Genomic DNA, 115343 nt, shown 5'->3' on the forward strand with positions numbered 1-115343 from the left:
ACGGGCTGTTGATGACTTACGACGGCCTAAACCTCTGTATTCAACAACTTCTTTTTTGGTAACTTTCTTAGTTGTAGTAGCCATATTATCTTACCTCTAAACTTTCTGGTTTTTGTGCTTGATGATTGTGTTCAGGACCAGCAACAACACTTAGGTTTTTACGTTGTTTATTTCCTAATTTTGTGTGTGGTAACATACCATAGATTGCTTTTTCAACAAGAGCGGTAGGTTTTTTAGCTCTTAATTTTGCAGCTGTGATACTTTTTAGTCCGCCAGGGTAACCTGAATGGTGGTAGTAAATTTTATCTTCTTCTTTTTTTGCTGTTAAAACAACTTTTTCAGCATTAATAACAATTACATAATCACCCATGTCAGCATTTGGTGTATATGTTGGTTTTGTTTTTCCTCTTAACACAGAAGCAACAAACGCAGCTAAACGACCTAAAACTTGGCCTTCAGCATCAACAACATATCAATTTTTGTCAGCTTTTTCTCTGTTTACAATAGTGGTTTGTCTCATGACTTCCTCCTTAAACGTTAATTTAATTTATAAATTGCTTTTTTATTATATATTAAATTATTTTTTAGCAAAATAAATAATTAAGATATTTGCAAAAAATTTGGTACTTTTGCTCTTAATTAATTAAATATTCAACTGTTTTATATTTTTTATTTCAAATGTTTCTTTCTAAATTCTATTTCACTTTGAACAATTTGATCTATCGAAGTCTTAAAATCAATGTTAAATTCAGAACATATTTTCTTGTTTGAAGCAATTAAAATATCAGGATCCCCTGCTCTTCTTGGGCCATACTTTACATTAAGACTTCTATTCAAATTCCTTTCAAAAGATTGCACAATTTCAAGATTTGAAAAACCTTTTGAACTACCTACATTAAAGTAATAAGATTGGTTATTTTGAATCATTTTTTGAGCTACTAAAATATGTATTTTTGCTAAATCAACTACATAAACATAATCCCTAACACATGTTCCATCTGCTGTTTTATAATCATTTCCAAATATTTTAAAATCATTGTTTAGCGAAAAAGCAAAATAACTTATTGCTGGAATTAAGTGAGTTGGTTTAGCATCATTTTTAGTCAAATAACCAATCTTTTTGCTACTTGAAGCTCCTGCAACATTAAAATATCTTAAAAATGAATATCTAAATTTTTCATTTGCTTTAGCAAAATCTTTAATAATTTCTTCGCCAAAATATTTTGTTTTACCATAAGGACTGCATGGTTCCTTAGCATCATCTTCAAAGAAATAACCTTCATGAGTTGAATTATTTCCATAAATAGCCGCAGATGAAGAAAAAACTAAATTATTAACATCATTTTGCTTCATGGCCCTAAGTACATTTACTAAACCCATAATGTTTGTTTCATAATAACTAAGCGGGTTGCTAACACTTTCGCCAACCTTTATTAATCCAGCTAAATAAATAACAATATCAATTTTATTTTCACTAAATACTCTAGTTAATTTTTTAAAATCTAAGATATCACCTTTGATGAATTTGTTTCTTTTATCAACAAATTCTCTAAATCCGGTTGATAAATTGTCATAGACAATTACTTGATTATTAGTTTGAATGTTAAGTTGCTCAGCTACATGGCTTCCAATGTAACCAGCACCACCAATTAATAAATATGTCATTTTGCCTCCTATTTTATAAATTTTTTAATTCCCATATTAAACATAATTTTTGTGGGTAATTTCATATTTGCAATGATTGATTTAAATTTAATATTTGCATAATTTTCGCTTATTTTTTGTCTTATAAGTTTAATAAATTCCTTTTTTTCATCTTTTGGAATAATTCTTAATAGAGCTAAGCAAACTAGATTAATTTCTACAAAACTAGCATATTTAGACAAGTCTATATCTGCTTGCTCAAGAAGTTGAAATTGCTCAATTTTTTGTGTCATTTTTTCATATGCTTCAAATAATAATTCCAACTTTTTACTAATTTTTTCAACATTGGTAGAAAGTGAATTTTTTCTTATGACATATGTAATTGTTTTTTTGTCTAAATATAAAAACCTTGGTTTGGATAAATATAAATAAAACATAAATCGAATATCTTCGTAGATTGAACCTGAAAAACTATCACTATATTTATTGCAAACATCAAGATAAAATTGTCTTCTTATTAATAAACCTCAACGAAAACGCGGGTTGTAAATAAAATATTTAAGATTGTCTTGCTTATCATAATTTTTATATTCTGGAACTTTTGGTAATGGTATTCTTAACTTTTTTCAAAAATTATATGCAAATGTGGTTTTTGTGCTTATTATGTCATATTCCTTTGACATAATAACTTTTTTTAACTCATTCATTGCATTCTTATTGATCATATCATCATCATCAAGAAAGAAAACATATTTACCCTTTGCCTCTTTTATTAAAAGGTCGCTGTTGAAACCAGGACCAACATGAGGGTGGATTTGACTTAAATCAATAACTCTAATTTCAATATCCTTATTTTCGCTTTTATATTTGTTTAAAATTTCAAGTGTTTTGTCACTTGAGTAATCATTAAGGAGCAAAATTTCACAATTGCTTAAATTATTTTTTAGAAGATAATTAAGCGAAAAAATATTTCTTTTCTCAATGTTGTGGCAAGGAATCAAAATACTAATAAGAGGTGCATTATTTAAGTTTTTCATATTTATTAATTATATATTAAAGAGCCAAATTTGGTAATTTTCAACACCACCGTAATGGTTTTATTTTATTTTGTCCACCCTGTTTTTATCTTTTATTTTGTCCATTTTTAGGTTTCAATTATTATTTTAAAAAGGAGAATTTAAATTATGGAAAATCTTGTAATTAAAACCAGATTTCAAGCAGTTGATACAGGTAAAACAACTGATTATGAAGATAAAAAAATTTTAGATTTAAAAAAATTCAACAATATTGAAATAGACCAAATGCCGAAATATCAAAAATATTAGGAAAATTGGGTTGTAGAACATCAACAAAAACAATTAAAAGATATAGAAATCAAATATTGATTGCATCTACAAATAACCAAGATGCAATCAGTATATCACATGGTAATAAAAATAAACTTAGGGGTGTGAAAGTAAGTGATTCAGTTATTATTGATTTAACTAATAGATATTATGAATTAGTGGAACATATTGAGAAAATATCAAAAAGTGATCTTAGTGTAGCCTTGTTGCATTTTTACAATAATGAGCTTTACTAATGATGAAAAAAATTGTTGCCTTTCACTACCTTTTATAAAAGAATGCTTAGACTTGGTTATTGCAGTTCATATGCAACGAGAAAAGTAAAAAATGAGCTTAAGAGAAGAAGAATGTTTTTAGAAAACGGTCAAGATATTTCTAAAATCGAGGCACAGTTTATTAAAATTTATGAAAAAATTCTAAATAAAAATCCATTAAAAGGTGTTTACCAAAATAAAAGTTCTGACTATGATTTTGGGCAAATTATTGAAATTGATGCAACACCACTTCATCTTTTTGGAGAAAGTAAGAAGTACCATATTTATAATGCTGTTGATGCTACAACAAAAAGTTTGTTAGCAATCTGAATTGACATTGAGGAAACAACAATTGGATATCAAAATCTTCTAACACAATTATTTAAAAGGTATGGCATTCCACAAGTAATAATAACGGATAGAAGAAGAACTTTTTGAGGTTCAGATAGTACAAGAACAACTATGGAAGAAGCACTAAATGCAAGAGGAATTGAACTTATAACAAGCAAGCAATCCAAAGGCAAAACCAAATGTTGAAAGATCATTTTGAACATTGCAAAGATGAATAGGAACATTCTTTCATACAAACGGAATCAACTGTTTTGAAGACTTTTTGGGAAAAATTGAACTTTTAATTGATGAATACAACAAACAATTTAAAAAGGCCGAAGCAGTAAGTAAAAATCAAATGTTTTTAGAAAGCCAAATACTGAAATTTTTGAAGAAGAGATGAATCTTGTAATTAAAAGAAAAATAGTTAATCATACTGTGAGATATGACAACAAATATCTTGCTCCATTTGATAATAATGGCGCTAGGGTTTCTATGTTTGAAAGTGGAGAGGCAAAGCTTATGGTAACTCCTGAAAATAAATTATTCTTTGTTGAGGGAAAAGAAAATATGAAGCCAGAGTACCGAAAGGAAACGAATTGAGTGCAATCGATGTATATGCAATATCAAAAAATCTTGATCCACAACATCAAGGTGTAAGAGCTACAATTAAAACCATGCTTCATAATAGAACATGAACATCCAGTACATTTGAAAAACTTGAAAATATATTTAAGAATTCTGCAAACCCAAACAATAAAGACATTGAATTTATTAAAAAACTATTAAGTGAAAATCTTGAAAAGTTAAATGATATTACAAAAGAAATGAAGGAATTTATTGACGCTAATTACAAATCATTTAAGTAAGTTTTTCTTGTTTCTTCTTTTTTTAAAAAGAAGAAAGCCTGTCTGGCAAGACAAAAAGAAGTTTTGCTTCTTAAGACCGACAGGTCTTAATAAGAGCCAACGGCTCAATACTTATTAAATAAGTTATTTTTTATTTCAATCAACAATTTATTTGTTGATTGAAGAATATTTAAAAAGAAATTAACAAATGATGTCAATCCCCAAAAGTTATGAAAAAAACTTTAGGATTGAAGACAAAATGAATTAATTAAAAGCAACTTCTTAATGATGTTGTATGTTTTAATATGCAAAATTTTAAAAAAATTAATTTAACATTTAAAAATGCGGTAAACCTTAATGTTGTACACACAAAAACAAAAAATAACACATTTTTTGCTGTTTTGGTTAAAAAAATAGCCAAACTTTTATGTGTTTTGGCTATAATTTTTACAACCTTAAAAATTGGACAAAATAGAAGAAAATTATCACAAATTTGGTAATTTTCAACACCACCGAGTTATTTAAAGTTACATTTTTTATGTCGATATTAAATTAATTAAATGAATAAATTATCTATACTTAAATAACTTTATTATTAATTAAATTGCTTACCAATTATAATAATATCAAATTCATTTTACAAACAGGAGCAAGTATGAATAAAAATACACAAGTAATTATTTTGGCAGCAGGTTTTGGTTCAAGATTAACACCATTGACACTCAGGCTTCCCAAAGGTCTTTTGGAAATTAAGAAAGATATAAGAATTTTGCCTCACCTTTTGAATTACCTTAAAGATTTTAAAAATAAGACAATTGTAACTGGCTACAATTACAAACTATGAGACAAACTTATTAAACAAGAGAACCTTAATAAAGTGTTTAATAATGAATATAGTGAAACTAACTCATTGTATAGTTTGTATTTAGCAATCAAGGACCTAGATAATGTTGAGGGGGGGGTCTTAATAGTTACAAATGATACATTATTTTTAGAAAATATATTTGATAAGGAAACCGATTACTCCTGAGTAAATACACTTAGCAGTGATGTAAATAAAGCTGAATGAGAAATTATCGAAATTGGCAATAGAATTGTTGATTTTCGTATTAGAGACTTAAACAAAGTTTATAAGAAAAGCGAATTCGAATTTATAACTGGTGCTTCATTTATACATCAAAGAGACTTTAATAAATTTAAACAAGCAGTTATAAAAAGAGTAGAAAATCCTGCCTCGAAACAAAATGATTATTGAGAATTTGCACTACTTGATATATTAGCCGATATTGACCTAAGAAAATATAATTGCGACCAAAAACTCTATGAAATAGACGATTTCAGCGATTTGCTCTCTTTTGATAACGAAGCTCCTTGCTTTAAGAATGATATTTATCTTAATAAAATTAAAGAAATTTTTAATGTTGAATTTGAAGATATTTTAAATATTGAACCAGTTAAAAAAGGAATGACTAATGATTCATTTTCATTTAATATTAAGGACAAAAAATATATAGCGAGAATACCAAAAGAAGGTTCAAAAAGTTTAATTAATCGCTATCAAGAAAAAGATGTTTACAAGAAATTAGAGAATAATAAGATTTCCGAAAAAGTTGTTTATTTTGAAACTAATGAAGATATTGAACATCCTCTACATGGTTTTAAGATAACAGAGTGAATTAATAATGCCAAATCAATTAATGGCAACAATTCAAAAGAAGTTAAAAACGCAATAGAAACATATCGTAATTTTCATAATCAAAAATTAAGCGTCAACTTCGACTTTGATATTCTTAAACTTTTAGATTACTATATTTCAATTATTGGCGAAGAATACAAAAACCTTCCAAAACATATTATTGATAATGAAATTAAAATTAGAAAAATGTTGGAATATCATAAACTGCAAAACTTCCCAAAAGTACTCTGCCACATTGATTCAACAGCAGGAAATATTTTAATTGACAAACAAGGTAAAATAAAACTTATTGATTGAGAATATGCTGCAAATAGTGATCCATTTTTAGACATAGCTAACTTATGTATGGATTGTCAATATGGACTCAAGGAAGCAAATTGAGTCCTAGAAACATATTTGCAAAGAAAACCAACAAAAGAAGAAAAAAACAGATTATATATTTTAATAGCTTCGGTTGGTCTTTTATGAACATATTGATGTGAATACAAAAAAATATATAATGAATTCTATAACGATTACTATAAAATATATTACTCTGCAACACTAAAATTTGTCAATAAGGTTAAATATGAATAATGATGATTTAAGTATTAATACAAAAGAGCAAAAGAATAATAAAAATAAAGATTTTTTCAATAAATCAATCGCTCTTTTTTCTGGGATTATGTGAGCACTTAATGGTGTTTTGATTTCAACTCTTAGTAAACTATTGCCTCAAGACTCTTATTTTATTATTGGACATTTAGGCCAAGCAAAACTTGCTCTTATGCTTACTTTTTTAAGCGATCTTTTTGGTTTGCTAACAAGCTTAATAATTATTTTTTCCTTTAAAAAACACAAAGAGTTTTTTGCAGCCTTTAGAAACAAAAACATTTGGATTTTATTACTTAGTTCCTTTTTTGGTGCACCATTAGGTATGACAATGTATGTACTTGGCATTATTTATGTTGGTACTGGTATAAGCAGTGCAATAACAGTATGTTATCCAGTAATTGGGGCTATGTTAGCATTTATTTTCTTAAAACAAAAAACTACAAAAAATGGTTTATTTGGATCAATTATTTCACTTCTTTGTATATTAACACTAGGAATATTGCAATTTCAAAAAGGTGATATTAAGAATGGTTGAGGTTTTTTGTTCGCAATTATCGCTGCACTTTGCTGAGCGCTAGAATCTTTTTTATCGACCTTATCAATGAAAAATTCAATAGACCCTTTTGTGTCAATATTTTTTAGATATGTTGTTTCAATATTTGTTCTTGGTGTTTTTGTTTTGCCATCGTTAAAAATTTATGGACATAGTAGGCAATTATTTAGTAATCTTAACACTCTTTTAATTGTTGGATCTGGTGTTGTTGCTTGCATTTCTTATATGACATTTTATTATGCATTAGACAAAAATGGCATTCCGCTTACAACAGGCTTAAATATTTCATATGTTGCTTGAACAATCATCTTTGATTTAATGAGATTAGAATTTTATTCTTATTATTTTTACATTCTATCAATCTTAATTTTATTAAGTCAAATTATTACATTATTACCAGATGATAAATTTATATTTAGAAATTGAAAAAGACAGAAGACAAAATGTAAGGTAGAGGATACAAAAGAATCAGATTAGCAAAATGTCATTATTATAATACTTGTCAAAATTTATCAATTTACTAAAAAAACTATAAAACAGTTGTTTTAGTAAATTTTTTATTCTCATTTTTGTCAAGGTGCTAGTGAAATTGTAATTGAGTTTGATATAAAAGATCTATGAACTATTAGCTGAATGCTACTTCCATAGTAAAAGTATAGGAATTTTGTATTGCATTTAAAGATTTTTTTCTTACAAGAAAAAACACTTTTTTTACTTAATTAATAAATATTTTATTAATTCTTTTAAAAATAAAAAAATATAATTATTAAGTATATATTAATAAAGGAGAAACATGGAAGTTAAACAAAAATTAGTTTCAACATTAGCTAATGTTAACCTCTGAAGTGCTATTATTGCTTCTATTGTAATAATTGGACTTGGTTATTTGTTAGTTAAAATAAAATGATTTAAGTCAACTTGGAAGGCTGCTCTTGTTGGTGTGGTTATGAAGGTTGCACTACCAGCACTTGCTCTTTCAGGTTTTATGAAAAGTATATCAATTAATGACTTGAAGGAACAAGGAATTGTTTTAGGTGTTGCTTTTGCATTTTATATTTTATTATCTGCCGGTGCTTGATTATGAATTAAATTTGCACCTAATAAAACACCAGAAGTTGTAGAAAATGCACAAGAAAACACAATTATTGGAGAAATGAGTGCCACAAAAACAGTTGATGAATCTCGTCACCGTGCAATGGTTGTTTGAATGCTATTAATATTTGGTTCTACAACATTTTTTGGAATGCCAATTATTAGAGAATTATATTCAAAAGGCGGACTTTTAGCTGCTGGTATTTGAAATGTACCTTATAGAATTTTCTTATATTCATTCTGTTTTATGCAAATGAAAGGACTAAAATTTAATAAAGAAAATATAAAGAATTCTGTTAAAACAATGTTTTTAAACCCAATTATTATTGCTACATTTGCCGGTTTAATTCTTTGATTAACTCAATTAATTCCAGGTGCTGGAATTACTATTAAAGATGCAGCAGCTAATACATCAATAATGACAAAAACTGGTGCACTAACTGTAACAAAAATTGGTTCATTTAGTACAAATTTTTCAACAGTTTATGGAACAGTTGCTAACGGAAAAAATACTTGATATATCTATAATGTTGCTAGCGGTTTATATGAAGTTACAACTAAAACTCCAAAAGGTTGATTTGAGTGAGAAACAACACTACCATACTTACACAAATTCATTAGCATATTAGGTAGCTTATGTTCACCACTAATTTGATTAGCTATTGGTATGACACTTGCCGAAAGCAAAATTAAAGAAGCTGTTAGTGATAAATGAGTTTGAATTTACTCACTTATTAAATTAATTGTTATTCCTCTTGCTGTTTTTGCAGTGTTTTGAGGAATTAACAAAGCAAGTGGTGGAACTCTTATTGCTAAAAACGTTGGTATTGCAATGGTTATTTTTGCAGCTACACCACCAGCAACAGTTGCTGTTGGTTATGCAATAAGTGAAAATAAATGTGCAAGACTTGCAAGTTCTTGTTCAGCGTTTAGTACACTATTAGCTGTTATAATCTTGCCAATTTGAATCGTTGTAGGTGAATTATTATTCATATAGGATTAAAATGAAAATTATTACGTTTAAAGTTCGAGATGTAGAAAAACCAATCTTTGAAGAAATTAACAAAAAGTTTGGGCATGAATTAGAAATTCATAGCGAAAGTTTGACATTAGAGAATGTCAAACTAACTAAGAGTTTTGATGCTGTTATTGTTAGGGTTGATGGTTCAATAAATAAGGAACTACTTGACCTATTAAAGGCTAACGGAGTTAAATATTTATTAACTAGAACTGTTGGAACTGATCACATTGATTTAGATTATGCTCATAAATTGGGCTTTAAGATGGCTAGAGTGCCATCATATTCACCTACTGCAATTGCTGAATTAGCTTTTGCACATGCACTAATGCTTTCAAGAAACACAATTCATTTTGCTCATAAAAGTTTGAATAATGACTTTGTTGTTGATGCAAAAGGTTTTGCAACTGAACTTAAAAATAAGGTAGTTGGCATTGTAGGGATTGGAAAAATTGGTTTAGCAACTGCTAAGATGTTCAAAACTATGACAAATAACGTTCTAGGTTATGATCTTTATCCAAGTGATGAAGGCAAGAAGGTTGTCAAATATACAAAAACACTTGAAGAATTAGTTAAAAAAGCAGATATTATTTCATTTAATTGTCCTTATGTTAAGGGTAAAAATGACAAGATGATTAATGATGAATTAATTAAATTAATGAAACCTGGTGTAATTATTGTTAATACGGCTAGGGGGCAAATTCAAGATGAGGAAGCCTTATTAAGAGGTTTGCAAAGTGGAAAAATTCAAGCAGTTGCTACCGATGTTTTAAATAACGAAAAAGAAATTTTCTTTAAAAAACATACTAAAATTGAAAATAATACAATTAATCAATTACTTGGATTTTATCCACGCTTCATTTTAACACCACATATTGGTTCATATACAGATGAAGCTGTTAAGAATATGGTTGAATATACATATGAGAACCTAAAAGAATATGTTGAAACTAATGAATGTAAAAATGCTATTTAGTTAAATAATGAAACTATTGTCCTTTTGGATAATAGTTTTTTGTTGATTACCACTTTATGAGATTGTAAACGTAATCAGGTTTCGGAGTTGACAATGTTCCAATTCACTAAAAAGACTGTTTTATAGAGTTTTTTGTAAAAAACGAGCTGTTAAATTAATAACACTTTTAGGTTAAAAAATGCTATTTTTCACACTTTAGAGAAAAAATATTGGGTTTCGGAGTTGAAGTCAAATGAATTTACCAAAAGCTCTATAAAATAGACGTTATAGTAAAAAAACAGATACTTAAATTAATAACACTTTCTAGGCAATAAAACTCCTCACTTATAATATAAAAAATGAACTAAGTTTTAACCTAGTTCATATTGTTTTTGTTTTCTTTACTTAATTTCTCTTCTGCAACAATTCTTAATTGTTCATCTCTTCAATTCATATATTTTTCAACACTGCCAAATTTCTTTTTGAAATACATATCTTCAAAAACATGTGGCAAATATGGCACAACAATATAAATAATCAAAGTTACAATTGTCATTATTCTACCAATAAGCAATTCTTTATAAATTAAACTGCTCTTATCTTCAAATCATGCTAGCATAATGACATCAACAAATGGAGCAACTGTTGTAATAATAATTGCTATAAAGGTAACAATCATACTGAAGTATGCACAAACTAAAAAGTATTTCTTTTTATTAACTGAAACCAAGTTTGTTTTTCTGTTTCTAATTCCACCTAGAATTGCAATGGCTATAAATGTATAAACTATTAACGATGACCAATTAGCAATTAAATCTGCAAAATTATATAACTTATTTAAGTGATCAGAAACCGCTGAATTGAATGAATTATATGTTGCAGCTGGAAAATATGCTAATGCTCCAATGATTGAGAAAATCACAATCATTGGAATTGATATAACTAAACTGTATATCATTCCAACAATAGGTCTATTTGCATTAAGTCTATTTCTATATTTAAATCACAAAGGCAACTCACCACAAATTAATAAGTCCTCGACATATCTAGAAAACCACATTCCAAAACTGTTTATAATTCCTAAAACTCCAATTGCTATTGATACATTTAGTAAACCAAAAATTATATTCGCTGTTTTTATTCCTCATCAAGCATCAATAAATGTTTTCATTTTGTTAAATGAACCACCATTAATACTCATAGCAACTGCTATTAGAATATAAATTACTGTTGTAATTAATAAACCAATTAATAATGCATATGGTGTCTTTTTTGGTTCCTTCATCTCTGATTGAATTCCGCTGGTTACATAGAAACCATCATATGCAAAAAATATTGCTGATATTGATAAAAATACACCTAAACCAGCTCCAAAAGATTTAATTGAACTCAATGGAGATCCAGTTTTAATATTAAATTTTTGATCTTGCACAGTGGCACTAATTAAATTCGTGCCGCCTTTATTAGTAAAGGCTAAAATAAAACCAATCGAAATAATAAACACTAAAGGTAAAAATTTAATACCTAAAATTATCTTATTATGAATATCACCGGCTTTTGAATATAAAGAAGGCACAATTGCAAAATATATAGTAATTAATAAACTAATAGCAGTTCATATTATTCAATCATACTTAGTTCCTATAACATATGCTTCTTTACCCATAAATGAACCTATACCTTGTTGTAAGGAAATTAATGCATATAGTGGCATAAAAAAATATGTTAGTGGTAAATAAACATAAACCATAAAATTTTTTGACAGATTAAAGGTTAATCTACTATTAAATATTTGATTTCAGCCAACAATTGATAAATTATTTTTCTTAGAACTCGAAATTTCAACAAGGGCTAGTGCCATTGTAATAACTGCTAGTGCAGTGAAAATTCAACAAAAAATAGCTAAAATTAGACTTTGATGTGAATTATTTAATATACTCTCGCTCTTAAAATAAATTCCGGCTCCGGTACTACCACCAATAACCATTAATATTGCTGCAAAGAATGTTATTTTCTTCTGTTTTGTTTTACTTGTTTCATTATTCATTATCTTTGCTCCTAAGTAAAATTATTTTACCAAAAGCAACAATTTAAATCGTTGATTGGTAAAAATAGGCAATTAAAATGGGAATTTAGAGGTTTTTAGACTTAAATTTTCATTTTTTGAAGTTTGTAGTTGCTTATAAATGGAGGTATTTAATTTAACAATAGCAAATTAACACGCTATATTGAGATTAAAATTAGTGCTATTTCTTTTTGATTTTATATACAGCGAGAAAAGATTGGTTAACAGGATTTAATTAGGACGGTGAATTTTTTATCAAAACTAAATGCCATTTTAAAACATTTGGTTTTAAAATTTAATGTTTTATTTATTTAATCAATTATTGTTGTGCCCGTTGTTGGTTGTGTTGGATTTGAAGATTGCGATGGTTTTAAGGGCCTTGAGTCTCTTCGCTACAACTTGCAGACACTAAACAAAATAACATACTAGTAAATCTCAAGATGTCTGCAAGACTAATTTCAATTTTTCTGCAAATAAAACTTTCTTCAATAATTTAGAATCTATACCTTTTATTGATGAAATCTAAAATGATGCTCATGTAGCACAAACACATAGTAAAAAGCAGTAATGATTATTTTAATGTTCAGTAACCATTTTTTGTTGATTATTTGGAATGAGTCATAAGTTAAATTTATGCACCTTGCGCTATAATTATTTTATAAATTTTATAAGGAGAGAAAATATGATTAATATCAAGAAAAAAACACTTCATGGATATAAATTCATAGATCTCTTTGCAGGATTAGGTGGTTTTAGATTAGCATTGGAATCTTTGGGAGCAAAGTGTGTTTATTCTAGTGAATGAGATAAAAATGCTCAAAATGTTTATAAGAACAATTTTAATGATTATCCTAATGGCGATATTACAAAAATTGATGAAAAAACAATACCTAATCATGATATTCTTTGTGCTGGTTTTCCTTGTCAATCATTTTCAATTAGTGGCAAACAAAAAGGATTTAATGATAATAGAGGTGTGCTTTTTTTCGATGTCGCTAGGATTGTTAAAGAAAAGAAACCAAAGGTTGTTTTTATGGAGAATGTTAAAAATTTTGTAGTGCATGATGATGGAAGAACTTTGAACATTGTAAAAACAACTATGGAAGAACTTGGCTATACTTTTTTTCAAAAAATTTTAAATTCTTCAAATTTTGGAATTCCACAAAAAAGAGAAAGAATATATATGGTTTGTTTTAGAAATGACTTAAAAATAGATGATTTTAATTTTCCAAAAGGATTTAAATTAACAAGATTTCTAGAAAATTTTCTTTTAAAAGATGAAGAAGTGAAAAATTTATATGTTGATAGAACTGACACAATTTATAATGGGGTTAAATGCGATAAAAATATTAACAAACTGGTTAGACTTGGAATTATAAATAAAGGTGGTCAAGGTGAGCGAATTTATAGTCCTAAAGGTATAGCAATAACTCTATCTGCAAGCGGTGGAGGTTTCTTTTCAAAAACGGGTGGATATTTAATTAATGGGAAATTAAGAAAATTGCACCCTAGAGAATGTGCAAGAATTATGGGTTTTCCTGATACCTATATTATTGAGAAAAGCAATGCACAAGCATATAAACAATTTGGAAATTCTGTTGTTGTTGATGTATTGCAATACATTGCTATAAATATTGCTGAATCACTAAAAACAGCAAAGGATTTTAAAGAGCTTTAAAATGAAAGAATGAGAATTTACTATTTATTTAAATAAAAACAATATTAGCAAAAAAGTTGCAAGTGATATTGTGTCAAGGTTAAAAAGAATTGAGACATCCATTAAAAATTGCGATATAGATGATGAGTACAACAAAGACAAATGCAATTGTTTATTGAAACTTTTCGAAAATAGAGGAAATAATAAAAAAATAAAAAAAGAAATTAGAGAAAAGTTCCCTATAGGCACTATTGGTATGAATACATTTAAATATGCAATTAAGAAATATGTTATGTTTAAAATCGAAATAGAAAATCAGTAATTGGCATATATTTTGCATCCTTCTTAATATTAATTGAAAATATTACACTGGCATTGAATGTATTCGATAATTTTCTAATTTCAAAGCAATTATCTCTCTTTGAAAATAGATATTCATAGTTATTAATATTAAATCTAATGTTATGGAGATTAAAATTCGACCAAACAAGTAACTTTTTGTTAGATGAAACAATTTTTATTATTGAATAATTTTCTTGTATGTATTTAATGATTTCAGGTTGTTTTTTGATACTTACATTACTCGTTCCACTTTTTTTCACTCTATATTTTGCACTTATGTTAAAAGCCTCATTGATATTCTCAATATCTACAAGTTTAAAGTTATTTACTAATATAAATCTAACTTTTTTTCTTTTATAATGCGATTTTATTCAATCGGAAAAAATTGATTGAGAATTAGAAAAAATTAACTCTTTTCCGCTTGTTCCTGCCTTTACGTAATATTGAAATTTGCTATTCATGTGATTTATTATCTCTTGTGCATATTTGTTTATCTTGCTATCGTTTAATGGACTATATTCAAACTTTTTTGAATCTAGATTTGGCAACAATACAAATTGCCCGCTTTGTGCTGGACAGTATTTTACCTCTATATAAAAAATTTCTCCGTTTTGCTTCTCAACCATAATATCGGAATTTTTTGAATTAGTCCCACCACATCTTGTAAACTTTGCTTTGCCAGAAAACATTTTATTTAAAAAATCTGTTCCTTCAATTTCAAAAATTTCTCAAAAATTCATATTTATACCTTCTCCTACTACATATTAAACTAGTCAAATTTCCTACTTGTTATCAAGAAATGGAAATTTTTTTATTTTAAAATACTGTTGCTTGAAAATTATTTTTTGCTTTTTTGACATTAAATTACTATGTTTTTAAATTTAATATAATTTAATTAAGGAGGATAAATATGATTTACACTGTGACATTTTCTCCTTCGCTAGATTATTCAATGAACCTTGAAAGTGATTTTAAACAAGGTAATATTAATCGAAGTGTTAGAGAAAATTACATAGTAGGTGGAAAAGGAATAAATGTTTCAATTCTATTAAATAATTTAGGTACAAAATCAACTGTTCTTGGTTTTGTAGGTGGTTTTGTAGGTGAATATATTAAGAGTTCTCTATCTTCACAAAAAATAAATATTGATTTTTATGAAGTTAGTGAAAACTCTCGAATTAATGTCAAATTAAATGGCAAAAAATTCGAAAGTGCAATTAATGCTAATGGACCACAAATTAGTCAACAAGACATTGACCAATTAGTCTATAAAATAGATAAAAGCATCAAAAATGGCGACACGCTGGTTCTAGCTGGTAATATACCAAAAAATTTAAGTAGAAACATTTATGAAATAATTCTAGAAAGAATTAAAGATAGGCAAGTTTATATTATTGTCGATGCAACTAAGGATCTATTATTAAATACATTAAAATATAAGCCATTTTTAATTAAGCCAAATTTAGAAGAACTAGAAGAAATTTTTGGTCAAAAATTAAACTCATTCGATCTAATTAAGTCTAAAGCACTAGAACTTAAGAATATGGGTGCTAAAAATGTTCTTATTTCTTGCGGGAAAGATGGGGCTTATTTATTTGATGAAAATAATCAAGTCCATAATGCTAAAAGCTATAAAGGAAAAGTAGTTAGTACTGTTGGTGCTGGTGATAGTATGGTAGCTGGTTTTATTGACAGTTATTTAAAAAACAATGATTATAAAAGAGCCTTAGAATTTTCAATTGCTTGTGGTTCTGCCACAGCATTTGATACTCAAATTGCATCAAAAGATGCAATTATTAACCTAATTGAAGGGGGGCAAAAGTGAAAATAAAAGAACTTTTAACTCTTAAAAATATTAATGTCAAAGCAAAAGCAAAAGATAAATTAGAAGCCATTAAATTAGCTGTTGATTTAATGGATGATGATGTTATCTCTGATAAGAGTGCATATTTAGATGCAGTCTTAAAACGAGAACAACAAACAACAACAGGCCTAGGTGATCACTTAGCAATACCACATGGTCGTGGTACATTTGTTAAGAAACCTCAATTAAGTGCACTTGTACTAAAAGACGGTGTTGATTATCAATCGCTTGATAATCAACCAGTTAAGTTGTTATTTTTAATAGCAGCACCTGAAACAAGTGAGAGTGAAAACTTGCATCTTGAAGTTTTAGCAAAACTAAGCAAGATGCTAATGGATAAGGAATTTATTAATAAACTTATTGGTGCAAAAGACTCAAGTGAGTTTCTTAACTTAATTGAAGTTAAGGAAAGTGAAGTTGAAGCTGCTGAGAAAGTTGAAATTGATAAAAGCCAAAAATTCTTAGTGGCTGTTACAGCTTGTCCAACAGGTATAGCTCACACATATATGGCTCAAGAATCTTTGGAAAAAGCAGCTAAAAAACTTGGGCTTCAAATCAAAGTTGAAACACAAGGTTCAGATGGAGCAAAAAATGTTTTAACTAGTGATGATATTAAAAATGCAACCGGTGTTATTGTGGCTGCTGATACAAATGTTGAAGTTGAACGTTTTGCAGGCAAAATGTTAATTAGAACATCTGTAACAAAAGGTATCAAAGAACCCGAAGAATTAATTAATAAAATTTTGGATGGTAGTGTACCTATTTATAAAAATTCAGAAGTTAAAGAAACTTCAATAAGCGGTGGTGAAAAATTAAGTTTTGGTAAACAAATTTACAAAAACTTAATGAGTGGTGTAAGCCATATGCTCCCATTTGTTATTGGCGGTGGTATCTTAATTGCACTTGCATTCTTATTTGACTCATTTTATGGTAAGAGTGCAATTGGATCGCAATTCGGTTCACACTCAGCATTAGCACGATTCTTTATGAAATCTGGTGGCTTTGCCTTTGGATTTATGTTGTCAGTGTTTGCTGGTTTTATAGCTTATTCAATAGCAGGTCGACCAGGTATTGCTGTTGGTATGGTCGCCGGGGCTATGGCAGGTGCTAGTGACTTTGCAATCCATCCAACAGGTTCTAATGCCGGGTTCTTAGGTGCATTACTTGGTGGATTCATTGCCGGTTTCTTAATTTTAGGACTAAAATGATGCTTCAAGTGATTACCTAAATCACTTGAAGGTATGAAGCCTATGTTAGTGTATCCAGTACTTGGTATATTAATTATGGCTCTAATTATGTTCTTTATTGTAAATACTCCTTTATCATACTTAAATTACTACATTAAAGTAGCTCTTGAAAAAGTTGTTGGTGGAAATAAAAACATCTCAATTGGATTTAAAGTTGGAATGGGTATTCTTTTAGCCGGAATGATGGCTGTTGATATGGGTGGACCAATTAACAAGGTTGCCTATACAATTGGTACTGCATCAGTTGATCCAAACGGAATTAATCAACCGTGAATTATGGCCAGTGTTATGATCGGTGGTATGGTTCCACCTCTTGTAATTGCCCTTGCTGCTGACTTATTTCCACAAAAATTTACTTCAAAGGAAAGAAAAGATTCAAAAGTAAACTACTTAATGGGTTTTGCATTCATAACTGAAGGGGCAATTCCTTATGCTGCTAGTGATCCATTTAGAGTAATTGGTTCATCAATAATTGCTAGTGCAATAGCTGGTGGACTATCAGCTGGTCTAGGTTGTTCAGTACCTGCACCACATGGTGGAATATTCGTATTTGCAGTTGTGCAAGGATGATACTGATACATATTTGCATTAGTTACAGGTGCATTTGTTGGTGCATTTATATTAGGAATATTAAGAAAAAAAGTAGATCCAAGTGAACTAGGAAAATGAAAAGGTATTCCTATTGGAAAAGGTGTTTACTTTAACAAAAACAAATAAACAGAACAAAAACAAAATTTGGGCCACAAATGGCTCAAATTTTGTTTTTGTTGTTGTGCTACTGTATAAGCAAAAAAACTGTAAGCAATCTCAATTTTTATATTTCACTTTTCCAATTAGGTAAATGGTGATGAATATTTTTGTCTTTCTTTTCTCAATTTTTTGAAAAATCAAGGCCAAATAAACAAATAATTTTGTCTTCGCCTTTATATGACATATAATTTATATGTCTCCTTTCTTTTTTTGTTTTTAATTATTTTAATGGAGATTACGAAAAACCGGAAACAAAAATTTGTTTCTGGTTTTTCCAATGAATACAAATTAATCAATGAAATTTAGAGGCATTATAACACATTTCAAAATTTTTGAATTTTCCAAAATAACTATAAAACAGTACTTTTGGTAAAATACATAATTTAAAGTGTCAAAGTATTAAAATAATAAAAAAGACCACAAATTGATTGCTGGTCTATTTTATTATTTTACTAAACCTAGTGCTTTATCATCAGGAATGCTTAATGCTGAACCTACATATGCAAAAATTTCTGGGCTTTGATTAATGTAGTCGCCATTAATAATTTTTACAACACTCTCAACTGTTTCTTTTAATGGTACATATACACCCTTAGATTTTGTAAATTGCTCAGTTGTAAAAAAGTTTTGAGTAAAGAAGTTTTCTAATTGTAAGGCTTTTTTAACTGTAATCTTGCTTTCATCATCAAGTTCATCAAAACCTAGAATAACAATAATGTCTTCTAAATCCTTATATGCTTTAAGAATTCTTTTGGCCTCAATAATGGCTTCAAAATGTTTTTTGTCTAATGTACTTTCATTAATCAAGTTTGATGAACTGGCTAATGGATCAAAAGCAGGAAAAATATTTCTTGAGGCTTGATTTCTTGATAGAACTAAATTACCATCTAGGTGGTTAAATACTGCAACAGCAGAAGGATCACTTAAATCATCCATTGGTAAAAACATTGTTTGAAATGATGTAATTGAACCATTTTGATTTTTAAATAATCTGTTTTCTATATTAGCAACATCGCTTTCAAGAGTTGATTGATAGCCACCAATTGATGGTTTTTTACCTAATGTAGCTGAAACCTCATTTTCAGCTTGCACAAAACGATAAATATTATCAATGAATAAAAGAACTTCTTCCTTTTCTTTATCTCTTAAATATTCAGCAGCTGTTACACCAATAGGTACTATTGACATTCTAGCTCCAGGAGACTCATTCATTTTTGAAATATACATAATTGAATTTGACATCAATTTTGAACTCTCTAATTCATTAAATAATTCAATGGCTTCTCTTGAACGTTCACCAGAACCAATAAAGATGTTTGAAGTTGATTTATTTTTATGATTAATATTGAAAATTAATTCTTTCATTAAAACAGTTTTACCAACTCCAGCACCACCAAAAAGCCCTATTTTTCCACCTTTTGCAATTGGCATAAAGAAGTCAATGGCTTTAATTCCGGTTTCAATAATTTCAATTTTATCACTTAAAAATCTGTCCTTGTTAATTGTTGAATTCATTTCAACGAACATTGGTTTATTTGCTCTATCAGTTAAAAGTGGTTTGCCTTCAAATGAGTAAATGTTGTTTTTTGAACCTTGACCTACAGGAACCATAAAACTTTTTTGAGTATTAGTTACTTTATCATCAATTGAAATATCTTCAAATTTAAATATAACAACAGCCCTAACAGTCTTATCATCAACAATTCTCTTTACCAATAAGTAAGTTTTGCCATTGTGTAATGTTAGAACATCGTTAACTTTTGGTAAGTTTGTTTTAGTAAATTCTACTTCTACTAAGTCTGATCAAATTTTAATTATTTTACCATTCATTATTTTTCTCCTAACTCTTTAGCAACTTGCTCAAGGTATGATTGTTCAAGTGGAACAAATTCATGTTTTACATTAATTTCTCAACCTAAATTTAAATAGTTTGAATATTGTAATAGTGCAAAAGCAAAGAAGTTTTTAATAATTTCTTCATCATAGTTTTCGCCTGATTGCATAGTCATAAATGCTTTTTGTGCTTGTGTATTTGTTGAGATAAGTTTATTTAAGAATACTAATGCTTTTTGTTCATCTTTAATTCCTTGAAGTAAGCTTCATGAAATTAATTTAGACATTAATAATACAAAATGGAATGAATAAAGTGAGAAACCTTTTTGAGAAAACATTTTTTCAATCATTTTACCTTTGTAAAGTAATAATGAAGTTTCTTTGTTTAATTCATAATCAAGCATGGCTAATTTAATGTTTCTTTTATATGCTTTATAAATCTTACCGACCTCAGCAGCTACTTTTGTAACGCTTCTTGATTGAACTGATGAACCGGTTCTTGAAACTGAGAGACCTGTATCAATGGCTGGTAACTTACCTGCTGAGAATAAGTCAGCGCTTGTTACAATTTGACCATCAGTAATTGAAATAATGTTTGAAGCAATAAGTGATGTAATATCTCCATCAACTGTTTGCAAAATAGGTAATGCAGTAATTGTTTTTCTACCAACAAATGAACCAGAACGTTCTAATAGTGATGAGTGTGAAAAGAATGTATCTCCTGGCATTGCTTCTTTACCAACAGGTTTATCAGTTAAAAGAGCGATTTCACGAATGATGTTGGCATGTTTTGTCAAGTCATCATAAACAATTAAAACATCATCATTCATTGATAAGTTTTCTGCATAAGCAATACCATAGTAAGGAGCTAAATATTGCTCATAAGCACTAGTTGCTGGTGCATCAATAATAATTACATTATTTAAAACACCATATTTTTTAAGTGTGTTATAAATACTTGAAATTGCTTCTCTTTTTTGACCAATTGCTACATAAATACATTTAGTTCCATTTTTGGCTTGATTAATAATTGCATTCAATGCAATGTGAGTTTTACCAGTTTGACGGTCACCGATAATTAATTCACGTTGGCCTTTACCAATAGGAATAAGTAAGTCAATAGATATAATACCAGTAAAGAGTTGTTGATTAAGTGGCTTAACTGTCATTAGGTTATGAGCCAAACTAAATGTTTGGTGATCACTTGCTAGATTAGTAAATTTAGCTTCACTTTGAGTAGGTAGAACTATTTTACCATTAACATTAATAACTTTTCCAAAGTGATCTGGAGAACTGTGAACTATATTTTCGTTATTTGTTTCAACAATTTCTTCGCCAATATTTAAGGTTGCATTTGACAAATTACCCAATAAATAAGCTTTATTGTGACTAGCACTAATTAGGAGAAGTTTAATTGCTGGATTAGATTTTAAGTAAAAAATTTGGTGTTGTCTATAAGAATAGGCACCTTCTACTTCAACTATATAGTCAAAAGTTGAAATAATCTTAGGATTCTTTTTTTCCATATTAAATTCCTTTCAATCCTAGTGCTAGCAAGCTTACTCCTGTAAGTAAAATTAAACTTGCAAACACAATAGGTATAATGTAATAAATTAATGTTTTTGTTTCTTTAATTGATTTACGTTTAACAATTAGTGTAATTATTAATGTTAATAGAATCAGAAGACCAATAGCTGTACTTATTGAACCAACTATCTTTTTAATGTCTTGTTGTAATGCTCCTCTTTGAGCAAGAACTTGATCCATTTTTTGAATTTCGGCATTAAATTTCTTAATGTCATCTGGCTTAGTAATAGTAGCATTTGTTGAAATAATTCTAAGAATATTTAAGAGTTTTTTAATATCTGCTACCTTTTCAACATATTTATCAAACCATGTTATATTTGAAAAACTATTTATTGAAACGCTTGACTTAAGTGCTTGAACATCTTTTCTTAAATAGTTAAATAGTGTATCAACATCTTTAACTTTTGCTAATTTATCAACCTTTTCAAAATTCTTTTTGATGAATTTTTCATTGATTTCTAAAAGCTTTTCATATGTGTTAACAATTGATTCAAAAGCTTTTGGAATGTGCAATCAAAGAGGATTTAAATTAATTTTTGATTGTCTTAAACTTGAGATTGCATAGTTTAAGAATTCATAATTATTTTTGCTTAATATCTTTGTATTATTGCCTAAGTTAATTGTATCGATATATTGAGCATAGTGTTGGCTCATTTTAGTTTGCTCAGTCTTAAAACTGTCATCTAAATAGAGTTTTAATGAAGCATCAACTGTGTGGAATAGTGCATCGCTTAATGTATCATTTCCAATTTGTCGATAATCTATTTTTTCATCTAGATCAAGTGCTTTATAAAGCGAAACATATTTACTTTTTAATGATATTATTTGTTGTTCAAAGGCATTAAGTCATGCTTTTCTAAATGGATTATTAGTACTAATATTTAATTCTGACTCATATCTTCTCTTCTTAGACGTTTGAACTGAATCAGTTAGGCTTATATTAGCATAATATTTGCCATTTTTTTGACTTAAACTCTCAACTTTATAAACATATCTGGTGTTAATTGGGTTATCAAAGAAAAATAATCTTTTTTTGCCGTCCTCATCGCTTCCATCAAAAACTCGTTTTAGTTCATTGAAGTTTTTATCTGCATAAGCAAAATTTATATAAACTGGAAGTGATGGAATACTTTCGATATCAGTTGTGTTAAATTGATTTTTAGGTTTTTCACCTGGAACTATTGGTGGGGGTGTTGGGGCTGGTGAACTATTGCTATTTTGTTGCTCCGAGTCTTCTGTAGATTTTTGATTTTGTTCTAAATCAAAAGCAAGATATCTAGGTGTTATTACATCTTTGATGTAAGCATCATATGAAGAATAAGGATTTCCTTTTTTATCTTTTTTAATGAATTCAAAGTTAAGCACTTGGCTTTCTTTACCATTGATTGTAACCTTTTCTCATTTAGAAATTATGTCCTTGCCTAATTCAGGAATATCTTTTTGATCAAAGACAATTTTTGAGAACTCCTTAATTAGTTCTTTTTTGAAACCATCAATTAGATTCTCAAACTCAATATTTGACATAAAGTTGTCTTCTTCAACTTCTTTACCTGTTTTTTTGTCTTTTTCCTTCGTTACAACGCCACCATAAGGTTTAGTTGCATCAGTATAATCAGTTTTAGAGTCCTCTCCTAATTTAATGCCTTTATATTCTGTATTATTTAATTCAACTTTACCAATCTTGTATTTTTTAAGATTTGAAATAACTTTTGGAAAAATAACATTAAAGCCATAATCTTCTGGCTTAGCAATAATTTGACTCTTGTTTTTTTCAAGTCAAACAATTAATTGCTTCAAGTGATAGTTAGTTTCTTCTCACTTTTTATAATCTTTGTTTTTTTGCTCATCAGCATTTTTTAAGATGTCTTTTAATGACTTAATTGATGCTTCAATACCATCTGCAAAAGCCTTTTTAACTGCTTCCTCAGCTTTGTTCTTAAATGTTGTAAATTGAGGACTAATTGTTTTAGGTTTGGTTGTATTTTGACTCATTACAACCAAAGGTAGTGCGCTAGAAAGTACAAAAGAAGATCTTAATAAAAATTTATTCTTTTTCATTATTCGCTCTCCTTAAGTTTCAAAACCGAGATTAACTTTTCTTTATAAAAGTCATCTTTTGCTTTCTTATATTCTAAGAACTCATCAATATCTAGTCCAATTTTTTGTTTTGATTCATAATAATCAATAAGTTTTCTAAAATTATTCATATTAGTCTTATCAATTTTTTGTTTTTTTATCTTCTCATAAAAAATTGGCTCTGAAAAAGTTTCAATAATCATTGAGTCATTAATTAGAGACAAGTTAGCATTTTTTAAAAATAAATATTTTTCTTCGCCTTTTATATAATCATAAATTTTTACTAGTATATTTTCGTAACTTGCTATTGAATTGTCAACTAATTCATATCAGCCATCTTCATCATTTAAATTAATTGAAAGCAGTGATTTAGGAAAATTCAAAGTTTTGTTTGATAAAAAATTAATTTCTGTTGAGTAACTTTTTTTCATCATTCTCCTTTGTATCTAAATCTAGGACTGCTTTGCCCCTTGTGAGTAAGACAATTTCTTCGATTTCTTTTTCTCGCTTAACTTGAATTACTTTTTTAGATAATTTTAGAATTTGCTCATCTAAATCCTTAATTATTTTGTTAGTTGTAACCAAGGCGTTCTTGGTTGTATAGAATGAAGATTCGATAATTAGTGAATTAATAGCATTTTCAATAAATATATTAGCTTCATTATCAATAAAAGCTTCAGCACTAGGCAGTATCTTAAACTTTGAGAGATCAATTAATTCAGGTTCATAACTAGGAGCAAGTTTATTAACATCAAAGTCTTGTGTTGGTAGTAATATAAATGAACTCTTGAAATTTTTATTTGAGTTAATAACAAATCTGACTTTTTCATAGGCGCCTTCAACATAAAGAACCTTGATAATTTGACATAGTTCAATTGATAAATCTTTGTTGCTGATCTTGTTTTTATCAAAGTGCTTAATGACATTTAACTTGTTATCTGTGCAAAATTTTAAGGCTCTCTCACCTATGCTAATTAAGTCCATCTTGACATTTTTATGATTGCTTAATATATATTTTTCATAACGCGAATATGAATCAGTAGCATATTTTTGCTCTTCAGTAAGATAGATTCATAACTCTTTTGGTTTGAAAAACTTTTTAATTTTAAGTTTTTCAATAATTTTATTTTTATTTTTTTTAACAAATGCATTTTTAATATTGAATTGAGTCGAAACCTCATCAATTAAGTGTTTTGAAGCCACAGCATTATTAATATAAAAACTTAAATGCTTATTTAACTTCATCATACTAATAAGCAGAATGTTTTTATCATTATTAACTTTTACATCAATGTTTTTTAAATTTTCTATTTTTTTAACTAGTTTATCTAAGTGCATTATTCACCTATTTCTGCAACAAGATCCTTGCTAAACAACAATTTAATAGTTTTTGTTTCATGTGATATGTAAAATACTGTGTTAGGTAATAGTTCAATATAAAAGCCGCTATTTAATAATTGTGAAAACTTTCTGGCTATACCTATTAGAAAGTCACTATATTTAGCATCTTGCGAGTCTTTAAAGTTAACACTTTCAGTATTTGGATCTTCCTTGAATGAAACAGTAGGCACTAGTGTTGTTTTACTATATTTAAGATTCAAGTTAAAACTAACAACAAAACCATTGAAAACTAAATTAAATTTCTTAGTCACAGCTTCATCAATTTTGCTCATGTAAGTCTTAAATAAATCGTGGTTGAAACCTAAATTATTTTCTAAAAGCAAGGTTGCATAAAATTTCTCAAAGTTAATGAATTTTTCATTCTGAACAATTTGTTCATATTGTTCATAAACATTGAATAATTGAGTCTTTTCTACTTGACTAGTTTCTTTTTTATTTGATTTGAACATTTTGTTCCTTTCTTAAATTAATTCTAAGTGAATTAATTTTATGAAGAGAAATATATAAATCACAGAAGTTAACTAACATTAATGTAAAAATTATTGATAACTGAATAATAATTAAAATTTGTGTTATATATAATTTTGAATCAACAACATTGAATGCATAATTCGAATAACCTAATAAAATTTGGTTAATTCCAAAAATTACAAGTGTTGTAATATTTGCCATAATAAATGTAGCTATAAACATTGAAGTTCATATATTGTTTTCGCTTTTTCTTAGATAGTAAATTGATATCATAATTATTGAACAAAGCGAAACTACAAAAACGTTAACTAAATTAACTATTGAATTATTTGTATAAAAATTAATAATTGCAAGTGATAATCAAAGTACAAAGAGAAGCGAACTTAAATAAATTGTATTAAGCAATGTTCCTTTGGTTTTAAATTGTCTTCTAAATGTTATTGCACAATAAATACTTAATATTAAAATTGCAAATAATATTTCAAATAAGAATCAATAATTATTTTTGTTTTCACCTTTAACTAATATATTAGCATCTTTTGGCTTAATTGCAAATGTCGAAATAAATCAAAATACTAATGAAAGCAAAATTGCTAATAAAAACTGAATTTGATATCTAAAATATTCTTTTGTATATTGTTTGTTAATTAGAAACAATATTTTTTGAACAAAACAACCGAAAAGAAGCAGTGATATACCTAAAAACAAGAAAATTATAATAGTTAGATTTGTTGCACTTTTAAGTGAAAATAAGTGTTTAAAGAATGAATTAAATGAATTGTTGTGAAATAGAAAATTTTGAACTTTGCTTGATGAATTTCATAAATTTAAGGTAAGTAATATAAAGAAAACAATTAAACCTTGGCTTACTAGTGAAATGATCATTGGTGTTTTCTTAGAAAAGTTAATAGGGTCACTTTTTGATTTATAAATAAATAAGTTTACTTCATAGGCTATATTAATTAAAAATAGTGGAATAAATATGTAAGCAAGACTAAATATCACAGTTGGTTTTTGACTATTTATTGCAAACATACAAATAAATGCCGATATAGAAATTGATGAATATAATGCAAATCAAATTCAGTATTTTTTAACAAGTTCTTTTTGGAAATATAAATTCATAAAATTCTTTAAAAGGCTATAAAACAGGGCTGAAAGTAAAATAGCGTTCTTAAATAATATCAAGGCATTAGCACCCTCAACAATGGAGTCTTCAAAATTCAAAAAGTAATAAAATGTTCTTCCTAAACTTTTAAAAAGGCTTTTTCCCATTATTGAATGTTCAACAAATATTCAGATGAAAAATGAGAATAATGCTGTTAAAGTTAATATTATTATCTTATAAATTCTTATCAAATTACTTTTCTTTTGGTTATCCATTAAGATCTCATAATTATCGAAGATTTTATTTTTCATATTTGACTTATTGTTCATTAAATCTCCTCCTTAATTGCTTTATAAAAAGTACAAGAGCATGTCTTGTGCTTTTATTCTATTGTTGGAATTTAAATTCACTTGGTACATGTTCATCGCTTAGACCATTTGCAAACAGTGCAGTTGTAATACCTTGGTTTTTATATAATTTTTCTAATGCTTGCCGATATGAATTCTTTTGATCTTTACCTAGGCCATAAATTAAATCATATTGAGGTAGTGAATACTTCTTATCTCCTGTACCAAACATATCGCCATAGTCATAACCTTCACATCTAAATGCATCTGCTAAACCGGTATTGGCAAATGTATTTGAAGCATAAAATACTCCAACCATTTCATTTCTTTGGTTTCTAATACTTGAACCAGATGAACCGCCGTAAGGAGCAAAACGTTTAGGAAGGTATGCTAAGCCAAATTTAATATATTGCTTGCCATCTGATGATTTATGAAATTCTTTACCTACTTTTGGCACACTTAAAAATGTGTCAACTAAACCTGGTTTATCATTAAATGTACGGTAACCTATTTGATATGAAAGGAAGTTACCTAATTTAAGTTGATCTTCGCTAAATGTTGGTTGTGCACCTTCTTTAACTGCTAAGTTCTCATAATATCTATAGTCACTGTTAATTCATAAACTATAGTTTCATTTCATTTCTTTTATTTGAGCTTCATTTGCATATTGATCTTTTAACAAGAAGAAATCCTCGACTGAAAGTGGATAACCAACAGCAAATAATTGATCATAGGTTTCAAACTTTTTGTATGTTTCGTTTTTACTTGTATCTACAAATAAAGGAACATTAATTTTAGAATAATCACTTAGATATGATTTTTGCAAGAATTTAATATGGTTCGCTGTGTCGCTGTGATAATCATTTGTAACAGTTTTAGCTAATTCTTCTGCATTTGAAAAACCATTAATAAACTTGTTATCTAGGAGTTCTTTAAAATCCATTTCAAAAACCGCAAAATCTACATATTCCTCAAAATTAGCATATTTTGCTTTTTGTGTTTCATTAAGATAATCGGCTGGTTTTTTAGTTAAGAAATCTCTACCATCAAAGACTTTTTTGAAACCTTTAACTGGTTGTGGTGTTTCGTTGTTATTCTTTAAAGTTGAAGCAAAAGTGAATCTCTTAAATACACTGGTATCAAATTCAGAAAGTTTATATGTTGTTTTAATGCCTGCTGATTTTTCTAATCTGAGCATTGAAACACCAATTGTTTTATCAGTTAAGTGATCTGCAACGTGTAAGTTTGTACCAAAATAGAATTTTGTAGGATATTCACCATTTTTTGGTTTTTGGTAATCTAAAATTCACATTGTACCTGATTCACTTATTGAATCTTTACCTTGCAACAAGTTGGTAAGTTTTACTTGGAATGTTTGAAGTGCTGCTTTTTTGTACATCTCATTAGGCAATGTACGAGCTAGACCTTTAACTTGTCATCTGTTACCATTACCAGTATCAACTCATGATGGTTGCTTGCCTATTTCATTTCCTTCAAACATTGATAAGCCATCATAATCGTTACCTTTGTATGTAGGTAATGTAAAACCTTTTGCTGATGCGTTTTCATATGTGTCAAATTTCTTAGTTTTTGCTATTTCATCAAACTTCTTAATTTGTTCATCACTTGTAGAACTCAATTCATTTCTAACTTTACCAGTTTGACCATTCAGTTTTAAATTTTCCTTTAGTGCATTAACATAAGATTCATTATCTGTTTCAAATCTTTGGTCTTGTGTATATGATTTTAAGTATTCTTCTGTTTTTGACTCATCTGGTTTAAGTTTATTTTTGATTTCAAAGCGTCCTTGTCTATCCGCACCAAAATTACTCTTTTTAAGACCGGTTAGTTTAATTCTGTGAGTTGCTTCTAATTTGCCATCTTTGCTAGTTACTTTAAGAACTATTTCAACTTCGCCCTTACTATTAGCATCTTCTCTACTGCTTAAAATTGCATTAATATAGCTAAGGTTAACTTTATCCTTAATCTTGTCGCTTATTGCATTAACACTAATTTCACTTGATAAGTCTTGGAAGTCAGTTGCATATAATTCGCTTTTGTCATGGTATCTAATTGTCTGAAACTTAAATTCAACATCATCTTGATTAATTGATTTGACTAAATTATCAAAATCGCTTTTATTTATTGGGTTATTATTTTTAGGATCATCTTTTGGGTCCATTTTAGGTTTTACACCTGATCCACAACTTGAAGATAGTAACACAAAAGGCGTCATCAATGAAATTGATGATAAACCTAATATTAATTTCTTTTTCATTTTATTGTATTTCCTTAAATTATATTTAATCCGCCACCAGAAGATGCTTTTTTACTTGTGTATCCACTGCTACTTAATGTACTTACATTATCATCACTTTCAGCCAAAATTTCGGTTTGCTTGCTAATTGACTCAGCAATATCTAGCATAAAGGCTAAGTTTGAAAGACCTGTTCCATTAAGTTTTTCTGTACCAGTAATTTTAATTTGTCTTGTAGCACTACCATTACTAAAGAATAATTTAGCTTTTGACATTGGATGGTTGTCAATATGTTCTGTAAATGCTGCTTTGTTTAGTTCATCTGCTGAAATTTCAAACAAATCTGAATTATTAAACAATGTTAAACGTTTAATTTTTCTTGCACCATTATCAGGTTTTTGAGTATCTCTAAATACTAAACCTTTAAGTGATTTAATTTGTGGAATTCTTGAAAAATCAAGTCCAACTGGATAACTGTTTCCTTTTTCACTGTGATCGGGATTTAGACCAGGTCCAAAACCGCCTTGGAAAATAGGTTCATTATTTCTAGCATAATAAACCATACGTAATCCTAAATTAATTCTTTCATAAGGGTCGCTTGATCCTGCATTATAGTCAATTGAATCAAATGCAAGTGTGTCGAATGTAATTCTTGAAGCTCTTTCTTCTCTAAGGTTTCAGTTTACATTGTGATCAACTGTGTTAATAAACTTGGTTTTTCTAAATGAAAGTGGGTTAAATGATCAATTATCTGAATATGCATTTCCAAGAGTATACATTGCAAGTTCTTTTATTGTTTTATTTTCAAGCGCAATTAGTGAACTCGTGTTTGTAGCACGTGCTGAGAATCATAATTCAAGTTGTCTAATTTCATCAGGTAATGCACTTAGAATATCCTTGAATTTTTGTGATGCATCATTTGCACCCATATTCTTTATTCTATAGCCAACGATACCTTTTGGATCGCTCTTTATTTTATTGATAATATTAATAGCTTTTTGATAACCTTTATCGTTCGATGCATCTAACTCAAGAATGCTTCCTTCTGTAAATTCATCCTTGCTGCCATCAGCCTTATCTTTTTTGTATTTGTAAATCTTTACACCATCATCATCGCTTAAACCTAAACTACTTTTGTGTTCAGATGTAGCATCAGTTTTAGTTCAACCAGGGAAGTTTCCCTCTGCAATATCACCAGGTGCTCTTCAGTATTCACTATCTCAACCAAAAGCACGTTTTTCCATATTGTCTCTTCTAATTCTAGAAGTTACAGAGTTAAATTCTTTTGGTGGACTTGCTGAGAAACTGTTCAAGTTACCATTTTCATCAATATAAATGTTGTCCGGACTAAGTGTTAGACCTTTTTTAAGTCATTCTTCAACACCTTTTCCAAGTTCTGTAAATTTATCATGATTAAGATGGTTAACTCATCATAAGAATTTTCTTTTTTCTCCTCATTTATGGATTTCATCAGTTGAATTTTCTCATCTTAATTTTGCATCATCATTTAAGAAATTTGCAGCTTTTGGTGACTTGTACAATCTCATATATCTGTGTCACAACTTATCTCAGTTTCATTGGTCAGCATCTCTAATGTATTTTTCCATTTGTTCATCAGTCATCTTTTTAAGATGTTCTTCAGTAAATGTACTTGTGAATGCTTTAAGAACTCTACCTTCTGGTCTATTACCTTTTAATGTATCAACAACATTTTTAACATTTGCTTTTCTTAATTCTTCTGTTACTTCAACATTAATAATTTCACTAACAATTACATTTTGATATGGTTCAAGATTCGCGATTCCTTTTTCAACATCATATTGATTAACAACTCTGTCTACTTGTTTTTTAATAGTAACCATAACCTTAACACCATTGATTATCTTTTCTTCTCTTACAATCATAGTTTGAGATTTTTGTGGTGTTACAGGTTTTGGTTTAGGTTGTTCTCTTGGTTTTTCTGGTTCAATAGGCTTAACTGGTTTAACTGGCGTAACAGGTTGCACTATTGGAGCATTAGGTGTTGCCTTTGGCATTTCCTTTAAATTTGAATCTGCAATAGAATTGCTTGAATTTCTTCTATCAACAGTGTTGCTTGTTATAAAGTTAGGATTTGCTGAAGAAGAACTTAGATATGAGAAAGAATAATCACTCTTAGGGAATGACTGGTATAGAACCACACTTGATGTTACAGAAACAGCCACAGTTGAGCCTAATCCCATCAAGAGTATTTTTCCTTTTTTTGTTTTAAATAATTTCATTATCTCCTCCTTACATAAAGTAAGTTTTCTTGTGTTTATTTTGACTAATTTGTAAATTTATATTCGCTTGGAATTTTGTCATCACTATCAACACCATTTTGGAATAAATTAGTCTTAAAGTTTGAATTGTTTTTGTAAAGTTCTTTCAATGCTGAGAAATATGATTTCTTTTGGTCTTTACCTGTTCCATAAATTAAATCATATTGTGGTAAGTAATATTTATTGTTGCCAGTTCCAAATAAGCCTTTGTAATCATAACCTTCTGATCTAAATGCAGCTGCTAAACCTGTATTAGCACTATCATTTGAAACATAATAAACTGCAATAAGTTCATTTCTTTGATTTCTAACACTAGAACCCGATGCTCCGCCTGCTGGTGCGTAATATTTAGGTAAGTAACTTAAGCCTGCATTAATATATGTTTTATTATCAGCTGATTTATAGAATGAATTGCCACTTTTAGGTGCTGATATAAATGAATCTACCAATCCTGGTTTATCAGTGAAGGTTCTATATCCAATTTGATATGACAAGAACTCACCTAGTTTTAATCTCTCTTCTGAAAATTGAGGTTGAGCACCTTCTTGGCTTATCAAACTATCATAGTATTCACTTCTACTATTAATTCATAGACTATAGTTATAAAGTGAAACATCTCTTTGGTGATCATCAACATATTTCTTTAAATATGCTTCATTGAATGAGGTTGGATATCCAACTATAAATAATTGATCATAAGGATCAAGTATTGATAGCGTTTCTCCATTCTTTAATCCAAGTGGTACATTAATTTTTGAATAATCACTTAAATATGATTTCTTTAAGAATGAAATGTGATCATTTTTATTATCTGCGTATCCATTTGTAACTAGTTTTGCCAATTCTTCGGCAATAGATGCGTCTTTATTAAATCCTTTGTCATATAGTTCTTTAAAATCAATTTCAAAGACTGCAAAGTCAATAAATTCTTCATGATTACTAAATTGAGATTTCTGACTATCCTTTAAGAAATCAGAAGGTTTTGAATTCAAAAAGTCTCTACCGTTAAATACTGTTTTAATACCAGTAATTGGTTCTGATTCTTTTTTATTTGTTGTCTTAATTTCTGAAAAGGTAAATCTTGTAAACACTTTTTCATCTAATTCTGAAAGTTTAAATGTTGTTTTAATACCTGCACTTGGATTAAGTCTAAGCATTGAAACACCAGTCGTGTTGCTTTTAAGTGCATCAGCAACATGAAGATTTGTACCGAAATAAAATTTTGTTGGATATTTACCATCATTTCTTTTTTCAAAGTCCATTATTCATGTTGTTCCTGATTCAGAATCAAATTGTTTTGTAGTTGAGTCTTGGTTGGTAATTTTGATTTGGAATGTTTGTAGTGCTGCTTTCTTGTACATCTCATTAGGTAATGTACGAGCTAAACCTTTAAGTTTAAATTGATTTGGTCTCTTAAAGCCATCAATTCACGAAGGACCTTTAACTACCTCCGCACCTTCATTTAATGAAAGTCCATCATATGAACCATCACTTTTATAAGTTGGTAATGTAAAACCTTTTAATGCTGCGGAAACATAATCACTAAATCCTGCTTTTTTAGCTTCTTCATCAAATTTCTTAATTTGTTCAGCACTTAATTCTTCAAGATCATTTCTAATTTTTCCATTAGGGTCAAGATTTTGATATTGTGGTTGCTTTTTTAATGCTTCAATATAAGTTTTGTTATCAAGATCATAACGTTGTTTTTGGTCATAATTATAAACATAATCACTTTCTTGTGAACCAGTAGGTCTTACACTAGCACTTGGATCAGTTGGAATAGAACCATTTCTTTTAGCACCATATGGTCTTTGTTCAAGTCCTGTTACTTTAATTCTTACTAATTCTTTACGCTCTTTATTTGAAACTTCAACAACAACTTCTAGCTCACCTTTTGAATTTGATACAAATTCGCTAGTGATAACAGCCTTAACAAATCTAACATTAATCTTATCTTTATAATCTTTGTTTTTTAGCACAGCACTAATTGATGTTTCATATTCACTAAAATCTGTTGCAATTAATTTGTGCTTAGGAATATTATTCAAAAATGAACCATCGAATTTGAAATCAAGATCATTTTCATTAATTGAGTTTACTATTTTCTTAAATTCATCTTCACTTATGTTATTCAAGTTATTATTTGAGATTTCAGTTTTATTTGCTTCTGGTTTTTTATTTGGATTATTTTTGCTAGTTCCACTACCACAGCTTGAAGCCACAAAAGGTAAAACTGAAGTAGCAAAACCTAGACCGATCAATATTTTCTTTTTTTTCAAAATACACCACCTTTGATTTACTCAAAATATGTCTTTTGATTATTAAATAATCAAATATATATTAATTATATTAAATTTCCCATTTCTATTTTCTTTTTTAAAAAATTGATAATTACACTAGCGAAATTAATTCGAGTAACTTTAAAAAATTATTTTAATGTATTTTTAAAAAACTCACATATGACATAAAATATAACAAATTTATCAACAATAATAAATCTATATTTTTAGTAATTTCTAAAACACCTATAAAACAGGCGGTTTGGTTATTTTAATGAAATTTACTTTGATATACATGTGATTAAATTCTTGTAAATTATTTTGAAAAAGCGACTTGTTTACGCAAATTTATTACCAAAAACATTAAAAAAGTGATTTTTTGAAGAAAAATTCAAATTTTTACTTGTTTTTTTGTAAATCGACTACGCTTAATTTTCTAAAAACACTATAAAATAGTAATATATGACAATTTTGATTTCGTTGTTTTATATTCAAAATTAACAAAATTTCATATTTTTTAAAAAATGGAAATTTTTTTAAAAAAATTAATTAAATTTGTAAATTTCTTCTATTTATCTCCTTTTCTTTTTAAAAGTGATGAAAAACGAAGATATTAACTTTGGTTTAAAGCGCCTAAGTTAATATCTTCGTTGTTTAACTTATACTCAAATTTGTTGAAGTCTAGTACCTTTAAAATTTCCTCAGCAAGTATCCTAATTACATCAACTGAAACAGCATTACCTGCTTGTTTGTATAACATAGAATTTGGATACTTTCTACCTTTAAATTCACTTGGTAATTTGTATGATTCTCCAACCGGAAAACCTTGAAGTTTAAATGCTTCTGTAGGTGTTATTTTCCTAATTCCATCCTTAACTAAAATTAAAGGAACATTGTGGCCACCTGTTCCCATATTTGCTGTTAATGTTGGACAAACATTACTCTTATTTTTTCTAAGATACATTCCTCTTCTGCATTGATAAAATTGGTGTGACTCATTTATATCGCGTGCTAAATTTATATCATTAGGACTATCGCTAAAATATTTTGGATATCTTTCTTTTGTATAATAAAACTCATAATTATCATTTATATTGATTTCATTATCTAGAATACTTTCAATTTGTTTGACTCGTTGCTCTTTGGTTATTTTGCTGATTAGATTATCAACTTCATTAAAATATGTAAACCTTTGAAAATCTTCATCATTCAAAAAACCAATTATGTATATTCTTTCTCTATTTTGTGGTAATTCTGTCAAGTCCATTGTGTTTAATACTTTTTCAACAATTTTATAACCACATTCTTCTAATTTTGATTTAATAGTTTTGTACGTGTTTCCACCATTATGTGTTAATAAGTTTTTAACATTTTCTAAAAACAAAACACGTGGTTTTCCTTTGTGTTTATCCATTTGATTGATTAGTTCAATAATTTGCAAAAATAGATTTCCTCTTTCATCATCAAATCCCCTTTTTTCTCCAGCAATACTAAAAGCTTGACATGGAAAACCGCCATTTAAGACATCAATTCTATTTTCAAAAAGTATATGTCTTTTGCTTTCATAGTATTCTTTTTCCTTTAAATTTGTTGCCAATTCAGGATTTAAAAATTTATGAATATCACCCTCAAGTAATGGATGAGAGAAATTTGTTCTGTATGTTTGGCATGCATATGCATCAATTTCATTAGCAAAACATATTTTATAAGAAGCATTTTTTATTTTTGCTTGCAAAAAACCAAGACAAAATCCACCTACACCTGCAAAAAGACTTCCTACGTTATATTTCATAATGCCCCCTTAATTTACACTTTCTTTTTTCTATATGCAACCTAAAAATATTGTTTATATTATAATTTCATTAATAATTAAACTATGAAATATATTAGCAAATATCTTAAGAGCCAATTTCCAATTACAAATAAAATAACTTACTTAGATAGCAGTGCACTTGTATTAAAACCAAAGTGTGCTGTTAATAAAGTAAGTAATTTTTACTTAAATGAATCTGTAAGCACAAGGACAATTAACAGCCAACTAGGAATTAATAATGCTCAAAAAATTAAGAATTTAAGAACTAAGGTTGCTCAACTTTTATCGTGTGAAAATAACGAAGTAATCTTTACTTCTGGAACTACTGATTCATTAAATAAATTTGCTCTAATGATTAAGAGTTTACTTAAAAAAGATGACATTATTCTTTTAGATGCATATAATCACTCATCAAATATGGCTCCATGAATTAAAATGGCTAATGAAATTGGTGCAAAGGTTAAAATTAGTCAAAATGTATTAGAAGACATAAATAAAGATGTGAAAATTGTGGCACTAAGCCAAATTTCAAATTCTCTTGAAAATAATATTGATATGAACAAAATCTATCAGAAGGCACAATTAAACAAAACTATTGTTGTCAATGATGCAGCGCAAGCTATTGCTTATGAAGAAGTATCGTTTAAAAATTGTGATGTTATTGCATTTAGTTCTAATAAGTTTTATGGGCCTACCGGCTTTGGTATTTTAGCAGTTAAAAATGATTTACTAAAATTATTAAGTGTGCCTTTTGTTGGGGGTGGTGTAATTAGTAACATTGATAACGAAAGTCAATATAGTCTTTCTTCACAGGTTGACAAATTCGAAGCAGGAACTCCAAATCTAGCGGCCATTAATATGTTTGAATCATCATTAGATTTTTTTAACAAAATCGGCTATCAAAAAACTCAAGAAATTTTAAACGAGTTAAGTTTATATGCCTATAATGAATTAAGCAAAATTGATGGTATTAAATTGTATAATAAACCGCAAAGTCATATTATTATCTTTAATGTTAAAAATTATAATAGCCACGATGTAGCACATTATTTGGGCTCTAAAAATATTTATGTAAGGGCAGGTATTTTTTGCGACCATTATCTCAAGAAAATAACAAAAGAAAAATCTTTTGTTAGGGTTTCACTTGGGATTTATAACACTAAGGAAGATATTGATAGATTAGTTTCTGCACTAAAAGAGGGAGGTGATTTTCTTGTTTTATAATAATGATCAAAAGCGTCAAATAATAATGGAACATTACCTAAATCCTAAGCACAAAAGTTCTGATCTAAAAAATAAGATTATTAAGCACGGGGAAAGTTGTGCCGATTATCTTGAGTGTGAATTAGTAATTGAGAACAGCAAGATTAAGGATATTAAATTCAATGGTCAAGGTTGTGCATTTTTTATAGCATCTACTGACTTACTAATTGAGTTGATAATAGATAAGAAAATTAGCGAAAGCACCTATTTAATAGGTCTTTATGAAAAATTTATACTAGGTGAAGAATTAAAGGAAGATGAAGTTAAAAAACTTGAAACATTATCAATTTTTGATAATGTTAAAAGTCAATTTAATAGGGTTAATTGTGCATTGATGTTAGCAAGAGCAATAAAGGAAAAATTAACTAATGAATAAAAAAGTTATTTTTCATATGGACTTTGACTCATATTTTGTAAGTGCTCATCGCTCAATAAATCCAGCACTAAAAAATAAACCTGTGGCAATCGGAAGAAGGCTAAAGCGTTCAATAGTTTCATCAGTTAGTTATGAGTTAAAGAAAAAAGGAGCAAAGGTTGGATGGCCTAAAAACAAAATATTGGATATTGATCCTCATACAGTCTTTGTTGAACCTAACTTTGATTTATATCTTTCATTGTCTAACAAAATATTTGAATATATTAGTGAGAAATACACAAAAAACATTGAGGTTTTTTCAATTGATGAATGTTGAATGGATGTTAGTGATGTAGTTGGAAATAGTGATCCTTGTAAGTTAGCTAAGAAGATACAAAGCGATATTTTAAATCACTTTGACATACCACTTACAATAGGAATTTCATACAATAAATTTTTAGCTAAATTATCAACAAATTTAGGCAAGCCTTTTGGCATTTTACAAACAAAACTTGAAGATATTCCAAGTAGAATATGACCATTACCAATTATTGATTTTTTTGGTATTGGTAAACCAACAGCTGAAAGATTACAAAAATTACAAATTAACACAATTGGCGATTTGGCTAATAGCAGTTGAGAAAACCTAAAGTTACAAAAAATTTTTGGCACAAGAACTAAAGGCATCATCCTTGAAGCACAAGGCAGTGGCAGTAACTTACTTAACTATGGACACAATGATCTAAAAAACATTGGTAATGAACTTACTTTTTTAACCTATGATATTGATGATCGTAAAGAAATCTTGCTCATCCTAAGAAATTTGTGTGCAAAAGTTTCAAGAAGAGCAAAAAATAGAAATTCACTTCCCAAAGTTATCTCGTGTTCAATTAGGGACACAAATAAAACATGACATTCTAAACAAAAAACTATGTCAGTTGTTTCAAATGATGAAGATATTATTTTTAAAGAAGCAAGCAAACTTTTTGAAATACTTTGAAATGAAGAAGCAATTAGAGGTATTGGTGTTAGATTACACAAATTGGTTAGTGAATTTGAATATGGAAAACAATTAAGCATCTTTACAAAACCAGAAGATGAAAACACACAAACATTTAAAATAAAAAACATTATTAATGATGTTAATTATCAACTAAGAGATAAAAAACTAAAACTTGCATCTGAATATAATAGAGAAAAGAAAAAGCAAAATATCCAAACAAAATTTCTACAAGAAGATATAGCTAAAAAGAATTTATAATTTAAAAATTAAGGAGAAATATGAAAATAGCTTTATTTGGTGGCTCATTTAATCCTGTACATAATGGGCACTTAAAAATTGCAGAATTCGCTTATAAAACACTTGAATTGGACAAAATGTTTTTTGTCCCAACTGCAGTAAGTCCATTCAAAAAAGGACATAAAGTTGCTCCTAATCAAGATAGAGTAAATATGCTTAGGCTTGCAATTGAGGATTTAGAAGGAAACTACGAGATTAGTGATTTTGAACTCAAGCGTGGTGGTGTGAGTTACACATTTGAAACTATAAGATATTTTAAGCAAAAATATCCAAATGATGAACTTTATTTTTTAATGGGTAGCGATTTATTGGCAAAATTGAACAAGTGAGAGCACATTGAAGAAATGACAAAATTGGCTCAATTTGTAGTTTTTAAACGTTCTAAAAACTTTAATAAAATTAATGCTAAAAGATTCAATGCATTAATTTTAAAAAATGAACTTTATGAAGAAAGTTCAACAGAAGTTAGAAAAGGTAAAATGTGAATGCTACCAGAAAAAGTTAACGAATATCTAGGAAGCCATTTCTTATATGCAAGTGAAATTGTACATTCAGTTTTAAGCGCTAAACGAGCTAAACACTCGGTTGCTGCAGCAACTTTTGCAGCTGAGTTAGCTAAATCAATAAAATTTGATGCAAAAATTGCTTATTATGCAGGCCTATTTCATGATATCTGCAAAGAATTAAGTGAGCCAGAAAGCAGAAAATTTATAGCTCAATTTGATAATAAAGCTAACAATAAATCAACTTATCCTAATCATGTATTGCACCAAGTTTGTGGGGCTCTTTGAGTAAGTAAAATTTACAAAATTAATAATGATGATATAACTAGAGCGATTAGAATTCATACAACACTTGACCTTGAATTAAGCACACTTGATAGGATACTATATATAGCTGACAAAATCTGTGACGGTAGAGCTTTTAGTGGTGTTCAAAAATTAAGAACACTTGCCCTAAGTGATTTTGATCAAGGTTTTAGAGAGGTTGTTATTCGTAATTATGAATATAATAAACAAAAAGGTATAATATTTAATGAATTACAGCAAAAAATTTACGACAAATGAATGAAGTAATTTTTTGGTAGAAAGGTTGCAATGAAGGAATTGGTTAGGGTTCAAAAATTAATTGCACAATCAGGTTTTTGTTCAAGAAGAAAAGCAGAAGAATACATTGAAAAAAAACTAGTAAAAATTAATGGGCAAATCGCTAAACTGGGTGATAGAGCAAGCGAGGAAGATGAAATAAAAGTTAATAATAAACTTATTTCATTACAAAAACCAAATTTTGTCTATTTCATACTAAATAAGCCTAAAAAGACAATTTCTAGTGTCAAAGATCCAAAGAAAAGAACTACGGTTGTTGACATAATTAATTACCCTGAACGTATTGCTCCAGTGGGTCGGCTTGATTATGATACAACAGGTGCAATACTTTTAACTAACGATTGAGAAATGATTAATAAACTAACTCATCCAAAGTATGAAATTCAGAGAACATATCGCGTTAGAATTGACTCTCCATTAAGTCTTAAAGAATTTAAACTCATAAATGTAGGCCTAATGGTTAATGGTAAGTTTTCAAAACAAGTTGTTGATCAAGTTGACACTAAAAGTTATCTAGTAACTCTTCATGTTGGTTCATACCACCATATTAAAGAGTTGTTTAAAGCTCTTAACCATAGTGTTATAAATCTCAAGAGATTATCTTTTGCTAATTTAACTGTTGAAAAAATGCCTGAAGGTTCTTTTAGAACTCTAACACTTAAGGAATTAAAAGATTTAAAGACTTTAATTTCATTGCAAGAAAAAAAACTATGCCAAAGTGAAAAAAAATAACTTTTTTAATGCCTACTTCATTATTTATTTCTGCACCCATAATTTCTGCTTCTTGTCAAAGCAGTTTTTGAGATATCGGTGAATATGAAAAAAATGTTTATGAAACTAGATTAAAAGAGTTAGTTAACAATTACAATGATAATTTTGATAAGTTAGCCAAATTTATGGACCAAAACAACAGAAGTGGATCATACAAGACTCATTATTATGAGGATTTTGAAAAAGCAAGAAAAATTACAAAATTTGCTTTTGATGATTTTATACTTAAATACTCATCAGCCATTAATGTTAAAGATGGTAAAAAAAGTTATAAGTTTGTTGTAAATGGTATTGATCAAAGCAATGAATTTGATCAATACTATCGTGATTTTTCTAGCAAAACAAATTCATCAAATAAAGAAACTTTTTACAATAATGTTACTTATTTAAGAAAAATTAATGAAGAAATAAATTCAATATTTGATGATTGGTCTAACTATATAAGAAACAATTCAAGTCTCTTGTTATTTGGCCAAATTTTTACAAATAATAAATTTGCGGGCTGACCTTTCTTTTACAATAGAAGTAATAGCGAATGATATCAGAAACAGTTTTTTGGAGATATTGCAAAACATAATGAAAATATTGCAAAAGAGTATATAACTAGGTACTTTGATAAAGATAAATCTAATATTGACTATAGTTTAATTAAAAATCCATCCGAAAGTGACGGAAAACACACTCATGCAGTAATGAACTTATTAAATGAATGAATATCAACAGTAATTTCTCCAACTGACAAAAACAATCGAATAAACAAAATAATAAAGTGAATTGAAGAATTCAAAACATTTATTATGAATAAATCATGAGAATTTAAAAAAGGTAATATTTTACTTAAATTTAAGTCTCAAAGTAAATTTGAAGATATTGATCTTTTTGATTTTATAAATGAACTTGAAAATAATATTAATATTTCCAAATTACCCTATGAAAAAGACATAACAGCTAAAATTAAACAAGAATTTTATAAGAATCGTTTCTTAAAAACCATAGATAAATTGGTTGAAATAGCAAATGAAATTTTATTTTTAGTTAGACAATACGAGTCATAGACTAACAATTTAAATAAGATTTGTTAATAATTAGCATTAATATATTAAAATTAAAATATATTTTAATTTATAAGGAGCAATATGTCAAAGGTTACAAAAATTAATATTGCAATAGATGGTCCTTGTGGAGCTGGAAAGTCAACTGTTTCCCAAGAAGTAGCTCGAAGGCTTGGATATGTTTTTATCAACAGCGGGAGTGTTTATCGTGCTCTTGCACTAAATGCTAAGCAACTTGGTGTTGATTGAAATGATGAGGCACAAATCAATAAGACACTTGAAAAAAATATTATTTCACTTGATGAAAAAGAAAACATTTTTTTAAGAGAAAAAAATGTTTCAATTGAGATTCGAGAAGACTCAATTTCTTTTGGTTCTTCGACCATTGCTACATATAAAAAGGTTCGTCAATATGTTGTTGACCTAATTCAAAATATAACTAAAAAAAGTAAGGGTTATATTATGGATGGTCGTGATACAACATTTAAAATTATGCCTTATGCCGAACTCAAAATCTTCTTGACTGCTTCACCAGAAGAGAGAGCTATGAGAAGACTAAATCAAAATGTTGCACTTGGCTTCAATATGGATTACAACAAAATACTTGATGAAGTTAAGCTTAGAGACTTCCAAGATATGAATCGTGAGGTTGATCCTCTTCACAAAGTTAAAGATGCAAAAGAAATTGATTGTACAAACATGGGTTTTGAAGCTGTTGTTGTAAATATTATTGAATTAGTAAAAAAAACTATAGAAAGGTTAAACAAGAAGAATGAGAAATAATGTTATAGCTATAATTGGTAAGCCTAATGTTGGTAAAAGTACACTATTTAACAGGCTAATTGGTAAAAGAAGTTCAATTATTTTTGATCGCCCGGGCGTCACTAGAGATCGTCTTTATGAAACCTTTTCATGAAACGGTAAAGAAATAAAAGTTATTGATACTGGTGGTATTGAAATTGAAAATAGACCTTTTCAAGACCATATTAAAATCCAAGCAAATATTGCAATTGAAGAAGCTAATGTAATTATATTTATTGTTGATGGTAATGCTGACATTACTAATGATGATTCAATGATTTATAACATGCTCCAAAAATCAGGCAAACCTATTGTAGTTGTTGCTAATAAATTAGATAATATTTCACAATTTAATTATTCATGATATTCACTTGGTGTTGACCATATTTTTCCTATTTCTGCACAACATGGAAACGGTGTTGGAGATGTTTTAGACCAATGTCTTAAACATCTATCACTTGATGATGAAAAAAGTGAAAAGTTATTTAAACTTTCAATAATTGGACGACCTAATGCAGGTAAGAGTTCAATGCTTAATAGACTTGCAGGCGAAAATCGCTCAATAGTTTCTGAAATCGCTGGCACAACAAGAGACAGTGTTAAAAGTGTTGTTAAAATAAAAAATGAAACTCTAGAAATTATTGATACCGCAGGCATTACAAGAAAAAGTAAAATTGAAGACAGCGTTGACCACTATGCACTAAAGCGTGCAATGAGTTCATTAGATGAGTCGAATTTATCTCTTATTTTAATTGACTCAACTCAAGAATTATCTCACTTTGATGCTCGAATTATTGGATATGCATTAGATAATAATAAACCAATTATTATTGTGGTTAATAAGTGAGACTTAGTTGAAAAAGAAACTCAAACAATGGCTGATTTCGAAAAGAAAATGCGTAATAAGTTTCATTTTGTGCCTTGAGTTCCAATTTGTTTTGTTTCAGTCAAAACAAATTCAAGAATGGATAAATTAATTGAAACAATTATCAAAGTTAAGCAAAATCTTGAACGTGATGTCAAGCCTTCCGTTTTATCAAATTTAATTCATGAAACCCAAATGGTTCAACCAGCTGCTCCATATAATGGTGGAAGATTAAATATCTATTTTGCTCGCAAAACTCAGGATCCAATTCCAACCTTTGTTTTCTTTGTTAACAATCGTAAATATGTTCATTTTAGTTATGAACGCTTTCTAGAAAAACAAATTAGGCAAGTTTTAGACTATACCGGATGTCCAATAAACCTAATATTTAAAAATAAATCAGGTTTAGAATAAACATAATTAAAACTAATTTAAAAATATGCAAAAGTCAAATAATCAAATTAAAATTTACACAGGTTTAGATCAAAGCAAGATTAAGAAAGAATATCGCAACAATCTTAAAAAATCTTGATTCGCTCGCAACATTGCACCTGTTGACAATAAAAGGTGACTATTTATTGAAAAAATAGTCAAATTTTTCTTAATGATTATCTTATGAATAGCAACTCCAAGACTTAGTTGAAAAAATAAAAGCAAAACCAATGAATTAATTAATAGAACATATAAAAAGTTTACCGATAAGTCTTTTGTTTTTATTCCTTTAACCACTGCCTTTTATTTTCTGGTTTCATTTGTGCCTATTATTACAATTATGATTATTTTGCTTTCTCTAATCCCTAGTTATCACACTCTTTTTATTAATGAAATTTTGGGACGAATTATACCTGGTGTTACATCAATAATTAAAATTCCTGATACATCTAAAAAAGGTGCTCAATTAACTTCACTAATTATTCTTTGCTTAGCTTCTTTATGAATGTCATCTAGTGGTTTTGGTAAATTTATTTATAGTCAAAACTATATTTATGGTCATAAAAATTTGGGTAATTGATTAACTAATAGACTCAAGGGATTACTTGTTGTCTTAAGCATTAGTATTTACTTATTTTTAGCAGGTGCTTTATATTTATTTTTCTATCAAACTTTCACTGACAGCCTAAGTATTTATTACAAAAATATTTATTTTTATATAACCTTTTCAATTTATTTATTAGTTGTGCTTTACTTTGGTTTAAGCTTGCTGTACACAATGAGCCCGAGTTTTAAACTTGGCTGAACAACTGTTTTTCCAGGTGTGTTAATCACTAGTATTCCTATTATGATTTTTATGACAATTTTTGGTTTCTTAACTTCTTTAATTAAATATGATAAGTATGGTATTATTGGCTCGTTTATGTATATAGCACTTTTTGTTTCTTATTTAACATACTTTATGTTCTTAGGAATTATTGTTAATGAAGCATATTATAAAACGTTTGTATCTTCTTACACTGTTTCAAAACGCAGTTTATTTGGCAAAATGTTTTTAAAAATATAGGTGGCTGAACCTATATTTTTTTATAAAAAGCCTGTTTTATAGGGCTTTTAGTTAAATAAGAATTATAAAAAGCAAAGTGTTTTTTACATCTATAAGTCTAGCACTATTGAGTCAATGCATTTAGTGCAATTAGAAACATTGTACTAAATTCTACGAGTCGTTCATCTGAACTTAATGAAGCGCCTGTAACTATATTTTCCGAAACACTTAATAGTGCAGCTGCTTTTTTATTGCACCTTTGTGCTGTTGCAAAAAGTGCAAAGCATTCATTGTCAACTGTTTGACATTTAGTAACTCTAATTGTGTCCTCAAGTGATCTCAAACCATAGAAAACATCACTTAAGTGACATGAGATCTCTTTTAGATCAATATTCATCTTGCTTGCTGTACTTTTAAGTTTATTAAAGATTTCTTTGTCAGGATAATTCTCCTGTTCTTTGCTTCCGAGCATTAATTCAACAAAACCTGTTCCATCAGCATAAGCTCGTTTAACTAAAACAGGTTCCTTAACATTTAACTCAGGTATATATGAACCTGTTGAACCGACTCGAACAATTACATCAACATCGTAAACGCTATAGAGTTCATAAGCATAAATCCCTATTGATGCAGAACCCATACCGCTAGCACCAATAGTAACTAATTTACCATTGTATTCTCCTGTGTAAAATAATATGTTTCTAACGCTAGAAACTAATTTAGCATTCTTTAAAAATTTTTTAGCCATATATTCAGCTCTTAATGGGTCGCCTGGCATTAACACTATTTTAGCAATTTCATCTTTTTGTGCACTAATATGAGGTGTTGGCATATTATTCTCCTTACGGATTTATATTGTATATATTATAAATCTATACTACTATAAAACAGTACCTTTGGGTAAAAACATATTTTTATGAAAAAAATTACATAAAATTTGTTTATTTATCTTTTTTAAAATAAAAAATATTGCATTTATATCAAAAAAATGAAAAAATTTCATTTTTACAGTAATGCAAATTTACTAAAAAGCCTATAAAATAGCCTTTTTAGAATTCTTCAAGCATTTTTATTTGTTTTTCAGGATACTTCTTAAGTCCAAATTTAACATACTTTTTTACAGCTTTAATTATTACTTCTTCATCTTTATTGTCACCAATAGATTTAATAAGAGAATATTCAACAAAAAGTAAGCATAAATAATAAAGTGAAACAACAAGCATTATTAAAAAAACACAAATTAGTGTTATTAATAAGATAGTATAAACTTTTGACGATTCTGCTTTTGCTTGTCAAACTGAAGCAATTGATGTAATAATTACTAAAATAACCATAAAGATAAATATCAAGCCAAAAGTTTTAATGCTCATTTGGTTCTTTATAGATAAGTGGCGCAGATTAGATCTATATACTTTAGTATATGCGTCAACTTTTTGATCAAAAGTATACTTCTTGTTATTAGAATCTATATTTTGTTTCATAGTCTTCTCCTAATCATAAGTAATATTACTAAGGTCTCTCACTCAATTTAAAATATATTTATATGTTCTCTCAAAATCTATTTTTTTGTCAATTTTGTAATTTCGCTTTTCAGCTATTTGTGCTAGAAGATTATAGGCATCAATTTCACTTAAGTCATCACTTTGTTCAACTTTAATTCCAAATTCATTGCTAATTTTTTCTGGATAATATTTGACTAAAACCCTCAAAAAGTTTTCTGCTAAAAATCTTTTTGGAAAGATATTTGTTTCAATTGAGCCAATCATTGCTAACTTAATAGCAGCACTCTGGTCTTCATGTTTAGGTAACAAAATACCTGGTGTATCCATAAAGTAAAAATTCTCTGCTATGACTCATTTTTTTACACGAGTAACACCAGGATAATTAGCAACTTTTAAACTCTTTTTTTGACTAATTAAATTAATTAGTGTGCTTTTACCTGCATTAGGCACTCCAAGAACAAAAACCTTAATATTACTTGTTAAAAAGCCTTTTTCTTTATCTCTTTTTATTTTTGCCTGTGATAAAACTTTAAGTTGGCTAAGTATTTGATTTCTACTTTTAGCAACTCTTAGATCAAGTCATAAGAGTTTTTCACCCTGAAATCTTTTTTGAATTTTTTGTTTTTTATTTTTGTCCATCAAATCACTTTTTGTAATAACAAAAAGTCTTGGTTTTTGAGGTGCTATTTTGTCAAAGTCTTCATTGTAACTGCTGATTGGAATTCGAGCATCTAGGACAATTAAAAATATATCAGCTAAACTTGCATTTTCCTTTATCTCACGCATAGCTTTAGCCATATGCCCCGGATATCAATTAATTAATGTTTGCTCACTGTTACTCATTGCTTTTAATTTTCTTTCTTAAATTTGTGTCAATTAAATCATTAAATTGTTTGTTTTCTAATTCAATGATTTTGTTGTTTAATCTTTGTCTTTCGCTGTTTCTTGCTTCTTCAAGTGATTCAATCTCGCTTTCAAGATCCTTTATGTAATTTCATAATTGATCTATAAATGAATCAACTTCTGGAACACTGTATCCATTTAATTCTCTTGTAAAATTTTTATTAAAAAATTTTTCGCTTTCTATTTTTTTCATAATTGCCTCTTATTTCTTATTATTATATATATTATTTAGTATTATTCCACTAGCAACAGCTACATTAAGGCTTTCAAACTCAATAGGAATATAAACTTTTTGATCACAATATTTATATAAATTTTTGCTAATTCCTCTACCCTCATTACCTAAAATTATTACAAGTTTTTTGCTATTAATTTTTAACTCATCGAGCTTAATAGAATCTTTTTCAAGGGATGTGGCTATAATGTAATAACCGTTTTTGCTCAATTCTCTTAATAGTGCTTCATTATTTATTTCCTTAATGAGTGAGATACTAAATAATGCACCTTGTGTTGCTCTAATTACCTTGTCATTATAGAAGTTAACGTTTGATATGACTGTGTCAAAGTTAAAACATGCTGCATTTCTTATTATGGTTCCAACATTACCTGGATCCTGAACATTATCAAGTAAAATTATTTTGTTGCCAATCTTATGATTAGGCTTTATACATAATGCAACAACGCCATCTGGATGTAAGAGATTAGAAATACTTTTGAGTACATTTTCTTTTACTAATGTGGCTGTTTTATAGGTGTTTTTGTTTTCTAATTCAAATATTTCAACTACTAAATTTTTAGCCAAAGCTTCATTTACTAAATGATAACCTGAAACTAAAAAGTAATCACTTTTGTTGTCTTTTTGAATCTGTTTTAAATGCTTAATTTTAGGATTATTAACACTTGAAATTACTATTTTTTCCATTTCAATAAAAAATCCTTTTCTTTTTGAACTTCATATAAACTTAAATTATTAAAGTTTAACTGTCTCATAATTTCATAACCCACAATAGCAACGGTGTTAGCTAAATTAATTGATCTCATTTCGCTCATCATTGGAATTCTAAGACAATTATCTAAATTAGATTGCAAAATTTCCTTGTCAATTCCAGTTGATTCCTTACCAAACATAACTCAAATTTCTTTATTACTTTTATATTCTTTTTTGAAATTTACACTTGTATATGTTTTGAGACCATATCTTGTCAAATAATAAATGTTTTTATTTTTATATTTTTGATAAAAATCATTATATGATGAATGAATTTCATGTTCAATATCGCTGAGCAAGCGTCCTGCTGCTGGCCTTGATAAATACTTAGGATCAAGATCAAAACCAATAGGTTTAATAATATGAAGCTTTGCACCTAGTGCAAAACAAGTTCTTATTATATTTCCTGTGTTTGGTGAAATTTCAGGTTGAAATAATACAATATTAAGCATCTTGAACTCCTTAAATTAATAAATTAATTTTAATACAAATATTGCTAATAATGAATAAGTATTTTGCAGGGTTAATAAAAAAATCAAGCTTCTGTGCCTGATTAATTATTAAATTGTATATAGTAATTATTAGTATTATTTTTTGCTTGTTGCTTTTTTAGTTGTCTTTTTTTCAGTTTTAGGTTTATCTTTTGATTCGTCTTTTTTAGTTTCTTCTTGCTTATCTTTGGCAAAATATTCTTTAATTTTCTTATCTAAAATTTTAGTTAACTCATCTTTTGCTTTTGAATATTCAGCAAAACCTTCTTTATCATACTTAGCTAAAATTGTTTCCAAAACAACAAATGTTTCTAGCTTCTTGATAACATCGCCATCTTTGGTAATTTTCCCGTTTTCATCAAAAAATGCATTTTTAATAATATCTGGTTCAAAACCCATACTATATGCGATTGAAAGTATTCTAGATTCAAATTTTTCTTTTTCAAATGTTGCTTCAACTGAGTTAAAAATTTGATTACTAATTGTTTGGTGCTTAACCTTATTAATTTGATCCTTGGTTAAAAAATCTATAAATTGTTCTTTAGTTTTGCCTAAAAGCTTAAGATATTCATAAAATTTAACTTTTTGTCGTTTTAAGTTTGATTCAACCTCAGAAAGAGCTTCTTTAACTTGATCCTTTACGAATATTTTATGAACTTCAAACTTATTCTTTTCAAGAAATTCATCAATTAGCAATTCAAAGAATTTTTCAATTGATTCATCAAGAGATGATATTTCAAGTGTCAATTTAACTTCTTTTTTCAAATCATCTATGTTCTTAACATTTGCCATTTTCGGTAATTGAACTGAGTTTATATTTTTTTCAGTCAATTCAACATTTTCTTTTCTTCTTGCATCAACAATTTCCACTTCAAAAATTGCTGGTTGACCACTAAGTTTATCAACACCATAATCTTTTGGAAATGTTACTTTTACTTCGCCTTTTCAACCAATTTTCTTGCCTACTAATTGTTCTTCAAATGTATCAATAAATGTTTTTGAACCTAGTTTAAGATCAAAATTTTGTGCTTCTCCACCATCAAATGGTTCATTGTTAACAAAACCTTTATAATTAAGTGTTACGAAATCGCCAATTTTCGTTTTTTCATTTTTTTCAAGTGTTATAATTAATGCATTTCTTTCAAGTGATTGTTTAATAAAATCTTCAACATCTTTCTTTGTAACCTTTAGCAATTCAAATTTTGTTTTAGGAGACTTAATTTCAATTTTTTCAAAGTCAGGTAAAAGTGGAAAAATCAAATCAAGTTCTGCACCTTTTTGCGGATCAAAGTTTTTTAATTCCATTTGTGGAATAAATGCTAATCTTTTATATTGACTTGTTAATTGTTCTTTTATTGAAGCATAATTTTTAGTTCAGTAAGCGTCAATTGCATCATTTGCAATTTCAAGTGGATTAATTCTTTTATTAATTTCATGTTGTGGAGCTTTACCAGGTCTAAAGCCAGGAATTTTAATACTTTTAACTTTTTTTTCTAATGTTTCTGCATAAAGTTTTTCTCATTCTTTACCATTGATTTCAAGTTTATATGTTAGTTCGCTTTTCTTTTCATCAATAGTAACATTTTTGTTATTATCAGCCATAATTCTCCTTAATATGTTTTCATATAATATCTAATAATGTATTTTAATTTTATTATATTAATTAGATTTAAAAAGTATTTTATCTAAATTGGAAAAGTGAAATAGTTATTTAAAATTAAGAAAACCAAACACACTATTGACAAAATTCAGCATATTTAGTGTGTTTGATTTTTTATCAATGATATTGAGATCTTTGGATATATTTTTTTCTCAAAAACCTTACAAGTGGGTAGACTGAAGTTGCAAGAAAGCCACACATAAGAGGTTCGCAAGTTATGTTAATAGGATGTGTAATAATCCATTCTTTAATTGGGAGCAAATTCTTTAAATTTCCGAATAATTTATTGTGTAAATGCTGGAAAGACAGAGTTAGTGAAATGTTTAAAATTGCCGCAATAATTGCTATTAATATAAACTTTCAAATTCTTATCTCTTTTTTGACATTAAGTACTATATATAAGGCATATACAATTAGTGACATTAGTAATCTAGGCAGTACAGAGATATCAAAATATTGATACTTTACAACTCCTAAAATATAGGCTGCAAACATCGAACTAAGTCCAAAACCAAGACCACATGAGAAACTTCCAATAAAACCAAGATGAAATGTTGCAAAAACAACAATGAATGATAAGAAAGTAATTTGCGTAGGTCCTAATGATATAAATCCTAAATATGGAACAAATATTGAAGCAAAAAATCAAGCTAAATAAAAAGCTAATGTCGTAATCAAGAAAATTAAAAGAGAAGTCTTAGATATTTTTTTATACTTTCATAAAATAATATTTACAAACTTTCTTTTGTATTTTTTGTTCAAATTCATAAAGGTATTATAAAGCATAATATTTAAAGGTACTCCATTTTGAAAAATACACCTTTTGTTTTTCATACCAAATGATTTAAATGGCGACATTAATTTTCAAATAATCATTAACTAACAAACAAATTCGCTTGTTTTTGTATAACTTAACATTCTTTACTAAAAAATCTATAAAAAAGGCTTATAAGAAAATTCAATGAATATGACCTTGAACATTTCACAACAGGTACAAAACCCACAATTAAATTTTGCAGTTTAACAAAAAAACATCATTCCATTAAATGAATGATGTTTCAAGAAAATTAATTTAACGTTTAGATTTATCATAGTTGACACCAGCAGCTGCAGGTCCTGGAGACAATTTGCTAAATGCAACTAACGATATTAATGTAAACACAAATGGAACCATTCCAAATAAAGCACCATAATTTGTTAAGTCTTTTTTAAAGAAACCTTCAGAAAATGTTTTGAATGCTGGTGCATCCTTTGCTAGAACAGCCATATAATAGAATATTGAGAATATAAACGAGCATATAAAAACATATAAAACGTTTCAGTGTCCCATAATCATAATAGCAAGTGCTAAGAAACCAAGTCCACTAACTGAACCATTAAAACCCCTTGTTGATTGAACAAATATTCCACCAGCCAAGCCAGCTAAAATACCTGAAATTACTATACCTTGTCATTTATAACTATAGACATTAATACCTGCGACGTCCACGGCTTGGGGATTTTCACCAACAGCTTTAAATCTTAGCCCTCATTTTGAATATTTTAACATTACAAATGCTAAGACCATTATTCCAATAAATATAAATAATTTCAAACTAATTATATTTTTGAACCCTGTTGGTGCAAGTGATAACTCTTGGACATTAAACGAAACTAATTGTTGGGCATCCCCTAATACTTCTTTTGAACAAAATACTGATGCAACACCAACTGCAAGAATGTTTAATGCTACACCAGAAATTGTGTGCTCGGATTTTAATATAATTGTGGCAAAACCATGAATTAAACTAAATAAAAGTCCACCAATTACAGCACCAATTAGAAGCACAAATTGTAAATATGGAGTTTCTGTCTCACCAAAACTTTTACCAACTGCTGCATAACCGAGAGCGCCCATTGCCATTGTTCCTTCAATACCAATGTTAACAATTCCGGCACGTTCACTAAATAAACCAGCTGTTGCTGCAAGGCCTAAAACAATAGCATAGAAAAAAACATTTTGAATTGATGTTTCTAAAATATCCATCATTTTATTTTACCTCCATAAGTTTAGTTATTTCTCTAAATCTTGAATAATGTTCAAGAGATTTAACTCTATCTGTTGTTTTAATTAAATCATTGTAAATCTCACTGTTATTTTTCTTAAATGCCCTAACTTGTTGATTACACTTTTGTGCTAATTCAACAAGTTTAATTTTTAATTCTTCTTTTTTATCACTATTTTTTTCTGAATTAAATTGCTTTTTGGCTGAATGATATTGATTTCTAAGCATAAAAAATTCATTGTTAAATTCTATTTTTGCTAATTCCAAACCTCTATCAAAGTTTTCGAAGTATTGATTTTTTAAATCTTCATTCATTAAGCCAATTTTAACTTTTTGTTCCATTTTTTCTTTTTCGGATTGTACATATTTAAATAAATTATTTAAGTGAATTTTATTTTTTGTATACTGAATATTGAATATTTGTATCAGAAAATATATTTGAATTCATTGATATATTCTTCTTTTTTTAGTCTAAATTCTGAAAGAACTTTTATTTTGCTTGCCTGATAGATATTTTTAAGGTCATGAATTTCATTGTATCCCAATTGGTCTAATTTTTGTTTTAATTCTAATTTTTGTTTAGCAACATTTTGGAATAATGTCTCCACTTCCTTGGAGTTCATTTTATTTTTGTTTTTACCAATTTTTAATAATACAGAATTATCAAGTTCTTTAATTTGTGCTTTTATTTTAGCAAATTGTGGCTTGTTCTTGTTGTAATTTTCTTTGGCAACAACTAAATTCTTCTTATAAGTTTCTTTATATTCTTTTATTTTTGCTTTTACATTAGCCTTTTCTCTTTTATAAATACTTTGAGTATTTAAAGCAATAGCTCTTCTTAATATATTAATAGGTCTAAAATTTGAAAACGAGCTAGATAACGCTGCAGTATAAATAATAATACCAAATATAATGTCTAGTCCACCTTCTTTAACTCCGCTTGATGAATATTCATCAGAAATAAATGTTTGACCATTATCCATTATTGAATAAAAAATTGTTGAAAAAATAATACCAATTGGATTATTTTGACCAATTAAAGCGATTGGAATTGTATTGAAACCTTGTGATAAGGGCTGACTTAGAACTGTCACAGTATATTTTGTTTCTTTAACAGCAAAATAAACAAAACCTGCAATTCCTGCTAAGAACCCTGAAAATCCAAGAGATAAAATAGTTAACAAATGTTGATTTGAACCCGAATATTCACTTGCATTCTTGTTAATACCATTCATCTTAATCTTGTAGCCAAGGGTTGTAAATGACATAATAACAAAAAGTACAATTGCAATTAGAATAAATAATATCATTCCTCATACAACAAAGTTAGCAGGATGAAATATTCCACGTAAACCTATTGAATAACTACCTGTTGTACTATTTGGATGTGGAAGAGGATAATTAACAAAAAAGTATTCTCCAAGTGCAACAACTATTCAGTTTAATAATATTGTTGAAACAACCTCATGAATCTTAAAAAATGTTTTAAAAATGCCTGCAAGTGCTGCTAGCATAAAGCCACAAACACCTGAAAATATCATAATTAATATTAAATTAAAATCACTTTTATATAGGCTTGAACCAACAGGTGTTAACTTATTAATGATTATTAATGCACTAATTCCGCCTAACATCATTTGACCAGGAACACCAATATTAAAGAATCCCGCCTTAAATGAAAAACTTACACCAGCAGTTGCAAGACCATAAACGATAATTATCAACATTAATGATTGTGACTCGCCTGTTGCACCTTTACTAAATAAGATATATAGATATTCAAATGGATTTAAATTATAAAATGATAAGAATACTGTTCCGATAAGTAATGATAAACCAATTGCTCATAACGTATTTAGTAATCTTCTTATGCCTGTTGCTGTCGATTCAGAAAGGAAAAGTTTTCTTAAAAAAGATGAAATTTTATCATTTAATTTGTCAACTAAACTTTTACTCTTTTCCTGTTGAGTCTTTTGCTTATGCATTTTTCTCCTCTCCTTTTTTGACTGTTTCAGCCATTAATAAACCAATTTCTGCTCTTGTGTATTCCTTTGATGGTCTTACACTAAGAATTTTACCTGAGTTAATGACAGCAATTGTATCTGCAAGAGCTAAAACTTCATCTAATTCATATGAGATTAAAATAATAGCTTTTCCTGCTTCTTTTTCTTTAATTATTTTTGAGTGAATCAATTTAATCGCCCCAACATCAAGCCCACGTGTTGGCTGAACAATTAATAATAATTCATGCTCAGTGGCCATTTCACGACCTACGATTGCTTTTTGTTGGTTACCACCCGAAAGCGATCTAGCAAGTGATATACCGTCATTTGTTCCACGAACGTCAAAATCAACTTCAATTTCTTTAAAAAGATCTCTTTTCTTCTTAAAATTAATTAGTCCAAAGGGTGCAAATTCCTTATAGTTAAGTCTTCTAAGAATTGAATTATCTTCAATATTGAAGTCGAGAACCAAACAATATTTATGTCTATCACCTGGAACAACATTAATTTTAGAAACTTTATTTCTTTTGTTAACGCCTCATTTTGCTATGTCTGTTCTAACAACTTTTTCAACTGTTTTATTTGTTTCTGGATTCTTAACAGTTTTTTTAATATTCATAAATATTGAACCAGACTTAGGTTTTAATAATCCATATATTGTTTTTTCTAGTGTTTCTTGTCCATTACCTTCAACACCAGCAAAAGCTAAAATTTCACCAGGTCTAACTTTAAACGAAACATCATGGAGTGAAACATTAGCTTTAACATTTACGTTTTCAAATTCTAATACTGGCTCAGAATTTGGATTAGCAATTTTACCATCATTAAGTGGTAAAACAACTTTTGAACCAACCATTGCTTCAGCCATTTGCTCAATAGATGTTGTTGCTACATCAAATGTGCCAATTACTCTACCTTTTCGAATAACTGTCGCCTCATCAGCAACCTCTTTAACTTCATTTAATTTGTGTGAGATAAATATGATTGTCTTTCCATTTTCTCTAAAAACTTTCATCGTTTCAAGAAGACCTTTGATTTCTTGGTCTGTTAAAACGGCTGTAGGTTCATCAAAAACTAAAATATCAGCATCTCTATAAAGCATTTTCATAATTTCAACTTTTTGTTGAGTTGCAACTGATGCTTTTGATGTTTGTTGTTTTAAGTCAAATTTAAGATTATATAAATCTTGAATTGCTTTGATTTTTATTGAAGCTATACTTTTATCTAGAAAATTGAGTCTTGGTAAGGTAAATTCAGAACCCATTATTACATTTTCTAAATTTGTATAAACATCAACAAGTTTAAAATGTTGGTGAACCATTCCAATACCAAGGTCGTTAGCTTGGTTTGGATTCTTAATAATGGTTGTTTTGCCATTAATTTTAATAGAACCCATCGTTGGTTCATACAAACCAAATAAAATTGATGTCAAAGTGCTCTTACCAGCACCATTTTCACCAATTAAAGCATGAATTGTACCTTTTTTAACTTTGAATGTAACATCATCATTGGCACGAATACCAACAAAATCTTTTGTAATGTGTTCAAATTCTACTGCATATTGTGTTTCCATATTTCTCCTTTCTATTATTTTATTCATAAATATAAGACACTAAAAGTTATTCTTTTAGTGTCTAGTTTAGTTATATTATACTAAGTTTATTTTCTTGTTTCAGCAGCAAGATAATTGATATACTTGCTTGTATTACCATTTTCAATCATTGATTGGTTAACTGTTGTTAATCTATTTTCAATTTCGGTCTTATCGTCTAAATATTTCTTAACGCCCTCATCTAGTGCTTCTTGTGCCTTCTTTTGTTCTTCTTCACCATAAGCATTTAGTATACTTGCAGGTGCAACACCTACAAATGATTTTGTTACATCATCTTTGTTATAAACTAGAGGAGTTGATTGTGGATCAGACATACCTTCCACAAAACCAGATACAATTGTTGTGCCGCCTGTCGAATATAATTCAGCTAACACAGTATAGATTGCTTGACCAACACTCTTTGTTACAGAAGTAAAGAATGGTGCTTTTTTATCATATGCTTTTCTTTGGTCAGCATCAACACCAATAATAAGTTGTCCTTCTTTTTTGACGGTTTTCATTTGATTACGCATTTCAGCAGTAATCGAACCAGCAACTGGAAATACAACTTGTGCATTTTGAATACCTTCAACTGCCTTTTTAGAAATTGCTGTATTGCTTTTAAAGTTTGTTGATAAGTTAATTGTATCAGCAAATGATTTAACTTTTTTATCTGGATTCTTTTCGTTTCAATAAATCATTCCTTTAAATAAACCTTCAATAAAATCAGTAACTGCTGGATAAGGAATACCACCAAAAGTACCAACTGTTTTTTGTTCAGGTTCGGTATATTTTTCACCTAGGTATTTAGAAATAGCATATCCTGCCATAAAACCAGCTTGTTTTGTTTCAAACAATAATGAAATATAATGGCCTTTAAGTTTTTCATTTTCTTCTTTATCTTTATTAAATTCATCAAATTGAGCTTTTGCATCAAAATCAGTTGCAATAAATACAATCTTGTTCTTTCTTATTATTTCTACATATTTATCATCTTTTAAAAATTTTGACAATGCATCTCCATGAGTAAAACCGTTAAGAACTAAGTACTTGAAGCCACTATTGATTGCGTTTTTATATGCGTCAATTAACTTATTGTCTTTTGGTTCAACATATGAATTGTGTAAACCTCTTTTAACAGTTGGTCCATTAAGTCCTAATTCATAAGATAACTTATGAAGTGCTTCTCAACCTGATTGGTTAAATGATTTATCCTTAACATTACCCTCATCTGTTATAAATATTGTTCTAGGTGCATTTTCAATAGTATAACCATCCTTAAGTTTTATATTCTTAATTGATTTAATATCAGCTAGTGTTTTAAGTGTTTTAATACCATCACTATCTACAATTTCTTCAAATTTTGTTTCTCCACAGCCAGCAGATAACATAATTGGTGTAAATGCTGCTGCTGTTCCTAGAATTGAAATAGCTTTCAATGAAAGTTTTTTTGACATATTATCTTCCTTAAATATAGTTAATGTGTTCTTCATGTTCTTAAGTTATTTAATACAAAATACTAATAAAAAGAACATAGTTAAATTATAAATAATCCTTAATTATTCGACGTTTTTAAGTGTATAAAATGGAAAAAATAACATATGTATTAAAACTAAAATTACTTTTGTAATTGGTTATATTTTAATTCACTAATTTATATTTTATTGTTCCCAATCTCTCTATTATTAGGATTAATAAGAAAAAATAAATTATATGTGATCATATATTAGCTACTTTAGTTCATTTTAGTTTATGCATTTTTCCTAAATGCATTAGTTCTAATAAAATAGCGACAAATTTTAATGATGTATTTATCAAAGTATAGTCAATAAGTATTTATATTTTGCTAAAAAATAAAAAACCAAAATGCTATAAAAACAGCAATTCCTAGCTCATTATATTATCTATAAACTGTAATAATTGGAAATTCTTTTGTAAGCACTTTAACTTGTTTTTTAGATTATATGTTAGTGTTTTATTTTCTAAAATTGTTTTATGACTTCTTAAAATTGTGTCAATAATTTGTGCAAGTTGGTTTCATTTAGAAAACTTTCTTGAAGTCATTGCTGCACTTCCTAATCTTATTCCGCTTGCAACCATTGGACTTAATGTGTCAAAAGGAACTGTATTTTTATTAACAGTAATGTTAAATTTACCCAACAACATTTCAGCATCCTTACCTGAAATCCCATAACTTTTGTAAACATTAATTGTAAATAAATGATTATCTGTTCCACCCGAAACAATTGAAACGCCTTTATCTAAAAATGCTTGTGCAAATTCTTTTGAATTTTCAACAACACACTTACCATATTCCTTAAATGAGGGCAATAGTGCTTCGCCAAAAGCAACTGCTTTGCCTGCTATTGCATGAAATAGTGGCCCGCCTTGATATCCAGGAAAAACTCAACGATCAATTTTTTAGTTTAATTCATCATTGTTAGTCATTATAATTGCGCCTCTTACTCCCCTTAGAGTTTTGTGGGTTGTAGTTGTGATAATATCTGCATAAGGTACTGGACTTGGGTGAACTCCAGCGATAATTAAACCAGAAATATGTGCAATATCAGCCATTAGATATGCGCCACAAGCGTCGGCTATTTCTCTAAATTTAACTCAATTTATTATTCTTGAGTAAGCAGAATAACCACAAATAATTACTTTTGGCTTTTCTCTAATAATTAACTCTTTAATAACATCATAATCAAGTAGTCCGTTTTCATCAACATCATATGAAACACTTTTGTATAAAAACCACTAAATGAAATCTTATATCCATGAGTTAAGTGTCCACCTGAAGCAAGAGAAAGCCCCATAATTTTTTCACTGGATTCGCTAGTGATGCAAGTGCAGTGCATTAGCTACACTACCTGAATAAGGTTGAACATTAACGTATCTAACATTAAATAATTCTTTTGCTCTCTCAATGGCTAATTTTTCAACAACATCAACATTTTCACATCCACCATAATATCTTCTCTTAACTTTGACATTTTTTCGTAATTTTTTACCAATTTACCTATAAATAAGCAAGATAAAAAATTTTCACTTTTTTAAAAATGTGTTACCATTATAATACCATTTATGGTATAATTTATATATGTTTGTTAAAATTTCAAAGATAAATGGCATTGAATATGTCAAAATAGCCCGTAGTGTTAGGGATAAGGAAACAAAAAGGTTAAACAAGTTATTGTTAAAAGACTTGGTAAACTTGAAGATTTACTAAAAGAAGATCCAAACTACATTCAAAATCTAAAAAATATTATTCAGAACTCTCAAAACAAGAAAGTCAAAGAAAAATTGAACTAGCAAAATTTGGTGAAATATTTATGAATTTTATTGAGGAAGATTCAGATGAGATTAACTATACAGAATTAACAAGAGTTAAGCGTTTTGATGAACTAGAAAATGAAAATCTTTTCGACATAGAGAAGATTAAAGAGCAATTTAGTAATTCATCAACCGAATTTGAATTTTTCAATTATGGTAATCTAGTTTACAAAATAATTTATGAAAAATTAAAACTAGATAAACTAATGAATTCAATAAAATCAACAACTCAAATTAAATATGATTTCAATAATATTGTTCAAAATCTTACCTATATGAGAATCCTAAATCCTTGTTCAAAATTAAGAACTTATAATGAATATGAAAATCATTTTTGCAAAATGATGATACATTAAAATCTCATTATCGTTCACTTGAAATATTAGGTAAAAAAGACTCGATATTATCAAGCATATAAACAATGTTTTAAACAAGATAACAAATAGAAAAATAAATAGAGCATTTTACGATGTTACAACTGTATATTTTGAAAGTTTTACCGCTGATGACTTAAGGTTGCATGGTTTTTCAAAAGACCAAAAAGTTAACGAAGTTCAGGTTGTCTTAGGTCTAATGACAGATGCTAATGGATTACCAATAAGTTTATAAATTATTTCCTGGAAATACAAGTGATTTTAAGACTTTTGTGCCTTTTATACAGGAAGTTAAGGAAAATTTAGGTATTGAAGATATTACAATAGTTGCAGACAGAGGATTAAATTCAGGTCCAAATTTACTTGAAATAATTAACTCAGGTTACAAATTTATAATGGCTCAAAAAATTAGAGATGCCAAGAATAAAGTTAATGGAATTCTAGACCTTGAAACATATGAAAAAATGGGCGAAGAATTCTTTATGAAAGATGAAAAAATGGTTAAATTTGTGCCTGATAATGACAAGATTAAACAAGAAATTCCAGGAAATTAGTATTAACTTATTCAGAAAAAGAGCAAAAAAGACAGATATGACAGAGAAAGATTAGTTGAAAAAGCGAAAAATTAATCAAGAATAGCCAGTCAATTGCAAGGTCTGAATTGCAAAAAGGTGGCAAGAAATATCTTGATTATGATGTTAATAAGATTACACTAAAAGAACAAAAAATTGAAGATGATGTAAAATGAGATGGCTTTTATGGTATATTCACAAACAACTTTGAGATGACAAATGAAGAGGTTTTGTATACTTACAGAAAACTTTGACAAATTGAAGAATCGTTCAGAATATTAAAGACAACATTTGAAGTTAGACCGATTTATCTTTGAAAGAAAGAAAGTATTGAAGGACATTTTGCGTTGTGTTATTTGGCATTAGCAATTCATAGATTATTAGAATTCTCACTTGAGTCAGTTATACATCCTTTTAAGTTTACTATAGACAATATTGTTAGAGCATTAAGGAAACTTTGACTAGTTGTTTTTAAAGATGCAAATAGTTCAAATAAGTACTTTTTAAGGTTAAAAGAACCGATTATTTATAAGTGTTTAAGGCAAGTTTTAGGTATAAAAAGAATTCCAAAATGAGGAAACACAAAAGAACTTAAACTATGGTAACACAAAATTGATAGATTAAAAATTTACTAATACAGTCTATTTTATAGGTGTATTAGTAAATTTTTTGATAGAAAATGTCAAAGTTAAGAAAAAGAACATAGTTAAATTATAAATAATCCTTAATTATTCGACGTTTTTAAGTGTATAAAATAATGGTTTTATTTTATTTTGTCCACCCTGTTTTTATCTTTTATTTTGTCCATTTTTAGGTTTCAATTATTATTTTAAAAAGGAGAATTTAAATTATGGAAAATCTTGTAATTAAAACCAGATTTCAAGCAGTTGATACAGGTAAAACAACTGATTATGAAGATAAAAAAATTTTAGATTTAAAAAATTCAACAATATTGAAATAGACCAAATGCCGAAATATCAAAAATATTAGGAAAATTGGGTTGTAGAACATCAACAAAAACAATTAAAAGATATAGAAATCAAATATTGATTGCATCTACAAATAACCAAGATGCAATCAGTATATCACATGGTAATAAAAATAAACTTAGGGGTGTGAAAGTAAGTGATTCAGTTATTATTGATTTAACTAATAGATATTATGAATTAGTGGAACATATTGAGAAAATATCAAAAGGTGATCTTAGTGTAGCCTTGTTGCATTTTTACAATAATGAGTCTTACTAATGATGAAAAAAATTGTTGCCTTTCACTACCTTTTATAAAAGAATGCTTAGACTTGGTTATTGCAGTTCATATGCAACGAGAAAAGTAAAAAATGAGCTTAAGAGAAGAAGAATGTTTTTAGAAAACGGTCAAGATATTTCTAAAATCGAGGCACAGTTTATTAAAATTTATGAAAAAATTCTAAATAAAAATCCATTAAAGGTGTTTACCAAAATAAAAGTTCTGACTATGATTTTGGGCAAATTATTGAAATTGATGCAACACCACTTCATCTTTTTGGAGAAAGTAAGAAGTACCATATTTATAATGCTTGTTGATGCGGCAACAAAAAGTTTGTTAGCAATCTGAATTGACATTGAGGAAACAACAATTGGATATCAAAATCTTCTAACACAATTATTTAAAAGGTATGGCATTCCACAAGTAATAATAACGGATAGAAGAAGAACTTTTGAGGTTCAGATAGTACAAGAACAAGTATGGAAGAAGCACTAAATGCAAGAGGAATTGAACTTATAACAAGCGAGCAATCCAAAGGCAAAACCAAATGTTGAAAGATCATTTTGAACATTGCAAAGATGAATAGGAACATTCTTTCATACAAACGGAATCAACTGTTTTGAAGACTTTTTGGGAAAAATTGAACTTTTAATTGATGAATACAACAAACAATTTAAAAAGGCCGAAGCAGTAAGTAAAAAATCAAATGTTTTTAGAAAGCCAAATACTGAAATTTTTGAAGAAGAGATGAATCTTGTAATTAAAAGAAAAATAGTTAATCATACTGTGAGATATGACAACAAATATCTTGCTCCATTTGATAATAATGGCGCTAGGGTTTCTATGTTTGAAAGTGGAGAGGCAAAGTCTTATGGTAACTCCTGAAAATAAATTATTCTTTGTTGAGGGGAAAAGAAAATATGAAGCCAGAGTACCGAAAGGAAACGAATTGAGCGCAATCGATGTATATGCAATATCAAAAATCTTGATCCACAACATCAAGGTGTAAGAGCCTACAATTAAAACCATGCTTCATAATAGAACATGAACATCCAGTACATTTGAAAAACTTGAAAATATATTTAAGAATTCTGCAAACCCAAACAATAAAGACATTGAATTTATTAAAAAACTATTAAGTGAAAATCTTGAAAAGTTAAATGATATTACAAAAGAAATGAAGGAATTTATTGACGCTAATTACAAATCATTTAAGTAAGTTTTTCTTGTTTCTTCTTTTTAAAAAGAAGAAAGCCTGTCTTAGCAAGACAAAAAGAAGTTTTGCTTCTTAAGACCGACAGGTCTTAATAAGAGCCAACGGCTCAATACTTATTAAATAAGTTATTTTTTATTTCAATCAACAATTTATTTGTTGATTGAAGAATATTTAAAAAGAAATTAACAAATGATGTCAATCCCCAAAAGTTATGAAAAAACTTTAGGATTGAAGACAAAATGAATTAATTAAAAGCAACTTCTTAATGATGTTGTATGTTTTAATATGCAAAATTTTAAAAAATGTAATTTAACATTTAAAAATGCGGTAAACCTTAATGTTGTACACACAAAAACAAAAAATAACACATTTTTTTGCTGTTTTAGTTAAAAAAATAGCCAAACTTTTATGTGTTTTGGCTATAATTTTTACAACCTTAAAAATTGGACAAAATAGAAGAAAATTATCATTATTCGACGTTTTTAAGTGTATAAAATGGAAAAAATAACATATGTATTAAAACTAAAATTACTTTTGTAATTGGTTATATTTTAATTCACTAATTTATATTTTATTGTTCCCAATCTCTCTATTATTAGGATTAATAAGAAAAAAATAAATTATATGTGATCATATATTAGCTACTTTAGTTCATTTTAGTTTATGCATTTTTCCTAAATGCATTAGTTCTAATAAAATAGCGACAAATTTTAATGATGTATTTATCAAAGTATAGTCAATAAGTATTTATATTTTGCTAAAAAATAAAAAACCAAAATGCTATAAAAACAGCAATTCCGGCTCATTATATTATCTATAAACTGTAATAATTGGAAATTCTTTTGTAAGCACTTTAACTTGTTTTTTTAGATTATATGTTAGTGTTTTATTTTCTAAAATTGTTTTATGACTTCTTAAAATTGTGTCAATAATTTGTGCAAGTTGGTTTCATTTAGAAAACTTTCTTGAAGTCATTGCTGCACTTCCTAATCTTATTCCGCTTGCAACCATTGGACTTAATGTGTCAAAAGGAACTGTATTTTTATTAACAGTAATGTTAAATTTACCCAACAACATTTCAGCATCCTTACCTGAAATCCCATAACTTTTGTAAACATTAATTGTAAATAAATGATTATCTGTTCCACCCGAAACAATTGAAACGCCTTTATCTAAAAATGCTTGTGCAAATTCTTTTGAATTTTCAACAACACACTTACCATATTCCTTAAATGAGGGCAATAGTGCTTCGCCAAAAGCAACTGCTTTGCCTGCTATTGCATGAAATAGTGGCCCGCCTTGATATCCAGGAAAAACTCAACGATCAATTTTTTTAGCTAATTCATCATTGTTAGTCATTATAATTGCGCCTCTTGCTCCCCTTAGAGTTTTGTGGGTTGTAGTTGTGATAATATCTGCATAAGGTACTGGACTTGGGTGAACTCCAGCGATAATTAAACCAGAAATATGTGCAATATCAGCCATTAGATATGCGCCACAAGTGTCGGCTATTTCTCTAAATTTAGCTCAATTTATTATTCTTGAGTAAGCAGAATAACCACAAATAATTACTTTTGGCTTTTCTCTAATAGCTAACTCTTTAATAACATCATAATCAAGTAGTCCGTTTTCATCAACATCATATGAAACACTTTTGTATAAAAAACCACTAAATGAAATCTTATATCCATGAGTTAAGTGTCCACCTGAAGCAAGAGAAAGCCCCATAATTTTTTCACCTGGATTCGCTAGTGATGCAAGTGCAACTGCATTGGCTACACTACCTGAATAAGGTTGAACATTAACGTATCTAACATTAAATAATTCTTTTGCTCTCTCAATGGCTAATTTTTCAACAACATCAACATTTTCACATCCACCATAATATCTTCTGTATGGATAACCTTCTCCATATTTATTTGTTAAGACACTTCCGGTGGCTTTTAGCACATCTTCTGAAACATAGTTTTCAGATGCAATTAATTCAATGTGTTCATTTTGTCTTTTAATTTCATTATTAATAGCTTCTTCAATTTTTTTATCTAATAATTTAATTTTTTTGTACATAAGAAACCCCTAATTACTTATTGAATTGATTATTTATTTTTTTAATTTCTTCGCTTTTTGCTACAACTCTTAATGTTACATTTTTAACATCTTCTTTAATAAATTCATCAATTTGATATATGTCAAAAACTAATGCAACATTCTTAATTTCTTTAACTTTTTCATCTATTGATTGATACAATCCAATTGAAAAAGTTAAGTCAATATTTTTTAACGGAGATGAATTATAACTGTTAAATAATTCATATTTGTTTTTTGGCTCTTTTTGAATTTCACAAACTCATGCATCAATATTGCTATATGAAGGGTGTGTTTTACCTAATCAACCTATAAAACAGCCTTTCTGGTAAATTTTTGCTGAAACGTTTGGGTGGATTAAATCATTATCATTAAAAGGTTTGAATTCAAGATTTGAATCATTTAAAAAGTTGACAACATCTTGCTTAATTTGTTCAAATGTTTTAGTATTTGATAATAATCCATAAACATATTTGCCATCATTTATCATGCCATATTCAAACAAGTTTAAACGACTCATTTTTCGTTTAATATTATATTGTGCTACTTCTAACATTGAGGGAACAATTGAATTTCTAATTGCTTCTCTTTCTTTTGAAACAAATGTTTGAAGTTTTAGATTATTTTCAAAACCGAAAGGATTGAATTTTAGTCCCTCAACATTTACTAAAGTGAACGTTCTAATTTCTTGGTATCCCATAGATTGAAGTAAACTCTTATCATTATTTCTTTTATTAATTTTAAATGGATAAATTGATGGAGCCTGAATTTTAAATTTGTCATAACCATAAAATCTAAAGTATTCTTCAATTATATCCTCATAACAATTTAAATCAGTTCTATATGTCGGGGTTGATAAGCGATTATAAAAAATTTTAAAACCTATTCTTTGTAGTTGATCTTCAACCTTTCCAAATTCGTTATCTAATTCTTTAATTTGTAGCCCTGAATATTTAGCTAACAGTTTCTTTTGCTGTAAGAAAAATTTATTTTTTGTTCTCTCAGGCAAGTTAACAAAAATCGATGTTGGTTGCTTATCATCAATAGCTTTAAATTTAAGGTATTCCATTCCAATTCTAACTAATTCAGTACTTAAAATTTTTCCGCCTTGAAGTGATGAAGCTGTATCAATTTTAATTTCTTTTGAGCCATGTCTTACATCAGATGGTTTAAAATTGCCTATTTCAAAAACTACATATTTACTTTTTTTATCAGCAGATGTTTCTTCAAGACCCATGACAGAAGCTAATGAAACTACCTTATCATCTGAAAAAATTGCTAATGTGTCTTTTACTTCAACTTCTTTACCACCTATGATTGTAACTTTTCCACTAAATTTTTTGCATGTTAAACTAGTTCCGATCTTATCTCGATCATAAACATGAGATGGTACGCCTGTATAAATTAGGCACAAATTAGTGGCATCGACTGCTCAAATATTTTTTGCATCAATATTATGTTTTGCTAATATTAATAAATCTCTTAATTTTGTGTCTTTATGTTTAAATCTACATTCAAGAAAACTAAGAGCTTTTGCCTCACCATTGTCAACATTTAAGACTTGTCTATGAATGCCTGCCTTGTGTGTTTTCTTATAACTAAATCACTTAAAAGGTGTTTGATAGTAGGCAGCAATTTCTTGTGCAAGGACATAATAACTATTTGAATCTCCTCTATTTGCTGGTGTTGTGATATCAAAAATATAGTCATCTGACTCAAAATATTCAAGTGGGTTTGCACTTAAATCAAAGTTTCTTGTTGGATTAAGTAAAATAATGTCATCAACCCCAAAAGGTAATTTATTCTCATCAAAACCAAGTTCACTAAAACCTGAAAGCATACCTTGCGAAACAACTCCAGCCATTTCTTTTGATTTAAAAACTAAATCGCCTTTTTTACTACCTTCAACAAAAGCAACAGTTATTTTATTTTTTTGTGCATTTTTAGCTTTTGTTTGTATTGTAAGTTTTTGGTTGTCTACTTCAACATCAACAATAGTTAAGCCATTAGAATTAGGGTTTGGTCTAGTATCCAAAATTTTAGCAAACTTAACACCACTAACATCACTGAATTTTTTAACGCTTTCAACTTCATAGCCTAAATTATTGATAACTTTTTCAACTGAAATATCAAGTTTAATTTTTGGCATAAATTTATTCAATTCTCTTAACGAAATAATCATTTTAATCCTTTCTTAAATCTCAATTAATTGGGTTAGTTAATTGCGAATTCACTCTTTTAAAGAATTTTGAATCTTTAAAACTGTTACTTGTTTTTGAATAAGCAAGTGGAGAAGGATGAGAAGTAATAATAATTTGCTTTTCATCTATTTTATAGTCTTTTTGGACAATTTCTAGAACCTTTTTAGCATCATTGCCTCATATACCGAAAATAACATTTTTATTTTTGCTTAATATCTGTTTTATTAAATTAATTACAAAAATTTCTCATCCAAAGTTCTTGTGACTCAAGGGTGAATTTTCATTAACACTTAAGCAAGTGTTTATTAGCAAAACGCCTTGTTTAACTCAACTTTTTAAGCTAAATGTTTCAATAATTGTTTCGGGGTAATCTTTTTTCAACTCTTTTAAAATATTTTGTAAACTTTTCGGACATTTATCACTTTGTGTGCTAAATGCCAAACCATCCGCTTGACCTTTTAAATAATAAGGATCTTGACCGATAATTATTAATTTTGTTTCTTCTACTTCAAAATAATTGAGAGCTTCAAACCTTAGGCTTTCTGGTGGAAAAATATTATTTTTCTTCTCTTCTACTTTAATCTTGCCAATAAGTTCTTTATAATACTCTTTTACTTCTTCTTGCTTTAAAAATTCTTTAAAACTATTCTTCATAATTAAATTGTTGTAACGTTCTTAGGTCGTTTTTGTAGAATTCTCTAATATCTTTAATGTTATATTTGATCATTGCTAAACGCTCAATCCCAATTCCGGCAGCAAAACCATTAAATTCTTTTGAATCATATCCTGCCATTTCCATAACATTAGGATGCAACATACCTGCTCCAAGAACTTCTATTCAGCGTTCCTTATAAAAAACATCAACCTCGACGCTTGGTTCAGTAAAAGGAAAATAACTTGGCCTTAATCTTAATTCAATTTGTTCCTCAAAAACATATGAAAGCAATGATTTTAATGTTCATATCAAGTTATTAAAACTTACACTCTTGCCAACACTAACAAAGTCGAGCTGCGTAAATTGATGTGAATGAGTTGCATCATCTTCATCATTTCTGTAAACTTTACCAATAGCAAAATTGTTCATCTCCTTATTTGCATTTCTTTCAAGTTCAAGAGCACTAATACCTGTGTTATGTGTTCTCAGAAGTACTGTTGGATTTAAATATAGTGAATCATGCATAGCTCTTGCTGGGTGGTCGCTTGGTATGTTTAATTTTTGAAAATTGTAAACATCGTTGACTATTTCACTTTCTCTTGATTCAAAATAACCATTTTGAATAAATCAATCACGAAGTCTATTTTCTATAATTGTGATTGGGTGAAGTGAACCTGGAACATTAGTTGGTTTAGTTACATCAACATATTGTTTTTCAATGATATTTTTATATTTTTCAAGTTCAATTTTTAATTCAGCCTCTTTAAATTTTGATTCATAAAAGTTTCTTAAATCGGAGATTTTTTGACCAATCTCTTTTTTTTCTTCAACGGATGCAGTTCTAATTTTGCTTTGTAATTGAACAATTTCTGAATCTTTTGAATAAGCCTTATTTTTAGCTATCTTTAAATCTTCTAACGTTTTAATTTCTTCTCATTTAATATCAATCATATTTATTTTTCTCCCTTAATGTTTTTTATAAAGTTATAGTATTTTAACAAGTTTGGCGAGTCGTTTGAACTAGGTGTAAAAAATTTTTTATCCGCAATGTTTTTTGGCATATAGTCCTGTTTTACTCAATGATTCGGAAAATCATGTGGATATTTATAGCCAAGTCCATCACCCAATTTCTGGGCTGATTTATAATGTGCATCCTTTAAATGTTTTGGAATTTCGTAAATATTACCTTGATCAATAAATGGCTCAACTTTACTTATCGCCTTATAAACAGAATTGCTTTTTGGTGCAATAGCAACTGAAATTATTATGTAGTATAGAGGTAAATAAGCCTCAGGAAAACCAAGTCTTTCAACAGCACTGAATGCTGCCTCAACACGCATTGGTAAATTTGGATCTGCTAGTCCAACATCCTCGTATGTTGCTGCTGTCAACCTTCTAAATAAACCTAAATAGTCACCGGTTTTTAAAATTAATGCTCCATAATATAATGCAGCATCAACATCGCTGCCCCTTAATGATTTGTGAAATGCTGATAGGTTATTATAATGAGCACTTGATTCTCTATCACTATAAAAATTTATATTTGGTATCAAGGTCTTTAAGTCTTCTTCATTTACTTCTTTATCTTTATTCAATAATGTAAGTATTTGTAAATTATTTATACAAGAGCGGTAGTCACCTGCTGAATTTTTGATTAGTATTTTGAGAATATTATCTTTAATTTTAAATTTAGGATAATATGTGTTTATTATTTTTTTAAGACCAATCATTATATCTTCTTCACTTAATTTAGTAAATTGCAATATTTGCATTCTACTTCTTAATGCTGGATTAATTCGAAAGTATGGGTTTTCAGTTGTGGTTGCATAAACAATTATTTTGTCAAATTCCAGGTATGAAAGCAAAATATCTTGTTTATCTTTATTAAGTCTGTGAATTTCATCAATAATTATTATGTCATTTGATTCTATTATTTTAATTAGATCATTTTTATTGTTAATTGTTGCATTAAAATAGCCATTTCTTAGTTTCAAATCATTAGCCAATGCAAAAGCAGCAGAACTTTTTCCTGTTCCACTTTCGCCAAAAAATATAAAACTTGTTGTTGCATTATTTTTTACAATTTCCTTTAGTAAAGTAACAACATTTTTTTGACCCACGATGTCATCAAGTTTCTTTGGTCTAATTTCATTAGCTAAATTTTTCATATTCTTATTTTATTCTAAAACCAAGAATTATTTTTTAAAAATCTATAAAAAAATAAAAAAATTAATTTTGTTATTTTTTTATAAGTTTTTATATTTAAGGAGTTCTTTTAAATTTGAAATGTTTTATTGAAATTAGCAAAATAAATTAAAAAAAAGTACCTTAATTTGATGTGAACCCCAAAACTTGTACAAAAAATTATAAAATATTTGATTATTTTTATCAAGCGGAATCCGCTTGATTTTATTTATTTCGCATTTTTGATCAAAAATGCGAAAAAGAATCATTAATATTATTTTCTTGGGTTGGCTTCTAGCCAACCAATTATTTTTTATTTAGTTTTTAAAATTAATTTTATTAATTATTTTTGTGGAAATGCGTTTTTCCAATTTATATAAAATTAATTTCTCAATTTGTTACATTGTTTGTGTTGCGAATTTATTTAAAAGATATGATTTAATCATAATTAATTTTCTTGACAATCTAGTTCATTTCTTTATATTGATCCATATTACATCTCTTCCAATATTCAGCGGGTGACATTTTTAATCTCAGAATTATTCTTTCATTATTGTAATAATCTATGTACTCATTAATTTTTTGTTCTAACTCATCAATCGATTTATATTCTTTTCCATAATATATTTCATTCTTTAATTGTGCAAAGAATGTTTCCATAATTGAATTGTCAAGACAATTGCCTTTTCGAGACATACTTTGGATAATACCTCTATCTTTTAGTTTTTTCTGATATTGTGGCATTTGATATGGTCATCCTTGATCTGAATGAAATATCAATCCTTCAAGGTTATCGAATTTTGCTAACGCCTCGTCCAACATATCTTCAACCATTTTGAAATTTGGACTTTTTGATAATTTTCTAACAATAATATAACCTGTATGCATATCGCGAATTGGTGAGAGATATGTTTTTTGTCTTTCACTTTAAATTCGGTAACATCTGTTGTTCATTTTTGATTTGGCTTTGAAGTTTTAAAATTTTGACCTAATTTGCCTGTTTTATAGCCTTTTTCTTCTTTCTCTTCTAATAAATGATTAGGTATTTTCTTATTAAGTTCACCCTTAAATGATTTGTATTTTTCTCTTGGTTGAATTCCTTTTAATCCAAGTTCATTCATAATTCTTTTAACCTTTTTATGGTTAATTTTTAACCTTTTTGTAGTTCAATAGTGATTCTTCTATACCCATATCTTCCTTTGTGTTTTTCGTAGATAGATATTATTTCTTGTTTAATTTCACTATCAACTTCTGTTTTATTTACTCTTTTCAGATAGTAATAATATGTTGAACTAGAAGTTCAAAAATAAGAAATCAACTCACTTAATTTATAAATATGCCTTAGGCTGATTTACGATTTCAAATCTGTATTTATTGATTTCTTTTTGCTTTCACCTTTTCAACTAAGGCTATCGATTTTTTAAAATATCATTTTCCATTCAAAGAATTCTAATTTGTTCTTCATAGATTTTGCATCTTTGTTCTGAATCAATATTCTTGTATTTTTCATTATTAGTTAATAATTCTCTTCTAAGTATTTTTTAATTCTTGACTTTTTCATAAGTCCATTATATCCTAATTCTTGGTATTTCATTACCCAAGATCTAATTGCACAATAACTAATTTTTTCTTGTATTGATATATCTTGTATTGTTTCACCATTAAGAACTCTCAAAACTATGAGATGCTTAAATTCAGGTGATTTATGAGTGGAATTTTTCTTGGTTCGAAACTTGTTTTACCAAACGCATTGTATTTTTCGATAACATTAGTAACTGTACTTTCTGATAACCCAAACTTCAATGATATTTGACTTTTTATCATTCCTTTTTATAAAAATTAACAATTTTTTCTTAATACTTTTATCTAATTTCATATAAAAACCCCTAAAGTTCTTTTGTACAACTTTAGGGGTTCACTTCAATTGGTACTTTAATTATTTATTCTACATCTTCTTCTTTAAAAGCAGATGAGTCAGCACTACTCATTGTGTCTAACATTTCTTCAAAGGCTTTGATTGTTATACGAAGTTGATCATAATCTTTTTCATTAATGAAACCATTAATTTTATCAATTTCAGCTTTTGCCTGGTCAATTTGTTCTTGGGTTAGATTATCTTTGTTTTCTTCAAGTACTGTTTCAAATTTTGCTACCATTGTTTCTGCACGAACAAGAATCTCAATATCAGCAGCACGTTTAGCATCAGCTTCACGGTTTTCTTCTGCTTCCTTAATCATTCTTTCGATTTCTTCTTCTGAGAGTTTAGCTGAGTTTTTAATTGTGATACTTTGTTCTTTTTGTGTGTCAATATCTTTTGCTGAAACTGTTGTAATACCGTTAGCATCGATCTTGAAACTTACTTCAATTTTTGGAACCCCTCTTGGTGCTGGACGAATACCTGTCAAGTTAAATTGACCTAACAATTTGTTTTCAGCAGCAACTGGTCTTTCACCTTGAACAATTTTAATTGTAACATCTGTTTGATTGTTTTCAAATGTTGTAAATGTTTCACTTTTTGTAATAGGAATACGTGTGTTTCTTGGAATAAGAGGTGTTGAAATACCGCCAGCTGTTTCAATACCAAGTGTAAGTGGTGTAACATCAACTAAAAGAATGTCGTTAATGTCACCAGCAAGAACGGCACCTTGGATTGCAGCACCCATGGCAACAACTTCATCAGGGTTAACTGACTTGTTAGGTTTTCTATTTAAGATTTTTTCAACTAATGCTTGAACAGCTGGAATACGTGTTGAACCACCAACTAGTAGAATTTCATCTAAATCAGCAACTGTAAGTTTTGCTTCAGAAAGAGCATCTTGCATTGGTCTACGGCAACGTTCAACAAGTTTAGCTGTCATTTTTTCGAACTCACTACGTTTAAGTTCTGCTTCAATGTTAATTGGTTCGTGGTTGTCTAATAAAAGCAAGAATGGTAAAGAAATGTGAGCAACTAATGATGAAGACAAGTCAATTTTTGCTTTTTCAGCAGCAGCTTTTAGACGAGCCATTGCCATTTTGTTTTTACGAATATCAATTTTGTGATCATTTTTTATTTTTGCAACTAATCATTCAACAACTTCATGATCTCAGTCATCTCCACCAAGTTTGTTGTCACCTGAGGTTGCAAGAACTTCAAATGTACCATCAGCTAATTCAAGAATTGAAACGTCAAATGTACCACCACCAAGGTCAAATACAAGAACTTTCATTTCCTTATTTGTCTTATCTAAACCAAAAGCTAGAGCAGCTGCAGTAGGTTCATTGATAATACGAAGAACATCAAGACCAGCAATTTTACCAGCTATTTTTGTTGCTTCACGTTCTGCATTGTCAAAATAAGCAGGAACTGTAATAACAGCTTTTTCAATTTTGTGTCCAACTTTTTCTTCAGCATATTTTTTCAAGTGACTTAAAATCATTGCTGAAATTTCTTCTGGTTTGTATTCCTTACCATTTGCTTTTAATGTTTGTTTTGTACCCATATATCTTTTTACAGATGCAATTGTGTCAGGGTTTGTTTCGATTTGGTTTTTAGCGTTTTCACCAACAATAATTTCACCATCTTTGAAACTAACAACAGATGGAGTTGTTCTTTTACCATTGAAGTTTTCTAAAACGATTGGTGTACCGCCATCAACGATAGATACAGCTGAGTTTGTTGTACCTAAGTCAATACCAATAATAGTTTCTTTTGCCATAATTTTCCTTTCGAATAAATTTTTATTATGAATATATATTACCACATTTTTAGCACTCACAATATAAAAGTGCTAAAAATTTATAAAATGTTTGTTTTTGAAAGTTTCACGACACCATGCAAAAGAATATAGAAAGCTTAGACAACTAGTAATATAAGGAAAATGCATGTGTATATTAATAAAATTAAAAATCAATTTAATATTGAACAGGTACAAAAATAATTAGAATTAATAAAATCTTTTATACTTAATAAAAAATTCTAAAAAACACATTTAAAATTGAATGAAGAATTATCAAAACCGCTGTTTTACAGTTGTTTTGGGAAATTTATTTTTTACTCTAAAACTGGTCAAATAATCTATTTAAAATCCACAAAAACGGTTTTTGGTATAATTTTATTAATCAATTTTTATTTAAAGGAAGCAAAATGTACAAATTTTTAACTAAACCTTGATTAGCTTTGGGGCCTAGTGGAAGACCGCCATTATATGGTTGGTTTCACCTGACACTTATTGGAATTAATGTTCTGATTATCGGATTAATAATTTTATGAACAATTTGACAACACAAAAAGTTTGGTGGTAAATTCTCCAAAAAACAAATTTTAATCGTAACTCTTATAGCTATTATTGTGTTATGAGGAATTGAATTAATCAAACAATTTTGCTCATTTCAATATGGAAAAATCCACAATCTGAAATATAAATATAACTTTCACTGGTTTATTCATTTCTTATGTTCAGTACCACTATTTACAATCCCAATTTATCTATGTATCTACAAAGAAAACATATTTAAAAGAATATTTCAATCATTCAATGGTATTTGAACAACATCCAGCGGTTTCTTTGTTATTATATACCCTGGCGATGTGTTTTCTGACCCAAGTTGATTTATAAATATCCATACATCAATTTATCACACAATTTTATTTGTTTATGGTTCGTTTTTACTTATTAGTGGTGTTGTTAGATATCACTATAAAGAGTTCTTATTAAGTCTAATAATCTTCTTCTCAATGTGAGCAGTTGCTATAATATTAAATGAATTAACATACCAAATTTTGGCAAAAAAAGGATTAATTGGTGCTGTAGCCATTGGTTATGAAGTTCCAAACTTTATTACAATTTCACACCGTGTTCCTAGCCCACTTGTTAGCCAATATGATGTCTTTAAACTTGGTCCAATTAAATGATCTCTTATTTTTACATTAATATTCTATCCATTAGGAATGCCACTATTAGCTGGCGTTAGTTACACACTTTTAGGTGGAACTAGAAGTCTTATTTTTTGAATAATAAGCAAGTTTAATACTAAACAAGTGAAAAAAAATGTTGCAAATTAATAATTCTTAGATTAGTTTAATAACTAATCTTTTTTAAAAAAATGCTAATTCTATAAGAACATTTGTGGTTTTTAAACAGATTAACCTCTATTTATATGCTTAATTCTAAAACAAAAATGCGTATATTAAATTCATTTGACCTTCGGAGTTAAAAATTAAGAAAATGAACAATGCACCTATAAAATAGGCATATTTGTAAAATTTTGGTAGTGATTTTAATAACACTTTTTTATTTTTTGAGTTAAAATGATCATTATTTATGTGCTACTAATGAATCATTAAATGTAATCACATCATTTTTATATCAGAAATAACTTAAAAGTGTTATTAAAATGAAAAAAATATTTTTAAAAAAAAGTTCAAAAATGATTAAAAACTGGCATTTTTTTGAACTTTTTACTAAAATTTAACATTTTTTTAAAACTTCAACTCCGAAACTCACTAAAACAGGTCTTGACTTTGACACTTTAGCCATTAAAACATATTAAAAATAAGGCTCATATACATAGTATATGAATTTTTTATTTTTTCTTGTAATTCTAGTAAAACATAGTATAATATAATTATGTTTGTTAAAGTTATTAGAGTTAGAAATAAAGAATATGTTAATATTGTGAAAAGTTATTGAGATAAGGAAAGCAAATCTTGTAAACATAAGGTTGTCCAAAATTTGGGATTATTATCCAAATTAGAAGAAAACGATCCTAATTTTTTAGAAAACCTGAGAAATGAATTTAAAAAGTATTCAAAAGATAAGGAAGAAAAAGAAGTACTTTTAGGCAGAATGCTTGGGACATTTAAAGATGTTTTATCTGACGATAACGTTGACGGTGAATATGATATTAGAGATGAAAACAAGATACACAATAAATATCAGAATGAATTAGAAGTTTTAAATTATGGCAATTTAATACTAAACAATGTTTACCGAAAGTTAGATCTAGATAAATATTTTGAGAAATCAAAGAGTATGAAAAGAATCAAATATGATTTGAACAATATTGTCCAAAATTTAGTCGCAATGAGATTTTTAAAACCTTGTTCAAAAAGTAAAACATTTAATATTTTTAATGAGTATACAATAAAGAATGATGACACCCTTAAATCAATTTACAGAAGCCTTGAAATTTTGTGTGATGAAAGGCTAGATATCATTGAACATATCAACAAAAAATTAGCTGAACTATTTGATAGAAACCTAAAAGAAACATTTTACGATGTTACAACTGTTTACTTTGAAAGTATTGAAAAAAATGACTTGTTAGATTACGGATTTTCTAAGGATGCAAAAATTAATAATGTACAGGTTGTTCTTGGGATGATGATTGACGCTTATGGAATTCCAATTGCATACAAATTGTTTGCCGGAAATACATGTGATTTTAAGACTTTTATCCCTTTTATAAAGGAAGTTAAGGAAAAATTAGGTATTGAAAATATTACTGTTATTGCAGACAGAGGGTTAAACTCTGGTCCTAATCTTTTAGAACTTAAAAAGATGGTTTTGAGTTCATAATGTCTCACAAAATTAAAGGAAATAAGAACCTTGTTCCGGCATTATAGATCTTGCAACATATGAGCAAGCAGTGAAGGTTTTTATGTAAAAAGCACCATTAACTAAAAAAATTAAGGATGAATTAGGACTTGATAATTCATTGGATGGAAATTTAATTTTAAGTTTTTCAGAAAAAGAAGAAAAAAGATCAAAGTGATAGAGAAAGACTGATTAAAAAAGCCAAAAGTTGTGTTGAAAAAATGGCTCAAAAGCGATGAGTGAATTAAAAAAGGTGGCAAAAAATATGTCAACTATTCTGTTGGAGAAATTTCATTAAATGAAGAAAAAATTATAGATGACGCAAGATGAGATGGATTTTACGGAATATATACAAGCAACAAAAATTTAAGCATTGAAACAGTAATAAGAACATATTCAAATTTATGAAAGATTGAAGAATCATTTAGGATTTTAAAAACAACTTTTGAAACTAGACCGGTTTATTTGTCAAAAGAAAAAACAATTGAAGGTCATTTTATGATTTGTTATTTGGCATTGGTTATTGAAAGATTCATAGAATTTTCATTAAGTTCATTAGCTAATAACAGTTTAACAACTGACAGAATTGTTGATGCGTTGAGAAAGGTAAAAATAGTACTTATTGAGAGTTTAGACAAGAAAGAAAAATACTTTTTAAGAGTTAGAGAACCAGAAGATTACACAAATTTAAGAGAATCATTGGGTTATCAAATAATTCCTAAATGGGGAAAAGTTGATGAATTAGGCCCTGTTTTACTAGAATCTAAATAATAGACTTTCCATAAAAGCCTATTTTATAGGCTTTTTAAAAAATGAATTTTTAAAGTGTCAAAGTCGAGAAAATGTTGCAAATTAATAATTCTTAGATTAGTTTAATAACTAATCTTTTTAAAAAAATGCTAATTCTATAAGAACATTTGTGGTTTTTAAACAGATTAACCTCTATTTATATGCTTAATTCTAAAACAAAAATGCGTATATTAAATTCATTTGACCTTCGGAGTTAAAAATTAAGAAAATGAACAATGCACCTATAAAATAGGCATATTTGTAAAATTTTGGTAGTGATTTTAATAACACTTTTTTATTTTTTGAGTTAAAATGATCATTATTTATGTGCTACTAATGAATCATTAAATGTAATCACATCATTTTTATATCAGAAATAACTTAAAAGTGTTATTAAAATGAAAAAATATTTTTAAAAAAAGTTCAAAAATGATTAAAAACTGGCATTTTTTGAACTTTTTACTAAAATTTAACATTTTTTAAAACTTCAACTCCGAAACTCACTAAAACAGGTTAAGCACTATTTTCATGCTTAATTTCAAAACAAAATAAGTTCTTTCGATTCTTATTTTGGAATTCACAATTAAATTATTAAACATTTTTATTTTCAATCAAACTGAAATTTATTTGCAGCAATTGCATTGAGATTGTTTTTCTGGATTTTATGCAAGCTTTAAATCATATTGAGCATTTTATTTCATTAAAATTTAATATAATTAAAACTATGAAAAATAATGACAAAAGAGTGATCAGCAGACCATTAATGGATGATACAGTTGAACTAACTAAAAGTGAAAAAAGAATTAGAGATTTTATTAACAATTTTGAAGGAAGTTATTTTAATTTTTCTCAAAATGAATTAGCTAATGCTACTAATTCAAGCGATGCTGGTGTATCTCGTTTTATAAGAAAATTTGGTTTCAAAGACTATCGAACCTTTATAGCATCAATTAATAATAAATTAACCGAATTTGAAAAAACATATCCAACAATTTGAAATGAAAATGACTCAGATAATGGATATAAATTTATTGCTGCAAGTCATAGATATGCAATTGATAATGTCTATGATGATGATTTAATTAAAGATATCAATGAAGCAGCAAAGATAATAAATAATGCTAGAAATATTTACATTCATGGTTGCGGTTCAAGTCAAAGAATATCTACAAATTTGGTTTCTAACTTACTTAAAATTGGTAAAACAGTTATTGCACATAGCGATTTTCATGTTTTCTTTCCTGCACTTGCGCATATAAATGAACAAGACGCTGTAATTGTTTATTCTAATAATCTTCAATCAATGGAAGCACACTTTGTTCTTGAACAAGCAGTAAAACAAAAGGCAAAAATAATTGTGGTTACTTCAAACCAAGAAGAAAATAAATATATAACTCTCAAGATAAGATACCACAAGATTCAAAGTTCAACAATGCTTGTACCATCTAGTTCAAAAATTGCACAAATGTTAATAACAGATTTGTTGTTTGAGGCTATTTTACAGGAAGATAATGAAAACACAAATAAGTTAAAAAAGGCTAGAATATTAATAAAAAACTGGTCAACTAAGGACAAGGCACACAGTGAATAAAGGAGAAAAAATGGCTAAAAATATTAATGTTTTAAGAAGAGAATCACAAATAAGAACTCTTCTTGCACAAATAATTACTAATGATTTAACAAATACAAATATCATTAACCCGACCTTAGTAGATTGCGAGTTATCTGCTGACTTATCACATGTAAAAGTTTATATGTCGTTTAGTGAAAATGAAAAAAGAGGGCTAGAAGCATTACAAAATGCTTCAGGTTACATTAGGTCATCTTTGTCTAAAAGTCTGAATTGAAGAAAAGTTCCTGAATTACACTTTTACATTGATGAAGTAAGCAAAAAAGGACTATCAATAGATAAAATTTTATATAACATTAGAGATAAAGAAAATTTTGAAACTAATAATAAGGTTTCTTTTGAACAAAAAGAAACAAACTATGGAAATGATGTGAACCCCAAAACTTGTACAAAAAAATTATAAAATATTTGATTATTTTTATCAAGCGGAATCCGCTTGATTTTATTTATTTCGCATTTTTGATCAAAAATGCGAAAAAGAATCATTAATATTATTTTCTTGGGTTGGCTTCTAGCCAACCAATTATTTTTTATTTAGTTTTTAAAATTAATTTTATTAATTATTTTTGTGGAAATGCGTTTTTCCAATTTATATAAAATTAATTTCTCAATTTGTTACATTGTTTGTGTTGCGAATTTATTTAAAAGATATGATTTAATCATAATTAATTTTCTTGACAATCTAGTTCATTTCTTTATATTGATCCATATTACATCTCTTCCAATATTCAGCGGGTGACATTTTTAATCTCAGAATTATTCTTTCATTATTGTAATAATCTATGTACTCATTAATTTTTTGTTCTAACTCATCAATCGATTTATATTCTTTTCCATAATATATTTCATTCTTTAATTGTGCAAAGAATGTTTCCATAATTGAATTGTCAAGACAATTGCCTTTTCGAGACATACTTTGGATAATACCTCTATCTTTTAGTTTTTTCTGATATTGTGGCATTTGATATGGTCATCCTTGATCTGAATGAAATATCAATCCTTCAAGGTTATCGAATTTTGCTAACGCCTCGTCCAACATATCTTCAACCATTTTGAAATTTGGACTTTTTGATAATTTTCTAACAATAATATAACCTGTATGCATATCGCGAATTGGTGAGAGATATGTTTTTTGTCTTTCACTTTAAATTCGGTAACATCTGTTGTTCATTTTTGATTTGGCTTTGAAGTTTTAAAATTTTGACCTAATTTGCCTGTTTTATAGCCTTTTTCTTCTTTCTCTTCTAATAAATGATTAGGTATTTTCTTATTAAGTTCACCCTTAAATGATTTGTATTTTTCTCTTGGTTGAATTCCTTTTAATCCAAGTTCATTCATAATTCTTTTAACCTTTTTATGGTTAATTTTTAACCTTTTTGTAGTTCAATAGTGATTCTTCTATACCCATATCTTCCTTTGTGTTTTTCGTAGATAGATATTATTTCTTGTTTAATTTCACTATCAACTTCTGTTTTATTTACTCTTTTCAGATAGTAATAATATGTTGAACTAGAAGTTCAAAAATAAGAAATCAACTCACTTAATTTATAAATATGCCTTAGCTGATTTACGATTTCAAATCTGTATTTATTGATTTCTTTTTGCTTTCACCTTTTCAGCTAAGGCTATCGATTTTTTAAAATATCATTTTCCATTCAAAGAATTCTAATTTGTTCTTCATAGATTTTGCATCTTTGTTCTGAATCAATATTCTTGTATTTTTCATTATTAGTTAATAATTCTCTTCTAAGTATTTTTTAATTCTTGACTTTTTCATAAGTCCATTATATCCTAATTCTTGGTATTTCATTACCCAAGATCTAATTGCACAATAACTAATTTTTTCTTGTATTGATATATCTTGTATTGTTTCACCATTAAGAACTCTCAAAACTATGAGATGCTTAAATTCAGGTGATTTATGAGTGGAATTTTTCTTGGTTCGAAACTTGTTTTACCAAACGCATTGTATTTTTCGATAACATTAGTAACTGTACTTTCTGATAACCCAAACTTCAATGATATTTGACTTTTTATCATTCCTTTTTATAAAAATTAACAATTTTTTCTTAATACTTTTATCTAATTTCATATAAAAACCCCTAAAGTTCTTTTGTACAACTTTAGGGGTTCACTTCAGAAACACAAAATTTTATAAACTTGATAAGTTTGAACCAAAAATTAGTTTACATACAATAAGCAATAGTGAACAATTGTTAGATATAAGTTATCTAAGTAGTGAACAAAATACAAATTCCTCAAAACTTTGATATGTTATAACAAAGTGTGATAATTCATATGGGCTTTTTGGCTTAAAAGACTATAAAATAAACGTTTTGGACAAAAATTGTTTTAAAAAGTTTAATTTAAGAAATAGGTCTTTTATTAACATTAATAATAATCTTATTCATTCTGCTTATGTTGAAGATGATGAATTGAGGCTACTTGAAATTTCAATAAACACTAATGAAAAAATGGTAAATACATTAAGAGAATTAAGCAAAATTAATAATGAAAACTCGTCAACTTCAGTGAATAGGTATAATAGTGAAATTGGAACAGTTTTCTATAACAAGAAAACAAGAATTCTTCTAATTGAAAACAAAAAATATATTGCAAAAAGAAAATGTTTTGTTTTTGATTGTATTAGTGAAACGCTTTATCGAGCTAATAAAGGTGATGAATTACATTATCATAAGATGTTAATAATTGAAAAAAGATAATTAATGTAGGCACGTTGCTGCCTATATTTTTGACAAAAAATACTGGCTTAGCCAGTATTATTGCATTTTAGACTCAATACTTAGTAATTTCTTAATTGCTTTATTAACACTATCATATGCTCCTGAACGCGTTGTAGCAGTAATTTGAGCAACCTCAGCATATGAAAGATCTTCAACAAAATACAATTGAAAGGCTTGCTTTTGTGTTTGTGTTAAAAATGAATTAAATTTTTCAAATAAGTCAATTAGACGTTCTCTATTTTCTATATCCTTAATATCTTTATTCATTTGTCATTAAGTCCTTAGTCATTTCATAAATAAAGTTATCTAGGTCAAATTCTTGCAAATCGTCTAAACCCTCACCAAGACCAATATATTTAACATTTAAGTCGAATTCATCCTTAATAGATAAAACAATTCCACCCTTACTAGTTCCATCCATTTTAGTTAAAATTATTCCGGTTGGTGAAGCAACTTCCTTAAAACTTCTTGCTTGACTAACACCATTTTGTCCTGTGGTTGCATCGAGAACAAGAATGCACTCATGTGGTGCATTTTCTTGAAATCTTGCAATTATGCCGTACATTTTTTCAAGTTCTTTCATTAAGTTAACTTTATTTTGTAATCTACCAGCAGTATCAATTAATAACAGGTCATAATTTTCGGCTTTTGCTTTCTCAAGTGCTTCATAAACTACAGATGAAGGATCAGCACCTTCTTTTACTGGTTTAACTATTGGTGCACCAACACGTTCAGCTCAAACACTTAGTTGGTCTACTGCACCTGCTCTAAATGTATCAGCAGCTGCTATTAAAACCTTTTTGCCTTCTTTAATAAATTTGTAAGCTATCTTAGCAATAGATGTGGTTTTGCCACTTCCATTAACACCTACAAAAATGAATATATTTAATCTACTGTCTTGATAATTTAGTGTTGTATCAACAACACTTTTATTTGTATAAACAACAAACATTTGGTCGGCTACAAGTTCACCTATGTCTTTTGTGTCGCTTAACCCTCTAGCTCTAACTTCATTTTTAATATGAGTAATAATTGCATAAACTAGTTTAGCGTTAATATCACTCATAATAAGAATTTCTTCTAATTCTTCAAAGAAATCTTCGTTGATTTCCTTATGTTTGTTTTGAAGGTTAAAAATTTGCTTACCTAATGAAGAAGATTTTGAAAGGCCTGTTGCATATTTATCAAGTTTTTTAGATGAAATTAAGTCTAATTCTGCTTTTTCATCTAACTCTTTTTGCTTAAGTGCAACTTTTTCTGCTTTGTCTTCTTCTTTTTTCTTTTTTCTACCAAAAAGCTTTTCTTTTAAATATCCAAAAAATCCCATAGTGTTTAAATTTTATATTATTTCACCTTTCCTAGTAATAAGCAAACAATTTAAATGATTATATTTAATTGCTTAACTTGTTTTGTCTAAAAACATTTTGCCTATGAAACTGAATATATTTTTGCCTTTTATTGTTTAGAAGTGAAGTTTCTAATTTAAAAAGATTTAAATATTCTCTAACATCATCATCTAATTCAACAGAAGTAATAATTGTTCCATCATTATTAAAAGTAATATAGCCTAAATCAAATAATGAATCCATATTTTTAGATAATAATAAGCCGTTATCTTTATCAAATGCTTCAATTTCATTACAACTTGCAAATGGCTTAATATGAGATGCAATCAAAACTGGATAAGCTCTGTGTTCTAATGAGCACTTAGGTTTATTTGAATTATACTTTTCCATATATTCATTCATAAGAGCAATTTTATACAAACGTTGAAGATAAGCATCTCTGCCTTTGTATTTTTCCTTCTTATCAAATAAATATGGATTAAGCGACATTTCATTTTTATCATTGTTTATGTAAATACCACTTAATCTTTCACACATATTAAATAAATAATTTCGCTGGTTATATTTTCTCTCTACTGCTTTGTTGCTTGAAATTTCGATTAACTTTTGCCTCAATTCTGTTTTTGTTAAATAACCTTTTGGAAAATTGTTAATGTCTGTAAAAATAATTGCAAGCAATTCATCCTTAGATATTACCTTACACTCTTCAAGTGTCTTTACCAAAAAGTTCATATGATTTAGATTTGATTCAACTGAAAAACTTCTATTAAATGAAGCATTTTCATAGACAATTCTAGAAAATAACATTTTCTTCTGCTCAACATTTGTTTCTTCAAGAAATGCCTTCGTTAGTGGATGATAACTTTTAAATTTGTTATTATAAAACCTAATTTCAAGAATTGATTAATTGATTTTCTTGTAGATGCAGCATCTTTTTTGGGATAAACTTTCTGAATCCTATCTTGTAATTCTTGGTATTGTTTAGTTGTTAAACCTTTATCTGGATCAACATATTCATCAATAAAATTGATTATTATTCAAAGAACATAATTATAAGGTCTACCATTTATGTCCGAGTATTCCAATGTTAGTTGTCAATAATCTTCATATTGTTGATTTTTAACTGATGACTTTCTCATTTTATTCAACACCTTTCATTTTTGCTACAATTAAAATCTCATAATTACTGTTTTTATTTTTCTTACCGGTAACCTTATATGTATGTTTTTTAGTATGAATCTTAATTTCAGATGAAAAAGTGTTTAATAATTCAACCATAGATTCACATGATGGAAAACTTTTGTTATTTAAACTAATTGCTATATACTTAGTTTTCTTTGCAACTTCATAAATAATAGAACCAAAGTTTTCTAAAAATGTTTTTTTATTTGTAAGATCTAAACACTTGTTTAAATCCTTTTGAAATAACAAATCATAAGGGCCGTAGAAATCACTGTAATTATTCATTGTTGATGGATAAGGAGGGTCCATATAAACTATGTCAACTTTTGCAATTTCTTTTACACATTCAAGAGCATCTTTGTTTAATGCAATGCACTCTTTATTTGCATTAAAAACTGCACTATTATATTCATTAAGATTCAAATTTATATGGTCAATAAATTTTATATTGTGATAATGCCTGTATCTTTTATATTTTTTATAACTATATTCTTCATCTCTAAACTTCTGAATCTCTTCTCATTTTACATTCATTCTTGAATAAGGTATTTTTCGTATCATTGCCCTTCTTAATAGGGCTAAAAAAATGAATTTTTCATATTCATTTTTTATTTTTTTACTAATTAAAACTAAATTAGCAAGTTCATCAACTTCATAACTATAATAAACCTTATTTGACAAAAATTGGAATTCTTTTTTCTTATCCTCAATTTCTTTCACTGAAATATTTATTTCATAAGTACTTTTATTAAGTTGAACAAAATTGTTTTCAATTATCGACTTAGCAAGAACAAAATTGGAAAATAAAACATCATTAGAAATAACAGAATAGTTTGCTTTTTTAAAAGCATATGATACGGAACAGCCACCAGAAAATAAGTCAAGTACTGTCCCGCCCTTGATTGGCATTTTATCAACAATTCAGTCTGCAATTTTGTGCTTATTGCCTATGTAATTTACTGTTGGGAACTTGTTCATGTTCTAACGCCTCCTTGCATTTAAGAGCAACATAGTAAGCAAGATTACATGGTACAGCGTTACCTATTTGTTGCTGAATAGCAATAGAAGAACCAACAAACTTATATGAATCTGGAAAGGTTTGTAATCTTGCTAGTTCACGAGGAGTTAGAGCTCTATTTTGTGAGTAATGAAATATCTTTCGCATATCTCCTGTTACACAAACTGATGGTTCATTACTTGAGTAGCGAATATATTTTCGTACATCACCTGATTTTGGCCTAATTTCTGCAGGTATGTCGTTTCTGTTTCCACCATCTTTGACATACTTCATTTTTTCCAACATTTGTTTTGTGTGCCTCATAGCATTATGTAAATCAATTTTGCTACTTTGACCGCTTTCCAAATATGGTAAATTATCAATTGCATCTTTAATTGAAATTTTGTTTTTCAACTCTTTTGAATATGAAAAATTGATATTGTTTTTTGTTCCAACAATAAAAACTCTTCTTCTTTCTTGAGGAACTTCATAGTTTACAGCATTTAGAATTTTATATTCAACTTTATATCCTAATTTCTCGAAGATTTCTATAATCTCACTTATTGTTTTGCCTTTGTTATGTCTAACAAGTGCTGCAACATTTTCGATAACAAAAATCTTTGGCATAATATTTTTAACAAATCTAAAAAACTCTTTAAATAGTTCATTGCGTGGGTCATCAATAAATCTTCTTCCTATGTTACCTGCTATTGAAAAACCTTGACACGGTGGACCACCAATTATTACATCAACGTCATTTTCTTTGCTTAAAAGTTTAACTTCTTCATCATTAAGGTTTTTAATATAACCTACATAGATATTTGTTTTTGGAAAATTAGATTTATATGTTTTAGCATAAACTGGATTAAATTCAACACCAAAAATTGTTTCAAAACCTGCTTTATGAAAACCATATGAAAGACCACCGGCACCACAAAAAAGATCAATTACTTTATGCTTACTCATTAGTTCCTTTCTAAAATTCCTGAAAAAATACTTTTAGATTATATTTTGTATTTCTATTATATCATTTCAAACTTTTAATACTTAAACTTTTATTATGTCTTTGTTCTAACAATGCATGTAATAAAAATTTAAATTCAAAAAAGTTTTAGGGTCAAAATTTATGTTGTGTTTTACTAGAATTTAAAATTTAATAATTTACCAATAAGCCTGTTTTACAGTGCTTTAAGGAAACTGCTACAAGCAAAGTGTCAAAATTTGCAAATTTAAAAATGAAGCTTATTTTGCTTCATTTTCCAGTTCATTAATTCTTTGGATAACAATGTTATAAACTTCTTTTCATTTATCACTAAATGTTGCATGTCCACACTCGGTTAATAAGTAAGTTTTAACATCTTTATCTCTCTCGATCATCTTAATTTGTTCAACCATTAAATACTTATCATCTCTTGAATAAATAATTGCATATTCATCATCATTCATAAATAATGGCTTAACAACATTAAGTAAATATTCTCTATTTAAAATTTGATTATTTAATAAATTATCAAACTTTTTAATATCTCTCTGGTAATTATTTACAACCATCGGTGCTAATCTATCAACATACATTATATGCTGATTACTTGGTTTGTAAAACAATGATAAAAATGCTTCTTTTGCATCTTCTACATTAGAAGGCACTAATCATTTTTTTAGTTGAGCATATCTATTTTCATCATCAACTAAAGCATAATTTAAAGGGGCAGTCATTATTAAATCTATGACATTTTTATTTTCTTTTTTAGCATATAAACAAGGTACTGAACCCATTGAGTGTGAAAGTAAAATAACCTTGTGATTAGACAAAAATTTCTTAATAAATTCGCTAACTATCTTGCCATAAAATTCTAGTGAAATTTCATTATTGTTACTTGATTTGCCACAACCTGGTAAATCGAGAGCAAAAATATTAAAATTATGCCTTTGCTTTTGTTCATATAAAGTTTCAACGTGTTCAATCATTTTTTTAATAATTGCTGATGAAGAATTAAAACCGTGAACAAATAAAATACTTATTGGTTTCTTCTTTTTAGCAACTTCTAAGGCTTCATAATAAATATTTTCACCTAAAAGTTCAATATAATCTCTTTTGTGCATTAAAATCCTTAATTATTAACCTATTAATAGGCTGATAATTTCTTCTTTTGTGACAGTTCCAAAGTACTCATCTAGATTTTCGATATTACCTAAAACTTTAAGTAAGTTTTCTTCATTCAATTTAACATTATCAAACATGTGTTCAATTTCATGGACATTCTTTTTGCTTAAAAAATCTCCTTCAAATACTAAATTCTTGATAATTCCTTGTTCAATATCGCCTTTAACTACTAAGATACCACCAGGGAACTTAGCGCCATTTTGATATTTGAAGTTTGCTGCTTTATTGTAAATTCAATCTTCATTAGAGAATTTAGAACTTAATATATCTAGCTGTTCTTGATACTTTGCGTAGTCAACTTCTAAATATTCACCACTAAAGTTTTTAACAAAATAGTTAATTAACCTTGTGATGAAATCCTCGGCAGATATCTTATTAACTAACTCATCATAGATATTTGTTACACGAGATCGAATTGATTGAATACCTTTTGACTCATACTTAACTTTTGCAGGATTAAGTGCTTTTGATAATTTACTTAAGTCAACATTAAAAAGTAATGTTCCATGGCTAACTATTCTATTTTGGCTTATATATTGTGCATTACCACTAATTTTGCAACCATTAACCACAACATCATTACGTCCTTTAAATTCAGCATTTAAACCTAAACTTCTTAAAAAAGCAATAATTGGAGTTAAGAATCTTTCATATCCACCTTTTTTATCATAGTCAGTTATAAAACTAAAATTTATGTTGCCTAAGTCATGGTATACAGCACCACCACCTGACATTCTTCTAGCTAGCTTAATGTTATTTTCTTTAACATATGTTCTGTTAATTTCTTCATAAGTATTTTGGTTATTACCAACAATAATAGCATTATCATGTTGATAAATTACAAGGATATCACCTTTTAAATCTTTATCATGCATAATAATGTTTTCAAGTGCTAAAGTAATATATGGAGATGTTTCTTTAATTCTAAATATTTTCATTTTTGCCCCTTTAATATATGTATAAAGTAGTTTTATTTTATACCAAAATCAGCATCTTTTGGCAAATAATGAATAGTTACCATATTAAATAAAATTAGTGTATAAAACAAAGTGTTAATAATATAACACTTTGGAAATTTGCGGCCGTTAAGCATTTTTATTAAAACAATGACTAAAGAGCCTAACTTTTTGTAATACCATAAACTGCATGGATTAAACTATTAATTTTTTTAACTTTTATTATTAAATGTGAACAAATTAATATGTTGGATAATATTAATATCAAATTTAGAATTATTCAAGGAATAATAAATACTTCTCAGTTCACATCAGAAATTCATAAAATCTTAATTATGTTAGATGTTATGAACAAAAACAATGATAATAAGTGAATAATTTCAACTGCTAAAACAAAACTTTTAATTGAATAATAATTTTGGCTTCAGCATCTCTTAAAAAATAAAGCAAAAATAATTATTATTGATAAGACAAAAAACAATGAATTATATAATTCAGTTGGCATTAAAATGATCCTGATACTCACAACAAGTCTAGTAAAATTATAAATTAAGCAATACAACATTAGAAGAAACATAAATACATAAAGAATTAATTCTGTGATTAGTGTTTCAATAAGATGTTTTTTATCTTTCATACAATATCCTGTCTATTTCAGAAAGTATCAGTTGTCTAATATCAAAACTATTTTTATCATTATTTTTAATCATGGATAAATATTTATCAATTGCCGGAAATAAGCTTTTTTTACTTAGCAAAGTATCAAAAAATAATTTTTTTTCTGTTTCGGTGTTAATTTTTTTATCCATACCAAAAAGAGCTTCATTTTTTACATCTGTTAAATCTAAGTTGTCAACATATTTATGATTAGCACCACCTTCATAAACTGTTAAATTTATAGCTTTAATTAATTTGCAAATTCAATAATCGTTTTTAAGTTTATTAAATATTTTGTTTATTAAAAAAGCAACACAAACAATTCCATTTTCAGCAAAATAATCCGTATTATTCAAATATTCGTAAATAATTTTATTTTTGCTTTCATCATTAATATCAAACTTGTCAAGTGGTATAAAATTGTAAAAAAAACTGTTTGAAATAAGCAAATACTTAAATGAATCAACTATTTTTGAATTTATGAATTTCTCTTTTGCAAGCAAGAAAGCAATGTCTTTTTCAGTATTACTAATTTTCTCCTTTCAACGCTGATCAATATTCCTACTTGTTGTTAATAATTTAAGCAATTGATGAATTTTCATTGATAAAAGTCAATATTTATTAATGATCGCCTTATTATTTTTAACCTTATAAAACTTACTTGGTATAATCTTGCAATTCATTAACTCAATCTTGTATTTCGACATATAAGTCATTCTTAAAGCTGCAGCATTTTGAAAAATGATTTTGAAATTTTTGTCATCTTCAAGCCACTTGTTAGATCTATATTTAAAATCTGTTGCCACAAAATCTAAATCATTATTTTTTCTTCAAAAATCCTTATACTTTAAAACAAATGACGCACTGCCCATTGGAATCAAATTCTTTTTGTAAAATATATCAATAATATTATTCTCGATTTTATCAAGTTTATTTGACCAATAAATTTTTCTAATATCATTATATTTCATCAATAAAACACAATAAAATTTATACCAATAAAAAACTTTGAATATATTATTTTTCGAATATTGCTCTATCTTAATTTTTGAAACAAAAATTAACAATATGTACCCTACTATTATTAATAAAACAAATGGTACAAAAATTAGAGCAATTAGGTTTAATTTTCCTTTACTGTTTACATTTTGTTTCGACATTATTGTTTCAATTAAAAAATAAGTAGAAAATAAACAAATTGAAAACAACAAGGTAAACAAGACAAGAGATAAAGCAGAATATATAATTAACTTTCTATTAAATTTGTTCTTTCGGAGAATTTCTTTATATTTTTCAATTAATAGCATGAGTCTCAATATAAACTATCATAATCTCTTTTTTGATCTAGTTCTGCATTTGCAATTACATTTTTAATTGCACTAAGAACATTTCGAATTCTTTTTATCGCAATTCTTCTTGTTGCTCATGTTAAGAAACTAGGTTTAGATTTTTTTAATGTTTGATAAATTTCATCAACAATATCACGAAATCAAATAATGTCATTTACTTTTTTACTAGTTTCTAATACGAAGTCAAGAGCAATAATTATATGTTCTTTTGAGTACTCTTTATTACCTATTGTATGCTTCAATATATGAAATCCAGCACCAATTAAACCTAATGCCGCAATGCCAACATCCAATCCTGTACCGGTTAGCTCTAAACCACCACCAATATTTTCGCCATTTTCTAATAATCACTCTCAGGATTTCTTAACAAATTTGTGAAAATCTAAAAATCTTTGAATTTGACTTTTAACTTCCTTTCTAAGGTCAAGTCAATCCTTTTCTGTTACATAACTATTTATGTTACTTGAATAAGCTTCTGTTGAATATTTATTTTCAAGAGCTAACAATCTTTCTTCAAATTCTCGAGTTGCTTCATTATCTTCATCATTGAAGTAATCATTCATAAATTTTGAATTAATTAACTCTTTTAATTGACTAACATTAAGTTTAGAAATTTGTAATTCATTGTATCTTTCTTCTTCAAATTTAGTAAGTTTTTCTTTGTTGAAAACTTTAAACAAGATAAACATATTATTATTCAATTGATTAATGTCATTAATATGACTATTTTGTGTATTTTGAGATGCTACTATCATTTTCTACCCTTTCATATTATTTTTTTGTAAATATAATCATAATATTTACAAAAAAATTATAAAAAAATTCATTAACTGTTTTTTGTTTATGCAATTTTTATTATTTTCTTTAAAAAAATAAATTTTATGTCTCTTTTTTTATTTAAAAATCATAATTTTTTTGAACATAAAATGAAGAATGAAATAAACAAAAATGTTTCTTTTTGTGGCATTGGAGATTGTTAACTTCATAAAAGTTTTTTTTACTTTTTAACCTTGCTTTTTTGTCTATTTTATAGGTTTTGTGATTCCAATATATAAGAATAATTAATAATTTAAATTTACATAGTAATAATTATTAAAATTTTCTTATGCAATAAATTAAAATAAATATATGTTAAAACTAAGGAGAAGAAATGAAGAATAAATTAACAGGATTTAATGGTTTTTGTTGCCCGAATGATAAAAGTGCAAACCAATATGCAATCATAAATCACTTGAAAAATTATTTAATGAAGAACAGAAAATTTGACAAAAAAATTGCAATTTTAAGAAATCAAACAAGTTCAGCTATTTTTGAAATTATTTATAGTTACTTACAGACATATGACAATATTATTTACATTGATGCTAATGATGTTGTGAACTTTTTTAAAAAGAACCATGAAAAAATAGCATTTACAATTGTTACAACTAGTACGTTTTTAAACAATTCAACATCATTGAATAAGACCATCTTGAGTGAGTGTGAAAAGTATAGCATACCAATTCACATTGATGCAACTCAGGAGTTTGCAAGCTTGATTGTTGAAGATTATAATCTGAATAGAAAAAACCTAGACATATCAATTTCGTTGAACGTGAAAAATATAATATTTTATAATCTTAACATTTGTTTTTACGCTTGAAACAGCAAGAAGTCGCTTAAATTTATTCTAACAAAGTGTGAAATTCCCACAGAATTTTTTAAAGATTATTATGATCGTTTAAAAATGCCAGATTTTCTAAATAACTTGTTACTTCATAATGGAAATAAGTATTTAGAATCAAAAGAAGAAATACTAAAAAATAAAAAGCAATTAGTTAGTATATCTGAATCGCTTATGACTAATGATAAGAATTTTAAAACAGAAATTCTATGATGCAATTTATTTGATGGTTTTTTAATTGATGTAATTTTTAATGATAAAAGTCCTGCTGAAACTAATTTTTTAGTAAAAATGCTCTATGAAAAATTAAATAAAAAGGACAATGATTATTTTAGTCTTGTTACTATTCCATACATGAATTATTACAAAAATATGATTTGTTTCAAAAACTTCTATCCTTTGTCATCATATATGAAGAAGAAAATTAACACAGCATTTTTTAATTCATTAAGCGATGTAATTGATTTAAATCATTCTCGAGAACAACTAACTTGTGTCAATTTGGAAATTGACAACAAAAATTTGAAAAATCTTTTGAAAATTTTTGTTGAATACTCAAATAAAGGTTTCATATTTCAAGGTTCATCATTAATTTGATTAAAATTTAGTGATTATTATAGACTGCCTAATGATGTTGATTTATTATTACAACACAAGAATTTTAAAAACTTTGATGATAAATTTTTATTTTTTGCTAAAACAATGAATAATAGAAAATTTGAAAAATATGATTATTTTAATTGAAATGATAATTTATGGTCGGTTGATTTGTTATTAACTAACAATATCGACGATGGTTTTATCAATGATTATCAGTTTGAATTTAATGGCAATAAATATTCTATTAAAGGTGCGTCACTTGATTACATTCTTTATCAAAAGATCGAAACAATAATTTCAAATTCCATATCAAACACTGGTGAATTTAATTGTCTTAAAGACGAAGTGATAAAGGATATTAATTTTTTACTTGAGAAAAACACATTATTGACCAGTGAAGAAATAAAGAAATTTGTTTCATTCAGTCTACAAAATTCCACAAACATCTATTTTAAAAATCCTTACAAAGATATTAAAAATCTTGTTAGTAAAGTTGACTTAACTCTATATAAGGAAAAAGTAAGAAAATTAATTGTTGAAATATGCAATGAAATTGAAAGACAATCACGAGATGAAATTATCCCTAATAAAGATTTTCAATTTGACTGACGATAAAAAAATTTTGGCTTTTTTATAAAAAGTTCTTGGTTGACATTTGATAATTTTCTTCTATTTTGTCCAATTTTTAAGGTTGTAAAAATTATAGCCAAAACACATAAAAGTTTGGCTATTTTTTTAATCAAAACAGCAAAAAATGTGTTATTTTTTTGTTTTTGTGTGTACAACATTAAGGTTTACCGCATTTTTAAATGTTAAATTACATTTTTTAAAATTTTGCATATTAAAACATACAACATCATTAAGAAGTTGCTTTTAATTAATTCATTTTGTCTTCAATCCTAAAGTTTTTTCATAACTTTTGGGGATTGACATCATTTGTTAATTTCTTTTAAATATTCTTCAATCAACAAATAAATTGTTGATTGAAATAAAAAATAACTTATTTAATAAGTATTGAGCCGTTGGCTCTTATTAAGACCTGTCGGTCTTAAGAAGCAAAACTTCTTTTTGTCTTGTAAGACAGGCTTTCTTCTTTTAAAAAAGAAGAAACAAGAAAAACTTACTTAAATGATTTGTAATTAGCGTCAATAAATTCCTTCATTTCTTTTGTAATATCATTTAACTTTTCAAGATTTTCACTTAATAGTTTTTAATAAATTCAATGTCTTTATTGTTTGGGTTTGCAGAATTCTTAAATATATTTTCAAGTTTTTCAAATGTACTGGATGTTCATGTTCTATTATGAAGCATGGTTTTAATTGTAGACTCTTACACCTTGATGTTGTGGATCAAGATTTTTGATATTGCATATACATCGATTGCGCTCAATTCGTTTCCTTTCGGTACTCTGGCTTCATATTTTCTTTTCCCTCAACAAAGAATAATTTATTTTCAGGAGTTACCATAAGCTTTGCCTCTCCACTTTCAAACATAGAAACCCTAGCGCCATTATTATCAAATGGAGCAAGATATTTGTTGTCATATCTCACAGTATGATTAACTATTTTTCTTTTAATTACAAGATTCATCTCTTCTTCAAAAATTTCAGTATTTGGCTTTCTAAAAACATTTGATTTTTTACTTACTGCTTCGGCCTTTTAAATTGTTTGTTGTATTCATCAATTAAAAGTTCAATTTTTCCCAAAAAGTCTTCAAAACAGTTGATTCCGTTTGTATGAAAGAATGTTCCTATTCATCTTTGCAATGTTCAAAATGATCTTTCAACATTTGGTTTTGCCTTTGGATTGCTCGCTTGTTATAAGTTCAATTCCTCTTGCATTTAGTGCTTCTTCCATATTTGTTCTTGTACTATCTGAACCTCAAAAGTTCTTCTTCTATCCGTTATTATTACTTGTGGAATGCCATACCTTTTAAATAATTGTGTTAGAAGATTTTGATATCCAATTGTTGTTTCCTCAATGTCAATTCAGATTGCTAACAAACTTTTTGTTGTCGCATCAACAGCATTATAAATATGGTACTTCTTACTTTCTCCAAAAAGATGAAGTGGTGTTGCATCAATTTCAATAATTTGCCCAAAATCATAGTCAGAACTTTTATTTTGGTAAACACCTTTTAATGGATTTTTATTTAGAATTTTTTCATAAATTTTAATAAACTGTGCCTCGATTTTAGAAATATCTTGACCGTTTTCTAAAAACATTCTTCTTCTCTTAATCTCATTTTTTACTTTTCTCGTTGCATATGAACTGCAATAACCAAGTCTAAGCATTCTTTTATAAAAGGTAGTGAAAGGCAACAATTTTTTTCATCATTAGTAAGACTCATTATTGTAAAAATGCAACAAGGCTACACTAAGATCACCTTTTGATATTTTCTCAATATGTTCCACTAATTCATAATATCTATTAGTTAAATCAATAATAACTGAATCACTTACTTTCACACCCCTAAGTTTATTTTTATTACCATGTGATATACTGATTGCATCTTGGTTATTTGTAGATGCAATCAATATTTGATTTCTATATCTTTTAATTGTTTTTGTTGATGTTCTACAACCCAATTTTCCTAATATTTTTGATATTTCGGCATTTGGTCTATTTCAATATTGTTGAATTTTTTAAATCTAAAATTTTTTTATCTTCATAATCAGTTGTTTTACCTGTATCAACTGCTTGAAATCTGGTTTTAATTACAAGATTTTCCATAATTTAAATTCTCCTTTTTAAAATAATAATTGAAACCTAAAAATGGACAAAATAAAAGATAAAAACAGGGTGGACAAAATAAAATAAAACCATTATTTATAAAAAGTTCTTGGTTGACATTGCAATATGGTTTATAATATCTTTGATGTGTCCCCAATGTTGGACAATTACTATACCCATAGGGATAGTTGCTTAAGAGTATATAACTCCTTTCACTAGATAATTGAAAAGTACTGTGCGCGGTTGCTTTTCTTCTTTAATCAAAATATTATTTTAATCTTCAATCTCCAAAGAGAACTTCGCCGTTCTCTTTTTTGATTTTTTATGCTTCAAATTGCTGCACACAGTAGCAAATTTATATTTAGTATTCAAATTTTTAAAGTTTAATGTTAAATTTAAAAATTAACATATTCTATTTATTTATAGGCTTTTTGGTCAAATGATTTTTTTGCATTTAATTAAATTTTAAAAGAAAGCTTAATTATTTAAAAATGTGGAAAGATTTCCATTAATTTTTATTTGCGTATTTTTGCAACTTTCATTATTTTGATAATTTTCTTCTATTTTGTCCAATTTTTAAGGTTGTAAAAATTATAGCCAAAACACATAAAAGTTTGGCTATTTTTTTAATCAAAACAGCAAAAAATGTGTTATTTTTTGTTTTTGTGTGTACAACATTAAGGTTTACCGCATTTTTAAATGTTAAATTACATTTTTTAAAATTTTGCATATTAAAACATACAACATCATTAAGAAGTTGCTTTTAATTAATTCATTTTGTCTTCAATCCTAAAGTTTTTTCATAACTTTTGGGGATTGACATCATTTGTTAATTTCTTTTAAATATTCTTCAATCAACAAATAAATTGTTGATTGAAATAAAAAATAACTTATTTAATAAGTATTGAGCCGTTGGCTCTTATTAAGACCTGTCGGTCTTAAGAAGCAAAACTTCTTTTTGTCTTGCTAGACAGGCTTTCTTCTTTTTAAAAAGAAGAAACAAGAAAAACTTACTTAAATGATTTGTAATTAGCGTCAATAAATTCCTTCATTTCTTTTGTAATATCATTTAACTTTTCAAGATTTTCACTTAATAGTTTTTTAATAAATTCAATGTCTTTATTGTTTGGGTTTGCAGAATTCTTAAATATATTTTCAAGTTTTTCAAATGTACTGGATGTTCATGTTCTATTATGAAGCATGGTTTTAATTGTAGCTCTTACACCTTGATGTTGTGGATCAAGATTTTTTGATATTGCATATACATCGATTGCACTCAATTCGTTTCCTTTCGGTACTCTGGCTTCATATTTTCTTTTCCCTCAACAAAGAATAATTTATTTTCAGGAGTTACCATAGCTTTGCCTCTCCACTTTCAAACATAGAAACCCTAGCGCCATTATTATCAAATGGAGCAAGATATTTGTTGTCATATCTCACAGTATGATTAACTATTTTTCTTTTAATTACAAGATTCATCTCTTCTTCAAAAATTTCAGTATTTGGCTTTCTAAAAACATTTGATTTTTACTTACTGCTTCGGCCTTTTTAAATTGTTTGTTGTATTCATCAATTAAAAGTTCAATTTTTCCCAAAAAGTCTTCAAAACAGTTGATTCCGTTTGTATGAAAGAATGTTCCTATTCATCTTTGCAATGTTCAAAATGATCTTTCAACATTTGGTTTTGCCTTTGGATTGTCGCTTGTTATAAGTTCAATTCCTCTTGCATTTAGTGCTTCTTCCATAATTGTTCTTGTACTATCTGAACCTCAAAAGTTCTTCTTCTATCCGTTATTATTACTTGTGGAATGCCATACCTTTTAAATAATTGTGTTAGAAGATTTTGATATCCAATTGTTGTTTCCTCAATGTCAATTCAGATTGCTAACAAACTTTTTGTTGCCGCATCAACAAGCATTATAAATATGGTACTTCTTACTTTCTCCAAAAGATGAAGTGGTGTTGCATCAATTTCAATAATTTGCCCAAAATCATAGTCAGAACTTTTATTTTGGTAAACACCTTTTAATGGATTTTTATTTAGAATTTTTTCATAAATTTTAATAAACTGTGCCTCGATTTTAGAAATATCTTGACCGTTTTCTAAAAACATTCTTCTTCTCTTAATCTCATTTTTTACTTTTCTCGTTGCATATGAACTGCAATAACCAAGTCTAAGCATTCTTTTATAAAAGGTAGTGAAAGGCAACAATTTTTTTCATCATTAGTAAGTCTCATTATTGTAAAAATGCAACAAGGCTACACTAAGATCACCTTTTGATATTTTCTCAATATGTTCCACTAATTCATAATATCTATTAGTTAAATCAATAATAACTGAATCACTTACTTTCACACCCCTAAGTTTATTTTTATTACCATGTGATATACTGATTGCATCTTGGTTATTTGTAGATGCAATCAATATTTGATTTCTATATCTTTTAATTGTTTTTGTTGATGTTCTACAACCTAATTTTCCTAATATTTTTGATATTTCGGCATTTGGTCTATTTCAATATTGTTGAATTTTTTAAATCTAAAATTTTTTTATCTTCATAATCAGTTGTTTTACCTGTATCAACTGCTTGAAATCTGGTTTTAATTACAAGATTTTCCATAATTTAAATTCTCCTTTTTAAAATAATAATTGAAACCTAAAAATGGACAAAATAAAAGATAAAAACAGGGTGGACAAAATAAAATAAAACCATTAGTATTTTTTGCAACTTTCATTATTTTTGCCTAAATATATAATTTAAATACCTTAATATTAATATTAAGGTAATTTACAAACGTATATGAAAGGAGAAAAATGACTACAGCAGAAACTAAAGGCGAAGAAATTAAAAAATCTAAGCCTAAAGACAATAGTCGTAAAGGAAATTTTCGTAAAATTTTAAGTAAACTTTCTGGTGCTTTTATGTTACCAATTTCAGTTATGTCTATAGCTGGTCTATTTCTTGGGGTTGGTGCAACAATTTCTAGTCAATTAGGTTCATATGAAATTGCTAGAATTATTGGTGAATTTATCAAATTACTAGGTGACCCTGTATTTGGTGCAATGCCACTATTATTTGCAGCAGCTTTCGTTGTGGCATTCACTGATGAAGCTGGTATTGGTGTCTTTGCTGCAATTATTGGATACTTAATATTCTCAGCAATACAAGCTCCATTCATCAAGGATGTTAAAGATACATCAGGTAATCTAATTGGTTATGACATTCTATGAATGACTAAAAAGTATGCTACTGGTGTTAAACAAGTTGTAGGATCTTCATTAGGATTCAAAACACTTCAAACATCAGTTTTCGCTGGTATTTTAATTGGGGTAATTGTTTCTTATCTTTACGATAAACTTCACACAATTAAACTACCAACAGTATTCTCGTTCTTTGGAGGAAAGAGATTTGTTTCATTAGTAACAATTATTTCAATGATTCCTCTTACTTTCTTCTTCCTACTAGTATGACCATGAGTTGGTATTGGTCTAAGTTACTTTGGTAACAGTATAGGTAAAGTTCCATATGGTTTTGAATCATTTATTTTTGGATTCATCGAAAGATCATTAATTCCATTTGGTCTTCACCACGTATTTTATGCACCACTTTGATGAACACAAGCAGGTGGTGATTTAGCAAGTGCTATAACTGAATGACAAAAGAGTAACACTTTTGTAACTAATGGTGAAATTACAAAATGATTAACTAACCTAACAGATAAACCTGATAAATGAGTTGGTGACTCATATATGGCAGTTAATGTTGCTGGTTTACCATTCAACACACTAACATGAACTAAGAATGGTTCAACCGAACCAATTACAATGCCAGTTTACAAATTCATCGCAAGTGAATTAGGTATTAAATTAGGTAGATTCCTACAAGGTAAATATTCATTTATGATTCTTGGTCTACCAGGTGCAGCAGTAGCTATGATTTTAGCAGCACCAAAAGAAAATAGAAAAGTTGCTGCTGGTACAGTTATTCCAGCTGCACTAACAGCAATGATTACTGGTGTTACAGAACCTATTGAATTTACATTCTTATTCTTAGCACCATGACTATTCTGAGGATTCCATGCATTTTTCTGTGCACTTGCATTTATGCTAGCTAACTTGTTAGGTGTACACATTGGTATGACATTCTCAGGTGGTATCATGGACTTAATTATCTATGGTATTATTCCAGTTCTTAAGGGAACAAACTTCTGATGATCATTAGTAATTGGAGCTGCATACTTTCCAATCTACTTCCTTGGTTTCTTCTTCTTTATTAAGAAATTTAATTTAGCAACACCAGGTCGTGGTGAAACAGTTAAATTATTCACAAAGAAAGATTTCCAAGAAAAACAAGACGCTAAAGCAGAAAGTAAAAAAGATACATCAACAAAAAATGCAAAAGAATATGCAATGATTCTTGCATTAGGTGGATCAAAAAACATTTTAAACACAAACAACTGTGCTTCAAGACTAAGATATGACATTAAAGACAGAAGTTTAGTAAATGAAGCAGAATGTAAGGCGGCAGGTGCTGTTGCTCTTAAATGAGAAGGCGACAAGCATGTTCAAGTAATTATTGGACCAGCTGCAGAACAAATGAATGCAAACATTAGAAAAATTTTAGCTTCTGGTGAACTAGATGACATCGTTGTTGAATCAAAAGAACACAAAGTAGAAACTGAAAAAGTTGAATCAATGACAGGTTGTTCAAAACCTGGTTGCGAAACTAAATGTGACTGTCATACTGAAGAACCTGTAATGGAAGAAAAAATGGAAGTTCAAGAAACTCCAGTTGCAGAAGTTGTGGAAGAAGTTCAACCTCAACCTGTTCAAGAAGCTCCAGTAACTCCTAGCGAAACAGCTACAATGGCAGATACAAAATGAGTAGATGAATCTAATGACTTAGATCGTCCTGTTGAATTCTTTGCACCTGCTATTGGTGAAGTTATTCCTTTAAGCCAAATTCCAGATGAAACATTTGCAAACAAATACTTAGGTGATGGTGTTGCAATTAAACTTAAGGCTGAAAAGAAGGCTTCAATTTGAGCTCCTGTTTCAGGTACACTTGAAACAGTGTTCCCAACCAAACATGCATATGGTATTACAACTGATGAAGGTATTAAAGTTCTTCTTCACATTGGTGTTGATACAGTTACACTTAATGGCGAAGGTTTCGAAACAAAAGTAAAACAAGGCAAGAAAATTAAAGCTGGTGACTTGTTATGTACTGTTGATGTTGAACACCTATCAAGCCAAAATAAGGTAAGTGATCTAATTGTTATTATTCTAAATGAATCAGAACACAAACACATTATTGATACAGCTCTTGGCGAAAAAATGACCAAACGTGCTGACAAATTAATGCTTGTTAAATAAGATTAATTAACTTAAAAATGAACTCGCTTATACGGGTTCATTTTTGTTTTTTTGCTGTTACTTGTTTCCCTAAGTGCCTATCAAATAGACCCATTAGGAAATTTTAGCAAAATAAAATGAACCTTTGTAGCCAAAAGTTCACTCTATTTCTATTCTTTAATTTGTGCTTTTCCAACAACTTCAATGTCAAAATAATATTTTCTTCAAGTTAACCTAATTTTTTGATCTTTCGTTACTTTTTTCTCATCAAAGTATTCTAAATATAACTCATCAAAAAAGTGCATAGGACAAGAAAATGATTTACCCTTTTTAATTAATTTTAGAGATAAGTCATCTAAGATAACTTCAACGTTTTCGCTGATATCAAATTTAAGACTATTACCACTTTCCTTAAGTGCTGTTGAATTTATTGAAATACCACTTTTGTGCATTTTTTGCAATTCATTAAAAGCTTTAAATCTCAAATCGCCATTGAAATTATAGTAGGCAGCATTATATTTAATTTCTAAATTTCTTGCTAACTCTTCAAGTGTGCTAAAAGGTCTAGATGCTCATAATCTTCTACTGAAAGTAAAAAGTGAAGGACAATATCAGTATTTATTTTCGATTATGTTGACTTTGTATGTTTTGATTTTATTCATTTATTAACCCTAATTCTTTAATCATTTTTGCAATACCATCATTGTTATTTGTATCAGCAATATATTTTGCTATTGCTTTTACACTATTTGTTGCATTACCCATTGCAACAGGAATTTTAACAGATTGCAACATACTTATGTCATTATCAGCATCACCAAAAGCAATTGCTTTTGATAAATCAATATTACTAATTTCTGCTAACTTAACCAATGTCTTACCTTTTGAAATTCCTATAGGCATTATATCAATAACACCACTTTGAGAAGATACTGTATATATAAATTTATTAAATTTGTTTGCAATTGTAAGTAGGGAGTCTATCTTCTCTTGTGGAACATTTTGAGTAATAATTAGTAGTTTAGCAAAATTAAATTGATCACTTATTTCTTTTAGGCTGCCTTCTTCATATTTTCAACGATAAGGATTATCTTCTTTAATGTGTTGATAGATCATAAATTCAAATCAACGTGGATTAGTGAAATTATTTCCTCTCATTCCGTTAATATCATATGCTAAGAAGTCGATTTTGTTGTCTTCTAAGAAGTTAATTAATTCTTTAGCAATTGCTTTGTCAATTGCCTGAAAAAAAGGTATTTTTTTGGTAATTGGATCATAAATCATTGAGCCATTACCAGCTACAACTGGGTGTTTAATATTTAAATCTTCCATGAGTTTATAGTTCATATAATATGGTCTTCCAGTTGCAATTATTATGTTTTTATTTTCCTTTTGAAGCTGTTTTATAGTCTTCTTGGTCGACTCTAGTAGATTTTTTGACTCATCATAGAGTGTACCATCTAAATCAAAGATGAAGTATTCAATATTATTTCTTTTGTCCATAATAAGCATTCTTTCCATGCTTACGATTATAGTGTTTTTCAATTAATGCTCCCTGAGCACTTGAAGCATTGTTATTTGAAATTATTAATGTATTAATAGCCATCTTTGCCACTTGTTCAAGTGTAAGAGCTAAATCAACAGCATCCTTTGGAGATTTAAATGACCAAGCAAAAGGACCATGTTCTTTAACTAATGTAGCTGAGCATGCTTTTCAGTCAATTTTACGACTTTTAAAGGTTTCTATTATCACAAGACCTGTGTTGTGTTCATATTGTCCATTAATTTCTTGTGGACTCAAGGCTCTTGCACAAGGAACTGGTCCATAAAAATTATCTGCATGTGTTGTTCCAAAACAAGGGATATCTTTACCTGCCTGAGCAAACGAAACAGCATTAGGACTATGTGTGTGAACTATTCCTTTAATTTCAGGATTTTCTTTATAAAGCAATGTATGAGTAGGCGTATCAGAAGATGGGTTATATTTTGAATCAATAACATTGTTATCTAAATCTGTTATAACCATATCTTCAGGTTTAAGCGAATCATAAGAAACGCCACTTGGTTTAATAACCATATATTTACGATCTTGTGTAATACCTGAAACATTGCCCCATGTATGAATAACAAGACCATATTTGACTAAAAGCATATTTGCATCGTAAACTTCTTGCTTAAGTTTTTTGATTTCTACTTCATATTTTTTGTCAAGAGTCATTATTTATCCCCTCCAACTTTAGCTCACATTTTGTCATAAAACTTATGTGCTTCGCTAATATACTTGATTGCTTCTTCCTTAGTTTCGTTTTCTTTGTTTAATGACCACATTTCGATCATAATTGGTTGATTTAACTTAAGATCTTTTAAAATTTTTAAAAGATAAGGAAAATCAACAGTTCCGCTACCAAAAGGTGTATCTCTAAACTTTGTTGGAATAGTGTCTTTAAAATGGAATGCTACAATATGATCTTTAGCAATTTCAAACTCATTGTATAAATCTTCCTTATTAGCTCATTGATAAATGTTACCTAAATCAGGATAAATTTGTAAATAAGGACTATTAATCATATTTATGTATGTCATTGCTCTTGAGTTAGTTCCCATAAATCGTGTGTCCATAATTTCAAAAGCTAACATAACTGAATGCTTGCTTGCTTCTGTTACTGCTCATTTCATACCTTCAATGAAGTTTTTTCTTGTTTCTTCATCAGCAGGTTCATAATAAACATCATAACCAGCAAGCTGAACAGTTCTAATACCTAATTTTTTAGCTAAAATAATGGCTTTGGTCATTATTTCTTTTGCTTTAGCTCTAATTTTAGGATCTTTAGAACCGAAAGGATATTTACGATGACCACTGAGTGTCATTGAATTAAAATTAAATTTGTGTTTGATTAGCAACATTTGAGCTTGAGCAATTTCATCGTCACTTCAGTCTAAACGTGCTAATCTACCTGGGGTTTCATCAACAGAAAATTCCATAAAGTCATAACCAGCAGACTTAGCAATAAGAATTTTTTCTTCAAGGCTAAATTTGTTGTTTATGGCTTTTTCATAGATACCTAATAAGCGGTTCTTATTTTCAATATTTGGCAAATTCGTCCTTAAAGGCTTTGGCTGCTAATTCTGGATTTTCTGCATCTCTTAATGATCTACCAGCTATAAAGATAAAAATTGGAATATCTTTGAATAGCATAATGTCTTCAAGAGCTACACCGCCAGTAATAGTTACTTTAAAGCCTTTTTTGGCAAGTTTAGAAACGGCATCTATGTCTTTTTGTCCTCATTTAACTCCACTTGCTTGGCTATCTCTTGAACGGTGTCAAACAACTTGTGGGACGCCAACTTTAGCTCAAGCATCAACTTGATCTCAAGTAAAATTTGAAGTTAATTCGATTTGAACTTCTTTATCTTTGCCATATTCCTTGGCAATATTCATTGTTTCAACAATTGTTGGTACCTCAGCTGCACAAATACAGGTTGTGTAGTCAGCACCATTTTCGAAAAACATCTTACCGAATACTTTACCAGCATCAGCAATTTTGCCATCAGCAACAATTATCTTTGTAGGAAAAGCTTCTCTTAATGCTTTGATAGCTTTTTTACCCTCTGATGAAATAAGAATTGTTCCTACTTCAATAATGTCGATGTATTTTTCAACCTTTTTTGCACTTGCAATTGCATCCTCAATTGTTAAGTTATCTAATGCAATCTGTAACATTGGTTTCATATTAAATCCTAACCAAGGTATTTAGTATAGTCAACACCTTTAATGATTCCTATAATTTCTTCTTTTGTTTTAGCACTTGCTATTTTTTCAATGTTTTCAGGGTCTTCGAAAACAGCAATAATTTGTGGAATAGCAACAGCTGTATGTGTTTCGCCATCTTTTGCTGCTAGGCCCATTAAGATCTTAACTTCTCTTTCGTCGCCATCAAATTTAATTGGTTTTTTGAGTGTAATTAATGAGAAGCCGTTCCCAAAAACAGCATCTTGAGTTGCTGAAGCATGTGGCATTGCAAGACCTTCAACAATAATGAAGTAAGGTCCATTTTTCTTAACTGATTCTAGTATGTAATCATAATACTTAGAATTAATAACTTTTGCTTTTTCTAATGGTAAGCAAGCTTGCTTAATAGCATCTTTTCAATCTTTTACTTCCACTTGAGTAACAATTGAGTTATTAACAATTAAGTTATCTAACAAGTTTAATTTATCAGCCATTATTACATCTTACTTTTTGCATCACTTAATGCAGTTTTAATTTCGTTAACATCCATGATGTTTTTTAAACCATATGCTTTTGCTTTGCTTTTTGATACTTCTGAAACAAAGTTTGCTGTACATAAAACAACATCAAAGTTGTTTACAACTGTTTTGCCTTGACCTAGACCTAAGGCTTCAACTGTTCCAGGAATTGAAAGTTCTTTCATTGCTTGTTGAACTTTCATTTTGATAATCATACTTGTGCCCATACCTGAGCCACATACACATAATACTTTCATGATATCTCCTAAATATATTTTGTATATAAAATATATCTTAAATAGTAATAAAAGCAGAAAAATCTGCCTTTATTTTTATTGCTTACTATGCCATTTCAGCTTGTGGTTCACTCATTTGGCTAGCAGCTTCATCTGCTTTCTTTTGATCTTCTAGAGTTTCAACTTTAACTTTTAGTAATTTTTGGAATACTGTAGGTTTGTGTTGTCTGTGTGAGTCAAAGAATTGAGCAGCAACAAGCATACCAACAAAATAAAGTGGGAATACAATATAAGCTGCAATTGGGTGTCATCCACCAAGAATTGTTACAAAACTGAATATAAATGTTCAATCGAATAGACCATTAAATCCTGTTAAGAATGGCGTTCTACCTGATTCAACAACTTTTCTTAATTGATCAAGGCTTACAAATGCACCTTTTGATCCTGTAACTAGTTGTTCAGGCGCTAAGTAAGATGAAAGGAATGGAATAAATCCAGCAGTTTTAGACAATAATTGAGTTGTTGTTTTAACTGAATTCTTTTCTATTTTGAAGAATGCTTCCATATCTTTAATTGCTCTTAATTTAGCAAATACATCATTACCTTCTAGGGCAGTAACATATGAGTTTATGTCAGCCATTGCAACTGTGTGTCTACCATCTTTAAGATTTCCAGCTGTTACAATAGCTTTAAGTTCAGTAATGAAGTTTGTAAATTTACCCGGTTCATTAATAGCTTTTTCAAGATATGTATATTCAAGTGAAGCTTGAGTACCTGAAACATAACCTTTAACAACGCTTAAAGCAATTGCAACAACAATAATTTCTAAGAAACCAAAGATAAATGGAACTGCAATAGTTGCTTTGTAACCACCTGATGCATTTGCAAATACACCAATAGAACCTGAGTTAAAGAATAATGTAATGAACAATGGAACTACCATAACAAGTTTGAAACTTGAACTTGGTATTTGTGCTAGTCCAATAATTAATCCTGTAGCTAAGAATTGACCTAATGTACCGAATAGAAAACCATAGGTAACTGCATTTTGACTAAATCCATATGTTGCAGCAACGTCAACAGCAACAACAGCACCAGGAACAAGTTTTTCACTAATACCTTGGAATGCTTGTTGTAGTTCTGAAACAAACATACGAATACCTGCTTGCAATGTAAGAATTGCAGCAATTAATTGTAATGAGCCTAAAACAAGGTTAATTGGTCAATAAACTGCACCACCACCAGGTTTTCAACTTCCGTATGTTCCAGTTACAAATCCTTTAGTATCTGCGAATCTAACTTCTTTTCCAGCAGGTGCAAATTGAATAATTAATACTAAGATAACAAAGATTAATAAAATCAATGCACTTTGTGTAAAGATGTTGTCTTCTAAAATTTTAACTTTGTTTGAAAGTTTTTTAGTTTCTGCTGAATCTTCTTTTTTACCAAATCATTTACCAATTTGATAAGCAATTGCAATACCAAACATTTGTTGGTGTCCAACACAGAAACCAGCTTTTTGTGTAACTGCATCTGAACCTTTAATTGTAGATGTTGAAGCAACACCTCAATATGTTCCAAGTAAAACACCTGAGAAGAAGATTGTACCAATTTGACCACCTACATTAATTGAGCCCTCAACAGTTCTAAATTGTGAACCTGAGAACATTAATACAAGAATAATTGGAACTACAACAGCTGCTTGTTGGAACATAACGTGTCCAGTAATCATAAGTGAATGAACATTTGTTCATTTTCTTAGTGCAACTAAAATAATGTTTACTGATAAACCAATTAGTAATGCATATGCTAATCATGATGCAAAACCTTGGCCAACAGAGTTAAGGTAATTTTCTACTGAAACTTGACCTAAATATGTATCAAGTGGAGTAAGACCATTACCAAATTTAGAGAATGCCGCGAATATTGGTTTAGCTAAACCAACAATCATACCTGAACCGATTTGCATCATTAAAACACCAATCATGGCCTTAAGCATGCCTATAAATGAGTCTGAGAAGCCTCTACCTAATATTAAATAACCTACAAGAACAATTGTTCCAATTAGAATTGCATTAACTCCAAGAAAGTTATTTAATAATAAGTCTTTTGCAAAGAATAATGTACCAGCTTTAAAATCTCATTTTTTGATACCTAAAGATAGTATATAAACTCCTGCAAATAGTGCAACTACAACTAGTGCACCAACTAAAGCTTTTCAGTTAAAAGATCTTTTTGTCTTGTTTTCTGACATAAGAGAATCCTTTCCCTAAAAAGAGAATGTTTTTAAAAATTGTAAATATTTTAAATAAATTAATGAAATGTTATAAGTTTGAGTTTATTGTAAAAAATTAATCAAGTTTAAATTCTTTTTTAAGAGCTTTTAATTCTTTTGATACTTTTGATGCATCGTATTTACGTGGTTCATCAAAAGCAAGAATTTCACGTGGGTTATTAATCAAGATGTCATCGATAGCTTCTTGAGAAACACCAACTTTTTTAAGTAAAGGAATGAATCTGTCAAATAAGTATGCAAATCCAAATGTTTCCTTACCTTTTGTTAAACCATAATTACGTTGGTATAGAATTCTACCAGCGTCAAGGCTTAATGTAATGTGTTTTTGAAGACCTTGGTCTACCAAGTATTTAATATTTTCAGCTAGAGTTGTATCGGTGTAGTATTTAACACGGTCTGGTCCATCAAAACATAGTGTAACACCTGTTTCTCTAATAACTTGTTCATAGTAGTAACGGTCTGGGTTTTTATTTAAGTGTGAGATTTGAATCTTACGTGGGTTTGCACCAAAGTCAATTAAGTGTTGTGCAACTTCTAATGCCATTGTACCTAATTGAGTGTGAACTAAAATAGGGCAACCTGTTGTAATTGATGTTCTTGCAGCTACTTCAAGTGCTTTTAATTCAAGACGGTCGATTGCAGCATATCCTGTACCAGCTTTAATGATTCCGGCTTTAGCTTTGCTACGTTTAACTACTGGTCCATTGTAGTTATAAACGTCCATACCTTCTTCAATTTCAGCAACACACATTTTAACAATGTCATTTGTTGGAACATTAGCTAATCATGAGCAATATTTATCATAAAATTTAGCTTTGTGGAAACCTGTTGACATAACAATGTTTGCTTTACCTTTGAAAGCTTCAGCTATTTCTAGCATTCTGAATACATCACGTCCAACGTTAGGTGGATCCATTGTAACCATAGTTTTTCCACCACGGTCAACGTATTCTTGAAGTTCTTTTTTAGCGGCATCAACATTGATCATTAAAAAGTCAATGTGTTCTTCCATTTCTGGGCCACCATTTTTGATAAGGTGGTCATGACAGTCGGTTATACCGATTGAACTTGCAGGCACATCACCTAGCACTGTTCTAACAAATTTTTCTTTCTTCATTAAATCTCCTTATTGAAGTCAATAGAACCTTGTAAATTAGTTATTGTTTTTTTATGGTTCTACTTAAATTTTATGTTTAATATTAATAACTTGAAATATAAATTTTTACTCATTTTTGGAAGTTTTTTCCAAAAAAAATTATAAACTCACTAAAATATTTTTTTGCTTTTTACCTTATATATAATAAATATATGTAAAAAATACTTATTTAAATTGAAAGTTTTTTTCAAATTTTTTTTAACATTTTTTGTTGGGGATTTGCCTTTTTAAACTTTTGCACAAAATATGGAAAAATTTCCTTATGTCTTGTACTAAATTGTTTTTATTTTCTTGCTAAATAAATAAAGAAAAAAGCACTTTTAATGGTGCTTTTGTACCTTTATTTCTTAATTCTCTTAAGCGTTGGAAACAATAATACATCACGAATTGAATCAGTTTCAGTAAGCAACATAACTAAACGATCAATACCAATTCCACAACCTCCTGTTGGTGGCATACCGTATTCAAGTGCATCAACAAAGTCATAGTCAATATCACTTGCCTCGTCATTACCTTTGCTCTTTTCTTCAAGTTGTGCTTCAAAACGTTCTAACTGGTCAATTGGGTCGCTTAACTCTGTATACATATTTGCATACTCTTTTGTATTAATAAATAACTCAGCACGTTCAGTAAATCTAGGATCCTCACTTTTTGCACTAAGCGGTGAAATTTCAATTGGGTGTCCATATAGAAATGTTGGTTGAATCAATGATGGTTCAACTAGTTCTTCATATAATGCATTAATAATATGACCGATTGTATAAAACTTCTCAAGTTTAATTTTATGAACCTTTGCTACTTCGATAGCTTCTTCAAGTGTGATCTTTCTAAAATCTTTTCCTGTTTCTTTACTTACAGCATCAATCATGTTTACGCGTTTAAATGGTTTAGATAAATCAACTTCAACACCATTGGTTATAAACTTACTCTTGCCAATTTTCTTGCAAAGTTCTTTAATCAAGGTTTCTGTCCGGTTCATCATACCTTCAACATTTGAATACGCTTCATAAAACTCAATTGTGGTAAACTCTGGATTATGAGTTGTGTCATAACCTTCATTTCTAAAAATTCTACCCATTTCATAAACTCTTTCAAATCCGCCAACTACTAATTTCTTAAGAGGAATTTCAGTAGCAATTCTTAAAACAAAGTCTTGATTTAGTGAGTTATGGTGAGTTGTAAAAGGCTTAGCAGCTGCACCTGAAAGATAATCATGCAAGAATGGTGTTTCAGCTTCAAGATAATCAAGTTTATTAAAGTAATCTCTAATTCATTGAACTATCTTAGTTCTCATAATGAATGTTTCTCTTGACTTTGCATTAGTGATTAAATCCAAATATCTATGACGATATCTTTCTTCTGTATCAACAAGACCATGAAATTTATCAGGAAGAGGTTTAAGAGCTTTGGTTAAAAGTTGAATATCTTGTGCTTTAACTGTTAACTCACCTGTGTGAGTTTTCATTAAGAGACCTCTAACTCATATAATGTCACCCAAGTCAAATGTCTCAACTATTTTAGTTAATTCTTCATTTTCTTTTTTATTGAAGTAAACTTGAATAACTCCTTTTCGGTCTTTTAAAACTAAGAAAGGCCCCCTTGTGGTAATCAATCTACCACTAATATTTTTCTTAATTTTTTTGTCTTCTAATTTTTCTTTTGAAAATTCAGCATACTTTTTACTTAATTCATCACTTGTGCTTAATTTACCTAGGTTATAGGCTTTTTTAAATGGTTCAACATCAAATTTTTTATAAAAATCTAATTTGTCACGACGAACTTGTTCTTGTTCAGTATATTTAGCCATATTTTTCTCCTTATTCATATTAATTTTAAATTATATAAAATAATGAATAAATAATGTTTAAATTGAATTGTTCAAATATTCAATTACAAATATTATTTATTTGAAATCTAACAAATTTAAAATATATAATTTTAATAATTAATTTTGAAACTTTGAACATTTGTTTCTTGATTAAGTTCAATGAACTAATAAGTAAAGTTGTGTTTCAATTATTTAAAGGAGTTTATTATGAATAACAATAAATTAAGCGAAAAAGAAGAACAAATAAAGAAATTAGCTTTTGAGCATATGAATAAATCGTTTCAAAGAATGAAAAAGAACTTAAATCCAATAGATCTTGAAGATCTTATAAAACAGGCTGAAACAATTGTTATAAAAGCATATGAATTAACAAAAAAAGATCCCCAAAAACATGCAAATGAATATCGCGATAGACTTTTCAAGGTTTCTAAACTTTTAGTGTTAACACTAAGTCATTATAAAGATATGGTTTACAAGGGAATTTGTCGTCATTTGATAGAAAATGAAAAAGGTGAAAGCGAAATTAATGATATGCCACTCTCTTCATATTTTGATGCAGCAGAAAATATTAGTCAAATTGAAGGTTCTGTTGAAAATTTAAAAAAATAATTACAAATGGTTTTTAGGCAACTAAATTATTATTTTTCAAGAAATGTATATAAAATATGCCTAAAATTCCATATAAAATAAAAAAATCAACTTTTTTGATTTCAAAAAATGCCACAAAAATTTTTTTGTGGTATTATTAATATGCAAGAAATAAAAATTGCAAACAATTAATGCGTGGTCGCGTAGCTCAGTAGGATAGAGCACGAGCCTTCTAAGCCCGTGGTCAGAGGTTCGAATCCTCTCGTGATCGCCATTTTTTTATTTTGCTTTTTTGTTATAATAATAAAAAGTCCTTGTAGCTCAACCGGATAGAGCACAAGCCTCCTAAGCTTGGGGTAGGTGGTTCAATTCCACTCAGGGACGCCATTTTTTTATCACTTTTTAAAATTTTTGAATAATGAATCGCAATAAATAAAGCGTCTTATAGTTTAAATTTGGATCTTTCTTGTCAAGCGTTCTATTTTGTGTTATATAAGTTGGTTAAATTACACAATGCAAAAAATAGTATAACTTAGTACAAAATTTCAAACGCTTAACGAAATTAAAAGTGTTTGTTTTTTTAATTAAGAAATAAGTTTATAATGCACTTGGTAAGGTTTGGTTACAAATATAAAAGAGTATAATTAAGATATATGAAATAAGGAGAAATAATATATGAATAGAAAACTTCTAAAATTAGGTTTTGTTGCTTCTTTTTTATCAATAGGTACAATTGCAATAAGTGCAAGTTGTCAAAAGGAAGATAAAGATCAACCACAAGCTGATACCCTTGAACAAAAGAAAGCAAAAGTGGAAGAAAAAATAAAAGAACTTGAAGCTAAACTTAGAGAAAAAAATGATACTCAATTAACCAGCAGTATAAACCCGTTGATTAAAACAATGAGAGAAAATCTTACAAAAGCTAAAACTGAGGAAGATATTAATGAAATTGTTAAGCAAACTGATAATCTATTAGAAACAGTTAAAAATCATCAAAGTGCTGGCGGTTCAACAACACCATCTCAACCATCAAATCCTGCCCAACCTAGCCAACCTGTAACACCTACTCCAAATCCAGGAACTGGAACAACTAGTGAAGCAAATAAGTACCAAAGTTCATTTAGTATTGTAGATAAAGATAAAATCAAGCAATTAGTAAGCGATATCAAAGAAAATACTTTTGGATATTCATTTACTGCAAAAAAGATTCTTTTATTTAATGGAAAAACTGATTGAAAAAATGCGTATGGAACTGCTTTTGAAATCAATGGTGATTTATTAACAAAACTTAATAATAATTTCCAAATTGCAAACCCTGATAGACCAACATATACAAAAAATGGGGAAGAAAAACCCTCAAGTTACTTAAAAGCTGAATACTCAAATAATATATTAACATTATCATTCAGATTAGTTGAATATAAAAGGAAAAAAGTGGATACTAATAAGGATACCACAGTTTACATTGTTAAATTCTCATTAGTTTAATTGTTGATTATTCGAAATAACAGACATGCTGTAAGTCTGTTATTTTAATTTGTAAAACAACCTCTAAATGTGCAAATATTTGATTCAAGTATTGGAATTAGAATAATTATCCATGAATTTAAATTAGCTTTAGCAAACATAAAAGTCTATTAAAACATAGTTTTACTTACTAACCATCATTTTGATTGCTGAAATATCTCAGTAACAAAAAAACTAGCTACAATAATGATGTGAACCCCAAAACTTGTACAAAAAAATTATAAAATATTTGATTATTTTTATCAAGCGGAATCCGCTTGATAATGGTTTTATTTTATTTTGTCCACCCTGTTTTTATCTTTTATTTTGTCCATTTTTAGGTTTCAATTATTATTTTAAAAAGGAGAATTTAAATTATGGAAAATCTTGTAATTAAAACCAGATTTCAAGCAGTTGATACAGGTAAAACAACTGATTATGAAGATAAAAAAATTTTAGATTTAAAAAAATTCAACAATATTGAAATAGACCAAATGCCGAAATATCAAAAATATTAGGAAAATTGGGTTGTAGAACATCAACAAAAACAATTAAAAGATATAGAAATCAAATATTGATTGCATCTACAAATAACCAAGATGCAATCAGTATATCACATGGTAATAAAAATAAACTTAGGGGTGTGAAAGTAAGTGATTCAGTTATTATTGATTTAACTAATAGATATTATGAATTAGTGGAACATATTGAGAAAATATCAAAAGGTGATCTTAGTGTAGCCTTGTTGCATTTTTACAATAATGAGACTTACTAATGATGAAAAAAATTGTTGCCTTTCACTACCTTTTATAAAAGAATGCTTAGACTTGGTTATTGCAGTTCATATGCAACGAGAAAAGTAAAAAATGAGCTTAAGAGAAGAAGAATGTTTTTAGAAAACGGTCAAGATATTTCTAAAATCGAGGCACAGTTTATTAAAATTTATGAAAAAATTCTAAATAAAAATCCATTAAAAGGTGTTTACCAAAATAAAAGTTCTGACTATGATTTTGGGCAAATTATTGAAATTGATGCAACACCACTTCATCTTTTTGGAGAAAGTAAGAAGTACCATATTTATAATGCTTGTTGATGCGGCAACAAAAAGTTTGTTAGCAATCTGAATTGACATTGAGGAAACAACAATTGGATATCAAAATCTTCTAACACAATTATTTAAAAGGTATGGCATTCCACAAGTAATAATAACGGATAGAAGAAGAACTTTTGAGGTTCAGATAGTACAAGAACAAGTATGGAAGAAGCACTAAATGCAAGAGGAATTGAACTTATAACAAGCGACAATCCAAAGGCAAAACCAAATGTTGAAAGATCATTTTGAACATTGCAAAGATGAATAGGAACATTCTTTCATACAAACGGAATCAACTGTTTTGAAGACTTTTTGGGAAAAATTGAACTTTTAATTGATGAATACAACAAACAATTTAAAAGGCCGAAGCAGTAAGTAAAAAATCAAATGTTTTTAGAAAGCCAAATACTGAAATTTTTGAAGAAGAGATGAATCTTGTAATTAAAAGAAAAATAGTTAATCATACTGTGAGATATGACAACAAATATCTTGCTCCATTTGATAATAATGGCGCTAGGGTTTCTATGTTTGAAAGTGGAGAGGCAAAGTCTATGGTAACTCCTGAAAATAAATTATTCTTTGTTGAGGGGAAAAGAAAATATGAAGCCAGAGTACCGAAAGGAAACGAATTGAGCGCAATCGATGTATATGCAATATCAAAAAATCTTGATCCACAACATCAAGGTGTAAGAGCTACAATTAAAACCATTCTTCATAATAGAACATGAACATCCAGTACATTTGAAAAACTTGAAAATATATTTAAGAATTCTGCAAACCCAAACAATAAAGACATTGAATTTATTAAAAAACTATTAAGTGAAAATCTTGAAAAGTTAAATGATATTACAAAAGAAATGAAGGAATTTATTGACGCTAATTACAAATCATTTAAGTAAGTTTTTCTTGTTTCTTCTTTTTTAAAAGAAGAAAGCCTGTCTGGCAAGACAAAAAGAAGTTTTGCTTCTTAAGACCGACAGGTCTTAATAAGAGCCAACGGCTCAATACTTATTAAATAAGTTATTTTTATTTCAATCAACAATTTATTTGTTGATTGAAGAATATTTAAAAAGAAATTAACAAATGATGTCAATCCCCAAAAGTTATGAAAAAACTTTAGGATTGAAGACAAAATGAATTAATTAAAAGCAACTTCTTAATGATGTTGTATGTTTTAATATGCAAAATTTTAAAAAATGTAATTTAACATTTAAAAAATGCGGTAAACCTTAATGTTGTACACACAAAAACAAAAAATAACACATTTTTTGCTGTTTTGGTTAAAAAATAGCCAAACTTTTATGTGTTTTGGCTATAATTTTTACAACCTTAAAAATTGGACAAAATAGAAGAAAATTATCAATTTTTATCAAGCGGAATCCGCTTGATTTTATTTATTTCGCATTTTTGATCAAAAATGCGAAAAAGAATCATTAATATTATTTTCTTGGGTTGGCTTCTAGCCAACCAATTATTTTTTATTTAGTTTTTAAAATTAATTTTATTAATTATTTTTGTGGAAATGCGTTTTTCCAATTTATATAAAATTAATTTCTCAATTTGTTACATTGTTTGTGTTGCGAATTTATTTAAAAGATATGATTTAATCATAATTAATTTTCTTGACAATCTAGTTCATTTCTTTATATTGATCCATATTACATCTCTTCCAATATTCAGCGGGTGACATTTTTAATCTCAGAATTATTCTTTCATTATTGTAATAATCTATGTACTCATTAATTTTTTGTTCTAACTCATCAATCGATTTATATTCTTTTCCATAATATATTTCATTCTTTAATTGTGCAAAGAATGTTTCCATAATTGAATTGTCAAGACAATTGCCTTTTCGAGACATACTTTGGATAATACCTCTATC

125 protein-coding genes, 2 tRNA genes and 1 pseudogene (2 of these 128 only partly in view) are annotated in these 115343 nt (G+C 28.1%); 51 read left to right on the forward strand and 77 right to left on the reverse strand.

The window, feature by feature from the left end:
- The 4 genes from rpsI to NPA07_RS04760 all read right to left on the reverse strand — a co-directional run.
- Nucleotides 1-84: the 5' end (the start) of a 30S ribosomal protein S9 gene (gene rpsI, locus NPA07_RS04745; RefSeq protein WP_126118322.1), read on the reverse strand. 339 nt of this gene lie to the left of the window's left edge; the window shows 84 of its 423 coding nt (coding positions 1-84); the start codon lies at nt 82-84; the stop codon falls past the left edge of the window.
- A 1-nt stretch (nt 85) separates the two neighbouring features.
- Nucleotides 86-520 carry a 50S ribosomal protein L13 gene (rplM, locus tag NPA07_RS04750; protein WP_126118321.1) on the reverse strand — a complete coding sequence of 145 codons (435 nt, stop codon included), beginning with the start codon at nt 518-520 and terminating at the stop codon, nt 86-88.
- 149 nt (nt 521-669) lie between these two features.
- A complete protein-coding gene (galE, locus tag NPA07_RS04755; RefSeq protein ID WP_126118320.1) occupies nt 670-1665 on the reverse strand; it encodes a UDP-glucose 4-epimerase GalE in 996 nt (331 codons plus the stop codon).
- Between the two features lie 8 nt (nt 1666-1673).
- On the reverse strand, nt 1674-2681 hold the full coding sequence (locus NPA07_RS04760; protein ID WP_126118319.1) for a glycosyltransferase family 2 protein: 1008 nt from the start codon (nt 2679-2681) through the stop codon (nt 1674-1676).
- A 147-nt stretch (nt 2682-2828) separates the two neighbouring features.
- Between NPA07_RS04760 and NPA07_RS04765 the strand changes: the two genes are divergently transcribed.
- From NPA07_RS04765 to NPA07_RS04805, 9 genes are all read left to right on the forward strand, one after another.
- The gene (locus tag NPA07_RS04765; RefSeq protein WP_256553090.1) at nt 2829-2969 is read left to right on the forward strand and encodes a hypothetical protein; all 141 of its coding nucleotides are present in this window, start codon (nt 2829-2831) and stop codon (nt 2967-2969) included.
- Between the two features lie 5 nt (nt 2970-2974).
- On the forward strand, nt 2975-3226 hold the full coding sequence (locus NPA07_RS04770; RefSeq protein ID WP_256553091.1) for a hypothetical protein: 252 nt from the start codon (nt 2975-2977) through the stop codon (nt 3224-3226).
- 42 nt (nt 3227-3268) lie between these two features.
- On the forward strand, nt 3269-3904 hold the full coding sequence (locus NPA07_RS04775) for a DDE-type integrase/transposase/recombinase (protein ID WP_256553170.1): 636 nt from the start codon (nt 3269-3271) through the stop codon (nt 3902-3904).
- Nucleotides 3905-3973: 69 nt separating this feature from the next.
- The gene (locus NPA07_RS04780; protein WP_256553171.1) at nt 3974-4234 is read left to right on the forward strand and encodes a hypothetical protein; all 261 of its coding nucleotides are present in this window, start codon (nt 3974-3976) and stop codon (nt 4232-4234) included.
- Nucleotides 4174-4443 (forward strand): hypothetical protein, encoded by a 270-nt coding sequence (locus NPA07_RS04785; RefSeq protein ID WP_256553166.1) that lies wholly within the window; start codon nt 4174-4176, stop codon nt 4441-4443. The genes NPA07_RS04780 and NPA07_RS04785 overlap by 61 nt, the downstream gene beginning before the upstream one ends.
- Before the next feature lie 634 nt (nt 4444-5077).
- Nucleotides 5078-6694, forward strand: a complete 1617-nt coding sequence (locus NPA07_RS04790; protein ID WP_126118317.1) for a phosphotransferase — start codon at nt 5078-5080, stop codon at nt 6692-6694.
- Nucleotides 6687-7742, forward strand: coding sequence for a DMT family transporter (locus tag NPA07_RS04795; protein WP_126118316.1), 1056 nt, complete (start codon nt 6687-6689; stop codon nt 7740-7742). The genes NPA07_RS04790 and NPA07_RS04795 overlap by 8 nt, the downstream gene beginning before the upstream one ends.
- Before the next feature lie 316 nt (nt 7743-8058).
- The gene (locus tag NPA07_RS04800) at nt 8059-9354 is read left to right on the forward strand and encodes an AEC family transporter (RefSeq protein WP_126118315.1); all 1296 of its coding nucleotides are present in this window, start codon (nt 8059-8061) and stop codon (nt 9352-9354) included.
- 7 nt (nt 9355-9361) lie between these two features.
- Nucleotides 9362-10351, forward strand: coding sequence for an NAD(P)-dependent oxidoreductase (locus NPA07_RS04805; protein WP_126118314.1), 990 nt, complete (start codon nt 9362-9364; stop codon nt 10349-10351).
- Between the two features lie 355 nt (nt 10352-10706).
- Here the strand turns inward: NPA07_RS04805 and NPA07_RS04810 are convergent, their stop codons facing one another.
- Nucleotides 10707-12377 (reverse strand): APC family permease, encoded by a 1671-nt coding sequence (locus NPA07_RS04810; RefSeq protein WP_126118313.1) that lies wholly within the window; start codon nt 12375-12377, stop codon nt 10707-10709.
- Nucleotides 12378-13077: 700 nt separating this feature from the next.
- Between NPA07_RS04810 and NPA07_RS04815 the strand changes: the two genes are divergently transcribed.
- Nucleotides 13078-14073 (forward strand): DNA cytosine methyltransferase, encoded by a 996-nt coding sequence (locus tag NPA07_RS04815; protein WP_126118312.1) that lies wholly within the window; start codon nt 13078-13080, stop codon nt 14071-14073.
- A 1-nt stretch (nt 14074) separates the two neighbouring features.
- A complete protein-coding gene (locus tag NPA07_RS04820) occupies nt 14075-14374 on the forward strand; it encodes a hypothetical protein (RefSeq protein WP_126118311.1) in 300 nt (99 codons plus the stop codon).
- On the opposite strand, the gene NPA07_RS04825 is transcribed toward NPA07_RS04820, so the two are convergent.
- A complete protein-coding gene (locus NPA07_RS04825) occupies nt 14349-15134 on the reverse strand; it encodes a PDDEXK family nuclease (protein WP_126118310.1) in 786 nt (261 codons plus the stop codon). The two genes, NPA07_RS04820 and NPA07_RS04825, sit on opposite strands and share 26 nt — an antisense overlap.
- Before the next feature lie 170 nt (nt 15135-15304).
- Here NPA07_RS04825 and pfkB point away from each other — a divergent pair, with 170 nt between their 5' ends.
- On the forward strand, nt 15305-16225 hold the full coding sequence (pfkB, locus tag NPA07_RS04830; RefSeq protein ID WP_126118309.1) for a 1-phosphofructokinase: 921 nt from the start codon (nt 15305-15307) through the stop codon (nt 16223-16225).
- Complete coding sequence (locus NPA07_RS04835; RefSeq protein ID WP_126118308.1) at nt 16216-18222, forward strand: PTS fructose transporter subunit IIABC; 2007 nt, start codon at nt 16216-16218, stop codon at nt 18220-18222. Before pfkB ends, NPA07_RS04835 begins: the two co-directional genes overlap by 10 nt.
- 477 nt (nt 18223-18699) lie before the next feature.
- Here NPA07_RS04835 and NPA07_RS04840 read toward each other — a convergent pair whose 3' ends face one another.
- The 11 genes from NPA07_RS04840 to NPA07_RS04890 all read right to left on the reverse strand — a co-directional run bounded on the left by NPA07_RS04840 (nt 18700) and on the right by NPA07_RS04890 (nt 35706).
- Complete coding sequence (locus tag NPA07_RS04840) at nt 18700-20085, reverse strand: MSC_0618 family F1-like ATPase beta subunit (RefSeq protein WP_126118307.1); 1386 nt, start codon at nt 20083-20085, stop codon at nt 18700-18702.
- A complete protein-coding gene (locus NPA07_RS04845) occupies nt 20085-21614 on the reverse strand; it encodes an MSC_0619 family F1-like ATPase alpha subunit (RefSeq protein WP_126118306.1) in 1530 nt (509 codons plus the stop codon). Before NPA07_RS04845 ends, NPA07_RS04840 begins: the two co-directional genes overlap by 1 nt.
- Before the next feature lies 1 nt (nt 21615).
- Nucleotides 21616-23733, reverse strand: a complete 2118-nt coding sequence (locus NPA07_RS04850) for an MSC_0620 family F1-like ATPase-associated subunit (RefSeq protein WP_126118305.1) — start codon at nt 23731-23733, stop codon at nt 21616-21618.
- Nucleotides 23733-24182 carry an MSC_0621 family F1-like ATPase epsilon subunit gene (locus tag NPA07_RS04855; protein WP_126118304.1) on the reverse strand — a complete coding sequence of 150 codons (450 nt, stop codon included), beginning with the start codon at nt 24180-24182 and terminating at the stop codon, nt 23733-23735. The genes NPA07_RS04850 and NPA07_RS04855 overlap by 1 nt, the downstream gene beginning before the upstream one ends.
- Nucleotides 24154-25089, reverse strand: coding sequence for an MSC_0622 family F1-like ATPase gamma subunit (locus NPA07_RS04860; protein WP_126118303.1), 936 nt, complete (start codon nt 25087-25089; stop codon nt 24154-24156). The genes NPA07_RS04855 and NPA07_RS04860 overlap by 29 nt, the downstream gene beginning before the upstream one ends.
- Nucleotides 25089-25601 (reverse strand): DUF2714 domain-containing protein, encoded by a 513-nt coding sequence (locus NPA07_RS04865; RefSeq protein ID WP_126118302.1) that lies wholly within the window; start codon nt 25599-25601, stop codon nt 25089-25091. The genes NPA07_RS04860 and NPA07_RS04865 overlap by 1 nt, the downstream gene beginning before the upstream one ends.
- The gene (locus tag NPA07_RS04870; RefSeq protein WP_126118301.1) at nt 25585-27060 is read right to left on the reverse strand and encodes an MSC_0624 family F1-like ATPase-associated membrane protein; all 1476 of its coding nucleotides are present in this window, start codon (nt 27058-27060) and stop codon (nt 25585-25587) included. The genes NPA07_RS04865 and NPA07_RS04870 overlap by 17 nt, the downstream gene beginning before the upstream one ends.
- Before the next feature lie 58 nt (nt 27061-27118).
- The gene (gene mip, locus NPA07_RS04875; RefSeq protein ID WP_126118300.1) at nt 27119-29356 is read right to left on the reverse strand and encodes an Ig-specific serine endopeptidase MIP; all 2238 of its coding nucleotides are present in this window, start codon (nt 29354-29356) and stop codon (nt 27119-27121) included.
- 14 nt (nt 29357-29370) lie between these two features.
- Nucleotides 29371-31596: a putative immunoglobulin-blocking virulence protein gene (locus NPA07_RS04880; RefSeq protein ID WP_126118299.1), complete on the reverse strand. Its 2226-nt coding sequence runs from the start codon at nt 31594-31596 to the stop codon at nt 29371-29373.
- A gap of 44 nt (nt 31597-31640) precedes the next feature.
- A complete protein-coding gene (gene mip / locus NPA07_RS04885; protein ID WP_256553172.1) occupies nt 31641-33914 on the reverse strand; it encodes an Ig-specific serine endopeptidase MIP in 2274 nt (757 codons plus the stop codon).
- A gap of 613 nt (nt 33915-34527) precedes the next feature.
- The gene (locus NPA07_RS04890) at nt 34528-35706 is read right to left on the reverse strand and encodes a DNA cytosine methyltransferase (RefSeq protein WP_126118297.1); all 1179 of its coding nucleotides are present in this window, start codon (nt 35704-35706) and stop codon (nt 34528-34530) included.
- Between the two features lie 84 nt (nt 35707-35790).
- Here NPA07_RS04890 and NPA07_RS04895 point away from each other — a divergent pair, with 84 nt between their 5' ends.
- The 9 genes from NPA07_RS04895 (at nt 35791) to NPA07_RS04935 (ending at nt 44738) form a co-directional block, all read left to right on the forward strand.
- Complete coding sequence (locus tag NPA07_RS04895) at nt 35791-36951, forward strand: aminotransferase class V-fold PLP-dependent enzyme (protein ID WP_126118296.1); 1161 nt, start codon at nt 35791-35793, stop codon at nt 36949-36951.
- Complete coding sequence (locus NPA07_RS04900) at nt 36932-37366, forward strand: iron-sulfur cluster assembly scaffold protein (RefSeq protein ID WP_235659545.1); 435 nt, start codon at nt 36932-36934, stop codon at nt 37364-37366. Before NPA07_RS04895 ends, NPA07_RS04900 begins: the two co-directional genes overlap by 20 nt.
- On the forward strand, nt 37359-38606 hold the full coding sequence (locus NPA07_RS04905; RefSeq protein ID WP_126118294.1) for a Y-family DNA polymerase: 1248 nt from the start codon (nt 37359-37361) through the stop codon (nt 38604-38606). Before NPA07_RS04900 ends, NPA07_RS04905 begins: the two co-directional genes overlap by 8 nt.
- A 20-nt stretch (nt 38607-38626) precedes the next feature.
- Nucleotides 38627-39721, forward strand: coding sequence for a nicotinate-nucleotide adenylyltransferase (locus tag NPA07_RS04910; RefSeq protein ID WP_126118293.1), 1095 nt, complete (start codon nt 38627-38629; stop codon nt 39719-39721).
- A 21-nt stretch (nt 39722-39742) separates the two neighbouring features.
- Nucleotides 39743-40483 carry a pseudouridine synthase gene (locus tag NPA07_RS04915; protein ID WP_126118292.1) on the forward strand — a complete coding sequence of 247 codons (741 nt, stop codon included), beginning with the start codon at nt 39743-39745 and terminating at the stop codon, nt 40481-40483.
- Nucleotides 40462-41577, forward strand: coding sequence for an MAG0770 family lipoprotein (locus NPA07_RS04920; protein WP_126118291.1), 1116 nt, complete (start codon nt 40462-40464; stop codon nt 41575-41577). The genes NPA07_RS04915 and NPA07_RS04920 overlap by 22 nt, the downstream gene beginning before the upstream one ends.
- An 81-nt stretch (nt 41578-41658) precedes the next feature.
- Nucleotides 41659-42357: a (d)CMP kinase gene (cmk, locus tag NPA07_RS04925; protein WP_256553173.1), complete on the forward strand. Its 699-nt coding sequence runs from the start codon at nt 41659-41661 to the stop codon at nt 42355-42357.
- The gene (gene der, locus NPA07_RS04930; protein WP_126118289.1) at nt 42347-43654 is read left to right on the forward strand and encodes a ribosome biogenesis GTPase Der; all 1308 of its coding nucleotides are present in this window, start codon (nt 42347-42349) and stop codon (nt 43652-43654) included. Before cmk ends, der begins: the two co-directional genes overlap by 11 nt.
- 25 nt (nt 43655-43679) lie before the next feature.
- Nucleotides 43680-44738, forward strand: coding sequence for a YihY/virulence factor BrkB family protein (locus NPA07_RS04935; protein WP_126118288.1), 1059 nt, complete (start codon nt 43680-43682; stop codon nt 44736-44738).
- Between the two features lie 103 nt (nt 44739-44841).
- Here NPA07_RS04935 and NPA07_RS04940 read toward each other — a convergent pair whose 3' ends face one another.
- From NPA07_RS04940 to NPA07_RS05725, 15 genes and pseudogenes are all read right to left on the reverse strand, one after another.
- On the reverse strand, nt 44842-45549 hold the full coding sequence (locus NPA07_RS04940; RefSeq protein WP_126118287.1) for a purine-nucleoside phosphorylase: 708 nt from the start codon (nt 45547-45549) through the stop codon (nt 44842-44844).
- Between the two features lie 217 nt (nt 45550-45766).
- Entirely contained in the window at nt 45767-46198 is a 432-nt protein-coding gene (locus tag NPA07_RS04945; protein ID WP_126118286.1) for a hypothetical protein, read from the reverse strand.
- A 9-nt stretch (nt 46199-46207) separates the two neighbouring features.
- Complete coding sequence (gene ylqF / locus NPA07_RS04950; protein WP_126118285.1) at nt 46208-47062, reverse strand: ribosome biogenesis GTPase YlqF; 855 nt, start codon at nt 47060-47062, stop codon at nt 46208-46210.
- Complete coding sequence (locus tag NPA07_RS04955; RefSeq protein ID WP_126118284.1) at nt 47055-47315, reverse strand: MAG0865 family DivIVA-related protein; 261 nt, start codon at nt 47313-47315, stop codon at nt 47055-47057. Before NPA07_RS04955 ends, ylqF begins: the two co-directional genes overlap by 8 nt.
- 9 nt (nt 47316-47324) lie before the next feature.
- Entirely contained in the window at nt 47325-48044 is a 720-nt protein-coding gene (locus tag NPA07_RS04960) for a TrmH family RNA methyltransferase (protein ID WP_126118283.1), read from the reverse strand.
- Entirely contained in the window at nt 48032-48562 is a 531-nt protein-coding gene (locus NPA07_RS04965) for a tRNA (cytidine(34)-2'-O)-methyltransferase (RefSeq protein ID WP_126118282.1), read from the reverse strand. Before NPA07_RS04965 ends, NPA07_RS04960 begins: the two co-directional genes overlap by 13 nt.
- 135 nt (nt 48563-48697) lie before the next feature.
- The gene (gene tig, locus NPA07_RS04970) at nt 48698-50203 is read right to left on the reverse strand and encodes a trigger factor (protein WP_126118281.1); all 1506 of its coding nucleotides are present in this window, start codon (nt 50201-50203) and stop codon (nt 48698-48700) included.
- Between the two features lie 172 nt (nt 50204-50375).
- On the reverse strand, nt 50376-51029 hold the full coding sequence (locus NPA07_RS04975; RefSeq protein ID WP_235659544.1) for a hypothetical protein: 654 nt from the start codon (nt 51027-51029) through the stop codon (nt 50376-50378).
- A gap of 304 nt (nt 51030-51333) precedes the next feature.
- A complete protein-coding gene (locus tag NPA07_RS04980) occupies nt 51334-52290 on the reverse strand; it encodes an ABC transporter permease (RefSeq protein WP_235659543.1) in 957 nt (318 codons plus the stop codon).
- Between the two features lies 1 nt (nt 52291).
- The gene (locus NPA07_RS04985) at nt 52292-52648 is read right to left on the reverse strand and encodes a hypothetical protein (RefSeq protein WP_256553174.1); all 357 of its coding nucleotides are present in this window, start codon (nt 52646-52648) and stop codon (nt 52292-52294) included.
- A 38-nt stretch (nt 52649-52686) separates the two neighbouring features.
- On the reverse strand, nt 52687-54291 hold the full coding sequence (locus tag NPA07_RS04990) for an ABC transporter permease (RefSeq protein WP_256553175.1): 1605 nt from the start codon (nt 54289-54291) through the stop codon (nt 52687-52689).
- Entirely contained in the window at nt 54284-55882 is a 1599-nt protein-coding gene (locus tag NPA07_RS04995) for an ABC transporter ATP-binding protein (protein WP_126118278.1), read from the reverse strand. The genes NPA07_RS04990 and NPA07_RS04995 overlap by 8 nt, the downstream gene beginning before the upstream one ends.
- A gap of 86 nt (nt 55883-55968) precedes the next feature.
- Complete coding sequence (locus tag NPA07_RS05000) at nt 55969-57357, reverse strand: BMP family ABC transporter substrate-binding protein (RefSeq protein WP_164535718.1); 1389 nt, start codon at nt 57355-57357, stop codon at nt 55969-55971.
- 430 nt (nt 57358-57787) lie between these two features.
- Nucleotides 57788-58758 (reverse strand): annotated as a pseudogene (locus NPA07_RS05700) (serine hydroxymethyltransferase).
- Nucleotides 58736-58915 (reverse strand): hypothetical protein, encoded by a 180-nt coding sequence (locus NPA07_RS05725; RefSeq protein ID WP_408634434.1) that lies wholly within the window; start codon nt 58913-58915, stop codon nt 58736-58738. The pseudogene NPA07_RS05700 and the gene NPA07_RS05725 overlap by 23 nt, the downstream one beginning before the upstream one ends.
- Before the next feature lie 85 nt (nt 58916-59000).
- Here NPA07_RS05725 and NPA07_RS05010 point away from each other — a divergent pair, with 85 nt between their 5' ends.
- From NPA07_RS05010 to NPA07_RS05050, 9 genes are all read left to right on the forward strand, one after another.
- Entirely contained in the window at nt 59001-59129 is a 129-nt protein-coding gene (locus NPA07_RS05010; protein ID WP_256553176.1) for a hypothetical protein, read from the forward strand.
- Between the two features lie 103 nt (nt 59130-59232).
- Nucleotides 59233-59589 carry a hypothetical protein gene (locus tag NPA07_RS05015; protein ID WP_256553076.1) on the forward strand — a complete coding sequence of 119 codons (357 nt, stop codon included), beginning with the start codon at nt 59233-59235 and terminating at the stop codon, nt 59587-59589.
- A gap of 290 nt (nt 59590-59879) precedes the next feature.
- Nucleotides 59880-60161, forward strand: a complete 282-nt coding sequence (locus NPA07_RS05020; protein WP_334303156.1) for a hypothetical protein — start codon at nt 59880-59882, stop codon at nt 60159-60161.
- Nucleotides 60162-60268: 107 nt separating this feature from the next.
- The gene (locus NPA07_RS05025; RefSeq protein WP_256553177.1) at nt 60269-60784 is read left to right on the forward strand and encodes an IS1634 family transposase; all 516 of its coding nucleotides are present in this window, start codon (nt 60269-60271) and stop codon (nt 60782-60784) included.
- A gap of 390 nt (nt 60785-61174) precedes the next feature.
- Nucleotides 61175-61426 (forward strand): hypothetical protein, encoded by a 252-nt coding sequence (locus NPA07_RS05030; protein ID WP_256553178.1) that lies wholly within the window; start codon nt 61175-61177, stop codon nt 61424-61426.
- A 42-nt stretch (nt 61427-61468) separates the two neighbouring features.
- Entirely contained in the window at nt 61469-61921 is a 453-nt protein-coding gene (locus tag NPA07_RS05035) for a hypothetical protein (RefSeq protein WP_256553179.1), read from the forward strand.
- A gap of 75 nt (nt 61922-61996) precedes the next feature.
- Nucleotides 61997-62317, forward strand: coding sequence for a hypothetical protein (locus NPA07_RS05040; RefSeq protein ID WP_256553180.1), 321 nt, complete (start codon nt 61997-61999; stop codon nt 62315-62317).
- Nucleotides 62298-62435: a hypothetical protein gene (locus NPA07_RS05045; RefSeq protein WP_256553130.1), complete on the forward strand. Its 138-nt coding sequence runs from the start codon at nt 62298-62300 to the stop codon at nt 62433-62435. The genes NPA07_RS05040 and NPA07_RS05045 overlap by 20 nt, the downstream gene beginning before the upstream one ends.
- Nucleotides 62436-62453: 18 nt before the next feature.
- Complete coding sequence (locus NPA07_RS05050; protein WP_256553072.1) at nt 62454-62645, forward strand: hypothetical protein; 192 nt, start codon at nt 62454-62456, stop codon at nt 62643-62645.
- An 807-nt stretch (nt 62646-63452) separates the two neighbouring features.
- Here the strand turns inward: NPA07_RS05050 and glyA are convergent.
- The 9 genes from glyA to NPA07_RS05095 form a co-directional block, all read right to left on the reverse strand.
- Nucleotides 63453-64709: a serine hydroxymethyltransferase gene (gene glyA / locus NPA07_RS05055; protein ID WP_126118275.1), complete on the reverse strand. Its 1257-nt coding sequence runs from the start codon at nt 64707-64709 to the stop codon at nt 63453-63455.
- A gap of 13 nt (nt 64710-64722) precedes the next feature.
- Nucleotides 64723-66909, reverse strand: a complete 2187-nt coding sequence (locus NPA07_RS05060; RefSeq protein WP_126118274.1) for a phenylalanine--tRNA ligase subunit beta — start codon at nt 66907-66909, stop codon at nt 64723-64725.
- Nucleotide 66910: 1 nt separating this feature from the next.
- Entirely contained in the window at nt 66911-67582 is a 672-nt protein-coding gene (locus NPA07_RS05065) for a uracil-DNA glycosylase (protein ID WP_126118273.1), read from the reverse strand.
- Nucleotides 67572-68534 carry a phenylalanine--tRNA ligase subunit alpha gene (gene pheS / locus NPA07_RS05070; protein WP_126118272.1) on the reverse strand — a complete coding sequence of 321 codons (963 nt, stop codon included), beginning with the start codon at nt 68532-68534 and terminating at the stop codon, nt 67572-67574. Before pheS ends, NPA07_RS05065 begins: the two co-directional genes overlap by 11 nt.
- A 2-nt stretch (nt 68535-68536) precedes the next feature.
- Nucleotides 68537-69751 carry a replication-associated recombination protein A gene (locus NPA07_RS05075; protein ID WP_126118271.1) on the reverse strand — a complete coding sequence of 405 codons (1215 nt, stop codon included), beginning with the start codon at nt 69749-69751 and terminating at the stop codon, nt 68537-68539.
- Nucleotides 69752-70232: 481 nt separating this feature from the next.
- Nucleotides 70233-70655: an IS3 family transposase gene (locus tag NPA07_RS05080; RefSeq protein WP_334303157.1), complete on the reverse strand. Its 423-nt coding sequence runs from the start codon at nt 70653-70655 to the stop codon at nt 70233-70235.
- Nucleotides 70571-70888, reverse strand: coding sequence for a hypothetical protein (locus tag NPA07_RS05085; RefSeq protein WP_256553182.1), 318 nt, complete (start codon nt 70886-70888; stop codon nt 70571-70573). The genes NPA07_RS05080 and NPA07_RS05085 overlap by 85 nt, the downstream gene beginning before the upstream one ends.
- A 29-nt stretch (nt 70889-70917) precedes the next feature.
- Entirely contained in the window at nt 70918-71085 is a 168-nt protein-coding gene (locus tag NPA07_RS05090) for an IS3 family transposase (RefSeq protein WP_256553183.1), read from the reverse strand.
- 198 nt (nt 71086-71283) lie between these two features.
- A complete protein-coding gene (locus tag NPA07_RS05095; RefSeq protein ID WP_256553106.1) occupies nt 71284-71442 on the reverse strand; it encodes a helix-turn-helix domain-containing protein in 159 nt (52 codons plus the stop codon).
- 30 nt (nt 71443-71472) lie between these two features.
- On the opposite strand from NPA07_RS05095, the gene NPA07_RS05100 reads away from it, so the two are divergent.
- Complete coding sequence (locus tag NPA07_RS05100; protein WP_256553107.1) at nt 71473-71610, forward strand: hypothetical protein; 138 nt, start codon at nt 71473-71475, stop codon at nt 71608-71610.
- A 97-nt stretch (nt 71611-71707) separates the two neighbouring features.
- On the opposite strand, the gene dnaK is transcribed toward NPA07_RS05100, so the two are convergent.
- A complete protein-coding gene (gene dnaK / locus NPA07_RS05105; protein WP_126118270.1) occupies nt 71708-73465 on the reverse strand; it encodes a molecular chaperone DnaK in 1758 nt (585 codons plus the stop codon).
- A 428-nt stretch (nt 73466-73893) separates the two neighbouring features.
- On the opposite strand from dnaK, the gene NPA07_RS05110 reads away from it, so the two are divergent.
- The 5 genes from NPA07_RS05110 (at nt 73894) to rbfA (ending at nt 79167) form a co-directional block, all read left to right on the forward strand.
- On the forward strand, nt 73894-74811 hold the full coding sequence (locus NPA07_RS05110) for a TMEM164 family acyltransferase (protein ID WP_256553184.1): 918 nt from the start codon (nt 73894-73896) through the stop codon (nt 74809-74811).
- Between the two features lie 565 nt (nt 74812-75376).
- A complete protein-coding gene (locus NPA07_RS05115; protein ID WP_256553185.1) occupies nt 75377-76327 on the forward strand; it encodes an IS1634 family transposase in 951 nt (316 codons plus the stop codon).
- 231 nt (nt 76328-76558) lie between these two features.
- Complete coding sequence (locus NPA07_RS05120; protein ID WP_256553186.1) at nt 76559-77116, forward strand: IS1634 family transposase; 558 nt, start codon at nt 76559-76561, stop codon at nt 77114-77116.
- Between the two features lie 742 nt (nt 77117-77858).
- Complete coding sequence (locus NPA07_RS05125; protein WP_126118268.1) at nt 77859-78725, forward strand: MurR/RpiR family transcriptional regulator; 867 nt, start codon at nt 77859-77861, stop codon at nt 78723-78725.
- A 10-nt stretch (nt 78726-78735) separates the two neighbouring features.
- Nucleotides 78736-79167, forward strand: a complete 432-nt coding sequence (gene rbfA, locus NPA07_RS05130) for a 30S ribosome-binding factor RbfA (RefSeq protein WP_126118267.1) — start codon at nt 78736-78738, stop codon at nt 79165-79167.
- 279 nt (nt 79168-79446) lie between these two features.
- Here rbfA and NPA07_RS05135 read toward each other — a convergent pair whose 3' ends face one another.
- The 4 genes from NPA07_RS05135 to NPA07_RS05150 all read right to left on the reverse strand — a co-directional run bounded on the left by NPA07_RS05135 (nt 79447) and on the right by NPA07_RS05150 (nt 80655).
- Nucleotides 79447-79869: an IS3 family transposase gene (locus NPA07_RS05135; protein WP_334303157.1), complete on the reverse strand. Its 423-nt coding sequence runs from the start codon at nt 79867-79869 to the stop codon at nt 79447-79449.
- Entirely contained in the window at nt 79785-80102 is a 318-nt protein-coding gene (locus NPA07_RS05140; protein WP_256553182.1) for a hypothetical protein, read from the reverse strand. The genes NPA07_RS05135 and NPA07_RS05140 overlap by 85 nt, the downstream gene beginning before the upstream one ends.
- A gap of 29 nt (nt 80103-80131) precedes the next feature.
- Nucleotides 80132-80299, reverse strand: coding sequence for an IS3 family transposase (locus NPA07_RS05145; RefSeq protein ID WP_256553183.1), 168 nt, complete (start codon nt 80297-80299; stop codon nt 80132-80134).
- 197 nt (nt 80300-80496) lie between these two features.
- The gene (locus NPA07_RS05150; RefSeq protein WP_256553106.1) at nt 80497-80655 is read right to left on the reverse strand and encodes a helix-turn-helix domain-containing protein; all 159 of its coding nucleotides are present in this window, start codon (nt 80653-80655) and stop codon (nt 80497-80499) included.
- Between the two features lie 30 nt (nt 80656-80685).
- On the opposite strand from NPA07_RS05150, the gene NPA07_RS05155 reads away from it, so the two are divergent.
- Together NPA07_RS05155 and NPA07_RS05160 are read left to right on the forward strand one after the other, a co-directional pair.
- Nucleotides 80686-80823 carry a hypothetical protein gene (locus tag NPA07_RS05155; protein ID WP_256553107.1) on the forward strand — a complete coding sequence of 46 codons (138 nt, stop codon included), beginning with the start codon at nt 80686-80688 and terminating at the stop codon, nt 80821-80823.
- Nucleotides 80824-80977: 154 nt separating this feature from the next.
- Complete coding sequence (locus NPA07_RS05160; RefSeq protein ID WP_126118266.1) at nt 80978-81487, forward strand: hypothetical protein; 510 nt, start codon at nt 80978-80980, stop codon at nt 81485-81487.
- A gap of 57 nt (nt 81488-81544) precedes the next feature.
- Here the strand turns inward: NPA07_RS05160 and NPA07_RS05165 are convergent, their stop codons facing one another.
- The 8 genes from NPA07_RS05165 to NPA07_RS05200 all read right to left on the reverse strand — a co-directional run bounded on the left by NPA07_RS05165 (nt 81545) and on the right by NPA07_RS05200 (nt 88135).
- A complete protein-coding gene (locus tag NPA07_RS05165; protein WP_126118265.1) occupies nt 81545-81775 on the reverse strand; it encodes a sigma factor-like helix-turn-helix DNA-binding protein in 231 nt (76 codons plus the stop codon).
- Complete coding sequence (gene ftsY, locus NPA07_RS05170; RefSeq protein ID WP_126118264.1) at nt 81768-82835, reverse strand: signal recognition particle-docking protein FtsY; 1068 nt, start codon at nt 82833-82835, stop codon at nt 81768-81770. The genes NPA07_RS05165 and ftsY overlap by 8 nt, the downstream gene beginning before the upstream one ends.
- A gap of 64 nt (nt 82836-82899) precedes the next feature.
- Nucleotides 82900-83661 (reverse strand): HNH endonuclease, encoded by a 762-nt coding sequence (locus tag NPA07_RS05175; protein ID WP_126118263.1) that lies wholly within the window; start codon nt 83659-83661, stop codon nt 82900-82902.
- A gap of 41 nt (nt 83662-83702) precedes the next feature.
- The gene (locus NPA07_RS05180; RefSeq protein ID WP_126118262.1) at nt 83703-83993 is read right to left on the reverse strand and encodes a hypothetical protein; all 291 of its coding nucleotides are present in this window, start codon (nt 83991-83993) and stop codon (nt 83703-83705) included.
- Between the two features lies 1 nt (nt 83994).
- Complete coding sequence (locus tag NPA07_RS05185; RefSeq protein WP_126118261.1) at nt 83995-85014, reverse strand: DNA adenine methylase; 1020 nt, start codon at nt 85012-85014, stop codon at nt 83995-83997.
- Complete coding sequence (locus tag NPA07_RS05190) at nt 84977-85999, reverse strand: DNA cytosine methyltransferase (RefSeq protein ID WP_126118260.1); 1023 nt, start codon at nt 85997-85999, stop codon at nt 84977-84979. Before NPA07_RS05190 ends, NPA07_RS05185 begins: the two co-directional genes overlap by 38 nt.
- Nucleotides 86000-86275: 276 nt before the next feature.
- Nucleotides 86276-87136, reverse strand: a complete 861-nt coding sequence (locus NPA07_RS05195) for an alpha/beta fold hydrolase (protein ID WP_126118259.1) — start codon at nt 87134-87136, stop codon at nt 86276-86278.
- Between the two features lie 15 nt (nt 87137-87151).
- Complete coding sequence (locus tag NPA07_RS05200; protein ID WP_126118258.1) at nt 87152-88135, reverse strand: lipoate--protein ligase; 984 nt, start codon at nt 88133-88135, stop codon at nt 87152-87154.
- Nucleotides 88136-88398: 263 nt separating this feature from the next.
- On the opposite strand from NPA07_RS05200, the gene NPA07_RS05205 reads away from it, so the two are divergent.
- A complete protein-coding gene (locus tag NPA07_RS05205; protein WP_164535717.1) occupies nt 88399-88566 on the forward strand; it encodes a hypothetical protein in 168 nt (55 codons plus the stop codon).
- A gap of 213 nt (nt 88567-88779) precedes the next feature.
- Here the strand turns inward: NPA07_RS05205 and NPA07_RS05210 are convergent, their stop codons facing one another.
- Together NPA07_RS05210 and NPA07_RS05215 are read right to left on the reverse strand one after the other, a co-directional pair.
- Entirely contained in the window at nt 88780-90117 is a 1338-nt protein-coding gene (locus NPA07_RS05210) for an MAG4530 family protein (protein WP_408634419.1), read from the reverse strand.
- Nucleotides 90108-90914 carry a hypothetical protein gene (locus NPA07_RS05215; RefSeq protein WP_126118256.1) on the reverse strand — a complete coding sequence of 269 codons (807 nt, stop codon included), beginning with the start codon at nt 90912-90914 and terminating at the stop codon, nt 90108-90110. Before NPA07_RS05215 ends, NPA07_RS05210 begins: the two co-directional genes overlap by 10 nt.
- Nucleotides 90915-91309: 395 nt before the next feature.
- On the opposite strand from NPA07_RS05215, the gene NPA07_RS05220 reads away from it, so the two are divergent.
- Nucleotides 91310-93037 carry a hypothetical protein gene (locus NPA07_RS05220; protein WP_126118255.1) on the forward strand — a complete coding sequence of 576 codons (1728 nt, stop codon included), beginning with the start codon at nt 91310-91312 and terminating at the stop codon, nt 93035-93037.
- A gap of 524 nt (nt 93038-93561) precedes the next feature.
- On the opposite strand, the gene NPA07_RS05225 is transcribed toward NPA07_RS05220, so the two are convergent.
- From NPA07_RS05225 to NPA07_RS05270, 10 genes are all read right to left on the reverse strand, one after another.
- Nucleotides 93562-94011, reverse strand: a complete 450-nt coding sequence (locus NPA07_RS05225) for a hypothetical protein (RefSeq protein ID WP_256553187.1) — start codon at nt 94009-94011, stop codon at nt 93562-93564.
- A gap of 53 nt (nt 94012-94064) precedes the next feature.
- The gene (locus NPA07_RS05230; RefSeq protein ID WP_256553188.1) at nt 94065-94187 is read right to left on the reverse strand and encodes a hypothetical protein; all 123 of its coding nucleotides are present in this window, start codon (nt 94185-94187) and stop codon (nt 94065-94067) included.
- Between the two features lie 75 nt (nt 94188-94262).
- Entirely contained in the window at nt 94263-94715 is a 453-nt protein-coding gene (locus tag NPA07_RS05235; protein ID WP_256553189.1) for a DDE-type integrase/transposase/recombinase, read from the reverse strand.
- Between the two features lie 42 nt (nt 94716-94757).
- A complete protein-coding gene (locus NPA07_RS05240; protein ID WP_256553178.1) occupies nt 94758-95009 on the reverse strand; it encodes a hypothetical protein in 252 nt (83 codons plus the stop codon).
- Between the two features lie 1155 nt (nt 95010-96164).
- Nucleotides 96165-96434, reverse strand: a complete 270-nt coding sequence (locus NPA07_RS05245) for a hypothetical protein (RefSeq protein WP_256553166.1) — start codon at nt 96432-96434, stop codon at nt 96165-96167.
- Complete coding sequence (locus tag NPA07_RS05250) at nt 96374-96511, reverse strand: hypothetical protein (protein WP_256553071.1); 138 nt, start codon at nt 96509-96511, stop codon at nt 96374-96376. Before NPA07_RS05250 ends, NPA07_RS05245 begins: the two co-directional genes overlap by 61 nt.
- Nucleotides 96505-96633 carry a hypothetical protein gene (locus tag NPA07_RS05255; RefSeq protein WP_256553190.1) on the reverse strand — a complete coding sequence of 43 codons (129 nt, stop codon included), beginning with the start codon at nt 96631-96633 and terminating at the stop codon, nt 96505-96507. The genes NPA07_RS05250 and NPA07_RS05255 overlap by 7 nt, the downstream gene beginning before the upstream one ends.
- Complete coding sequence (locus tag NPA07_RS05260) at nt 96621-96899, reverse strand: hypothetical protein (RefSeq protein ID WP_256553191.1); 279 nt, start codon at nt 96897-96899, stop codon at nt 96621-96623. The genes NPA07_RS05255 and NPA07_RS05260 overlap by 13 nt, the downstream gene beginning before the upstream one ends.
- Nucleotides 96884-97336, reverse strand: a complete 453-nt coding sequence (locus NPA07_RS05265) for a hypothetical protein (protein ID WP_256553192.1) — start codon at nt 97334-97336, stop codon at nt 96884-96886. Before NPA07_RS05265 ends, NPA07_RS05260 begins: the two co-directional genes overlap by 16 nt.
- A gap of 42 nt (nt 97337-97378) precedes the next feature.
- Nucleotides 97379-97579 carry a hypothetical protein gene (locus NPA07_RS05270; protein WP_256553151.1) on the reverse strand — a complete coding sequence of 67 codons (201 nt, stop codon included), beginning with the start codon at nt 97577-97579 and terminating at the stop codon, nt 97379-97381.
- A gap of 390 nt (nt 97580-97969) precedes the next feature.
- Here NPA07_RS05270 and NPA07_RS05275 point away from each other — a divergent pair, with 390 nt between their 5' ends.
- On the forward strand, nt 97970-100531 hold the full coding sequence (locus NPA07_RS05275; protein ID WP_126118254.1) for a PTS transporter subunit IIABC: 2562 nt from the start codon (nt 97970-97972) through the stop codon (nt 100529-100531).
- Nucleotides 100532-100680: 149 nt separating this feature from the next.
- Here NPA07_RS05275 and NPA07_RS05280 read toward each other — a convergent pair whose 3' ends face one another.
- The 10 genes from NPA07_RS05280 to lysS form a co-directional block, all read right to left on the reverse strand.
- Complete coding sequence (locus NPA07_RS05280) at nt 100681-101172, reverse strand: MPN499 family protein (RefSeq protein WP_256553193.1); 492 nt, start codon at nt 101170-101172, stop codon at nt 100681-100683.
- Nucleotides 101165-102031 (reverse strand): Cof-type HAD-IIB family hydrolase, encoded by an 867-nt coding sequence (locus tag NPA07_RS05285; RefSeq protein WP_235659542.1) that lies wholly within the window; start codon nt 102029-102031, stop codon nt 101165-101167. The genes NPA07_RS05280 and NPA07_RS05285 overlap by 8 nt, the downstream gene beginning before the upstream one ends.
- Nucleotides 101997-102728, reverse strand: coding sequence for an L-ribulose-5-phosphate 4-epimerase (locus tag NPA07_RS05290; RefSeq protein WP_164535716.1), 732 nt, complete (start codon nt 102726-102728; stop codon nt 101997-101999). Before NPA07_RS05290 ends, NPA07_RS05285 begins: the two co-directional genes overlap by 35 nt.
- Complete coding sequence (locus NPA07_RS05295) at nt 102728-103606, reverse strand: L-ribulose-5-phosphate 3-epimerase (protein WP_126118251.1); 879 nt, start codon at nt 103604-103606, stop codon at nt 102728-102730. Before NPA07_RS05295 ends, NPA07_RS05290 begins: the two co-directional genes overlap by 1 nt.
- Nucleotides 103587-104240, reverse strand: coding sequence for a 3-keto-L-gulonate-6-phosphate decarboxylase UlaD (locus NPA07_RS05300; RefSeq protein ID WP_126118250.1), 654 nt, complete (start codon nt 104238-104240; stop codon nt 103587-103589). The genes NPA07_RS05295 and NPA07_RS05300 overlap by 20 nt, the downstream gene beginning before the upstream one ends.
- An 8-nt stretch (nt 104241-104248) precedes the next feature.
- Nucleotides 104249-104734 carry a PTS sugar transporter subunit IIA gene (locus NPA07_RS05305; protein WP_126118249.1) on the reverse strand — a complete coding sequence of 162 codons (486 nt, stop codon included), beginning with the start codon at nt 104732-104734 and terminating at the stop codon, nt 104249-104251.
- Between the two features lie 2 nt (nt 104735-104736).
- Nucleotides 104737-105015: a PTS sugar transporter subunit IIB gene (locus tag NPA07_RS05310; protein ID WP_126118248.1), complete on the reverse strand. Its 279-nt coding sequence runs from the start codon at nt 105013-105015 to the stop codon at nt 104737-104739.
- A gap of 85 nt (nt 105016-105100) precedes the next feature.
- On the reverse strand, nt 105101-107248 hold the full coding sequence (locus tag NPA07_RS05315; protein ID WP_126118247.1) for a PTS ascorbate transporter subunit IIC: 2148 nt from the start codon (nt 107246-107248) through the stop codon (nt 105101-105103).
- A gap of 97 nt (nt 107249-107345) precedes the next feature.
- Nucleotides 107346-108407: a phospho-furanose lactonase gene (locus NPA07_RS05320; RefSeq protein ID WP_126118246.1), complete on the reverse strand. Its 1062-nt coding sequence runs from the start codon at nt 108405-108407 to the stop codon at nt 107346-107348.
- A 379-nt stretch (nt 108408-108786) separates the two neighbouring features.
- Nucleotides 108787-110253 (reverse strand): lysine--tRNA ligase, encoded by a 1467-nt coding sequence (gene lysS / locus NPA07_RS05325; protein ID WP_126118245.1) that lies wholly within the window; start codon nt 110251-110253, stop codon nt 108787-108789.
- 228 nt (nt 110254-110481) lie between these two features.
- On the opposite strand from lysS, the gene NPA07_RS05330 reads away from it, so the two are divergent.
- The 9 genes from NPA07_RS05330 (at nt 110482) to NPA07_RS05370 (ending at nt 114360) form a co-directional block, all read left to right on the forward strand.
- Complete coding sequence (locus NPA07_RS05330) at nt 110482-110883, forward strand: hypothetical protein (protein ID WP_126118244.1); 402 nt, start codon at nt 110482-110484, stop codon at nt 110881-110883.
- Between the two features lie 176 nt (nt 110884-111059).
- Nucleotides 111060-111136 (forward strand) — tRNA-Arg (locus tag NPA07_RS05335).
- 36 nt (nt 111137-111172) lie between these two features.
- A tRNA-Arg gene (locus NPA07_RS05340) sits at nt 111173-111249 on the forward strand.
- A gap of 288 nt (nt 111250-111537) precedes the next feature.
- Nucleotides 111538-112350 carry a coiled-coil domain-containing protein gene (locus NPA07_RS05345; protein WP_126118243.1) on the forward strand — a complete coding sequence of 271 codons (813 nt, stop codon included), beginning with the start codon at nt 111538-111540 and terminating at the stop codon, nt 112348-112350.
- A gap of 395 nt (nt 112351-112745) precedes the next feature.
- Nucleotides 112746-112886 carry a hypothetical protein gene (locus NPA07_RS05350; RefSeq protein ID WP_256553090.1) on the forward strand — a complete coding sequence of 47 codons (141 nt, stop codon included), beginning with the start codon at nt 112746-112748 and terminating at the stop codon, nt 112884-112886.
- 5 nt (nt 112887-112891) lie between these two features.
- Entirely contained in the window at nt 112892-113143 is a 252-nt protein-coding gene (locus tag NPA07_RS05355) for a hypothetical protein (protein WP_256553103.1), read from the forward strand.
- Nucleotides 113144-113185: 42 nt separating this feature from the next.
- Nucleotides 113186-113548, forward strand: a complete 363-nt coding sequence (locus NPA07_RS05360) for a hypothetical protein (protein WP_256553194.1) — start codon at nt 113186-113188, stop codon at nt 113546-113548.
- Nucleotides 113549-113623: 75 nt separating this feature from the next.
- Nucleotides 113624-113836: a hypothetical protein gene (locus tag NPA07_RS05365; RefSeq protein WP_256553195.1), complete on the forward strand. Its 213-nt coding sequence runs from the start codon at nt 113624-113626 to the stop codon at nt 113834-113836.
- Between the two features lie 53 nt (nt 113837-113889).
- Nucleotides 113890-114360 (forward strand): hypothetical protein, encoded by a 471-nt coding sequence (locus NPA07_RS05370; RefSeq protein WP_256553196.1) that lies wholly within the window; start codon nt 113890-113892, stop codon nt 114358-114360.
- 731 nt (nt 114361-115091) lie between these two features.
- Here the strand turns inward: NPA07_RS05370 and NPA07_RS05375 are convergent.
- Nucleotides 115092-115343, reverse strand: the 3' portion of a protein-coding gene (locus tag NPA07_RS05375; RefSeq protein ID WP_256553197.1) for an IS3 family transposase. It continues 39 nt past the right edge of the window; the window shows 252 of its 291 coding nt (coding positions 40-291); the start codon falls outside the window, past its right edge — the gene reads right to left on this strand; it ends in the stop codon at nt 115092-115094.

Source organism: Mycoplasmopsis caviae (genome assembly GCF_024498215.1).
Classification (GTDB): domain Bacteria; phylum Bacillota_I; class Bacilli_A; order Mycoplasmatales; family Metamycoplasmataceae; genus Mycoplasmopsis; species Mycoplasmopsis caviae.